A 94,892-nucleotide genomic window follows, 5' to 3' on the forward strand; every position below is an offset into this window, starting at 1 on the left:
AAGCTTCTTGCTTTTCGACGTGTAGCCGGCCGCGACCCCGTTCAGGTATTGGCCCTGGAAGATATAGCCGAAATACGAACCCGTGTTTGCAGGGTTCTTGCCCTCCTGCCAGAGGCCGCCGCAATGGCGGAACTGCACATCCGGGTACTTTGCCGCCATCGCCAGCATATGCGGGTCGAAGTAGCCGAACGAGGTCGGGAAGATCAGCGTCGCGCCATCGAGGTTGATCATCGACTCCATCGTCTTCTGGACATCGACGGTTTCGGGGACATTCTCTTCTTCAACGATCGTGACGCCCGGCAGGGCCTTCAGCGCCGCCGCCCCTTCGGCATGGGCCTGGTTGTAGCCGTAGTCGTCCTTGGGGCCGACATAGATGAAGCCGACGGTGAGTGCGGCCTGGGCGAGAGCGCGGCCCGACAGCAGGCCTGGCGTCAAGGCGAGTGCTCCGGCGGCGGAAACCTGCAGGAAGTGGCGGCGGTTCATGGAAAGGAGTTTGGTCATCGGAATGCTCCTTGCGGCCAGGGCCGGTTCGAAAAAACGTTGCAGAAAAGTGTATGCAATGCCCGTGCCATATTCTAAGTGCTTGAGTTATCGCACCAATATTAGCAGCACTGTTTTGCTTGTCCAAACTGTATGCAGTTTGACCACGAACATGATCAAATTTTAATCTATGATTACTATTCACTCATTCTCTTGTCGTCTGGCCCTTCACGAAAGCTCGCTGGGGCAACGCACTGCCTCTAGAAACCAGAAGATAATTGACTTCTCGGGCAACTGGCCGCATCTGTATGCAGTTGACGCAGCAAGAATCAGGATCGTGACAGAGATCAAGCGCAGGCAGGTAATCAGGGCGGGCACGACCGTCGAGCAGATGGTTCGCGCCATCGCGGATATGATTGTGACCGGCCTTTTCGTCCCCGGCGAGAGGATGGATGAGATCTCGCTGGCCGCCCGCTTCGATGTCTCGCGCACGCCGGTCCGGGAGGCGCTGCGCGAACTTGGCGCCATGGGGCTGGTCGATCGTGAGCCCAATCGCAGTGCCGTCGTCGCGAACGTGACGGAGGCCTATCTGCATTCGATGTTCGAGGCGATGTCGGAATTGGAGGCCATCTGCGCACGGCTTTCGGCCGAACGCATGACGGTCGATGAGCGGCGCTCCCTCGAACTCGAGCATCGGGCCTCGGCAAAGCTGGTGCACGCTGGAGCCGAGGAAGGCTATGCTGCGCACAACACGGAGTTTCACACTCGCCTTTATCGTGGCGCCCATAACGAGCACATCTTCGAATTGGTGACGCAAACCCGCGCAAGACTGGCGCCGTTCCGCCGGGCGCAATTCCGCCTGCCCGGCCGCCTGGCCAAATCCTATGACGAACACGATGCCATCGTGACGGCGATCATGCGCGGAGATGTGGCGGCAGCCGGTCAGGCAGCCTATTCGCACGTTGCTATTGTGAGTGACGCGAGCATAACATTTGCCACTGCGAAGAACGCCTGAGAAGCTGTGGCCGATCCATCTTGCTCAGGCGCGAAATCGGTGAAAGATAAGGCGGTGAACGAATACGGCGACCTCAGAAATGACCAAGGGCAAAGACGCCACAAGACTTAGACAGGGTGGCCTTAAGTGGAGGAAGTGAAAGTGTCTTCCTCGCAAGGCGATCCCGAGATGCCCTGGTCCCAGCCGCTACGCCTGCACCTCAGCATCGTGATCGTACTCCTGCTCGTAACCGTCTGCACGCCGCTGATGTGGCTGACATACCAACATGGGCGGTCATCCGCGATCGATGCGGCGCAGGAGAAGATGCGGCTGTTGAGCTTGCATGCGCTCGATCACTATCGCAGCGTCTTCGACAGTGGCTATTCCGCCATCGAGACAAGCTCCGCCCTGGCACCAATGGTATCGGCGCCTCCGGCGGAGCTCGATGCAAAGCGCGACTTCCTGCTGAAGGCGCTGCAGGGGTCACCGAAACTGGACAGCTTGTATGCCGGCTATCCCGACGGTTCCTTTATTCAGGCAGCCAGTGTCCTCACCAATCCGAAATGGAGCCAAGTCCTTTCAGCACCGTCCGGCACAGCATTTGCGCTGATCACCATTGGGCAATCCGCGGATGGGATGACGTCCGCCTGGCGGTTCCTGGATGTCAACGGCAACCTGCTCGCCGAGCGTGACAGCAAAAACGTGACTTACGATCCTCGGCAACGGCTCTGGTATCGCGCTGCCGTTGCAAAGGATGGGCCTGCCTCGGTTGGCCCATATGTCACCGCCGCGACGCAGTCACTGAGCCTGACGCTCGCCACGCCCATGGAAAAGGACAGGCGCGTCGTGGCGGGCGCAGACGTGCTTCTGGAAACCATCAGCAGCCTGCTGAACGAGGAAGCAATATCGGCACATGCACGTGGCTATGTTTTCGACGATCACCGGCGCCTGATCGTCCACTCTGACCCGTCGATCATGGCTCTAATCCTCGAAACGCTTTCCAATACCTCGCGCGATGAAGTTGCTGCCCCGTATTCAGGGGATCCGGCCTTCGACGCGGTCAGGCAATTGCTGCTGACGGAAGCCGGCACCAGGGGAGGCGTGGCGCATTTTTCGGTTGCGGGGGTGCCATACATGGCCCAGATCTCGCCGGTCGAGTTTTCCGGGCTCCTCAAGGGCAACACGCTCGTCATTGCGGCACCTGTCGACGATTTTGTCGGTCCAAGCAACCGCTTGCTGATCAAGACGCTGATGATTGCCGGTGGTGTTCTTGTTGCGGCTATTGTGGCAGCGCTCGTCGTCGCGCGGCTCATCAGCAATGCGCTTTTTTCTCTGGCTGCCGAAGCCAGGCAAATTGGGGATCTGGATTTCAAGGGACAGGGAGCATACCGCTCCATGATCGCCGAGATCAACATTCTCGCAAACGCACTTGCCGCAGCACGTGACGCAATCCGTAATTTTTCTCTTTATGTGCCGCGGGAACTTGTACGCAAGATCGTGAGCGCCGGGAAAGTCGAAACCGGGGTTGCCTCGCGTCAGGACGTCACCCTGCTTTTTACCGACATCCGGGATTTTACGACAATTTCGGAGCAGTATTCCCCGGAAAGCGTTACTGCGCTGCTCTCGTCCTATTTTCAGTTGATGAACGATATCGTGGAGCAGCACAACGGCGTTATCGTCCAATATCTGGGTGACTCGATTTTCGGCATGTGGAACGCACCGGTGCCGGATCCTCAGCACGTGCAGAACGGCTGTCGTTGCGCCCTGGCGCTAAAGGCGGCGATCGACGAGTTCAATGCGGCCAACCGGGCCTCGGGACGCCCGGAATTCATCACCCGGTTCGGTCTTCATACCGGGCCGGCGGTTGTCGGCAGTGTTGGTGCCCAGACCCGTCGCCAGTACACAGCTATGGGCGACACGGTCAACGTTGCTTCCCGTCTGGAAGGTATGAACAAGGAGTTCGCCACCTCTGTCCTCGCAAGCCGGGCGATCACCGCAAAAGCGGGAGATGCATTCCGTTTTCGGTCTCTTGGACTGGCGCAAGCCAAGGGCCGTTTCGAACAGATCGAGGTGTTCGAGCTTGTTTGCTAGTGAAACCTCTTCGATCCTGCGCAGCAAAGTGCGACGTTACCGGTGGCCGGTGTTCGATCCCGTGTTTGCCGGTATCGCCAGGTCTTATAGGGTTTCGTCTTTCCCGACGGTGGGGCCAGATTTTGGTCAGAGCGAAACGGCCTTGTGTGTGCTCACAGCTATCAGGACCGAAATCAGTTCACGCGGGCGGTCGGCGTTTTGGCGCTTCGCCTCAGCGCGGTCAGGTTCGCTATCAGAAAATCGGCCGTCTCCTTGACCGCCGGTTCCAGCTTCCTTGTGGCCGCGATCAGCGCAAGTTCGGACGCGGGTTCCTGCGCAAAACCGTCAGCACCGTTCAACGGCTGATGCTCGGGCAGTATTGCATCGACTGGAAGCAAGCTGATGCCGAGGCCGGATGCAACCGCCGCCTGAACGCCCATCAGGCCTTGGCTCGAATAGGCGATACGCCAACGTCTTCCGCTTTCCTCAATCGCCCGGATGGCCCTTTCGCGATAGATGCACCCGGGTGGAAACACCGCGAGCGGAATCGGATCGGTCCCGCCGGAAAGGGTCCGGCTACCCACCCAACTTAGCGGTTCCTCCCACTTGGCAATACAGCTGCCATCGCCCGGCTCGCGCTTGATAAGGGCTAGATCGAGCTCTCCCGCTTGCAGAAGCCTTCGCAACTCGAAGCTCCAGCCGCTGATCGTATCGAGCCTCGTATGTGAAGTGGTCCGCGCAAAGCCGGAGAGCAGGTCAATCATCCGCCGCCCGGAAAAGTCTTCCGGAACGCCGAGCCGCACGGTCTTCGGAACCGGCACCGAGCGGCCCAGAGCTTCGTCTGCCTCCGCCAAGATCGACAGTATCCGCCGGGCGTAGCTCATCAGCAGTTCACCCTCCTCCGTCGTTCGCACTCGGCCCGAGGCGCGGTCGCGGATGAGAAGCGTGCGTCCAAGATTGGTCTCGAGATTCTTGACCTGCTGGCTAATCGTTGATTGCGTGAGGTGAACGCGCTCTGCCGCCCGTGTAAACCCGCCTGTCTCGACGACGGCGGCAAAAGTGCGCAGAAGGTCGAGGTCGAAACCGAAGCTCATTTGAGTTTCCAATAATGAATATGGTGACATTTAATTTCCAAATGATCGCGCCCGATGTCAATCCTGTTTGGAAACAATCAGGAGACCGAGATGACACTTTCAGGACCGCACCCGAAATGGCTGACCTTCGATTGCTATGGCACCCTTATCCAGTGGGACGAAGGGTTGCTTGCGGCAATGGACAGGATCCTCGCGGGAAATCAGCAATCGATCGACCGGGATGCCTTCATTGCCGTGTACGACCGGCACGAGCATCGGCTCGAGGCGGAGCGTCCACACCGTTCGTTCCAGGATGTAAGCGCGGCCGCACTTGCGCTGGCGATGAAGGAATTCTCCCTCGAGATATCGCCCGGCGACGCGGATCTTCTCACCTCATCCATCAGCCGCATGCCGCCTTTTCCAGAGGTGGTTGAGACATTGGCCAGACTGAAGGCGGCGGGGTTCAAACTTGCCATTATCTCCAATACGGACGATGCGATCATAGCCGGAAATGTTGCGCAACTCGGCGGTTGGGTCGATCGGGTGATCACGGCGGAGCAGGCCGGAGCCTACAAGCCGACAAAACAGATATTCCAATATGCCTGGCAAGAGCTTGGTGTCGAAAAGCAACAACTGGTTCATGTTTGTGCGAGCCCTCATCTCGATCTCGCTGCGGCGAGGGAGCTTGGCTTCAAAACGGTATGGGTCGACCGCGGAACCGGCCGCAAGCCGCTTGCCGACTACGCGCCAGACGCAATTATTGCCCGACTTGACGAGCTTCCCGACTTGCTTTCCGCCGCAGGCTGGATGGAATAGGGCCAATTGTTTTTAGGGAGATTTTGTCATGGCCCATGAACTCAAGCGCGGACAGTCCGCACCGGCAATACTGCGAAACACCGACCTCGACGCGCAGGAGGTATGGCAGGCGCGTGTGGATTTGGCCGCCTGTCTGAGGGCAGCCGCACGGCATGGCCTCGAAGAGGGGATATGCAATCATTTCTCCGCTCTCGTGCCGGGACATGCCGACCTGTTTCTTGTCAACCGGCTCGGCTGGGCCTTCGAGGAGGCAACCGCCTCCGGTCTCCTGATTTGTGATTTCGACGGCAATGTGCTGTCCGGCGATGGTGAACCGGAGGCGACGGCCTTCTTCATTCATGCCCGCCTGCACAAGATGGCGCCGCGCATTAGCGCGGCATTTCACACCCATATGCCGAATGCGACGGCGCTCAGCATGATCGAAGGGGAACCGCTTGTCTGGGCCGGACAGACCGCGTTGAAGTTCTATGGACGCACCGCGGTTGACACGGACTATCACGGTCTTGCGCTCGATGAGCGGGAAGGCGATCGTCTGGCGACCGTTCTTGGTGACAAGGATATTCTCTTTATGAAGAACCATGGCGTCATGGTCTGCGCGCCTAACATCGCGGAGGCCTGGGACGATCTCTATTATCTGGAACGGGCGGCGGAGGCTCAGGTGAAGGCCATGAGCACAGGACGACCCTTGCTTCCGGTAAAGCCGGAAATTGCCGCTGCCACTGCAAAGCAGATGCGGGAAGGCGACCCAGAAAGCGCCCGCTTGCACCTGGAAAGCGTCAAGCGCAGACTTGATGTGACGGCGCCGGACTATAGGTCGTAGAGAAGGACAGCGATCGCGCCGATGTTCGATAGGCCACCGGCGCGTCCTTCCGACCAGCGAAAAGACGCGGGGTCAAGATCGTCAAGGGCCGATATGCAACAGGCCCACCGTGCGACTTCCTCGAACTGCTGGCCGACCCGCGGGAGCCAATGACCCGGCTACCATTGCGAAACGGACTTCGGACGGAGAGGGAGGATCAACACGTCGCGAGCCGACACCTCGATATTGCCGTCACCATGGATATGGTTGACCGGCCAGACAGGTCCGGCGATGTCGGGCTGGCCCAGACCTTCGGCGAGCTTCACTTTCGTTGACTGAGATGTCCGTGTTGGATTGACCAGCCACAGGAAGCTGCCTTTCTCACCCTTGTGTACTCTGGCAAAAAGATTGCTGTTATCGAGTGTCACGTGCTTCGCGCGGCCGCTCCAGGCCAGCAGGGCGGCGAAGAATGCGCCGTTCTTCTTTCCGTCGGTGCGGTAATAGGCGACCGAGGGATTGGTACCGATCAGAAGCGTACGGCCCTTGCCGTATCTGTTCTCGACGATGGCAAGGCGGCCGTCCGTGAAATGGCCGCGGCCGGTCCCGCCGGCCAGGCGGTAGGATTGCAGAAGGCCGCCGCCGTCAACCGGAAGGCCGTCCATGTCGAAATGGATGCGGTCCCCGATATCGGGCATGAACTCGACTGTTTCCTCATGCGCACCAAAGACCGCGTCGAGGCCAAGGTTCGGTTGCACGGTGCCCACACGACCGCGATCGCCAAAATAACCGGGACACGCCTCGGCGATCAGCGTACCGCCTTTTTCCACCCAGGCTCTCAGTTGCTCCGCCTGCTTCGCGGTGAACATGATGGGGTAGGGGAAATAGAGGAAATCATAGGCGTCGATATCGTCGATGTGCACCCAGTCCGGCTGGAGTCCGCTGTCGAGGAAAGCGCGATAGGCGCCCCACATGGCCTCCGGATAGGGCTTTTCCTTGCGGTCGTAATTCAGCAGATAATCCCATTCCTGGGTCTCGCGCACGACGAGGATGCCGATCTCGCCGCGTATAGGCTTGGCTTCCCAGAGAGCGGCTCGCGCCGGGTCGTTCGCCCATTTTGCCATGGCGCTTTGCATCTCCGACCGGGACGTGCGCGAACCATCCATGCCATAGGCGCCGAAGGCGCCGAAGAGCGGACCGTCGAGCAGTGGGCGCCAACGCAGGTTGAGCACGCCGCGCGCGCCTCCGGCAAGCGAGGTCATGCTCCAGATGCGGATATCCTCGGGCTCGGCAACGCGGCCGTCCTCCTTGTCGCGGCCGATCACCTGGGGCTGCAGCCAGAGCGGCCCGCCCTGACGCTCGGCGTGCCAGAAGGGCTTGCCGCGGGCCGCGGCCCGATTGATGTCAACACCGTACCAGGTCTTCCAGGGCTCAGTACCCTTGCGGGCCTGAATCCAGGTGAAGCCGTAGACCTCGACCTTGGAGGCGGCAAGCCAGTCGTCGCAGCCGTTCGACGCCATGTTGGGGATCGAGCCGGAGATGCCGTGTGCGGCGATGACGTTCTTTTGATCGACGGCGCGGATGGTGTCGATGCGCCACTGCATCTGGTCATAGAAATTGTCGCGCTTGAACTGCAGCCAGTCGATACATTCGGGGTAAGGCGCCATATGAGCCGGCGGCTCGATATCCGCCCAATCGGCATAGCTGTAGCGATTCCACGCCTTCGCCAGCACTTTCAGGCTGCCATATTTCTTCTCCAGCCAGATGCGGAAGGCAGCCTTGGCGTAGGAACTGTAATCGACATCGGCGGAATAGTTGCACTCGTTCCAGACATCGTAGCCGTAGATCGCTGGATGATCCTTGTAGCGGGAGGCAAGCGCCGTCAGGAATTTGCCGGCCGCTTCCTTCACCTCCGGGCAGTTGAGCGTCAAGGCGCCGGCGCCGCCGCCATTGTTGGAAAAGCCGCCGGTGGCCGCCGAGACGCCCATGTAGGATCCGAGTTTCGTGCCGTCGGCATTGACCTGAAGCGCATCGGCATATTTGCGCACCGCCCAGTCGGGCACGGCATGGATCAGTTCGGCAATGACCGTCTTGATGCCGTTCTTTGCGGCAAGGTCCATCTGGCGATCGTATTCCTCCCAGTCGTAGATGCCGGGTGCGGTTTCGATCGCGCTCCACATGAACCAGTGGCGGAAGATATTGAGGCCGTCTTCACGGGCCGTCGTGTAGTCGCGCTCCCAATCTTCGGGGGGCGGGTTGGACTTGCGGAAATAGACGGCGCCATAAGGGAACTGGATATCGTTTCTGAGCATTGTCCTGTCCTTTTCAATCACGTCCAGACATGCCTTCGGCGTCCGGAGACCCGCTCCGGTCAGGGCAAACGACGATGAATGTCCGGGGTTAGTTTTGAGCGGTTCCTTTAGCGCGGACCTCCGGCAAGAAGATCCAGCGTTCGGATGAGGGCGGAATGGTCACGCTCGCCGTCGCCATTGGCAATCGCGGCGTTCATCAGCTGCTGCGTTGCAGCGGTGTTGGGTAGCGAGAGGTCAAGGGCGTGGGCAGCGTCGACGGCCAGTGTCATGTCCTTGCGGTGCAGACGGATGCGGAACCCCGGCTCGAAGGCTTCCGTGACCATGCGTTCGCCATGTACCTCGAGGATACGTGAGGAAGCAAAGCCGCCCATCAGCGCAGAGCGAACCTTGGCCGGATCGGCGCCGGCGGACCGGGCAAAGAGAAGGGCTTCAGCAACCGCCTCGATTGTCAGCCCGACGATGATCTGGTTGGCGACCTTGGCCGTCTGGCCATCGCCGACACCACCGATCAATGTGATATTCTTGCCCATCTTCTCGAACAGCGGTCGAGCGCGCTCGAAGACATGCTGCTTTCCGCCGACCATGATCGTCAGGGAGGCGGCCTTGGCGCCGACTTCGCCGCCGGAAACGGGCGCGTCGAGATAGTCGCAGCCGAGTGCCTCGATGCGACGGGCAAAAGCCTTGGTGGCCACCGGCGAGATCGAGCTCATGTCGATGACGAGTTTGCCCGCGGTCAGGCCGGATGCCACGCCGTCCGGACCGAAAAGCACCGCCTCAACATCGGGCGTATCCGGCAGCATGAGGATGACGATGTCGGAGGCTTCCGCTACCGCCTTTGCGCTGGCTGCGGACTTGCCACCCCTGGCGACGAGCTTTTGGGAGTTTTCCTTCACTCGGCTCAGATGCAGAGTATGGCCGGCATCGATCAGATGCTCCGCCATCGGGCGGCCCATGACACCCAGTCCGATAAATCCGATATTCATATCATCTCCACTTCGGCTGACTCGAGATAGGGTTTCATCCAGCCGAGGCCTTCGCTGGTGCCGGCCTTCGGCTTGTATTCGCAGCCGACCCAGCCGTCGTAGCCAAGGCGGTCGAGTTCAGAGAAGATGAAACGGTAGTTGATCTCCCCGCTGCCCGGTTCATTGCGGCCGGGATTGTCGGCGATCTGGACATGCGCGATCCTGTCGCGCAGCCGCGTGAAGGTCGGGATCAGGTCACCCTGCATGATCTGCATATGGTAGAAATCGTACTGGATGTAGAGATTTCCGGAGCCGACCTTGTCGAGGATCCGTTCGGCATGTTCCGTCGTCGACAGGAAAAAGTCGGGAATGTCGCGCAGGTTGATCGGCTCGATCAGCAGCTTCACGCCGGCATCGGCGGCGCGTGCGGCAGCATATTTCAGATTGTCGACCAGAACCCTCTCCAGCACTTGGGGTTCGGCGCCCTTCGGCACGAGACCGGAGATGACGTTGACCTGCGGGCAGTCGAGGGCCTTGGCATAATCGAGTGCGAGCGTGACGCCGTTGCGGAATTCGTCGATGCGATCAGGCAGGCAGGCAATGCCGCGTTCGCCGCCAGCCCAGTCGCCGGAGGGCACATTGAAGAGCGCCTGCTTCAGGCCGCTTGCCTTCAGGGCGTCTGCGACCTTCTCCTTCGGCTCGGCGTAGGGACCGAGATATTCGAGCGCGCAGAAGCCGTCTTTTTCGGCGGCGGCAAAGCGGTCGAGGAAGGGAAGTTCCTGGTAAAGAAAGGAGAGATTGGCGGAGAATTTCGGCACTGGAAGGTCCTTATGCATTGGCAGGCGCGATGAAACGATGCCGGTGCAACATGCGCTTGTCGCGTGGATCGGGATTGGGAACGGCGGAGATGAGGCTCTTGGTGTAGGCTTCCCGCGGAGCGGTGCAAATCTGCTCGGCTTCGCCGAGTTCGACGATCCTGCCGCGATGCATGACGGCGACGCGGTCGCAGAAGTAGCGAACCACGGAAATGTCGTGCGAGATGAAGATGAAGCTGAGATTCAGGCGCTGGCGGATATCGAGCAGCAGATCGAGGATCTGGCTGCGGATGGAGACATCGAGCGCCGATGTCGCCTCGTCGGCGATGATGATGCGCGGATCGAGCGCCAGTGCGCGGGCAATGCCGATACGCTGCCGCTGACCGCCGGAGAACGCATGCGGATAGCGCTCCATGCCCAACGGATCGAGACCGACGAGCCGCATGAGCTCGGCGACCCGTTGTTCCAGCGCCTTGCCCTTGGCGAGTCCGTTGACGATGAGGGGATCGCCGATCACCTCCTTTACCGTCATGCGCGGGTTGAGCGAGGCGAATGGGTCCTGGAAGACCAGCCGTACCTCGCGATGGAACCCGCGCAGTTCCTTCTTGCCGAGCTTTGTGACGTCGACCTCCTCTCCGCCCTTGCCGTGGTAGATGACGCTGCCCGTGGTCGGTTCGACAGTGCGCAGGATGAGCCGGCCGAGCGTTGTCTTGCCGGAGCCGCTTTCGCCGACAATGCCGAGATTTTCGCCCGGATAGAGATCGAAATTGACGTCGTCGACGGCACGAAGCGTGTTGGCGTTGCCGTGCCAGCCGAAGGTCTTGCCGAGATTGCGCACCGAAAGGACCGGCTTCGGCGCCTCAGCCGACAGCGCGATTGCCGGCGACCTCCTTTCGACGTGATGGGTGAGCTTGACTGTCGAGGCGAGGAGCTGGCGCGTATAGGGATGTTCGGCCGCGTGGTAGATCGGGTCGACCGGGCCGCGCTCCACGATCTTTCCGAAACGCATGACAGCGACCTCGTCCGCGACTTCGGCGACCACGCCCATGTCATGGGTGATAAGCAGCATCGCCATGCCACGCTCCACCTGCAGGCGCTTGATGAGATCGAGGATTTCAGCCTGGGTCGTGACGTCGAGCGCCGTCGTCGGCTCGTCGGCGATCAGGATATCGGGATTGCCGGCAAGTGCCATGGCGATCATGGCGCGCTGGCGCATGCCGCCCGAGAATTCAAACGTATAGCGATCGGCCATCTTTTCGGGATTCGGGATTTCGACCTGGCGCAGCAGTTCGACTGTACGGGCGCGCGCCGCCGCCTTGTCGAGGTTGCTGTGCAGGCGTACGGCTTCGACGATCTGCGAGCCGATGGTGTGGACCGGCGACAGGGAACTCATCGGCTCCTGGAAGATCAGGCCGATGCGTCGGCCGCGAATTGCCCGCATGGCGCTGCTGGCAGGTGAAAGCGTCGCGATATCGGTGATGGCGCTGCCATTGCGAAGCAGGATCCGGCCACCGACGACGCGTCCGGGGCTGTCGACGATCTGCAGCAGCGAGCGGGCGGTGACACTCTTGCCGGAGCCGCTTTCACCAACGAGGCAAAGTGTCTGGCCCCGCTTGAGCTGGAAGCTCACATTCTCGACGGCGTGCAGGATATGGGTGCGCAGCCGAAAATCGATCGAGAGATTTTCGACGGACAGGACAACGTCATCGGGAAGGTCGGTCATAGCTTCCTCCTCAATTGTCATAGGGGTCGGCGGCGTCGCGCAGGCCGTCGCCAAAGAAGTTGAACGAGAGCACCGCGACGACCACTGCCAGCGACGGCCAGATCAACAGCCAGGGTGCGGTGGCGACCGTGCGGATGTTTTGAGCGTCCTGCAGCAGCACGCCCCAGCTAACCACAGGCGGCTTCAGACCGATGCCAAGGAAGGAGAGAGACGTTTCCGCGACGATCATCGTCGGCACGGCGAGCGTCACGACGGCGAGGATATGGCTCGTCAGCGACGGCAGGATATGGCGGAAGATCAGCCGCGCTTCACTTGATCCGTCGAGCCTTGCCGCAGTCACGAAATCCTCGCTGCGCAGGGCCAGGAAACGCCCGCGCACTTCGCGGGCAAGGCTTGTCCAGCCGAGCAGCGAGACGATGATCGTGATGACGAAATAGACACTGACCGGCGACCATGTCAGCGGGATCGCCGCCGCGAGCCCAAGCCAGAGCGGAATGGTCGGCATGGCACTTACCACCTCGATGACACGCTGGATCAGTGTATCGACCCAGCCACCGAAAAAGCCGGAGATCGAGCCAAGTACGACACCCAGGATCAGCGACATGGCAACGCCGACAAGCCCGATGGACATGGAGACGCGGGTGCCGTAGATCAGCCGCGAGAGCACGTCGCGGCCGAGCCGGTCGGCGCCGAGCAGATACATTGGATCGTTCGGGTTGATCGGGCCGATCAAGCGTCTGCTCATCGGGATGAGACCCCAGAGCTTGTAGGCCGGGCCTTTGACGAAGAAGCCGATCGGCACGACCTTGGTATCGTCGACGACGAAGGTGCGCCTGAGCGCCACCTTGTCGATCTCGACCTTGTAGCCCTTCACATGAAAGTTGAACTCGGAGCTGCCGTCGGGCCTGGTCATGAAGAAACTCAAGCCCTGCGGCGGCGCATAGGTAAATTGCGGCCTGGAGGTCGAAGGCAGCCCGGGGGCCAGGAATTCGGCGAAGAGGCCGACGAGATAAAGCAGGAGAATGATAACGCCGGCGACTATCGCCACCTTCTGGCGGATCAGCTTGCCGGCGATCAACCGCCAGGGACCGACTGCGGCGGTCGAGACCGTCTTGCCCTGCTTCAGTGGACTGATCGACGGACCCTCGGCAACGATATGAAGAGGGCCGGTATGGGTTCCGAATGTTTCGTGCGTGCTCATCGGCCTCTCCTCAATCGAACCGGATGCGCGGATCGAGCAGCGCAAGCAGCAGATCCGACAAAAGCATGCCTACGAGGGTCAGCGCGGAGAGCAGCAGAATGAAGCTGCCGGCGAGGTACATGTCCTGTGCGACCAGCGCCCGGAAAAGCAGGGGGCCGGAGGTCGGCAGATTGAGAACGATAGCCGTGATCGTCACGCCCGAGACAAGATGCGGCAGCACCCAACCGATCGCCGACACGAAGGGGTTGAGCGCGATGCGAACGGGATATTTGAGGATGACCTTGTATTCCGGCAGGCCCTTGGCGCGGGCGGTAATGACATAAGGCTTGTGCAGTTCGTCCGTCAGATTGGCGCGCAGGATGCGAATCATCGCCGCCGTTCCGGATGCGCCGATGATGATGATCGGAATCCAGAGATGGGTGAGAAAATCGCCGATCTTGGCGAGGTTCCAGGGTGCTTCTGCATATTCGGGCGAGACCAGCCCGCCAACACTCAGGCCAAGATACTTGTAGGCAATATACATCAGCGTCAGCGCCAGGATGAAGTTTGGCACGGCAAGGCCGATGAAGCCGAAAAAAGTGAAGACGTGATCACCGATGGAATGGCGGCGCACTGCAGAATAGATTCCGATCGGCAGTGATACGATCCAGACGAAGAGGAGGCTCAGCAGCGAGATGACCAGCGTTGAGCCCATACGCGCCCAGATCAGGCCCGAGACGGGCTGGTTCCATTCAAAGGACCAGCCGAAGTCGCCGCGGCTGACAATTCCCCACATCCATTTCAGGTACTGGACGTAGAAGGGGTCGTCGAAGCCGTAGATCTGTTTCAACCGTTCGATTTGCGCCGGATCGACGGCCTGGCCGCTGTCACTCATCGTCGCGATCATCGAGGTGAGATAGTCACCCGGCGGTAGCTGGATGATCAGAAACGAGATCAGCGACATGCCGAACAGGGTCGGTATCATGTAGAGCACGCGCCTGAAGATATAGCCAAGCATCGGAATGTATCTCCTCCCGTTGAGAGCGCCCTTGCGCCTTCGTCGGATATTCATCCGCTCCCGGCCGGCAGCGGCCGAAAGCGCTCCTCTGCGCGCTGCACCTCATTTCCAGGTGAGGTGCAGCACCTCCAGCCGCTCGATCCCCGGCACCTCCACCTGTGCACGGCCATCCTTGACGCTGACGTTTGCGGCACGGTCGGCAACGACAAGCCAGGCGCGCGCCACGGACTTGCCGGCAGGAATTTCCACCGAAACGGTCTGCGCCGCCAGAGGGTAATTTTCGCGGATCGGTCCCTTCATCATCATCGGATTGGTGAGGTTGAAGAGGCTAAGCGCGATGCCGTCGGAATTTTCACGAAGGGCCAGATCAACGACACCAGGACCCATGACAGTGACGCGCGGCGTCTTGCCGAGTGCCCAGTGGACGGCATTGGCGATCAGCCGGGCATGGTCAACCGCAAAGACCTCCCAGAAGATTTCGCCGATGTTCCAGGGAATATAGACAGCGCGGCCACCCATGCCTGTCTCGCGCGCAATGACCGCGGCACCCTCCGGCGCCTTGCGCGGATAGACTTCTTCCATCGGCAGATCCGGGAAGTCGGGCACGTAGAGGAACGGGGTCTTGGAGCCGTTCGTGGCCTCGACGTGGAGAAGCCGTGTACCGCCCATGATGCGTTCGGCGCCTTCGTAGCCTTCGTTGATCGGATGATCACCGGAGAGCGCCACGTAAGTGTTCTTGACGATGCCACGCGGTCCGGAGACGAATTTGGCGCCGAACAACTCGGAGAGACCGAATTCCTGGCGCTGCCTGCCGGTTTCGTCGCGCAGCGAGGTCTCGTAGGAAGCGATCACGCTGCCGCCGCGTTCGGCATAGGCGCGGACCGCAGCGTTCTGCTCGTCCGACAGGCAGGCGGCGTTGGCGAGGATAATGAGCTTGAAGCGGTCGAGATTTTCCTTCGTCAGAACCTGGTCCGAGAGAAGCTCGAAGGGCAGGCGGGCCTCGACCAGGGCGTGGTAGAAGCCGAGATCGTGCTTTTCGGCGTTGGGCCGCTCCTCCGGCGCCCAGTGGCGCAACGTCGTGGAGGGGTCGATGACGGCGATTTCGGCAGCGGGCTTCATGCTTTCGAGCACCGGCTCGACTGCCGCCTGCAGGGCGAAGGCGTCGGCGACAGGCTCGACCCAGCGCTCGTCCGGGACCACCCCGTTGAACTTGGTGAACCAGGCATAGAGGCCATGCGCTGTGCCGTCATTGATCCAGAGCTGCATCTCCTCGCCGGACGTGACCGCATCCTTCCAGCGATATTCCTCCTCCGGACCGATCGAGGTGATGAGGACGACAGGGCGATCCGGAAAGGTGGCGCGGATGCGCTTGCCATTGCGTCCGGCCGACCAGCCGAGCTCCAGGCCCTTGCGGCCCTGGTGGTCAACAACGAGGAAGGGGCAATGGCGGGCAATGACCGACAGGTCGAATTCCATCAGCGAGGCACCGCCCATGTTCGGAATGAAGCTCGCATGCGGGCGGATCGCCTTTACCGCATCGTCCCATTGGGCGATCATGTCGGTGAGGACCCGGCGGCGCCACTGTACCCAGGCCTGCCAAGCCGGATCTTCCGCATCCGGTTTTTTTGGCAGGTCATGGCCGAACATGTCCTTGAAGCGGCGGGCACTGTCTTCGCTATAGTCGACGCCATGCCCCTGCCAGCGATTGGCAAAGACCGCGTCAATATCGTATTTGCGGACGATCTCCTTGACGACCTCGGGCATGAAGACGGTATTGTAGTCGCCATAGGCATTGGTCACCCAGACATCGGGATAGGCCCAATGGCGGCGCGGCGTCCCGTCGGCGTTGATCATCACCCATTCCGGATGGGCCCTGGCGGCATCGTCATGGATTGCGTGTGGGTCGACACGAGCCATGACATGCATGTCGAGCTTGCGGGCCGCATCGACGAGCGCGCCGAAGATATCCTTGTCGCCGAGATATTTGCTGACATAGTGATAGGGCACTTCGCTCGGATAGTAGGCGATGTAGCCGCCGGCGCTAAGGCAGACTGCATTGGATCTCGTGCGCTTGAAGACGTCGACCCAGAAGGCGGGGTCGTACTTCTCCGGGTCGTCCTCGACGAAGGTCAGCTGGGTCCAGCGGGTCGCGTCCTTGAACCAGTCCGGTGTCCGGAGCGTTCCGGTGTTTTGTCTTCTGGCATCGAGCATCGGTTCATCCAATCGTTTGGCAAAAAGGCAACGAGGGATCTGCCGCCGGCCCAGGTCGGCCGGCGTCGGATACATGTCTGATCCTGAAAGACCGTCAGGCCTTGTAGAATTGCTCCGGCATGGTGGGAGCGGGTGTGGGCCAACCGAAGGAATTCGGCATGGTCCGCGTGATATTCTTCATGTTGTTCTTGACGATGCCGTAGCCGTCCGGGGGCTGCGAAACACCGAAGACGTAGAAGTTGTCGGCAGCGCCCTGCAGGATCTTCTTCATGACTTCCTGCTGACCTGCGGGGTCGGCGGTCGCCTTCAGCTTGTCGTAAAGCTCGAGCAGCTTCCTGGTCTCTTCCGGCGGTTCTTCCGCATTTTCATTGTTTCGGTCGAGATACCAGAGCTGCCAGGCCGGGGCATACATCGCGTTTGAATCCGTCGGCACATAGTAGCGCGGGTCGAGCATTGCGGCGACACCGCCATTGGCGCCGAATTGGTGGGCCGTGGCATCGAAATCGCGGCCCTGGCGGACGCGGGTTTCCCAAAGCGAACGGTCCATCGTGCGCATCTGCGCATCAATACCGACTGCCTGGAACATCGGGATGACCAACTGGAAGAGATCGAGGAAGATCGCACGAGCCTGGTCGATCTCGAAGATGATCGTCAGGCGCCGGCCCTGGTCGTCCAACCTGAAGTTCTGGTCATCGCGCTTCGGTATGATCTGGTCGAGCATGGCATTCGCCTTGTCGACATCATACGAGGTGAACTGCGTGGCGAGCTGCTCGTTATAGAGCGGATCTCCCTGCTTGATCGAGGGCTGGGCCGGCGCGCCCTGGCCGACGAGGACGGCATCGATCAGCGTCTGGCGATCAAGCGCCGTCGAAAGAGCCGCGCGGAAATCCTTGTTCCGGAAGAGCTTCCGTTTGGTCGCGTCGTTATGGTTCAGGTTGAAGATGAAGTTCATCACGTTGGCCTCTGTCGAGGTCAGCGTGTAGAAGTCGTAGCCGCCCTGCTCACGGGCATCGTAAAGCACCGATTTATTATTCGGCGTCGCGATATACTGGTCCATCAGGTCAATCTCGCCCTGCATGGCCTTCAGAAGCAATACCTGCGGATCCGCCACCATCTGGTAGACGATCCTGTCCATATAGGGCAGTTGATTGCCCGCGGTATCGACCTTCCAATAGAAGGGGTTGCGTTCGGCAATGACGCGTTCGGTATTTTCGCCGGGCGCGGTTGTGAACATCCAGGCGTTGAGGCAGGGCTTCTTCGAGGAATTGAGGAAGAATGCGTTGTCATCCTGAAACCCGGACGCCGCCTGGAAGGCTGCGATCCAGCTTTCGAAGCCACGTTGCTTGGCCAGTTCGTCGGCCTTCGGATTGTAGTCTATATGGAACTGTTCGAGATAATGTTTCGGACAGCGGGTCGTGTGGTCGTTGTTGGCCCAGGCCACCTGGAGCGGAAACATACCGTTAGGTTTTTCGAAGATCACCTTGAAGGTCTGTTCGTCGACCACTTCAAGCTTGGCCGGCTTGCCGGCTGTCTTCCAGTGGCCCTGGCTGGTAACGGCGACGCGCTTGTCGGTCAGGACCGTATCATACCAGAACTTGACGTCGGCCGTCGTATAGGGCTGGCCATCCGACCACTTCATGCCCTTGCGAAGGCGAATCGTATAGACCTTGGATTCGGCATCGCCATCGAAGGCTTCCGCGACGTTGAGGGCGACGCCTGACCAATCCGGCGTATAACGAAGCAGCGGCTCATAGGCCTGATAGCGGAAGAGCATGGAGAGCGATCCGCCGCCGACCAGTGCCATATTCCAGTCGCCCCCGTATTTTCCGACACTTTCTACCGGTTTGACGACGAGCGGGTTTGCCGGCAGCCGATCCGTGACCGGTGGCAGCGCGCCGCTCGAAACCTTTTCCTTGAGGACGTCCGCTTCCGTGTAGCCGGTCGCAAGAGCCGGCAGTGCAGGCAAAATCAGAACGGCCGAGGTCCCGGCCAGAAACGCACGACGTTTCAGCTTGATCATGGATATCTCCTCCAAAGATCCGCGCCCCTTTATTGTTGTTCTGCTCCCAGGCTTGGATGACGGGAAGATTACACTTGGATACTGTTAGGTAAAGCGTTATGTTTCGTTATCGATGAAGTTTGCTTTTTCAGATGAGGCAGTGTAGGCGAAGCGAAGATGGAACGACAACGCAGAGGTGCGGAGTGGGGAGCAGGGGACGAGTGACGTTGCAGACGATCGCGCGGGAGGTAGGCCTCTCGAAATATGCGGTCTCGCGTTCACTGGCGGGCAAGAGCGGCGTCAGCGAGGAAACGCGCGAGCGCATTCGCGAGATGGCCGTACGTCTTGGCTATGCCAAACCGGCGGCCCAGGCGGGCTCCAACGATATCGCCGTTGTTTTTCACGATCTCGATCCTGTTAACAGCGAGCTCTACATGCAGGTCCAGAATGGAATGCAGGGCGAAGCCCAAAGGCTCGGCATGGGTTTGCGCGTGCACTGGACGCATAGCGCTCGGCAGCTGGAAGATCTGGCCCGTGCCTGCGCCGGGCTGCTTCTCGTCGGCCCCCATGATCGCGAGGCGATTGCGGCTGCGACGGCGACCGGCATTCCGATCGTCCGGTTCGGCTGGATCGACCCGTTGGAGCAGGCCGATCAGATCACTGGCACGGACCATGAGGCAGGCCAGGCGGTCATCCAGTACCTGATCAATCTCGGCCATCGCTCGATTGCCTACGTGTCCGGTGCGCCGGGATACAGGGGACGCCGTGAGCGCTTCTACGGCGCTCGCGAGATCGCCGAAAGTCATCCCGACGTCGCGCTTCATGTGATGCAGTTCGACGAACAGGGAGCCTTCGCCGATGCTTTTGGCGCGCTGAAGGAGAGCGGCGTGCGGCCGACCGCGTTTTTCTGTGCCCATGACGGTCTTGCCCTGACCGTTGTCTCCGAATTGCTCGGTCAGGGTTATCGCATTCCCGACGACGTCTCTGTCGTCGGGTTCGGTGACTTTTCCCCGGCAACACAGATCTCGCCGCCGCTAACCACCGTGCGAATGGAGGGTCAGGAGTGCGGGGCGGTCGGCCTGCGCCTCCTGCTTGAGCGCATCGAGACGCCGCGGCGACCAGGCGACCCCGCTCGCCGCGTCAATATCGCCTCGCGCATTATCGAGCGCCGCTCGGCCGGTCCCTGCAAGGACATGCGCATTTCGGAAGACACAGCGAAATTGTCACGCTAAACGACCGGCTTCCATCATAGCTTTTGCAGCTCAGGTGCAAAAATGGATGCTGGTCCGGATCTGTCCGGGGCAGGGACGCCACCCCCTATACATGGCTGATGGTTCATGGACGAAGCTGCCGAGCACGGAAATAGCCCCGCTCCCTGTTGCCAATAAGCGCGCGCGTCACCGATATTGGCGACGGGATAGAGCAGTTGAAGGCTGTCAATGAAGCGGCGCCGGCCTCGCGGCCGTCCGTCACCGAGAAGCCGCCGAGAGCGCCGCAATGGCCCTGGCGCGGGTACTTCTGCGTCCACTCGCCGCTGGCTGGCTTTTCGGTCCAGAAATATCTGATTGATTTTACGCAGAGAAGTTCTTTTTGAAGGCTGCAATTGCGCCAGCGGCGCTATCGACGAAATATCTTTCCGACCGGTGCCACGGCAGAACGTCGTCATTCAAAAGGCTCCATTGCACGCGGCAAAAATCTCGCATCGACACAGGCAATAGAATACTATTTCTATAGATATTAATTGTTGCTGCTAGCCTATCGTCTCCCTCACCAAGGAGACACACATGAGTGCCGCGCGACCACAGCTCAAACTTGGCGCCTTCCTCTATCCGACGGGCCATCACGTGGCCGCGTGGCGGCACCCGGAAGCGCAGGCGGACGCCGGTTCCAATATTGCTCACTATATCGAGCTTGCGCAGCTGGCTGAAGCGGCGAAGTTCGATCTCATTTTCATGGCTGACGGCGTTGGAACGCGCGGGACGGACATAGAGGCACTGAGCAGGACAGCTGTCCGCTATGTGGCGCAGTTCGAGCCGATTACCTTGCTGTCGGCTCTGGCGGCGGTGACCAAGCACATCGGATTCGTCGCCACAGCTTCCACCTCATACAACGAGCCCTACCATATCGCGCGGAAATTCGCCTCGCTCGATCACATCAGCGGCGGCCGCGCGGGCTGGAACCTGGTCACTTCGTCCAGCGAGCACGAAGCGCATAATTTTGGTCGTGATGAGCATTATGCACATGCGGAGCGATACGAGCGGGCCGAAGAGTTTGCCGAGGTCGTGCGCGGACTGTGGGACACCTGGGAGGAAGACGCATTCCTGCGCGACAAGGAAAGCGGCATCTACTTCGATCCGGACAAGCAGCATATCCTCAATCACAAGGGCAAATTCTTCAAGGTTCGCGGGCCACTGAACGTAGCCCGCGCGCCTCAGGGTCAGCCAGTGCTCGTACAGGCAGGCTCGTCGGAACCGGGCAAGGAGCTTGCCGCGCGTACCGCTGAGGTTGTCTTCACCGCGCATCAGACAATCGAGGATGCTCGCGGCTTCTATAAGGATCTCAAAAGCCGACTTGCCAAGTACGGACGCGGGCCGGAAGAGTTGAAGGTCATGCCGGGGATCTTCCCGGTCGTCGGCCGGACGCAGGCAGAGGCTGAGGCGAAATTCCAGGAAATCCAGGATCTCATACATCCGGTGGTCGGCCTGTCGATGTTGAACGGCATGACCGGTGGCGTTGATCTCTCGAAATATCCTCTGGACGGCCCCATCCCGGACCTCCCGGAAACGAACGCAAGCAAGAGCCGGCAAAAGTTGCTTCTTGATCTTGCCAGGCGCGAAAACCTGACGATCCGCGAGCTCTATCTGAGGATCGCAGGCGCGCGTGGCCATTGGCAGGTCGTCGGCACGCCGGGCCGGATCGCTGATGAGATGGAGCACTGGTTCACGACCGGAGCGGCAGACGGCTTCAATGTTATGCCGCCGCATCTGCCCGTCGGACTAAGGGACTTCGTGGAGCTCGTGTTGCCGGAACTACGGCGCCGTGGACTGTTCCGCACCGAATATCAGGGCAGGACGTTGCGCGAAAATCTTGGCCTTAGCATACCCCGTCACCCGGCGCGCGTTCAGGCCGCGGCAGAGTAGGGGTGATCGACATGAACCGACCCCATCTCACAGCCGAGCACATAACCCGGCAGTTCCAGATCGACGGGGAGCCGCTGATCGCGCTCGACGACATCAATCTGGATATTGCCCAGGGCGAGTTTGTCACTGTTGTCGGTGCCAGCGGCTGCGGAAAGTCGACGCTGTTGCGTCTCTTCGCGGGCCTGGATCTCGCGACATCCGGCACCATCCGCCATGCGGACGAGCTAGTCGTCGAACCCAGCCTTCATCGGGGCATCGTCTTCCAGGAACCGCGCCTCTTCCCCTGGTTGACGGTCGAGAAAAACGTCTCTCTTGGCCTGCTGAACAGCAAGCTGACCAAGGCGCGAAAGGCAGAGCTTGTGCGCGAACATCTGGAGCTTGTCGGGCTTTCCCGTTTTGCCAATGTCTACCCGCATCAATTGTCCGGGGGAATGGCGCAGCGTGCCGGCATTGCCCGTGGCCTCGTCAGCCGGCCGAACGTCCTCCTGCTCGACGAGCCTTTCGGGGCACTCGACGCCATCACCAAGGCACGCCTGCAGGACGAGCTGCAGGAGATCTGGGCGAAGGAAAACATCACGATGGTTTTGGTGACGCATGACGTGGAAGAGGCGGTCTATCTCGGGGATCGCGTCGTCGTCATGTCGCCGCGTCCGGGCCGCATCCGCGAAGTGGTACCGGCCAAGCTGGCTCGCCCACGCCGGCGTACATCCAGCGATATTGCCAACGTGCGCGACCGCGTCCTGAAGAGCCTTCATGCGACCGGCGAAAACACGCGACCCAAGGGGTTGAAATCAGCCGATGACGGCAGCCACGTCGAACGTGCAGTCGCACTCGCCAGATAAGTTTCAAAAAAACGGAGAGAAACTATGAAACACGCATTGCTGTCACGCGTGATCGCCGGCCTCGCACTGATGCTCGCGACCGCCCCGGCCACGGTCCGCGCCGAGGAACCGCTGGTCATTCATGTCGGCTATGCCGCGATTGGCGTCGACAATCGTCCTTACGCGGAAGGCACATCTGCCGCGACCGCCCGGGCGGGCGAATTTCTGGAGAAGGAATTTGCCAAGGATCCGGACATCAAGATTGAATGGACCTTCTTCAAGGGCGCAGGCCCTGCCGTCAACGAAGGCTTTGCGAATGATCAGCTCGACTTCGCCTACCAGGGTGATCTTCCCTCGTTGATCGGCCGTGCCAACGGGCTGAAGACCAAGTATCTCCTGGCAAGCGGAGCGAGAAAGCCGCTCTATCTCGCCGTCGCCAAAGATAGCGGCATTAAATCTATCGCGGATCTGAAGGGCCGCAAGATAGCCCTCCAGCGCGGCACGAACGGTCATCTGGCTGCCATCAAGGTGCTGGAGGCCAATGGTTTGACGGAGCGCGACGTTCAGGTCGTCAATCTCGACAGCGCAGGCACGGTTGCCGCGTTGACCAGCAAGGACATCGACGCCGCATTCGGCGATACGCAGCTGATCAATCTCGCCACCAAGGGTGCAGCCGATATCATCTACACCACCAAGGGGGACGATCCGCGCTTCGGCCGCAATGCCGGCGTCATCGGCCGCCAGGCGTTCATCGATACCCATCCTGACATAACCCAGCGGGTCGTCGATGCTTTCGTCAAGGCGGCGCAATGGTCGTCGGACGAGCCGAACCGCACCGCACTTCTCGAGCTGTGGCACAAGTCGGGAACGCCAGTTCCAATTCTGGAGGAATACTTCAAGGGTGACACGCTCGCCTACCGCAACTCGCCGCTGATCGATGACCTGCTTGTGTCGCAATACAAGGAGCAGGCGGCGAAGAGCAAGGAATTCGGTCTCATCCGCCGTGATGTCGATCTTGAGGGCTGGTTCGAGCCTCGCTACCTCAAAAGCGCCATTGAACGGTTCAACCTGCAGCACTTCTGGCAAGCCTATGGCGCTGACGGCAAGCCGCTCGCCTCGTAAGCAGAGCATTGGAGCAGCAGGCTGATGGCAATCCCTCTTGAAATCGCCGGTGATGACGGCATCCCGAACGCGCGCAGGTTTTTCAAGGGACGGTTCTCTTCGCTCTCGGCCTTGCTTCTTCCCGTGTTGCTGATTGCCCTCTGGTGGCTCGCCTCCGCGAGAGGCTGGCTGCCAGTGCAGATCCTTCCGGCGCCGTCCTATGTACTGCAAACCGCCGGTGACATGATCATGAGCGGGGAGCTGCTTTACCATGCCGCAGTCAGCTTGCGCCGCGTTGTCTTCGGCTTCACCATCGGCGCGGGGTTGGGATTGGGTCTCGGCATCGCCATGGGCCTGTCTCAGCGCCTGGAAGACTATATTAAGCCGACGTTCCTAGCCTTCGCACAGATCCCGACGCTTGGATGGATCCCGCTTCTGATGCTGCTGGTCGGCATCGAGGAGACACTGAAGATCATCATCATCGCCAAGGGCGCTCTTGTACCGATCACGCTCAATACCTTCTCCGGCATCCGCAGTGTTCCCGGCAAATACGTGGAAGTCGGCAAGGCACTGCGTTTCAGCCGGTGGCAAACGCTCCGCCTGATCGTCCTGCCGGGCGCTATTCCTTCCATTTTCACCGGTATCCGCTATGGCCTTACGCACGCATGGACTTCGCTTGTCGGGGTCGAACTCCTGGCGTCGTCCGAAGGGCTCGGCTACCTGCTCGTGTGGGGAAGACAGATGTTCTGGCTTGATACCGTGATCATCGCGATGATCGTGATCGGCCTCATAGGCGTTACCATGGACAAGGGCCTGAATGGCGTCGAGGTCTTCATCCAGCGCTGGAAGAAAGAAGGACTTTAACGATGGCCGAAGCGTCAACGAGGCTTGTCCGTATAAGACGTGGCCTCACCCTTCCTCTTCTTCTCCTCGCCGTGTGGGAGGCCTCCAGCCGCCTCGGGCTCGTTGATCCCCGCTTTCTGCCGGGGATCGAAGATGTCGTCCTGACCGCCAAGCGCGAGATCATCGACAATGGTCTGACGGGCCAGCTCGCAGCCAGTCTGTTGCGCAATATCGCAGGTTTTCTGATTGGCTGCATCCTCGGCGTCAGTTTCGGCACGCTCGTTGCCGTGACGAGGATCGGAGACAGGTTGGTCATGCCGACCTTCAACGGCCTGAAGCAAATTTCCCTGCTTGCATGGATACCGCTCATTTCGGTGTGGTTCGGTTTCGGCGAGCAGGCGAAGGTGGTCTTTGTCGCTCTTGCAGCTTTCATTCCCATCGCCCTCAACACCTATGACGGTATCAAGGACGCGCCTTCAGAGCTGGTGGAGGTCGGTCGGGCGCTGCGGTTTCGACCCTGGCAGCGCGTTGCCAGGATTTACCTGCCGTCAGCTCTCCCGGCGATCGCCACCGGCATCCATCTCGGCCTCATCTATTCGTGGCTGGCGACCGTCGGCGCGGAGTATTTTCTTGCGGTCGGCCCCGGCATCGGCGGTCTGGTCATTGCTGGACGCGAGCGCTTCGACATGGCACTGGTCATGGTCGGCGTCATCATTCTCGGCCTTGTCGGGTTTTCACTTAACAGGCTCGCCGGTGCGGCAGAAGCCAGGCTGTTGCGCTGGCGGGCCTGAGCCGGAAACCTGACGATGTTGGTGTGCGGCTTAAGTGGTGGTGTCGGCGACGAGATTGGGAGCCTGTTTCAACCGGTCGAGATCGGCAACGGCGAAGCGGGATCCGGACCGGGACCGGCAGACAGTCCATAACCGGACAGGAACTTGCCCCTACCGGCAAAGCGCCTGTCGAGCTCGTCGCGAAGATGGATGGCATCCTCATCGCCCGCCACTTTCCAGGGTTGGTCAAACCGGGGGATTGCGCGGCTGTCGTCTCGCAATAACCGCCTCGATGAGGAGCCTATGTGAGTGGGTGAACGTAGCTGATCACATTCGCTAAGATTGCACCGCCGACTGCTCTATTGCGCATTTTGCTCGCTGTGGTGGATTTTTGGCCTTTTGACCGGAGGTCCCGCGACAGAGTGACGTTTGACGAGAGAGCATTCGAGCTTCGTAATCGGATACCGCTTCTTGCCAGGAAGGCTTTCCGGATTGAGATGTTCGATCGACCATTGGCCCATGGCGAGATGGGGAAGGACAGACGTCGTCAGCGGGGGAACGAGATGTCGCGATATGTCTTCGTCGTCGTAACCCACAACCGACATGTCCTGGGGAATGCGAAGACCCGCATCCTTGAGGGCTTCGTAGCACCCGATCGCAGTTCTGTCATTCTGGCAGAAGATCGCTGTTGGTGGCTCCTTCAAAGCCAGCAGCTTCATTGTTGCAGCATAGCCGGCGCTGGCCGACCAGTCGCCTTCGATGACCAGCTCGGGATCGAAGGGAATATCGGCTGTCGCAAGCGCGCGGCGATATCCGGTAAGACGATCCTGCGCAGCCTGCATCCAGATTTCGCCGGTGATCGTGGCAATGCGATGGTGTCCATGCGCGATCAGATGCCGGGTGGAACTCTGTCCTCCCGCAATCTCGCTCGGCACAACACAGGGAAAGGCGTAATCCGCCGTATAACAGTTGAGCAGCACCGTCGGGATGTTGAGCTTGTAAAAATAGGCGGGAAGCTCAACCTCGCGCGTATAGATCGTCATGTAGATGAGCGCCGATATGCCGCCGCTCGTCAACGCGTTTATTGCCTTCGGCTCCATGACGGGATCGCTGAGCGTTTGCGTCACCAACAGGACATTGCCGGCGTTCCATGAGGCTTGCCGCGCGCCTTCAATCGCAACGATCGCTTCCGGGCTGGTCGCGAGCTGGTCGACGGCAAACCCGATCACATTGTCCAGGCCCGAGTAAGAGGTCGGCGTTGCATATGTCGCTCCCATATAGCCAAGTGCCCGCGCTGCCTCAAACACGCGCTCGCGGGTCAACTGCGAGATGCGGGTGCCGGGCGTGTTGTTGAGCACGAAGGAAACGGCCGCCTGCGAGCAACCGGCCGCCTTGGCAATATCCATCATTGTCACGCGCTCGGGGCGAGAAGCCTTTCGGTTGCGTGCAGGCTTCATTGCCGCGGGCTCGTGCTCGTCCAAGATCTTGGTTTTTCGCATCCGTGGAGGTCCGTTACCCATATTGGTCAAGGTGTATGTTTGCGCAGCATTGGTAATTAATATTACCACTGATCAGTTCGCGTTAGCAATCGCATGAAGTGACATACTTGCACGCCGCTGATGGCCATATCCGAACGCAAAAATGCATTTCCCGCTGCCATTCTATGAAATGTTTTGATCTGCATTGATAATACTATTTACTAATTAAAATTCTTGTATACCGTCATGGAGCGATCGGAACCCTATGCCATTCGTCGCTTCGCGACCGCCCTAGGAGGGGGCGCGCATCCGGCCGGCCGCAAGTTGCAATCGGGCCCTTGCTACTGCGGCCCTTCGGGAGGTGTATTATGAATCAGCTGAAACGCAATGCTGCCTTGTTTTTCGCCGGATTGATGCTGAGTGCCGCGCCTGTGGCGGTGTCCCATGCTGCCGACAAGCCGACCTTGGCCTTCGTGGTCAACGTTGCTTCGGATTTCTGGAAGGCCGCTGAAGCCGGCGTAAAGAAGGCGCAGGGCGAAATGCCGGACTACAACATGGAGCTGAAATACCCCGAACAGGGATCGGTGGCCATTCAGCAGCGTCTCATGGAAGATCTCGTCAGCGCCGGCGTCAAGGGGATCATGGTCTCTGCCGTCGACCCCAAGACCCAGACGGATGGCCTCAACAAGATCGGCTCGCAGACGGCTCTCTTCACCACAGACAGCGACGCGCCGAAGACCAACCGCATAGCCTATATCGGATCTTCCAACGTCGATGCTGGCAAGCAGGCCGCCGAAATCGCCAAGAAGGCGATGCCTGATGGCGGCAAGTGCCTCGGTTTCGTCGGCCTGCTCGGCGCCGACAATGCCAGAGAGCGCATCGAAGGCATGAAGGACGGGCTGAAGGGGACCAAGATCGAGCTGATCGACGTTCGCGGCGACGACGGCGACCAGACGCGCGCCAAGAAGAACGTCGAGGATGCGTTGGTGGCCAGCCCCGACGTGAACTGCATGGTCGGCTTCTATTCCTACAACACGCCGCGCATCTATGAGGCGCTCCGCGAGGCGGGCAAGCTCGGCCAGATCACCGTCGTCGGCTTTGATGACGATCCGATCACGCTCGGCGGCGTCAAGGAAGGCACGATCGCCGCGACTGTCGTGCAGCAGCCGTTCGAATGGGCCTATCAGGGCATGAAGCTGATGGCGGCCTATCTCAAGGGCGACAAGTCTGGCGTTCCAGCCAACGGTCTGATCATCATCCCGACGGTCATCATCGGCAAGGATGATGTCGACAAGTATGCCGCCAACCTGAAGGCCATGGCCGGCAAGTAATCCTTCCTTGCGGCGGTGGCGCCAGTCGCCGCCGCGAGTGACGTTTCATGCCGACAGCATTAGCAGCCATGGACAGGCGATGAACCACAGTTCCGATATCCCGTCACCGGACTCGCCCGCGACACCGTTCCTTTCGCTTTCCGGCGTTGGCAAGACTTATCCGGGAGTCGTCGCACTTGATGGCCTGTCAATGGACATCATGCCGGGCGAGGTGATCGGCCTCGTCGGCGAGAACGGGGCGGGAAAATCGACGCTGATGAAGATCCTCGGAGGCGTGATCGCGCCCGACCGGGGTGCGATTCTGCTCGATGGGGCAGAGCTTCATTCTCTTACCGTGGGATCAAGCATCTCGTCCGGCATCGCCTTCGTCCACCAGGAACTCAATCTCTTCGAAAACCTCGACGTCGCCGCCAATATCTTCCTGGGCCGCGAACCGCTGAAGGCCGGGCCTCTCAAGCTCGTCGATCGCGATCGACTGCGGGAGATGGTAAGGCCGCTTTTGAAGCGCGTGGGGGCGCATTTTTCCGCCGACACGCCGGTCGCGTCGCTTTCGCTTGCCGAGCAGCAGATGGTGGAAATCGCCAAGGCATTGTCGATCAACGCGAGGCTCGTCATCTTCGATGAGCCCACATCCAGCCTTCCTTTGGCCGAAACCGAGCGACTCTTGAGCATCATCAAGTCGCTGAAAGCAGATGGCATCAGCGTCATTTTCATCTCGCATCGCCTCCACGAGGTCGAGCGCGTCGCCGACCGCGTGGTCGTGCTACGCGATGGCACGCTCGTCGGTACGCTTGCAAAGGCCGAGATCGGCCACGACCAGATGGTCAAGCTGATGATTGGCCGGGTGCTTGCGGCGCGCACCGCCAAACCGCAACGCGCGCCCGGCTCGGTTGCGCTGACGGCAAGCGGCGTGCGCACCGAGGCCTATCCATCCCGCCCTGTCGATCTGGACATCAGGTATGGAGAAATCCTCGGACTTGCCGGGCTTGTCGGCTCGGGGCGCACCGAGCTTGCAAGGGTGCTTTTCGGCATTGACCGGAGTTACGGCGGAGCCATTCTGCAGGACGGACAGCAAATCGCGGTCGGCTCCGCGCGTGATGCCGTGGCTCGCGGGATTTTCCTGGTGCCGGAGGATCGCAAGCGCAACGGCATTCTCCTTGATTTCCCGATTACCCAGAACATTACCCTTGCCGACCTTCCAAATCTTGCCAACCGCCACATGCTGTCTGCCGACCGGGAAACGGCGGCGGCCGAAAAGCAGCGCGTTCGCCTCGGCATCAAGGCGCCCTCGGTTTCGACCCGGACAGGCACTCTGTCGGGCGGCAATCAGCAGAAGGTGGTGCTTGCCAAATGGCTATCGATGAACCCGAAGGTGATGATCTTCGACGAGCCAACGCGCGGCATCGATATCGGGGCGAAGAATGAAATTTACGGGCTGATGCGGGCCCTTGCCGATGCTGGCGTCGCCATCCTGATGATCTCAAGCGACATGGAAGAGGTGATCGGCGTATCTGACCGCATCGCCGTCATGCATGAGGGCCAGATCGCCGGGATTTTGGAAGAGGATGACTTCAGCCAGGAAAGCGTCCTTTTGCTTGCCGTCGGCAAGAGAGTAAAATAGCGGCTGCGGCCATCATAGGTATCGGGGAACGGATCTCGAATGATCAAGAAAGACCTTGGACTGCTGCTTTTGATTGTCGTCGTCGGCATCGTCGTCGCCATCATCAATCCGCGCTTCCTGCTGCCGATCAATCTGGCGAACACCGCCAACCTGATCGGACTGTTTGGCATCCTTTCGATCGGCCAGGCCTTTGTCATCATTACCGGCGGCATCGAGCTTTCCGTGGGTTCGCTCGTCGCGCTTCTTGGCGTCCTTTTCATCGATTTCATTGCTGTCCAGGACATGTCCTGGATGTTGGCGCTGCCGCTCATCCTCGTGCTTGGCGCGGTCATCGGTGCTATTCATGGCTGGCTGATTACCAGGCTCAATCTGCAACCCTTTGTCGTAACCTTGTGCGGCTTGCTGATCTATCGTGGTGCCGCGCGCTTCTATACTGCCGACGGGACGGCGGGATTTGCCTTCGGCCAGAATTTCCCCGACCTCGAATTCCTGACCGCGGGCCGCTTCTATGGTGTTCCCAACACCTTCATTGCGCTCGTCATCATCACGGTGGTCATGTGGGTGGTGTTGCACCGCTCCGTCTTCGGGCGCTATCTTTACGCAATCGGCAAGAACGAGGAAGCGGCCCGTTATTCAGGCATCCGCACCGGCCGAATGATCATGTCGGCCTATGTCATCTGCGGATTGCTCACGGCGCTCTCGGCGATCTATTTTGCCATGTATACACGCTCGATCTCACCGGCGAGCCATGGACAGTTTTACGAGCTCTATGCGATCGCCGCTGCCGTGCTTGGCGGGTTTTCGCTGCGCGGCGGCGAGGGATCGATCGTCGGTGTCGTGCTTGGTACAGTCTTGCTTCAGGAATTGCAGAACCTCGTGAACTTGCTCGGCATCCCGTCGTCGTTGAACTTTGCCGTGATGGGTGGCGTGATCCTCATCGGCGTCCTTATCGACCAGCAATGGCATGCGATCCGGGCACAGCGCCGCCTCGTGGCAGCAGCTCGACAGACTGAAGGCCGCCTGCACGACGAGGGCTCGCTGCCGGTGGTTGCACGTCAGGACTAGACCAGCGGGGCCATTCCATGCTGCACCATACGACCTAAACGAATGCGTCCGGGTCATTGAAGACCGGAAGTGGATGAAAAGGCCGACCGTGATGTCTGGTCGGGGAGAAATGATGCTGTCTAACTTTATCGTGCCTGATTCCAGTGATCCGCGGCTGGGATCCAGATATCGATACCGCATGCTCGTTGATGGCAAGTCTGTTGATGCTGCCACGGGCAAGACCATCGATCGGGTGAGCCCCGGCCATGCCGGTATCGTGGTCGCAACGTGGCCGGATGCGTCGGCGGACGACGTTCGCTTGGCAATCGCAGCAGCTCGGCGGGCGTTTGACACCGGTCCTTGGCCGCGCATGTCGGGCGCCGAGCGGTCGCGACTGATGTTCAAGGTGGCGGATCTCATTCTTGCCCACCAGGAAGAACTTGCGCTGATCGAGAGCCTCGAGGTCGGCAAGCCAATCGCCCAGGCTCGGGGCGAGATCGGATTTTGCGCGGATCTGTGGTCCTATGCAGCCGGCCAGGCCCGGGCGCTTGAGGGACAGTCGCACAACAATATTGGCGACGACCGGCTTGGCCTCGTCTTGCGCGAACCGGCAGGCGTCGTCGGCATCATCACGCCATGGAACTTCCCCTTCATCATTGCCTCGGAGCGCGTGCCATGGGCGATCGGCGCTGGGTGCACGGTCGTCCTGAAACCCTCTGAATTCACCTCCGGCACGTCGGTCCGCATGGCGGAACTTGCGCGCGAAGCTGGCATTCCGGACGGGGTCTTCAATGTTGTCACAGGCTTTGGCGATCCGGCTGGCCAGGTGCTCGCGGAGGATTCAGGCATCGACGTGGTGGCGTTCACTGGTTCCGTGCGCGTTGGCACGAAGCTCGGCGAAATCGCCGCGCGTAGCGTCAAGCGGGTGGGGCTGGAGCTTGGGGGCAAGGGGCCGCAGATTGTCTTTGCCGATGCGGATCTCGATGCGGCGGCCGACGGGATCGCTTACGGCGTCTATCACAATGCCGGCCAATGCTGCATTTCCGGGAGCCGGCTGCTGGTTCAGGAGGATATCCGGGATGCCTTGATGGATCGGTTGCTCGGCATTTCACGGAAGGTCACGTTCGGGGATCCGTTGAACGAGCGCACCAAGATCGGCGCGATGATTTCGGAGGCGCATGCACAAAAGGTGCATGCTTACGTCGAGGCAGGGATTGCCTCCGGCGCGGAACTTCTTCTTGGCGGCGAAAGGGTAGGCAAGGGGACTGGACTGTATTACCCGCCGACGGTCTTTGCAGGCGTCAAACCGGACATGTCGATCGCTCGTGAGGAGATTTTTGGGCCCGTGCTTTCCACACTGACCTTCAAGACAGCCGAAGAGGCGATCGTACTTGCCAACAGTACCGAATTCGGCCTGTCAGCGAGCGTCTGGTCAACCAACCTCGAAAACGCGCTGCAAAGTATCCGCCGCATTCGCGCTGGTCGCTGCTGGATCAACAGCGTTATCGACGGAACACCCGAGCTGCCGATCGGGGGCTATAAGAAGAGCGGACTGGGACGCGAGCTTGGCCGCTATGGCTTCGACGAATATTCGCAGTTCAAGGGAGTTCACGTAACCTTGGGGCGGCCCACACCCTGGCTTGCATGAGCCGCTCAAGGACTTTGGACGCGCATCTATGAAGGTTGGCCGTGCGATTGCGAGATTTCATCTGGCTCTGCCTCGGCCAACATGCCCCTGTATATTCCAGGGACGGATCCTTCGATCGGAACGGCGCCAACGCTTCTGCCGTAGAAGTCCATGGGTCCTGCGCCACCGATGACGCCGTAGGCATACCCTTGTGCATACATATCGAGTAACGTCGTCAAAAGCAGCGCATGGCCAACCCCCTGGCCACGGACTGCACTATCGACGCCAGTCGGGCCGAAGAAGCCCTTTGCCGTGGCGTCGTGGCAGGCAAAGCCGATCAGTGTTCCGTTCTGGATTGCGATGAAGCACGTCGGCGGCTGCCGCATTGCGGCCGTGGTCGCTTCGCAAGACCACCCGGCTCCAAAACGGGGCGTAATCCAATCGGTCAAAGCCTTCAGTTCAGGCGGCAAGACGCGACGGATCGTGACACCTAGCCGTTCCATTTTCGCATCGAGGGAGGTGTCCGGTTTGAGATCGTATAGCTTGACAAGCATATCCATGTGATTGGTCCCTTTATCGTCATCCCTTCAGGGCACCGGCCGTCAGCCCCGCAACGATGCGCCGCTGGAAGATGAGCACGACCGCGATCAGCGGCAACGTGACAGTCACCGAGGCAGCCATGATCTGTCCGAAGGGATATTCGTAACGGTTGGTGCCGGCGATCAATCCGATCGCGACCGGCACGGTGCGATTTTCGTCCGTCAGCGTGAAAGTCAAGGCAAAGAGGAATTCGTTCCATGCAAGAATGAAGGCGAGGATGCCGGTGCTTGCAAGTGACGGTCCCATCAGCGGCAGCAGTATCTTCAAGAGGATACGAAGGTGCGAACAACCATCAACGATCGCGGCCTCCTCCAACTCGCGCGGGAACTCGCGAATGAAGGTTGTGAGAATCCACGTCGTAAACGGCACCGTTGACAGAAGGTATGTCAGAATGAGCGCGCTTGGACGGTTGAAGAGCCCGAGCCAGTTGATGAGCTCAAACATGCCCGAAAGCACGACCACCTGCGGAAAGATCGAGATCATCAGGATAATCATCAAAACGGCCCGACGCTGCGGAAAGTCGATGCGTCCGAGCGCATAGGCCGCACTGATACCGATCACAAGGGACAGGCAGGTCGTCGCCACGGCGACATAGGCGGAGTTCAGGAGTGATCCGATGAACACCGGGTTGTTGATCAACTCCCGGTAATAGGTAAAGTCGAGCGCTGGCAGCAGGACCGAACGGTAGAGTGCTGCGCCCTGTTTCGTCGACGAAACAAAGGCCCAGTAATAGGGAAACAGCGTGTAGATCAGCACCAGCGATAGGGCAAGGATTTGCAGCACCCGCAACACCTGGCGCCGGCCCCTGTAATAGGCGCTCGACTTTCGGGCCGGGCGTACAAGAGAAAGGTCAGTCATGATCAATGCCCCGCTGCCCTGTCGAGGCGCAAGGCACCGATGATGATGATCGCGACGAGCGCAACCAGCAGGAAAACCCAGGTCGAAGCCGCGGAGCCGACACCGAGTTCCTGGAAGCTGATCAGACGGTCGCGTGCGTAGATCGACACTGTCATCACCTTTTCATTGCTGGCCGCCAGAACGTAGGAAAGGTCGAACATGCGCAGGGCATCGAGCGTGCGAAACAACACGGCAACTCCGATCGCGGGTCGCAGCATCGGGAGGGTGATCGACCAGAAGCGTTTCCAGGCCGGAATGCCGTCCACTTCGGCGGCTTCGAAGATTTCCTGGGAGATCATCTGCAGGCCCGCGAGAATGAGCAAAACCATGAAAGGGGTCGTCATCCATACGTCAATGAAAATGACCACCCCCATGATCAGCGAACCACTCGCAGTCCATGCCACACCGTGGTCGATGAACCCAAGGGCTTCCAGTAGCTTGTTGATGACACCGAACTGGTCGTTCAACATCCATTCCCAGATCTTGGTGGACACCACGACCGGAATGGCCCACGGGACAAGGATCGCAGCGCGCGCAAGACCCCGGCCTGGTATGGCCTCGTTGATAAGAAGAGCGATTGCCAATCCCAGCGCAGTTTCAATTGCCACCGAGATGACCGTGAAGGTCAGTGTGTTCCTGACGGCAAGCCACCAGCTGTGGTCATTGAAAACCTCGATGAGGTTGTCGATGCCGACCATGGAGTAGACGCTGGGATCGTCGAGAAAGGCGTCCGTAAAGGCGAAGAAGAATGTCCGTCCTAACGGCCATACGGCGACAAGCAGCATTGAGGCAATGACCGGCACGAGGAAGAGCCAGGCAGCAAGGTGATCGCGGCGGGCAAGGCGTGCACTCATGATAGAGCGCTCCTGACGCCGAATGGTTCGGCCGACGGCAAAAGTCGTGTGCCGTCGGCGGCGAAGAAAAACAGCGAATGATCGTCGAAAGTCAGTGCAGCCGGCTTGCCGATCGCGTCGGGGTTTGGTGCCGCGGGCAGGCGAACAACCCAGAGTGTGCCGCTCCCCACCCGGCAATAGGCGAAGTGTTCGTGTCCGAGGTCTTCGACCCGCTCGAGCATACAATCGAGACGCCCGGTTCCCGTTGGTACCAGGCGCAAAGCCTCCGGCCGAATGCCTATCTCGGCAACCGGAATTGCATCGCTTGGCGATTGCCCAATTGCCAGGCCGCCCGGGCCGACGATGTGCTCATCGTCATGCGCTGCCCGTGTCTCGACGGCAAGGAAGTTCATGCGCGGACTGCCGATAAAACCCGCAACAAACCGATTGCCAGGCTGACGATACAGCTCCGAAGGTGTGCCGATCTGTTCTATTCTGCCGTGATTGAGGACAACAATCCGGTCTGCCAGCGTCATGGCTTCTGATTGATCGTGCGTGACGTAGATCATCGTCGTCTTGAGATCATCATGAAGCTTGGCGATCTCCATGCGCATTTCCATTCTCAGGTCCGCATCCAGATTGGAAAGCGGCTCGTCGAACAGGAAAATCTCGGGTTGCCGCACCAATGCCCGTCCAATCGCCACGCGCTGGCGCTGACCTCCGGACAGCTCTCTCGGTCTCCGGCTCAAGAGATGGTCAACCTTGAGCATACGCGCGACCTGTTGCACCTTTTGAGCAATCGCATCGCGTCGGATCCCCATCGTCTCGAGTGCGAAACCAATGTTGCGCGCCACCGTCATATGTGGGTAGAGCGCATAGGATTGAAAAACAAAGGCAACACCGCGCTTCGAAGCGGGGACATCAGTGACATCGTCGCCACCAATCTTGACCGTTCCAGACGAGGCTGAGATCAGGCCCGCCACGATGCGCAGCAGCGTGGATTTTCCGCATCCGGAGGGGCCGACAAAGACAACGAATTCACCATCGTCGATCTTCAAGTCTACATCATGAATGACACTGTGTGTTCCGAAACTCTTCGAAACGGACTCCATCGAAACCGATGCCATCTTTCACCTTGGCTTGCGCATGGGGGCTCGACCGGCACAGAGCGCCGGCTGCAAAGGTTGCGGGAGCTGAGGCTCCCGCAACTTTCCTTCCATCAGCGGCTCTCTTTGAGCTTTTCCAGGCGCTTGGCCAGCGATGCATAGCTGTCCTTGGCATCGCCACTGCCCGACAGCACGTCATGGGTGGCGCGATAGAAGGCCTGAGAGACACGGTTGTAGCTGGTGCCGGTGTAGCCGGACGGACGGACCGCACTATCGGCGAAGGCTTGCTGGTTGTCTTTCAGGAATGGAATTTTTTCCAGCACCTCCGGATCGCTATAAAGCGACTGGATCGAAGGGTTGAGGGTCGCCTCCACGGCACGCATCTTCTGCATCTCCGGACCGGTGATGAAGTTCACAAAGTCGGCTGCGACCTCAGGTTTGGCGCTGTATTTCGAGACGCCATAATACATGGGACCCAGGCAGCCGCTGGACTTCTGGCCTTCCTTGCCAACCGGAAGCGGCATGACGCCAACCTTGTCGATGATCGAGCTGCCTTCCTTGTGCGATGTACCCCAGACATAGGGCCAATTGCGATGGAATACCGCGTCGCCGGATTCAAAAACTGCCCGTGACGCTTCTTCATCGTAGTTCAGAACGCCTTCCGGGCTGATCGAACCGATCCAGCCTCTGGCCTTCTCGATCGCTTCGGCGGCTTGCGGCGTGTTGATCGTAACCTTGCCGTCGTCGGATATGATCGTGCCGCCGCCATTTGATGCAATGAGTTCGATCGCATCGCAGGTCAGGCCCTCATAACTCTTTGCCTGCCAGGCGTAGCCCCACATCTTGGCATTGCCGGCGGCGCGCTCCTTGTCCTGGATTTCCTTTGCGGTCGCAGCAAGCTCATCCCAGGTCTTTGGAGGCTGCTTGCCATACTTTTCCAAGAGATCCTTGCGGTAGAACATCAGGCCGACGTCCATGTAGGCAGGCATCGCGACCAGGTTGCCGTCCAGCTTGGCAGCGTTGAGCGTAGAAGTGAAATGCTTGTCCTGATCGGCCGCAGGAATCATGGTTTTCAAATCAAGCAGGTTGGCCTTGAACATCCCGAGCCAGATGACGTCGAGAAACAAGACGTCGATATCCTTGGATTTTGCCGCCAGCAATTGCTGATAGAGCGGGATCGCGTCGTCGAGGAGAGCCGGCATCTTGTTAATTTTTGCTTCGTTGCCTGTCTTTGTCTTCCAGGCGTCGGCAACCTTGGTGCAAAGTTCGAATTCGGTTGGTGCGCAGAATACGGAGATGCTTTCCGCATGCGCGGCACTGGCCCATAGGCCGGCATAGACTGCAACTGCAGTAAGGCATTTCTTCAACATGAGCTGTTCCTGTCTTTATCACACTTGAGCGGTGCGGAACTCTCTGGTTCCTGAGCCTAGTAGGACTGGTTATGACCAGTCATGTCAACTGGACTCTTGTGTCCCTTGTGGGCAAAGATGCAAAAGCAAATACCAGCACCGACTAAGAGAGCGAACGCAACGTGAAAACCCGTGAACCGGTGGCAGCGACAAAGAGGCATGCGGCAATCGATCGGGCCGACCCTCGTCCGCTTCATCAGCAGGTCTACGAAGACTTGCTGGCTACGATCCGGGAAGGGAAGGTGCCATTGCGCGGCAAGCTTCCCTCCGAACGTGAACTCGTTTCACTTTACGATGTTAGTCGCATCACGGTGCGCCATGCGGTGCGAGAACTGATCCGCCAGGGCGTTGTTCAAAGTCAGCCGGGCAAGGGCTTGTATGTTGCGGAAAATGGAGGAGGATTTGAACTCGAGGTCCTCAGGAGCTTTACGAGCACCGCCCTGGCAAGTGGTCGCGTGCCCGGACATCGCCTTCTTGCGATGGAGGTCGTAAAGGCGTCTCTTGACATCACCCGGCCGCTGCTCTTGCCTCCCGGATCGGATGTGATCGTGCTGGCGCGCCTGCGGCTACTTGACGGCGTGCCGGTCGTCCTCCAGACCGACTGGATAGCGGCCTCCCGCGCGCCGGGATTGACCGGCATGGACTGGACGGTCGCAAATCGCTCGCTCTATGCCGAGCTGCGCGAAGTCTACGGCATCCAGCCACGGCGGGGGCAAACGACACTCAGTGCGCGACTTGCGGATCCAGCCGAAGCTGCGATGCTCGAACTCCCGTCACCTTCGGCCGTGCTCACTGTCGATCAAATCGCCTTTGACGAGCGGGACCGGCCAATCAACATGACGGCGCTTGTCCATCACCCCGGCCGATATCCGCTCACACTGCTACAGTCAGCCACGGGTGACTTTCGTCAATACTGGTAGATGCGTCTGCATTTTAGCTCAGCACAAGTTGCCGGCGATCCGCAAGACTGCGGGAGCCTTCGGGAGCTCAATCCGCGTCGCGCCCTCAGGAAGCACGGCCGCTCCGACAATATTGCCACCGCACTTGGACGCACGTACGTCATTTTCTGCTTCGCAGTTGCGGCAATTGTCATATAATTCAACCCGCTAAAAATTACACTATTTCAGTTGCTTATCTGACTTTTCTCGAATAGGTTTTGTCCTGGGAGAGGTGCCCAATATCAAAATTTGGTACTTGCACTCAGTGTTGGTTGACGACGCTTGAGGAGGATAAGACATTGCGTCCGAGCGTTTCTTTATTCGCAATTGTGCAGCGGGTGCGCCATCGCGTTACAACCCGATATCGAGCCGCACCATCGGTCTGACCCGTCGTAAATCCATCACCGAAAATTGCTTATGGTCCGCACGATGGTGTGTGCCTCGGGGTTTGTCATGCAGAAACAGGCTGTCGTTTTCAATGGTCAGGAAGTCGGGATCGCTGTTCCAGTAGAAACTCGTCTGAAGTTCATCGCTGTCCGGTTCAGCGTCATTGATCTGGACAACATGATCTTCGATACAATTAGCGAAATCCGGCGCGCGATTGTTGCGCATCTTGCGAACGACGGACGACAGACCATCACGTCGCAATGATGCGCCCCGGCGCGCCTTGGCGGTCGTCACTCGAACTGGCCGGAGCCTGGAGATGCTCGCACAGGTTCTGGCCGAGCAGCTCGTGTAATTCTGAGGGGAGGTAAGGAATGCTAGTCTCGAGTATCCTCGAAGCCGATTTGGCCGTGCTCTCACTGTCCGTTCAATCCTGGTACCGACATTACAGGGCCAAACCAGATGACAGAACGTCGGAAGTAATCTGCAGCGCGGCAGTCGACCTCTTCAATCGCGGTCATCGCACTCAGGAGGAACTGACCCGGATATTGATTGCTCGGTTTCCCGGAGCGCCTGTCACATATGTCAATGCGCCCACGGCTGGTGCTCTTCATTAACTCAAGGTTGAGCATCGCCTCGCTCTTCCTGCGTGGCGATGTCCCCTCACACCTGGGGAGCTCGACGTTATAGTCCCAGCCAACCTTATAACGATCCGACTTTATAACGGGCTGGCATATTGCGATGTAGAGCGCCTCGGTCAGATGCCGCTCGTTCTTCGCGTCGGCACATCTTTCAGGCCAATTCCTCAATATTTGCCCCGTGCCTCAATGGATGATCTTGTCAGCAGGGTTTCGACCACATCGGGGCTAAGAGCCTTTTCGAGGGCTTTCACCCCATTCTTAGGCAGTCTTGATAGACCGTTGATGATGCCCTCTTTCCAAGCATCTCCTCGCTCCCAAGCCTCCCCCCAAGCATCGGCCAACTCGTCGCCATGTCGCGTTTCCACAAGGGCTTCAAACAGCAAGGCGGCCTGCGACAGGTCCTTGTCCGCTTTCACGCGTCCTAGCGTGTCCGTGAGCCTTCGAGAGGATACGATCAGTTTGTGGACGGCATATCGCTCGGGAGCCGGGACGAGCACGTTCACACCTTCGCGGTAGAGGAGTACTGTGCGGACAGGTTCGTAGATCAGGTAGTCAAGGAACCGCAGACTTTCCGCCGACGCACCGCCAAGGGCGGGCATTGGCGAGGGTTTGCCCGTGTATTCGTCTGATCCCCGATTTCCGGTGAGGAACTCCACCCGGTAGCCCTTACCGTTCACGAAGGCGACAACCTTGGCTGTGTCAGCCTGGTGCGGCACCGGTCGGAATTCGGGATCGACCAACTGGAGGATATCGAGGATCGGCGGCAGGCTGTCCTGGACCTCTGCCGAGATCGCGAAGTCCTGGGCGAAATCCGCGTCGCCTGTTTGCATGGACGCAGCGGGCAGCCGAACGCCCAGCATCCCTGCGTAGGTACCGAATGCTACCGATCCGACCAGGACGGCCCGCAGCCGGAACAATCCGGCGTCGGCCAGGGCCTTCGTGACGTCGCCCGCAAATGGGTCTGGACCGGGGAGACCAGCACGTCGCAGCGTGCTGACCATTCGCCTCCGCTCCCGAATATTGTCCTTGATCTCCTTGTGGGCTCGCACACGCCCGGTGATCGCTTCGTCGCTTGCGGGGCCGACGTAGCTTCGCTTGTCTTTGCCCTCATGCGTGGGGAGATCGAAATACCAGTAGTCACGGTTCTTTACGGTTACAGTTACAAACCATCCCTCCAATGGGAAATCCGCCGCAAATTGCGCGTCGAGCGTTCGCTGAATAAGCTCAGCGAACATGGTTCGATAGCTGATGTCGATCTCTTTCATCGTTGACGTTCCGTATCCCGTGCCGCGGCCTCTCGTTGGCAAGTCCGCTTGGATTGCCGTTATACGTTTCTGCCAAAACCTTATAGTTCCATGAGCTGCTGTCAATGTTATAAGTTTCTGCCAAAACCTTATAACGGGCTGACTGCTGCAAAACCGGAGACGGTGTTAAAGATGTTGTATCGACTCATTCGTCGGGCTGCTCGCCCTCGTTTGTCGGCCTGATCGCGCCGGCACTCGAATTGCTCGTCCGGTTCGCGAAGACAAGTTCGCTAGAAGTGCTTTCGCGCACGACAAGCGCGAATCCCATGTCGATTTGTTCGGGTCCGGATTTTGTTGCTGCATCGAGCGCCAGGAGAACCTTCTCGGCAGCAAGCCTGCCGGTTTCGTAACGGCGGGTGGCGATCGAGGAAAGGGACGGTGCCGCGCAGGCTGAGAATTCGAGGTCGTGAAAACCGATAATCGAAATATCATCCGGCACGCGGATGCGTCGCTTCCTGCACTCCTGCATTGCACCAAGAGCCAGGTTGTCGTCCGTACAAAATATCGCCTCGGGCAGATCGCCGCGGTCATCCATCTCGCCAAAGAGCTCGGATCCGAGCGCCACCGAACTGTGGCGCGGTCTATGAGCAATCATTTCCAGACTTTTCAGGCCTACTTCCCGCATCGCATTGTGATACCCGTCAAAGCGTGACTGGGCGCGATGGTCGAGATTGCCTGTCAGGAACGCAATCCGTCGGAAGCCGCGATCAATGAGATGGCGGGTCGCAATGTGGCCCGCATCCTCCTGTGACATGCCGATGTTGAGATCTATTGGATCGTCGGACAATTCGAAAGTTTGCACAACCGGAAGTCGCGCCTGAACCAAAAGCTGGCGCGACAGTGCGGTATGGTGAATACCTGCAATGATAATCGCTTCCGCCCGCTGACCAAGGAGCGCCTTGATCGCATTCTCTTCCTCCACTTCCGAGTATCTGCTGTTGACCACGACGACCTGGAAACCTGCAGCGACTAAAACTTCGTGCAGCGCAAACAGGTATTCCGCAAAGATGACATTATAGAGCGTCGGCACGATCACGCCGATCGTGTGGGTGCGCGACGAGGCAAGTCTGCTTGCCGCCACATTCGGCACATAGCCCAACTTTTCGACGGCCTCGATAACGCGCAGCCGCAAGGTTTCCGAGACCGTGGCCGGCTTCCGGAGCACGCGCGAAACCGTGATCGGGCTGACACCCGCCAGGCTCGCAACATCGTCGAGAGTTATTCGGCGCATTAAAGCATTGTCCAAATACAAAACGTCAGAGAGCAGCGAGAAATAAGCAGAACAAAGTGATACTCCACAAATGACAGCGCTATCAAATAGAATTTGACAGCGCTGTCACGTATGTTAACGTTTCGATCGTTCCGCAAAGGGCAGGGTGGAGCCGTTTCGGACCTAGCGTACCAATGACAATACTGGAGGTTGAGAATATTGGAGGGCGGCTGCGTCCGCCTCTGGAGGAGGACATCCATGCTTAAAAACGTGAAAGCGAATTCTGCGCGCGTTGCGGCGGTTTCCGCACCGATCCTTGCGCTGTTGTGCGGCGCTGCATATGCAGAACCGAAAGTTGTGAATGGACCAGCAGCCGATCCAGGCTGCATGACGCCCTGGGCTTCCGATACTCAGTTTCTGCAGTATCCGAAAAAGGAAGGTCCTTACCGCATCGCGCTCGCCAACGGCTACATTGCCAACACATGGCGCATCCAGATGGTCCAGACCGCAAAGGCCTATGCGGCGCAACCTGACGTCAAGGCGAAGTTGAAGGAGTTCAAGGTTGTCTCAACCGGAGAGGACGTGCCGGCACAGATTTCGGCGATCAACAACTTCATCGACGCCGGCTATGATGCGATCGTCGTCAATGCTCAAAACCCGACAGCCTTTGGCCCCGTGATCAAGAGAGCCAAGGAAGCTGGCGTCGTGCTCGTCGCATTCGACAACACACTGGACACGAAAGACGCGATCAACGTCAACGTCGATCAGAAGGGCCTTGGTGTCACCTGGGCCGAGTGGCTTGTCAAACACCTGCCGAACGGTGGCAAGATTTTGGAAGTCAGGGGTGTCGCTGGCACGTCCGTTGATACCGACCGCCATAACGGCATCAAGGAAACACTGGCAGCCTCCGGCAAGAAGTTCGACGTGACCGAAGTCGTCGGCAAATGGGATGACGGCGTTGCACAGAAGGCGACAGCAGATGCTATAGCGACGAATGGACCGTTTGACGGGATTACCGCCCAGGGTGGCGACACCGGTGTCGTTCAGGCCATGATCGACGCGAAGCACCCCTTCGTTCCGTTCGGCGGCGAGACCGAAAATGGCTTCCGAAAACTTTGCGCCGCACATGCGGGCGAGGGGCTAGTTTGCTCGTCAGCCGGGACAGGGCCAGCTCAGGTGGCTGTCGCCATAAAGACTGCCATCGCAGCTCTTGAGGGCCAGGTCGTCCCGCAAGCCGTCAAGTTGCCGACGGCACTCGTGTCGCATCCCGACTTGAAGAAGGATCAGGACTATTACCCTGACCAGTCCGACAACTTTTTCGTCGGCAACTCCTTCCCGACTTGCGGCATCAATTTCACGGCGCAAGAAATCATGGGGCAGACCAAGGAAAACCAATAGCAGCAAGTGCTCATGGGATCGACTGCGGGCATGCGTGCTCGCAGTCACAGGCGAAATGCACCCGATGGGAGGGTGATCTTGTCAGAACCACTGTTGCGCATGGAAGGCATTTCGAAACGCTACGGCGGCGTCATAGCCCTCAACGAAGCCGATATTGCAATTCGACCCGGCGCGATCCATGCAGTCCTCGGCGAGAACGGTGCAGGAAAATCGACGCTGATCAAAATCATGGCCGGGGTGACGGCACCCGACGACGGCCGGATGCTGCTGGATGGCAAGGCGGTATCTTTCTCGTCGCCTGCGATGGCGAATGCGGCCGGGATCGTTTCGGTCTTTCAAGAGCTGTCGCTCATTCCCGACCTTTCGGTCGCCGACAACATCGTCATCAGCAATCCGCCCAGGCGTTTCGGGATGATCGACCGCGGCGCCCAGCGACGGATCGCCGAGGAGGCGCTTTCGCGCGCCGGCGCCTTCGACATCCATCCGTCATCGCTGGTCAAGGACCTTCCGCTTTCCCGTCGGCAAATGGTCGAGATTGCCAAGGCTCTCGCGCGCAGCCCTCGCCTGATGATCCTGGATGAGGCGACCTCTGCCTTGAGCAAGTCAGATGTCGACAAGGTCTTCAGTGTCCTGAAGCGACTGCGATCGGAGGGATTGGCGCTCGTCTATATTTCGCATCGCATGCATGAAATTGCAGAACTCGCCGACGACTGCACCGTGTTCCGGAACGGGCGTAGCATCGAATCCTACAAAGCCGGGACAAAGACCGATCAGCAGGTTGTTGAGCTGATGATCGGTCGGGAATACAAAAGTGTGTTTCCAGCCAAGCCGGGCGTCAAGATTTCGAGGCCGCCCGTCCTTTCCTGCTCTGGCTTGTGTTGGGGGGATCGTCTGACTGACATTACATTCGATGCGCGCCCGGGTGAAATTGTGGGCGTGGGCGGCCTGGACGGGCAGGGTCAACGCGAGCTCCTGCTGGCGCTTTTCGGCGTGCTTCGCGACGTCAGGGGCGATGTGCGGATCGATGGTCGCAGTGTGCGATTGACCAGTCCCAAGGAGGCGAAGTCGCAGGCAACCTCCATTGCTCTCATCCCGGAAGATCGAAAGACCGAGGGGTTGATGCTGCCCATGACGGTGCGGGAGAATCTTTCGATCGCGGCCCTTGGCAGCGTTTCGCGCAAAGGTGTCATCGATCGCGGCGCGGAGGCCGCTTGCGTTGGCGAACTCTTGAAGCTCCTTGCCATCAAAGCGGCGAACATCGACATGCCGGTCAGCAATCTGTCCGGTGGAAACCAGCAGAAGGTTGTCATTGCCAAATGGCTGATGAACCGGCCCCGGATCATACTGTTGAACGATCCCACACGCGGCATCGACGTCGGGACCAAACAGGAGATTTACCAGCTGCTGCGAAAGCTTGCGGACGGTGGCGCGGCAATTATCTTCTATTCCACCGACTACGACGAACTGATTGGTTGCTGTGATCGAGTCCTTGTGATGTACGACGGCACGATCGCCAGCATGCTTGAAGGTGACAATATCAACGAACGCGCGTTGATTGGCAGTGCGTTGAACATCGCTGCCAAACAGGTGGAGCGGGGGCAAACACTGTGAACACGGGAAAGGTCGGTGAATGGCGATTCCGGTACGAGCTTCATAAAGGAACGCTTCTTGCCGCGGCCCTCTTTGTGGTGATGTTCGTCATCTATGTTTCCAACCATCCAGCGGGCTTCACACCAAACGTTGTGCAGACAGCGTCCAACAAGGCAACGCTCCTCGCCTTCGTCGCGATGGCGCAATGTCTCGTGGTGATCACGGCGGGCATAGACCTTTCGGCCGGGATGGTTCTGGTTCTGTGCAACTGTCTCGCATCCTGGCTTGTCGTCGGCACACCGCTGCAGACGGGCTTCGGCATCGTCGCCGTGCTGGCGGCGGGTCTGGCCTGCGGCACCTTGAACGGTCTGATCATCATCTTCGGCAGACTGCAGCCGATCGTCACGACCATCGCCACCAGTGCTATCTTTTTCGGGCTTGCGCTACTTTTGCGCCCGACGCCGGGCGGCTCTGTTAACGAGACACTTGCTGACGTCTTTACCTCCAAGATGTTCGGGGTGTTGCCCACTAGCCTGATCGTTCTCGCTGCCACGATACTGTTGGTCTGGGTCCCGTTCAGCAGGTCGGTTTATGGGCGCGCAGCCTACGCCGCCGGGTCTTCGGAGTATGCTGCCTATATGTCCGGCATGCCGCTCAAGCGGGCCAAGCTTCTGGCCTATGCCCTTGCGGGGCTCTTGTCGGCCATGGGCGGACTATATCTCACCTTCTTTTCCTATACAGGAGAGGCGGCCTTTGCGAGCGGCAATGCTTACACGCTCTACTCGATTGCTGCAGTTGTCCTTGGAGGCGTGTCTCTGGCGGGGGGCAAGGGCAGCGCCGTCGGCGCCGTGTTCGGGGCGCTTGCCTTCCGCACGATCGGCGATCTTCTTTTCGTTTTTGATCTCGACCCACTCTGGCAGCCTCTGTTCCAGGGCATCGTGTTGATGCTGGCGATCGGCATTGGCTCGATCGGGCTGGCCCGTGTACGCAATCGACTGGAATGGTTCCAATGAGCGAAGATGCTTTCGGCACGCGGCATTCAATCGTTCCTCGTCGGCTGCGGGGAAGAGATCCCGCGGTGGCAATCGCCTTCGGTTGCATCCTGCTCCTGCTGCTTGGCGGATCGATCTATTCTTCGAATTTTCTCTCGCCCGATTATCTCCTGCAACAGCTGAAGGTGGCCTCCTTCCTCGGCGTGATCGCGACGGGGATGATGATGGTAATCCTGCTTGGGCAGATTGATCTGTCCGTTCCGTGGACAGTGACCGCTGGCGCGATGATGGCCTGTGCCGCGACGGCTTATGGCGCAGGCGGATCACTCCTGGCAATTCCATTCGGAATTGCATGCGGGGCAGCGATTGGTCTGGTCAACGGACTTGCCGTCGCCTACCTGCGCATTCCCTCTATGATCATCACGCTTGCGACCAACGCCGTCGTACAGGGACTGATGGTCGTCTACACGGGCGGGTTCTCGCCGCAGGATTCGGCCTCTCGGGCGATGCGATTTCTCGCGACCGGATACACCATCCCCTCTGTCCCCAACGGCGTTCTTGTCTGGCTTGCCGTTGGCATACTGGCGGTTTTCCTGTTGACCAGAACGACCTTCGGTCGATCGCTCTATGCAATCGGAAACCGCGAACGGGCGGCCTATATGTCGGGCATCGACACCCGGCGTATTACCATGATCGCCTTTGTCATCTCGGGTTCGCTCAGCGCACTTGGTGGAGTCTTGCTGGCCGGTTATGCGTCAAAAGCCTCACAATCGATGGGCGACGCCTATCTTCTGCCGTCAATTGCGGCCGTGGTCCTTGGTGGAACCCATGTACTTGGTGGAAAAGGGACCTACCTTGGTACGGTGGCAGGCGTGATCCTTATTACCCTACTGCAGTCGATCCTTTCGGTAATGCAAATTGAAGAGGCGGGGCGCCAGCTGATCTACGGCGTAGTGATCGTGAGCATGCTTTTGCTCTATGGCCGGCAGAAGACCTGAAGCCGGTTGGCGGCGGATCCGCTATTGAGCCCGATCGAACGTTGCGACGTTCAAGTCATACACCAATGCGATTGCGATCAGCTTGCCCTAGCTAAGGCGACAGACGATGTTCGTCGTCGATGAGCGTCACCCGACTGGGTAACGCGGCGCTCCATCGCCAGAGGACAAGATTGAGATCATTGTCAGATGCCCCCTGCGCAAAACTCCTTACCAGCAATCCTTGATAACCCGCCTGGCCGAGTGCGCAGGCGAACGCCTGCGTCAATGCCTCCCCGTGCTTCCTCATTTGATCGCGCCATGCCGGATCAGCAAGCCTGCTGGCGTCCATGCCTTCGCTTCGCAGAGCAACCTCGTCCCGGCAGTCGAAAACACGCTCAATGTCGGCGTCGTAAGATACCAGCGTGGTCGGCTGCAAGCTGCCGACCTGATTGGCCTCGCGTAGCGCGGCAATTACCGAAAGTGACGTATAGAGCGCCGGGGTGCCCTTTCGGTTGAACCGTCCGCCATAGAGTTCCGCTCCACGCCCGGACAAAGCGTCTTGCGCGTAGATCGGGTTCAGCGCGCGATAAAGGGTGCCCTTAAAGTGCATCGGCAAGTCAGGCGTGAACGCCCGCATCGACTGCATCGATGTAGTCAAGGACGTCGTTCGCGCGTCCATCACGCACCAGTTGCATTGCCGTCAAACCGGAAAATCCCGATAAAGGCTCCGAGCGATACCAGGCATAAGCCATCAGAGCCGAACCGAACCGGGGCTCGACCTTGTTGATGATTTCTGTGACCTCGCGTAGTCGCCGCTGCGTCTTGTCGGAACGAATGCGATCCTTACGCTGGATGGCATCCTTGCCAAGTCCAGCGGTCAGCGCGATTTCCTCGCTGGTCGTGCGCAATGCTTGCGCGATCTTGCGGGGCGAGAACAGGCCGCCGTCTGCATACCGAGCAAGACCCATGATATCCAAAACTCCCATACATGCCATTGATACTGACGTTATATAGCGTCAATTCCACTGTGATTCAATGGCTGGCACATTGGCGCCGGAACGGCGTCCCCTTGAACCCTCCCTCTGATTTGTTTGCAGGCCAGCAGGCTCAGAGCCACACAGGCACAAGACGGTTACACGGTCGGCATTGGTACCGCGTTCACACAAGTGAACGTCTGCGGATCCGAGCTCGACCATTGTTGAAACTCATGTGGCCATTCTTCCAGCCGGCGAGGACACGGCCGACCTCGCGCACGGCCGCCATCGGGCCGACCGCATCGACAAGCACGATGGTCGCGTCACCGCCGACCCAAAGGCCGTGCGGAACGCCGAGCTGCCTCGCTGCCGATTGTCCTACCATCTCAAAAACCGAGTGCACGTCGTCATCCCGCGAAAGCTGTGCGATATTGGCATAGAGATTTGCCATCCGGATCAGCGAGGCGTCGCCATAGGGAGTGAAGGGATTCATGACGTTGTTGGTGGCGATTGAGGTGACGACGCCGCGTCGCGCGATGACATGCGCCGGTGCGACGCCCCGCGGCACCAGTCGGTCGTGCCCGCGGCCAGTGAGGAAGAGATCTGTCGCCGGAAGAACGGTGAGCGCGATGCCCGCTGCAGCAAGTTTGTCGGCGATATGAATGACATCGGCCAGCGGCATGGCCGAAAGATTGGTGACGTGGCCGATTGCGACCCGTTCTTGCCAGCCATGGCGCTCTGTGGCCGCGATAACCGCCGGCAAATCGCTCTGGCCGGGATCCAGATGGAAATCGAGATGAAAATCCACTGCGACGCCGTGCCTGACAGCGAGGGAGAAGATCAGATCCACATGCCTGACTGGATCGGGATCAGTGTAGGGGCAGCCACCGAGGAGATTAGCCCCTTCTGAGAGCGCCCGGTCGAGCATGTCCAGCATCTGAGGCTCGTTCGTGAGACCGTCCTGCGCGAACGCGCAGATTTCAATATCAATCGCAAAAGCGTATTCCGCCTTGACGCGCTTGATTGCCTCGAAGGAGCGAAAGCCTGCGCGCGGATCGATCTCGACGAAGGTTCGCATCCGCACAGTGCCGTGCGAGATCGCCTTTTCGACGACCTGGGCGGCGCGATCATAGACGTCCGCCTCGGTGAAGTCTGCCTTGGCGCTGGAGGTCTGTCGCACGGCTTCAGCAAGTGTCCCCTCGCAGATCGAGCAACGATCGAGGATGCAGGCCTTGTCCAGATGGACATGCGTGTCGACGAAACCACCAAACGCAAAAGCGCCATCGCCATCGAAGTCCTCGACGGCCTCGCAACGAAACCCGGGCTCGATCGCCACGATCCGGTTGCCACGGCAGCGATATCGACGAGTCCACCATGCTCCTTCACCCGGACATTGCGGATAAGCAGGTCGAGCGGAATGTCGCTTGCAGTGCTCATAGGCCGATTGCCCCGCCGTCACTGCGAGGGTCGTGAGCTGCTTCCAACATGCCGTCACCACTGATGCGGATGATACCTGCCTGACCGCCGAGCGGACTGAGCGGAGCGATGGTCGTGACCTCATGGCCCATCAAGGCAAGCGCCGCGATCACGTCACTGCCAATATTCTCCTCGATCCTCAGGTTGTCGCGGCTATCGGAAAAGGTACGGCCGAGCAGGAAGCGTGGCCTGGAAAGGGCCGCCAGGGGATCGAGGCCATGGTCGATGAGGAGGCTCAACAGCAGTGCCAGCGTCTGCGGCTGACCGTCGGCACCTTGCGTGCCATAGACCAGATGCGGGCGACCACCCTTCAGTGCCAGGCCGGGATTGAGGGTGTAGAATGGACGCTTTCCAGGCCCGTAGCGGTTCGGGCTTGTGGGATCAATGCTGAAGGCGGCGCCGCGGTTCTGCCAGAGAATGCCTGTATCGCCGGCAAGGACGCCGCTGCCCCAATCGAAATAGATACTTTGAAGCATGGAGGCTGCCCGCCCGCTGGAATCGACTGCGGCCAGGAAGGACGTGTCGCCCTGCCGATAGGGACGCGCCCAGGCGGCAGCACGGGTGGGGTCAATTGCGGCGGCCTTGCCGGCAAGTCGATCGGGATTAAGGAGTGCCCCGGAGACATCATCAACGAATGCCGGATCGGCAATCAGATGCCGGTCGAGAAATGCCTGTTTCACCGCCTCTACCAGCAGGTGATAATAGGATGCACTGTCAACCGCCTTGTCTGCCGGTAACAGATGAGCGAGCACGCCCATGATAGCGAGTGTGGTCACGCCCTGGGTCGGGGGTGGCGGCGCCAAAAGCACTGTCTCACCATAAGGTAGTCGCACGGGCTCAACGACCTGGGTGTTTGTCGCTGCAAGATCGGCAGCAGTAAGTGGCGAGCCGGCCGCGGCAAGACCGCGTGCGATGCGGCCGGCCAGCGCCCCCTCATAGAATTCGCGGGCGCCGTTGCTGGCGATCGCTTCGAGGCTCCTCGCCAGGGCCGGCTGGCACTGGATGCCGTCCCGCCTGAAAAGGTTGCGAAAGCCCGGCCACGCGTCGGATTCGGCGGCGCGAAAATCGAACCAGAATGCCTGCGACGCGCTCACGGCATAACCGTTTCCGGCCAGGGCGATCGCATCGTCCAGCAATCCCGACAGGCTCTCGCTGCCACCCCAAGCGGTTGCGGAATAGCTGAGCACCTTGTCCCAGCTGTCGACCAGGCCGGCGGTGGTCAAGGTCGAGGCAGCGCCGCGCAATGGGATCGTGTTGCGGGGGACGGCAACATCTGCCGCCTGGCCTATACCGAGGAACGTCCGTGCATCGCCAGCCTCGTCGGAGACCATCCAGACGGCGTCTCCGCCGAGACCACAGAAATGCGGGTAGACGACCGAAAGTGCTGCTCCAGCCGCGACCAGCGCCTCGATCGCATTCCCGCCGCGCGAAAGCACCCGGACACCGGCTTCGCTCGCCAGCCAATGCGGTGTTGTAACCATGCCATCACGCGATCGCGCGCCGCCCGTTTTGGTCTGCCTGCTTGAAAATCGCATCAGCGGACCACTGCGCCGTTATCGGCCACCAACCGACCCTGCTTGAAGACGCGTCGCGGCTTGGGGACGGCGACGACTGCCTCCGGAATGTGGTCGGCGGCGAGTGTCACGAAATCAGCCTTGGCGCCGACGGCGATGCCATAGCCTTCAAGATTGAGCGCCTTGGCGCCTCCTGTCGTAACCACATCGAAAGCGGCGGAGAGCTCGGTATCGGAATAGAAGCCGGAGCGATAGGCGATGATCTCTGCCCGACGGAGCATGTCGCCATCGCCGAAGGGCCACCACGAATCGCGGATATTGTCATTGCCTGAAAAAACATTGACGCCGGCGGCCCGCAGCAATGCGACCGGCGGGAAATTGTGATTTCCTGGAGCGTTGGTCATGATCGAGACGCCGCTTTCTGCAATGACGGCGGCGATCTTCTTTGCGGCATCCGGGGCGAGGTCCCCAAGCCCGTAGGCGTGGCTGACGGCGACACGCCCCTGCATGCCGAGTGCTGCGGTCCGCGCGCAGATCTCCTCGATCGTCATGGCGCCCATCGTGCCGGCATCGTGGAGATGTATGTCGACATCGACACCACGTTTTTCGGCAATTCCAAAGACCACGTCGAGATGCCCCTTGATATCACGATCGAAGGACAGCGGATCGAGCCCGCCGACCAGATCGGCGCCCATGCCAATCGCCTCGTCCATCAGGTCGCGCGTGCCGGGGCTCTTCAGGATACCGCTCTGCGGGAAGGCCACGAGCTGAATGTCGATGATGTCCTTGTATTCTTCGCGGACGGCCAGGATGGTTTCGAGCGATTTCAGCCCGACCGAGCCATCGACCATGACATGGCTGCGCATCTGCAGCGCGCCGTTCGAAATGCAGAGATCGAGCTGGCTGCGGGCACGTTCGTCCATCGGTGCGGCGGCTGCCAGGTTCTCGGCCTGGAAGGCGACGCGCTCATGCACGTCAAACCCGTTGGTGCAAGGTTTATGCGGGATCCACTTGTCGCCGTAGAAGCTCGTGTCCAGATGGATGTGGCCCTCAACGAAGCCCGGGACGAGAAGCGCACCGGCAATATCGAGCGTGCGCGCAGTGCCGGAACTCGACCCAGCAGCAGCGATGGTAGAGATGCGGCCGTTGGAGACCAGAATGTCGTTGAGCGTGCCGTCCGCGAGCTTGGCGTTTGTAAAAAGTGTTTCGGTCACCGGGATCTACCTTGATTTCTTTGTTGTATCATCAATACGCCTCGCCGACGGGATCGGGGAGGCGCCCTGCACGCCTTCGATCAGACCAGGTCATGCCCCTGATATCGGCATCCGCCAGTTCCTGGCCCTTGGTCACCTTTACCCGTGCCTTTCTGGTCCCTGGTCTCGCCGGCAACGGCTTCAGTTTGCCGCTGGTGATCGCAGCTTCTGCGGCCTTCATTTCGGCGGCGACCGGCTCCGGCAGGTCCGGAATGCTCGTCATTTTGACATATCCACCCGGTTCTTGGCTACATGATATCTGTAATCATGTATGCAATAATGATGCCAGATTGTATCCGAGCTGAATTCCGGATTGCGCGGGGTGGCTAGATATTTGGACTCATTCGATGAAAGCCGCTGACACCATCCCGTACAAGTGGAAGTCGCCGGTTTCGAACGTCTGCAGAAAATGCATAATCATGTATACATGATTGAAAAAGCGGCAGCCTAGCCGCTGCCACGGGCGGAAAAGCGTGACAGGATCGAGCCTAGATCCAGTTCCGCCGCGGTATCGTCCTCGAGCAGGGCCCTGCTTTCAACCGATGACAGGTGGTCGTCCATCAGATGCTCTGCCGCAGCGATATCCCCCTTCTTGAGCGCGCCGATCAGTCCGGAATGTTCGCTGATGGCGCACTCGCTTGAGTGCGGCCGGCTGTACATGGCCAGGATCAGCGAACAGCGGGATACGAGTTCGGAGAGATATCGTTCGAGCAGCGCATTGCCCGAGAGTTCCGCAAGCTTGAGGTGGAATTCGCCGGCTAGCCGGGTCGAGAGGCGCACATCTCCCTTGGCATGGGCGGCCTCTTCTTCCTGCACGTGATCGGAGAGGATCTTCTCGACTACCGGACTCCAACGCGCGATCACCGCCTTCATCACCTCCCGTTCAAGCGCGCGCCGAACAGCAAAAGCATTGCGCGCCTCGTCGAGGCTCGGCTGGGCAACCGTGGCAGTTCGCTTGTGATAGGTGTCGACGAGCCCCTGGGCCTGCAGTTTCGCCAGCACGGCGCGAACCAGGGTTCTGCTCATTGCAAAGTGCCTGCCAATCTCGTCTTCTGGCAGCCTGGTTCCGGCTTTCAGCGCCTGTTCTATTATGGCCTGTCGGAGAGTGCGATGGGCAACGTCTACCCGGTCGGAATTCGATGACATTGGACTTCAGGAATGTTTTTGGTGAAGTATACGTTATCTCGTCATCACGCATGCATCAAGGACTTGCCCTATCTTGCCGAAGGCACCTCGCGTCATGAGCGATAGCCATGGTCTGCCGCAAGGCGAACGGTCGGCGGGTGGACAAGTCAGCATCCCGATCGCAATTACCGCGAGGGCCATTTCCTCTCATCGAAAGGCGCAGCAACCATGACGGCCCCGGCCCGGCGCGATTTCGCGAGCTTCGGCTAAATCACGACCGCTGCTTGTTAAGCCGCATGCGCTCGATGATGTGCCGTCCTGATCCACCAACATGTTTGGCAATAGCGTTCGCCGCCCCGTCCGCATCCTGCTCCTTGATGCATCCGATGAGCTCGCGATGCTCCTCAAGAACGTTCGACTGGCGGCTTAGGGAGGTGGGAAAGCCGCGGCTTATCGCCCATAAAATCTGACGATGGCGAATCCAGAGATCCACAGCGTGCCTGTTGTAGTGCCGGTCGTACATCAGCCGATGAAACTGCATGTCCAGATTTGAGTGTTTCAGCTCATCCGAAAAATTCAGGGCTTCGATCTCGGCCTGAATGCGCTCCAGTTCATCGACATCTGCTCGTGTTGCAACCCCGACAAACCAGCGCGTCAGCGCCGGCTCGATCAAGACCTCTATTTCGCAGATATCTCTGACGAACTCCTCGTCAATCGGCCGCACTCGGGCGCCGCGATTGGGCATCATGACCACGAAACCCTCGCCGCGCAGCTGCTGCAATGCCTCTCGCACCGGATTGGTGGAGGTGCCCATACGCGCGGCAAGCTCGGCGACCTTCAGGCGCTCGTTAGCCTTGACGCGGCCATGGATGATGTCATCGCGCAGGCGCTCGTAGATGGACGCGCCATTTTCCTCGGTCAACTCGTCACCGTCAGGCATTGTCTGGGGCATTCGCGTTATCGTGGTCATAAGACTGCTTTTAATACACTTTCCCCCGGTTTGCCAATACCTCTTCAAATTGTTTGTACATTCCAATTGACATATAATGTACGATCTGAAAGTTTTCGCTCCACGCGATTGCCGACCTGGCTTTCGTTATCAGTCGGCGGAGAGGGCCGGTTAATCAGGAGGAAAAGAATGGGTTACCAGCAACAGCTGCGTGGCCTCGTCCTATCGACGGGGTTGTTGGGTGCGGCGCTCTTGGGAGCGATTGCTCCTGTCTTTGCGGCGGATTTCAAACAGGCGCCAATGCTCGACGAGCAAGTGAAGGCCGGCAAGCTGCAAGCCGTTGCCGATCGCCTTCCTGAGCATCCCTTCGTCGAAGCGATGGTTGATGGAATTGGCAAATACGGCGGCACGCTGCGCACCACCATTCTCGCCAATGGCGACCAGTACAATCTGACCCGTACCATCGCCAATGAACTGCTCGTTCGTTGGGATCCGGCCTGGCAGAAGGTGATACCTTCGCTGGCGGAGGAATTCACCGCATCGGATGATGCCACCACCTACACCTTCAAGCTCCGCAAGGGGCTGAAGTGGAGCGATGGCCAGCCTTTCACGGCCGATGACATCATGTTCTGGTACGAAGACGTGTTCATGAACGACGCGCTTTCGCCGGCCAAGAACCCGACCTTTACGGTCGCGGGCAAACCGGTAAAAGTGCGCAAGATCGACGATCTGACAGTCGAATTCAAATTCGACAGCCCCTATGGCCTGTTCCTGCAGCAGCTCGCCTACGGCCAGGGTCATCTGCCGGTTATCTACCCCAAGCACTACCTCAGCCAGTTCCACGAGAATTATAACAAGGACGGCATCCCCGCTCTGCTGAAAGCCAATCCGGCTGCAGGCGATTGGGTGGCGCTGTTCAACTCGAAGGTCTCTCTGACCTTCCAGCCGCCGTACTGGCAAAACCTCCAGCTGCCAACGATGAACCCGTGGATCCTGACGGTACCCTATGCCGACAGCGAACGCGTCGTCGCGACCCGCAATCCCTACTATTGGAAGGTGGATCCTGAGGGCAACCAGCTGCCTTATATTGACGGCGTCACCTGGGCAAAGCTCGACGACCCACAGCTGATGGCGCTGAAGATGACATCGGGCGAGTTCGATTTCGCGTTCCGCCACATCAATAATTCGACCTTCAAGTCGGTGCTCTTCGACGGCCAGGAAAGCGGCAATTATCGCTTTGTCGACGTCAAGGACCTGCCGGCGAATGATGCCGTCATCCTGCTCAATCTCAACTCGACCGACGACACCAAGCGCAAGCTTTTCCAGAACAAGGATTTCCGCATCGCGCTCAGCCACGCGATCAACCGGCAGGAGATCATCGATCTCGTCTATGTCGGGCAGGGCGCCCCGGCGCAGGTGGCGACGCAGCCCGAGCACGAGCTTTTCAACGAGCGTGAAGCCAAGCAATACACGGAATTTGATCCGAAGCTTGCCAACGACATGCTCGACAAGATCATGCCGAAGAAAGACGCGGAAGGTTTCCGTCTCGACGACAGCGGCAAGCGCTTCACCATCAACTTCATGGTGGCGGACGTTTTCGGGCTCTCCTATCCCGACGTGATGCAGATGGTGCAGAAATACGCCAAGGACGTCGGGATCGACATCCAGCTGCGGACCACGGATCGCGCTCGCTTGAACACCATGTGGGCAGCAAACGAGCAGGACGCCTATATCTGGAACTGCGTTGGCGGCCTGTCTGAAGTCTACACCGACCCGCGCTGTTACATGCCGTTCCAGAAGGCAGACATCTTCTTCGCGATGAAGTGGAGCGAATGGTATTCGAACCACGCCACGGGCGAGGAACCCCCAGCCGAGATCAAGGCTCTCATGGCAGCCTACGACAAGGTCAACGCTGCCGTAGGAGACAACGATCGCCGCGAGAAGATGAAGGAATTCCTCAATCTTTCCGCTGACAACTTCCTCAACATCGGCATTTCGCGCCCCATGCCGAAATACATGATGGTGTCGAAGAACCTGAAGAATGTCGTCAACGGCATTCCGATCACCGGCAATCTCTGGCATCCGGCCCCGACGCTGACCCAGTGGTACTTCGACAAGCCGGCTAACTAAACTCCTCCGGACCGGCGGGAAACTTCCCCCCGGTCCGCCCCTTCGATCCCATCGAGCGGTCAGAAATCATGCTCCGTTATATCGCCAAACGGCTGGTGTTCGCGATACCGACACTCCTTGCCGTTTCCATCATCGCCTTCATCATCATCCAACTCCCGCCCGGTGATTATCTCACGACGCTTATGGCCGACTGGGCAAGCCAGGGTGGGGCGGTCGAAGAGGGCACGGTTGCCGCCATGCGCGAGCGCTACGGTCTCGATCAACCGATGTATTTCCAATATTACAAATGGATGGCCGGGATCCTCATGCATGGCGATTTCGGGATTTCATTCGAGCTCGGCAAGCCGGTGACCGAATTGATCTGGGGCCGCCTTGGCTTCTCGCTCCTCCTGTCCTTCCTGACGCTCTGCTTCGTATGGGCGATCGCCATTCCGATCGGCATCCTGTCGGCCGTTCGCCAGTATTCGATCTCCGACTATTCAGCGACCTTCCTTGCCTTCTTCTTTCTCGCCGTGCCTGACTTCCTGATGGCGCTTTCGGCGATGTATGTCATGTCGGCCTATTTCGGCCAAAGTGTCGGCGGCCTGTTTTCGCCCGCTTTCGTCGACGCGGCCTGGAGTTTTGCCAAGCTTGGCGATTTTGCCAAACACGTCTGGCTGCCCGTGCTCGTCATTGGCCTCGGCTCGCTTGCAGCACTCGTTCGCATCATGCGCGCCAACCTGCTCGACGAATTGTCCAAGCCCTATGTGACGACGGCCCGCGCCAAGGGCATGTCCGAATTCGAGCTTCTCATTCGCTACCCGGTGCGGCTTGCACTCAATCCGCTGATCTCGACGCTCGGCTGGATCCTGCCCGCCGTTATTTCGGGTGAGATCATTGTCTCGGTTGTCATGAGCTTGCCGACGACGGGACCGCTGCTGCTGCGCGCCTTGCTTGCACAAGACATGTATCTCGCTGGCTCGCTCATCCTGTTGATTTCGGTGCTTACCATTATCGGCACGCTGATTTCCGACATCCTGCTCGCTATCACTGACCCGCGGATCCGGTTCCAATGACAGACATCACCCACCTCCCGCCGGAGACCGGCACATCGATCGACCTTCACCGCAGTGATATTGCCGTTGCCGGCCAATGGCGGCTCTTCTGGCTGAAATTCAAGAAGCACAAGATCGCGCTGGCAAGCCTTGTCGTCATCGTGTTCATGTATCTCGTCGCTGCCTTCGCGGATTTCATCGCACCGTTCGATCCCAACGCGACCAATGCGCGTTTCACCTACGCCCCTCCACAGGGCATATCGCTTCTGCTGAACGGCTCCTTGCGCCCACACGTCAATCAGCTGAAGATGACGCTGAACACAGAATCCATGCGGCGTGAGTTCGCCCCGGATCCTGCCAAGCCGATCCCGGTCGGCTTTTTCGTACCTGCGGCGGAACCATACACTCTTCTCGGCTTCATCCCTATGAGGACCAAGCTCTTTGGCCTCACCAACCCGATGCCGGGAGACAGCATGTACATCTTTGGTGCAGATCGCCTCGGACGAGACATCTTCTCGCGCGTGGTCCATGGTGCCAAAATCTCCCTCTCGATCGGGCTTGTCGGGGTCTTCATGAGCCTCATCCTTGGCGTCACGATCGGCGGCATATCCGGATTTTTCGGGGGCTGGGCCGATATCGCCATCCAGCGCTTCATCGAGCTGTTGCGCTCGATCCCGACGATCCCGCTATGGATGGGGCTGGCGGCAGCAATCCCCGTTGGCTGGCCACCGCTCAGGACGTATTTCGTCATCACCCTGATCGTTTCGCTGATTGGCTGGACGAGCCTGGCGCGGGAGGTGCGTGGCAAGTTTCTCTCTCTGCGCAATGAGGACTTCGTGATTGCCGCACGTCTCGACGGCATGAGCGAGCTCGGCATCATCTTCCACCATCTGGTGCCGTCCTTCATGAGCCACATCATCGCCACGCTGACGCTGGCGATCCCCTCGATGATCCTGGCTGAAACCGCACTCTCGTTCCTCGGCGTCGGTCTACAGCCGCCGATCATTTCCTGGGGCGTGCTCCTTCAGGAGGCGCAGAACATCCGCGCGGTCGCTCAAGCGCCCTGGCTCCTGTTCACGCCGGCTGCCGCAATTGTCATCTCGGTGCTTTCCCTCAACTTCCTCGGCGACGGCCTCCGCGATGCCGCAGATCCCTACGAGTCGGTGTCATGACCATGAACAACGATACACTCCTCAAGGTCGACAACCTGAAAACCTACTTCCCGACGCGCACGGGTCTGTTCAAGGCTGTCGACGACGTGTCCTTCGAGCTGAAGCGCGGAAAGACACTCTGTGTTGTCGGCGAATCCGGATCCGGGAAGTCGGTTACGGCGCGCTCCATCCTGCAGATCGTCGATAGACCCGGTCGTATTGAGGATGGTTCGATCGTATTGACGCGGGGAGACGGCTCATCGGTCGACCTCGCCAAGCTCGACCCGCGCGGCAAGGAAATTCGCGGCGTTCGCGGCAAGGAGATCGCCATGATTTTCCAGGAGCCGATGAGTTCACTGTCGCCCGTCCATCGTATCGGCGCGCAGATCGGCGAAGCGCTGCGCATTCATTTCGGCATTCGCGGCAAGGCGCAGCGCGACCGCGTTCTCGAGCTGCTGCGCCAGGTCGAAATACCGCGTCCTGAAACCGCAATCGACCGCTACACTTTCGAATTCTCCGGAGGCATGCGCCAGCGGGTCATGATCGCCATGGCGCTCGCCTGCAATCCCCAGGTTCTGATCGCCGATGAGCCGACGACAGCACTGGACGTCACGACCCAGGCCGAAATTCTCGATCTGATCAAACGACTGCAGCACAGCCACGGCATGGCCGTGCTTTTTATAACCCACGACATGGGTGTCGTTGCCGAAATCGCCGACGAGGTCTTGGTAATGTATCGGGGCAAGGTGATGGAGCGTGGCTCCGTGGAGCAGATTTTCCACGCACCAAAGGACGACTATACGCGCCGCCTGATCGGTTCCGTCGTCAAGTTGGAGAAGAAGGCGGAAGTTCGGCTGACACGATCCCAAATCCCCGTTGGCGCGCCACCGCTACTCGCGGTCAAGAACCTCTCGCTGACTTTCCCATCCGGCCTGAAGGCAGTGGACGACGTGTCGCTGATCGTTCGTGCCGGTGAAACCCTCGGCATCGTCGGTGAATCCGGCTCGGGCAAGACGACAATGGGACGTTGCTTGCTGCGCATTTACGATCCGCAAGCCGGCGCTATGAATTACCGCCGCGCTGACGGCAGCACGGTCGATCTTTGCTCGGCCGACAAAACGACATTGAAGGATGTTCGCCACGGTATCCGGATGATCTTCCAGGATCCGGTCGGTTCGCTAAGCCCACGCAAGACGGTCGGCCAGATCATTGCCGAGCCGTTGAAGCTCGCTGGCGTGAAGGGCAGATCCCTCGACGATCGGGTCTCGGAACTTATGCAGCAGGTCGGCCTCGAACCGGCCTGGCGTGAACGCTACCCGCATGCTTTTTCCGGCGGTCAGCGACAGCGTATCGGGATTGCGCGGGCGATTGCGCTCAAGCCGCGGCTGATCGTTGCCGATGAAGCAACCTCGGCACTCGATGTCTCGTTGCGCTCGCAGATGCTTGACCTCATGATGAAGTTGCAGGACGAGCTTGGTCTCTCCTACGTCTTCATCTCGCACGATATGTCGGTTATCCGCTACATGTGCGACCGCGTTGCTGTGATGTATCGCGGCAAGATCGTCGAGGCGGGCGAGACCGATCAGGTCGTCAACAATCCGGCGCATGACTATACCCGCGCGCTGCTCTCCGCCATTCCTCATCCCGACCCGCGCAACCGGCGCATTCACAACCGGTTCCGCTACGACCCCGCACGTACAGTTTCAGCCAACGGATAAGTCATGAAAATTACCGACGTCAAAATCATTGTCTGCTCGCCTGGACGCAATTTCGTCACCGTCAAGATATTCACCGACGAGGGGCTGACAGGGGTCGGCGACGCCACCCTGAACGGTCGTGAAAAGGCCGTCGTAGCCTATCTTCAGGATCATCTTGCACCATTGCTCATCGGCCGCGATCCAAGCCGCATCGAGGATATCTGGCAATATTTCTACAAGGGAGCCTATTGGCGCCGCGGTCCTGTGACGATGGCGGCGATCGCCGGTATCGATACCGCACTTTGGGACATCAAGGCGAAAGCCGCCAACATGCCGCTTTACCAGCTGCTGGGTGGCGCCAGCCGCGAGAAGGTGCTGTGCTACACACACGCGCAGGGCACTGATATTGCCGAAGCGGTCGAAGCGGTCGGCAAGCGAATTAAGCAGGGCTACAAGGCGATCCGTGTTCAGGTCGGCATTCCCGGTCTACCTGACGTCTATGGCACCGGCAAGAAGTCGGTCACCAACAACGCTGCAGACGATGCCATTCCTCACGAGGAAACATGGTCGACGTCGAAATATCTGCGCTATGTTCCCGAACTCTTCAAGGCGGTCCGCGAGGCACATGGCTGGGATATTGAGCTCCTGCATGACAGCCACCACCGCCTCACGCCGATCGAAGCGGCGCGGTTGGGTAAAGACCTCGAATTTGCACGGCTCTTCTGGTTGGAAGACACGGTGGCGGCCGAGTATCAGGAGGGCTTCCGTCTGATCCGCCAACACACCACGACACCGCTTGCCGTGGGCGAAGTCTTCAACACCATCTGGGACGCGCGGCTGTTGATGGAAGAACAGCTGATAGACTACATTAGGACGACCACGGTACATGCCGGCGGCGTGACCGCCCAAAGGCGCATCATGGATTTCGCCAGCGTCTACAATGTCCGCACTGCCTGCCACGGGGCAATGGACATGTCGCCGATCTGCCTCGGCGCCAACCTGCATCTCGACCTCTGGGTGCCGAATTTCGGGATCCAGGAATATTCGGGCTACCTGCCGGAAATCCTTGAGGTGTTCCCGAGCGCCTGGAGCCTGGATGACGGTTATCTCCATCCGGGCGATGCGATCGGCCATGGTGTCGACATCGACGAAAAGCTTGCCGAGAAATATCCATATCAGCGCGCCTATCTGCCTGTGAACCGTCTCGAAGACGGCACGCTGTGGCACTGGTAACCGGAGAACGGACATGAAGATCACAGCAATCAAGAGCTACGCCGTCAAGGTTGGCATTCGCAACCAGCTTCTGGTGAAGGTCGAGACCGACGACGGGATTTTCGGTTGGGGCGAAAGTGGACTCTCGGGCCGCGAGAAGGCGGTCGTCGGTGCGCTGGAACATTATGCGGAATTCTTGCGTGGCCGCGACCCGTTCAAGATCGGAGCGCTCTGGCAGGAGATGTATCGCAGCCAGTATTTCGAGGGCGGTCGCGTATTGCAGGCCGCGATCTCGGCGATCGACATCGCGCTCCATGACATCAAGGGCAAAGCGCTTGGCGTGCCTGTCTACGAGTTGCTCGGCGGCAAGCAGCGCGACCGGATACCGACCTTTGCGACGACCTTCGCGGAGCCTGGGCCAGCGATGATCGAGCAGGCACAGATGCTGGTCGAGCATGGATGGAGGGCCATGCGGCTTTCACCCTCGGGTCACGAGCACAAGGAGATTTACGAGCCCCGCGAACATATCGCGATGACAGCGAAATGGTGCGTCAAGGCTCGGGAAACACTGGGCGAGGAAATCGTGCTGGGCATCGACTATCACCATCGCCTGACGGTTGCTGAAGCTGCAAGCTTCTGCCAGAAGATGCCGAAGGGCACACTCGACTTCCTCGAGGAGCCGATCCGCGACGAAACACCGGGCGCCTACGAGGCGCTGCGTCGAATGACCGATGTTCCGTTTGCGATCGGCGAGGAGTTCTCGTCGAAGTGGCAGTTCCTGCCCTTCATCGAGCGCGACATTCACCAGTTCAATCGCGTAGATGTCTGTAACGTCGGCGGTCTGACTGAATCGATGAAGGTCGCCGGCTGGAGCGAGGCTCACTATGTCGACATGATGCCGCACAATCCACTCGGCCCGGTATGCACGGCTGCAACGATCCACTTCTGCGCCGCCGTTGCGAATTTTGCCTGGTTGGAAACGCGGGCGAGCCCCGCGGAGACGCATCTGGGTTTTGACAATTCTGACTTCTTTCCTGTCCAGCCACGGCTTGAGGCTGCCTGCTATCCAGTTTCCGATGCGCCCGGCCTGGGGGTCGAAGTGAACGAGGAGTTGATTGCCAGGCAGAGTTTTGAATTCTGGGAGGCGCCTCATCTGAAACGCCGGGATGGCTCGGTGACGAATTGGTGAGAAAGGGAAGCGAGCCGACTTGAACGGGCGGGAAATTGCGCGCCGGGTTCATCGTTCCTCGCACATGGCGCAAAGCGCACTTTTCACCGATCCTTTCTCGGTCCAGGCAGAGAACGACCGCAGGGCATTTGGCTCGATTTTTGGGATTGAGGTCGCCCGCGTTGGGCTCGGAAAGACCGGCGGACCAACGTCACTTCGTCGCACGTTGCCATCATCGTCTTGCGTGGCAAGGCGCTAGACCCTGGATGGCGAAAATTTGCCTGCAATTGCCGTCGCGTTGGTCAATTTGCCAGGCGTCGACGCGCTATTGCTGCATGAAATCGCATGCCATGGATAAGGCCGTTGTCATTGAAGTCATAATTCGGATTGTGGAGCGGAGCCGATGTCTCGCCATTGCCGAGGAAGACGAAGCACCCAGGAACCCGGCTGAGGAACTGCGCGAAATCTTCTGATCCCGTCATCGGTTTTGATGCGACCCTTGCGTTCGACGCGCCATATAATTCCACCGCCACGGCCATGGCTTCGTCAGCCAAGGCGGTGTCGTTCATGAGTGGAACGAATTCACGCGTGTAACGGACATCGGCCTCGACATTATAGGCAAGCGCAGTGCCTTGCGCGATTATCCGCATCTGCTGCTCGATGCGCTCGCTGATCTCCCTGCGGAAGCTGCGTGCATCACCGAGAATGCGTGCCATGCCGGGCAGGGCATTCCTGGTACCGTCGGTGATAAGCTCAGTGACGGATACGACGCCGATGTCGGCCGGGTCGATGCGCCGCGCGACGATCGTCTGCAGATTGGTGACAATGGCGCAGGCGGCGACCAGGACTTCGCTGCCCCAGTGCGGTCGGGCGGCGTGTCCCCCCACGCCCTTGAGCGTGATCTCGAAATTGTCCTCCGCCGACATGAATTCTTCAGGTTTTGTCTCGAAATAACCAACAGGAAGACCCGGCATATTGTGGATGCCATAGATTTCATCAAACGGATATTTCTCGAAAAGACCATCGGACATCATCGCCAGTGCGCCTTTGCCCCATTCCTCGGCCGGCTGGAAAATGAAGCGGACCGTCCCGTCGAAACCGCCTTCTGCGGCAAGCAACTTCGCGGCTCCGAGGAGCATGGCGGTGTGACCGTCGTGACCACAGGCGTGCATGAGCCCGCAGTTGCGGGATTTATGTTGCATGTCGCCCTGCTCGGTGATGCGCAGGGCGTCCATGTCGGCTCGCAAGGCGATGGCGCGGTTGCCGGTCCCTCGCTTGAGGGTTCCGACAACCCCGGTACCACCGACGCCTTCGGCGACCTCATCGAGGCCAAATGTTCTAAGTTTGTCGGCGACAAACGCAGCCGTGGCTTGCTCCGCAAAACCGAATTCTGGATTGGCATGGAGGTGTCGCCGCCACTCACTCATTTCGGCATGGAGCGTCTCAATGTCGATCATCAGATCAGTTCTCCGGTGCGGTGAGATTGCGGACCACGTCAAGCAACACATTGGCTCCTGCGACCAGATCGGTGTTGGGCGTGAATTCCTTGGGGTTATGGCTGATGCCGCCGATACTGGGTACGAAAATCATCCCCGAGGGTGCGATCCTGGCGATCATCTGAGCATCGTGCCCTGCACCGGAAGTCATCCTTTTCGATTTCAATCCACGGGCCGTCGCAGCCTCCACGACCGCCGCCACAATGCCGCTGTCGAATGTCACCGGCTGAAATCTTGCCAGACGTTTCGTGGTGATTGTGACCTGCTCATCGTCTGCAATCGTATCGAGGTATGTTGCCAAGGCAGCTTCTTCCGCCAACAGTTTTTCCTCATCGGGATCGCGCAAGTCAACCGTGAATGTCGCTTTTGAGGGGATCACGTTGATTGCGTTTGGCTCGAACTCCATGCACCCGACTGTGGCAACCGTAGGGGTGTTCGAGGCCGTCGCCCGGTCGCGCACAAAGGTGATGACGCGCGCTGCTGCCAAGCCGGCATCGCGGCGCAGGGAAATGGGTGTCGTGCCTGCATGGTTGGCATCTCCTTCGATGGTTACTCGCTGCCAGGAAATGCCCTGCAGATTCTCGACGGCCCCAACCGGCGTCTCCTCGCGCTCGAGGATCGGCCCTTGTTCAATGTGGAGTTCGATATAGGCGTGCGGTTGCAGGAAACCGGGCTCTTGGGGTCCGGCATAGCCAATTCGGGCAAGCTCCTCACCAAGGACAGATCCATCGGTGCCTACGGTGGCAAGCGCTTCATCGACATCAAGTCCGCCGACATGGACCAGCGACCCCATCATGTCAGGCGCATAGCGCACGCCTTCTTCGTTGGTAAATGCAGCAATCGCGATAGGTCGGTTTGGATTGAAGCCCTCCGATTTCAGGGTTTCTACGACTTCCAGTCCCGAGAGGACACCGTAACAGCCGTCAAACACCCCTGCATTGATCACAGTATCGATATGAGACCCCAGCATCAGCGGTTTTGCTGTATCGTCGGCCTGTATCGGCGCCCAGATGCCGAAGATGTTGCCGATCCGATCGACTGCGACATCGAGCCCGGCTTCCTGCATCCAGGCGATCAAGCGATCCCGGCCGTGCTTGTCCGCGTCGGACGCCGCAAGCCTGACAAGGCGGCCATCCTTGTCTCTGCCGATGGAGCCGAGTTCACGGAGACGTCCGAGCAAGCGTTCCTCATTGACCGATGATCCAGTCATGCCGGCGTCCCTGCGTTTCTCGACAAAATCGATCCGGCTGCTTCCCCGACGATCGCCTCATACTTGAGCGGATCGGTCGCTCCTTCGGTGTTGATCACAAGGACCCGCGATTGATCTCCAAGCCGCAAATGGGCCTTGATCTGCCGATCACCGATGGCCCTGATCAATCCCGCCAGGCCAACGCCACCGCTTTCGCCCGCCACGACGGCGGGGTCTCCCACGACCGGATAGGCCAGCCTCTTCATGACGGTGACTGCGTCGTGTTCGTCTACGGTCATGAACGCGTCTGCCACACGCGAGAGGATGCGCCAGGCTACCAGGGACGGCTGGTAGCACTCGAGCATGGCCATGATTGTCGGCTCACCGTGGTCGACCGTCACCGGATGCCCGGCCCTGGCGCTCTCGACGATGCATGCTGCACGTTCGGGGTCAACAACTGTGAAGATCGGGCGTGTGTCCCCCATGACAAGCGCGAGATAGCCGGCTGCCGCAGCAGCGATGCCGCCAACCCCTGACTGAACGAAAACATGGGTCGGCGGGTCCTGCAACTCCCTGAGTGCCTCGCGGAATATCGCGGTGTAGCCCTGCATTACAAGGCTTGGAATGCGCTCATAGCCAGGCCAGGACGTATCCGACACGATTGTCCAGCAACGCTCGATCGCAACCCTGGACGCTTCCCTGACAGAGTCGTCGTAGGTTCCCTCGACGCGACACACGTCGGCGCCAAATCCTGCGATGGCCGCCACCCGTTGGTCGCTGACGCCCGAGTGAACGAAAATCACGGCACGTGCGCCAACGGTCTGCGCCCCCTGGGCCACGGAACGTCCGTGGTTGCCGTCGGTGGCACATGCAACCGTCATGGTTTTTGCCACGGCCAGGACCTCCGGTGAACCAAGTTCAGTTACATCGACTTGTCTGGAAAGGCATTTGCTTGCCTCCTCGAGCACAAGACGCATCACCGCGTAGGCACCGCCAAGCGCCTTGAAGCTGCCAAGGCCGAGCCGGGAGCCTTCGTCCTTCATATGGATGCTCGACACCCCGAGTTTGCGGGCAAGGCCGCCGAGGGACACCAAGGGCGTCTTCGCGTTGTTTTGGCGGTGCGACAGGAATCTCTCGACCTCCGCGGCAGCCACCGGGCCAAGAGCTTCCGCGTCCCGTGGGTCCAGCTGAGACTTGTAGGCGCTATTCGAATTTATGAGAAACATGGGGGCCTCGCTCGGGTTCGAGGGGAAAATATATTGCATTGCCTCCGCATCGTGCGCTGAATATTCGGGTCTGATTTGCAAGTTTGTTTCGTCAAGGGAGCGAAAAAGTATGGGTGCGCTGGCGCAGAAGATCATTTTGGATGACTTCGACCGCAAAATCCTCGCCCTCCTCCAGAGGGACAACCTCACGCCGCAGAGAATGATCGGCGAAGCGGTCAATCTGTCGGCTCCAGCCGTTCAGCGCCGGATCAAGAAGATGACGGAAACCGGTGTGATCAAGGCAAATGTCGCGATCGTCGATCCCGCTGCACTGGGGCATCCGATCACAATCTTCGTTGAAGTGGAGGTGATCAGCGAGACCGCGGAGCAAATAGAAAGCGCCAAGCGGGAATTCGCGGCGACCCCCGAAATCCAGCAGTGTTACTATGTGACCGGCGAAGCAGATTTTGTCCTCCTCGTCGTCGTACCATCCATGAAGGAATATGAATCCCTGACCCGGCGGCTCTTTTTCGGAAACAACAACGTCAAACGTTTCCGGACGTTTGTCGCGATGGACCGCATCAAGGCTGGACTGGAAGTCCCGGTTCCGTGAATTCGGCGAAAATCGTGCAGCGGGGATCAGGACAACGAGGCAGTCGGAGGTCGTCTCACTCTTGGCTGTGCGCGGTCAACGGCGACCGCACCGTCTTGGAGGTGGTCGCCCCTTGCGGCGAAAACCTTGCCACCAGGGCGGACGGTGCAACACCAGCCTCCTGAAGGCTAATACATCGCTTCAGTTGCAAAAGCTTGCCATCAAGTATTAAATTATTTTAATACATTACTTATTGGCAATGAAACTGTAATATACTTTTAATTTGCAAACATAATTGGCTGTCTTCATATCCTTGCCAAGCGTTGAGCTTCGCTGAGAGGCTTTACGCGGTGAAGCAATTTAATAGGACCGAAATCGTGACAAGCATTGTCAATCGCCGCAGATCTGCGGCTCTTCTGGGCGCGGCCATTATGATCGGCGCGGCCTCCCTTTCCCTCGAAACATCATCTGCATTTGCCGCATCCGCCATTCCGGCCGATCAGGCAAAGGTTGTTGTCGCCAATTCTCAGAACGCCGACGTCGATCACGGCTACCTCGGTGTCCAGATCCAGCCGGTGACGCAGGAAGTTGCGGACGCGATCGATCTGGCAAATCCGGCTGGCGCGCTTGTTGCAAACGTCTCGAAAGACTCGCCCGCCGCTCGCGCCGGTATCAAGCAGGGCGATGCCATTACGTCGGTCGGCGAAAAGCCGGTGTCGACACCGAAGGATCTGTCGCGGCTCGTGGCGGATCTTACCCCTGGTGACAAGAAAACCGTTACGGTTTGGCGTTTTGGCAAGAGCGTCGACCTTACGGTCGAGATCGGCAGCAGCGACGACGGAATGGCTAAGCTTGCTGCTTCCAAAGGCTCCGAACAGGCAATCCCAGCCGGTCCGCGGATTGGTGTCGCACTTGTCGACCTGACGCCGGAAGTTCGTGAGCGGCTGGACCTCTCCCAGGACGTCCAAGGTGCCGTCGTTGCCAATGTATCGCCTGACAAACCGGCAGCCGCGGCAGGGCTGAAAGCCGGTGACGTCATTCTGTCGGTCAACGACAAGACAATCCAGAATGCCAGTGGAGCCAAGAACGCAGTTGCGGATGTTGCGAAGGCCAAGAAGAAGTCAGTGCTGCTGCTGATACAGCGCGGCAATAACACGACCTTCGTAGCCGTGCCGTTCACGACGGCTTAACCGGCAGACTGGGGCCGACGCGACAGACGCGTCGGCCTTTTTGCTTTGGCCGACCGCGCAGCCATTCGCAAACCGCGCGACCCGCCAATCAATCTCGCGAAGAGACACGCATCCCTATGAGGCGGCAGCAATAGGCGAGGAAACCTGGTTCTGGCCTTCCACGACTGTAACCAAGGCCCGCAAGCGCTGAGAACTTTCGAAGGGTAGCTTCGACGACCGCCCGCCTCGTCGGAAGCCTTATTTTTTTCTTTTGGATTTCGTTTGCCTTCTCGACCGGGCATCCAGTGCCAGCCTATGGTGGATGCGCGATGATGGAGGATTTTTCGTGCAGGGTTTGCAGGAACTGATCGACTGGATCATCGGGGAGGGCCTATCCAGCCGGAGCGTCGAGCAGATCATGGAGGGACTTGGGCCAAGATTGGTCGCTTTAGGTTATCGGATTGTCCGCGCCTCGATTGCAATGCCGTCCATCGACCCGATGCAGAAGGGATTTTCGGTCGCGTGGTCGCCACACTCGGTCATGTCCGTTGACATCCAAGGGCATGATGACGCGGGACAGGAGATGTTCGAGCGCTCACCGATCTTCCATCTGCTGTCGAATAACCTTCTCTACGGCCGGTGGAGCCTGCCGGCGAACGAAACCAATAGCTTTCCGTTGTTCGACGAATTGGCACAGCTCGGCGCGACTGAGTACTTGATCAAGCTTGCGGAGTTTCCTGGAGAGACTGCCCTTGGTGGCGTGGGCTTCTCGATAGCAGTCGATGGACCCGGCGGATTTTCAGAACGGCAAATTGCAGACGTCGAACGCTTGATGCCCGCGTTGGCACTGACTTGCTGCCGCGTTGCGACCACCCGCGTTGCGACCGACATGCGAGCCGTCTACACCGGGACGCGAACCAGTGGTCGCATTCTCAGCGGACAGACCCGTCGGGGAGATGGCGCCTCGATATACGCAGCAATTCTGCTTGCCGATCTAAAGGACTTCACGTCCTTGAACGAGCGATGGCCACCGGAGAGGATTGTCGGCTGGCTGAACGAACACTTTGAGGCGATTGCCGGGCCGGTTGAGGAGAATGGTGGCGAGATCCTCAAATTTATGGGTGATAGCCTGCTGGCGATTTTCCCTGCTGACATCGACGATCCCTCCGAGGCTTGTGGCCGTGCGTTGTCGTCGGCTCGGATGGCCGTGAAAGCCAATCAATTGCTGAATGCAAGGCGCAACGATGAAGAGGAGCCGCAGCTGTTGGTCGATATCGCTCTGCACGTTGGCGAGGTTTTCTACGGCAACATAGGTGCCTCCCGCCGCCTCGATTTCACGGCGATCGGCCGCGCAGTCAACGAAGCGGCCCGGATCGAGAAAGTTGCAGATACGGTCGGCCACAACCTTCTGGCATCAAGGCCATTCGCAGCACAGGTACCGAAAGGGTTTAGGAATGTTGGTTCATTCGTGCTTAAGGGTGTAGCAGAGCCAGCGGACGTATACGCCTGGACGGGCTGATAGGGCTGACAGTTTATCGCCCATCTTCCGGGGTATGGCGATTGGCTTCCAAGTGAGAGCCACCCTAGATTGGCGGATGGATGACGTTCACACCAGGCCTGCCTTTGGGCCCGCTCAGTAGGCTGTCTGCTGTGGGTCGCCCTCCATTGGTCTGCTGAAGCACGAGTATCGCCTCACCGAAAACCTCCCGGCGCCGGAGTGTTCGAGCGTTTGTCGCGCGTGTCCTTTCCACCTCTGACATTTTGGTTGCGTCGGCTAGCGAAGCCTCGTTTTCCACCATGTCGATCAGCAGGTTGCGCATCACTCCGTTCTCTTCCCGCAGGCGGTGCAACTCGGCGCTTATTGGGGATGTCGACAGCTTACGCTCAATCGTTTCCTCAATTGCCTTTTCGACCAACCGGGTCTTTGCGGCGTAGAAACGTCCGACGAAGTATGTGCTGGTTAAAACGCAAAAGGCGAGGACGAGAGTTAGGTATAGCATCGTCAGGCTCCAATCATCACTTTGAGATTGTGATTTTGAACGCCGTTTTCAATAAGGCGTGGCAATCGCTGGGAGGCAATCGGTGCTCTGACCTGCTGTGACCGGGTGGTCGCCGTCATCACAAAACTTGCCCCGGAAACGACCATGTCTCACACGCTTCTTGAGGCTTTGGTCAACAGGCAAGCGGGTCCATCATGTCATGGCTATCGATGGTCCTTCGATCAAGTTGTGGTTAAACAATCCAGCCCCATCGGAAAAAGCCGCCATCGCGCCCTCTCGGGGCGTCAACCAGGGACAATAAAATCAAGGCTGGAAATTCAACACTTGAAGGACCTCGCTGTGCATAGCGTCGACCGCCGCAGAGCGCTTAGAGCCTTTGCTGCGAACCAAGGCTACCTCCATTTTAGGCAGCTCCGGCAGACCATGGCGAGTATCCAGTAACTTCAAATGACTGGGAACGCTGGATCGTGCGAGCGCGGCAACGGCCAAACCTGCCTCTACTACCGCCAACTGCCCCGTTAGGTTATGTGAACTATAGACGACACGGTAGTCACGCCCAAGCGCCGCGATGCCTGCCAAAACTTCGCCACGGAAGCGGTTTCCCAATTCGTGCAAAGCCAAGGGCAGCGGGTTTTTCCGCCACGCCTCATGCTGGTCTGACGCAACCCACACCAAGGGTTCGTAGAAAAGGAATATGCCGCGATTTGGCTCCCCTCGGGTTGCCATATCGCGTGTCACGAGTGCCAAATCCAAATCACCACGGTCGATCCTTGGCAACAGCGAACTCGACGGTTCGCAAACGACTGATATTTCAACCTCAGCGAAACGGTTGGCGAAGGTCCGCAAAATTGGCGCGAAGTAACTCGCGACGTAGTCGTCAGGGACACCGACGGCGACCTTCCCAGAAACCGTTGATCCGCGCATCGCGATCTGGGCGCGGCCGTGCAATTCGATCAGTTGTCGGGCGTAAGCGAGTAAATCGAAGCCGGGAGGCGTCAGAGACAGGTGGCGTGGCCCCCGGTTTAGCAAGGAACTCCCTACGCATTCCTCAAGCTTCTTGAGTTGCATACTGACTGCCGACTGGGAACGGGAAACCTGACGGGATGCTGCCGTGATGGAGCCCGTGTCGACAACTGCCACGAAGGTTCTAAGCCAATCAATCTGCAGATCGTTCATCTCATCGGCAATTCGATTATCGAATGATACGTGTAACAGATATTCGCTTTTCTGGATATCGATCCAGCGCCATTATTTTCCAATGAACACACGGGGTCTCACATCACTTGCAACATCTGCCGGTTTGACCGTCCCGGGTGACGCGCGGGAACGCCAGGGCACGATCCTTTTGGTACTCGGCGGGCTGATCCTTGGGACGGTCGGCATCTTCGTGCTCCAGGCAAACCAAGACCCGCTCACTACGGTAGCATTTCGATGCTTTTTTGGGTTTCTTGCTCTGCTTTCCTGGGGCGTGTTGAGTAGGCGGTTGGCTGAAATCAGGCTGCAGGCACGGGACCTACTCGGCGCTGTCGCGACGGGCGTACTGATGATTATTAGCTGGGCGCTCCATTTCGCAGCGATTCCACGTACGTCAATCGGCGTTTCCACTGTCGTATTCCACATCCAGCCATTCTGGACGATGGCGCTCGGTGCGTGGCTTCTTCGGGAAAAGGTGTCCCGAAAGCAGGTGGGCGCGGCGCTCTTGGCATTCGCGGGATTGGTGCTGACGACCGACGTGATGGGTACGGGTGCGCGGCATCAAGAGTATTTCTATGGATTGCTGATGAGCCTGTCGGGCTCGTTGGTCTACGCCTGGGTTCCATTACTGACGAAAGTGATGAGATCCGTAAGCTCGTTCGCCCTCGCTTGGTGGCAGTGTCTAGTTGGCGCTGTCCTTACATTTTGGTGGCCAGTTCTACACGGGTGGCCCAGCCATTGGGACACAATAGCCTGGCTAGCAGGGCTGGGTGCGATCCATACGGGTCTTGCCTATGTCGTAATGTTTGCCGGGTTTGCTCGCCTAAGCACCGGTCGAACTGCCGCACTGCAGTTTGTATATCCCATGACGGCTTTTGTGATCGATTGGAAGATTTACGGCCATTCGCTTTCACTCGTTCAAATGTCCGGACTTGCTTTGATGGGTATTGCAATCTGGTCTGTCAAAAGCAGCCGCTAGGTCGAGAGCTCGGTTAGAGCTTTCATCGTTTCGACATCGGATTGCGGTGATGCGGTGGATCACGGCCCACAGCAGGCAGGAGAGGGCAGTCGCGATCACACGTAGCGAATGCTCCTCTCGCCTCATAGAGCCTGCGTTCGGAATCGCCCCACTCGGACCGGAACTCATGCTGGAATACCCGCCGCTACCGCGAACGAGCAGATGCTGCCGGAAGCGCTTTCTCTGCTCGTCGACAGCTTAGAGGGTGGCGAAAACCTCGGGGTGGAACAAGCTTTTACCGCCCGGCTGGTCCAACCGGATCCCGAAGCTCTTTCACACAGGGTACGGGAATTGTTCGTTCTCCATCTTGGGCGTAAAATGCGATGTTCTGAACGATCGGGGGAAGGGTCAGATGACCGCGTCGTCGTTCACAATGATAGCTGCAACCATCCTCATCGGTGCAACGTCGAGTATTTCTTCCGACGCGCACGACGCCGAATCCGGCTGGACCTACCCTCCAGCTTGCTGCAGGGGGCGTGGCCAGGGTGGCGACTGCGATGCTATTCCGCGCGAAAGCGTTCGAAAGATGCGCGGTGGCTTCTCAATTATCCTGCATCCGGGCGACCACTTCCTCGCCAAACGACCACACACGTTTTTCGTGCCCTACGGCGACGAGTTGCCTTCGGGAGACGGGGAGTTTCATGTCTGTCTCCACCCTAACGAAGATTACCTCAACTGCTTCTTCGCACCACCCCAGAGCATCTAGCAAAGCGCACCTCTGCTTGCTGAGGGAGGGCACCCGAGCCTCATGGTGGTCGGGTGCCTTCATCCTTCGACACCTCGAAGAACAAATCCTTCAAGAGCCCTCTGGATGGCTTCTTTGGCCTTCCCTGAACTTGCGATAGGTGGATCCATAGTGGCGGCCCAGTTACGCGGGATCTTGCACATGTCTCGATGAGGGCGTGAGGCGAGGTCAACGATCAACGCTCGCTCGAACGGAAAGTGTTTCGAGTTGCTGAACGGCAAGCAAACTGGCGCAAGCCGACTAGGCGCGTTGACATGCGCAATAATTGCCCAACCGTACCAAAACGACATACTCTGGCCTGTTAACGACGCCTCCAATCCGATAGCACCCCCTTAATTAGCTGGTTGGAAGTTATTTTCTTGAGTCTCTGACGCGAGCCTCCAATTTCCGACGGCTGCTTTAGAGTGCCTGACAGCCGACAGCGGACGGAGCGGAAAAGACCGATAGCGAAGGGGCAAAATGCGAAAATTGGTGGCCGGGAAGCTCCATGGGATCCATGTGACTGAGGCAAATCTCAATTACCACGGATCGATCACACTCGACCCCGCTCACTGCGAAGAGGCCGGGATCCTTCCGATGGAGTTTTTGAAATCTGGAACAAGAACTCCGGCGCCCGCATCTCCACATACGTCATTTTAGGTGCGCGTGGATCCAGATGCTGTGTCCTAAACGGTGCCGCCGCCCGCACATGCCAGCCTGGGGACCAGATTATCATCTGCAATTCGATCTATCTCGCCGAGCACAAGATCACGGAACTCAAGCCCAAGGTTCTCACCTTTGACGCCCAAAACAACGTCGTCGACAGACTGACCTACTCGGTATCGTGCGACGAAGACAATCATTACCGGTTCGAAATTCTTGACGACGACGCGAAGCCCCTCTCCGTGCCACTGCTCGTGTCCGGCGCCTCATAAAGATGTTCACAAGCGCATTTTTGCCTCGCAGCTGACAGCTCGTGATGAGGCTTCGTAACGAATGAAGGGACAGTTCAATGAGTATGCGGAAGCGTGTCGGACTTAAATTCAGGGATGAAATTGCTTTCCTAAAGGGTTGGAAACGTGATCGAACTGCTGTCGGTGCAATTGCGCCGACCTCCGCCGTGACAGCTCGAAAGATGGCTAGCGTTGTGCATCCCGGTTCTGGGCTACCCGTACTTGAACTCGGTCCAGGCACAGGCGTGATTACCAAAGCAATTCTGGCACGCGGTATCGCACCACAAAACCTTACCTCCATCGAGTACTCGCCAGACTTCTGTCAGCATCTGCGAAGTCTTTTCCCACAGGTCGATATTCGATGCGGCGACGCTTTTGCACTCGACCTAACGCTGGGTGGGAAACGAGCCGCCAAGTTTGATTGCGTCATCTCCGCCATCCCGCTTTTGCACCTGCCTGTGGATCGGAGGCTAGCACTCGTCCTCGATCTGTTGGAACGCGTCCCCGTCGGGAGACCGGTTGTTCAAATAACCTACGGCCTATTGTCCCCGGTCGTGGCACTTCCCGCCGGCTATGAGGTGCGCCATTTGGCGTTCATGGTACGAAATATTCCTCCGGCCCAGCTTTGGATTTACCGGAAGATTCCGTAGGCTTATGGCGTTGTCCGGCGGTTTATGACCTGCAGCGGTAGCGTGCACAGAGCAACGGAGTGTACCGTCGGGGCTAGCCCGATCTTGGTCAGACTTATGCGGAATGAACCCCTTTCACTAACGAAGCGCCTCCTTCCACAATTGAAGACTGCTCGTCGCAGATTGGTGGCACGACGGCGATGACCGGAATATTTGCTTCTGCGGCAGCACGAATCAACGCGATCCGCGCCTCGTTCACCGAGCAGGTCCCAAGGTGCGCATCCAGGCAAATCTTCGCAGCCGTCAGGTATTCCTCGCCGTCAAAGGAGGGCCAGGCGGCAATAAGAACTTCAGCCATTTGCCGAAGCGAACGGATCTGCCTGTATTTTTGTTGACCATGGAACACGAGGAACAGTGGAGCGAAATTATCGGATTTGTGCCAGTTCATTACACCCAGCCTCCCAACCGCAACTTACATTAGAGACCATGCAATTTCTGTTCCGGGAGGCCCGGGGAGCGGCATATAAGATCCGAGAGGAGCAAAGATCGACGTCACCATGGAACTCGGCTTTTGCGGTATGCGCGGCTCGACGCTAGTCTAGTCATCTACTGTCCTCCTTAAGAGATCGGAAGGTCCCAAAGCGCTTCCACACCGTTGCATCGAAATGGATAGTCGAGGCGGCACCAGCAAGATGGCTGGCGGCTAGAAGCAAATCTCTGGCAGCAAGAAGCAAAAGTTGAAGACGCGCCAATCCAGCTCTTGGTTCCGTCCTCTGGCGCTTTGCTCAGAGCTGCAAATTCGCGCTCCAGACCGCGATTGGCAAGGAGGGCCAGCATATGGTTGTGAGCCAACTCGATGAAAGCGGCGGTCACCTCTTCAACATTCCATCCTTGCCAGGATCGCGGCGTCGGACAGGGCCGAAAACGCAGCTTCCATGTGCTCCTGACAATGCCGGAAACGGTCTGGATTGCCTTCGGAAGATCGGGGCACCTCTCTTCGCGAAGAGAATGGAGTCGGTCAGCGCGTCGTCAAGGTTACCGTGGCGGGTTGGTCTCTCCAATGGAGACACTAACGGCATCGGACAGCAGCCTCTTCCTTGGCGGGCGTAGAGAAAGGCTGGTATTATCTGACCTTGTCGTTGCGGGGTCGGGAGGACGGTGCGTTGAAAGATCCGAAATCGAAGGACCTTGGCGAACCGGGCGACGATCCTGCCTATCGCCCGATCGGATTTAGGGCGATTGCCGCCGCGTTCAGCGTTCGCCGACCATCCGCTTCGTCTCGGCAGGATATCGAAGTCCCCCCGGTTGGGTCCTTCCTGCCATCTGGATTTCATTCGCCACCAGACGACTGATCCTGCGTGTGGATTTCATCACGAACTCGGTGACGTGGAACTCGTCATCCCACCGCCACCAATTCACACCAAAGCAAAAACAGGGCACAGTAGCTTTGCGCGATGGAGCGCGGCCCCTGATCCGGCCGCCGTCGTCGTCGCAGGGAGGATGCCATGCCGACGATTATTGGCTATCACAACATCACTAAGGGCGCGAAACACTGGCTCACCTCACCAAAGCGGGAGGAGTTTTTTGGTCCGCTCGGGGTTACCAACATCCGAACGTTTGTTGATCCTCAGGATCCCACTCGCGTGGCGTTGATGATGGACGTTGCGGATATGGATGGCTTGCAGGCGGCGATGCAGAGCAAGGCCGCCGCCGATGCGATGGCCTTCGACGGGGTGGTGCCGGAGTCTCTGGTGATCCTCGTCGAATCGAAGGGGTAATCGCTTTCCCGGAACAGGCTCTCCTTGCGTGCCTGTTCAACTTCGCTCACCGCCGGACGTCCAACCGACGGCTGGCGGACGCCGCCCTTCTGGCAACGCCTTGTATCTCCCCGCGGCGGGCGAGACAGCCCAGGGTGTGCGACTGAGTTTGGCGAGACCCGGGACGGACCCGGCGAGGAGTTGAGCGGCACCCTCCTGCCGCTTTCTGCAAGGCGGTCGGTGTCGAAGGAGAAGCAGGTTGAGCCCGTGTCGCTGCCTTGCACCCCCCAAAATGGAATTCCCTTGCGGTCGAAAATGTTGATCGTTTTCTTCGTCCACGGGGATGTTTGCGGTGAGAAAGCAACACCGGCGGATGGATTCAGACCGTTGCTGAGGCACTAGAGGCGGTCACGCGTCGGGGTAGCTTTCGGCGGGGTGGATCCCGGGGCCCTGGAGGTCAGTTTTCTCAACTCGACCGGCCGATTGTTGATGATCGCTTCCATGGAAAAGAAGCCTGTCACCGTTGCAAGGTCGAAGTTCGTGATCAGTTTCTGATAAAATGCGTCGTAGCCGGACATGCCTTTGGTGATGACCTTGATCAGATAGTCCCAATCCCCGCCGATCCGATAAAAGTCGATCACCTCCGGCAGGCCCTCGACATGCGCGCGGAATCCTTCGCTCCATTCCTTCGAATGGTGACGCGTCCGGATCATCACGAAAACAGTCAGGTCTAACCCCAGCGCCTGGAGATCGATATCGCAGTGTGCGCCTTTGATCAGGCCGATGGAATGAAGGCGTTGCAGTCGCCGCCAGCATGCATTTTGAGACAAGCCGATCTTTTCCGCGAGATCTCGCTGCGAGAGATTGGCATCGTGCTGCATCGCACTCAGTATCTTCATATCAAAATCGTCAATTTTTGTAGATTCTTCGTTCATTCGATATGTCTTTTGCAGAACTTAGCGAAAATTAGGTGACTTTTTTGAGCCTGAAGGAGGATACGATCGGTGTCAACGCCCCGAGGCGAAGGAGAACGATCGTGGACTTTGCACAACCTGCGGCGCGACAGACCGAATCCCCAATTTCCAGATTTCGCCGAAGTTTGAAACGCAATCGCCTCGTGGACAACCTCCGGGAAGGACTGGTCGGATCGCATGCGACGATCGACGGGCCGTACGGGGCGAAGGAGCTGGTCTACGCAGACTACGTTGCATCCGGTCGCGCGCTCCACCAAATCGAGCGTTTCATCCTCGATGACATCCTTCCCTACTATGCCAACAGTCACACGGAGGCTTCCTACTGCGGAGGATTCATGACCCGTATGCGCCGGGAAGCACGCGCGATGATCGGGGAATTCTGCGGGGCGAGTGAACAACATGCGGTAATTTTCACGGGCTCAGGCGCGACGTCTGGCATCAATCGCCTCGTCAAGCTCTATGGCATTGCCGAGGCGGTCTCGGCTGGTAAGCACGTTCGCATTGTTGTCGGCCCTTACGAGCATCACTCCAACATCCTGCCCTGGCGGGAAAGTGGTGCGGAGGTTGTCGAGATCGCCGAGGGTCCATCGGGCGGACCTGACCTGTCGCTGCTGACAGATGCGCTCGAGCACGGTAACGCCGATTTGGTTGTGTGCACGCTGTCTGCTGCATCAAACATCACCGGCATCACCAGCAACGTCGCGGCGATTACTGCGATGGTCAAGGCTGCTGGCGCAAAGATGATTTGGGACTATGCGGGGGCCGGTCCCTATGTGCCGATTTCCATGTCCCCTGCCGCCGATGCGGAAATCGACGCGATCGTTGTTTCGCCGCACAAGTTCATCGGTGGCCCAGGTGCCTCCGGAATCATGATCCTTCGGCGCGACGGGCTTTCGACGAAGAAACCGACCTGGCCGGGTGGTGGCACGGTGAGGTTCGTCTCGCCGCAGACGCATGATTATAGCGACAGTCTCGAATCGCGCGAAGAAGCCGGTACACCGAATGTGGTCGGTGATATCCGTGCGGCCCTCGCATTCATCGTCAAGGATGCGATCGGGGCTGATGCGATGACGATGCGCAATCGCGAGCTAGCACGACGTGCACTCCACGCCTGGAAGGACGTCCCGCAACTGGAGTTGCTCGGTCTGTCCAATGCCGACCGGCTGCCGATCTTTTCCTTCAGAGTGAGGAACGGGAAGGGCGGCTACGTCCACCAGCAACTGGTGACGCGAATGCTCAGTGACCGCTTCGGAATCCAGGCGCGCGGTGGCTGCGCTTGTGCCGGGCCTTATGTCCACCGACTGCTGTCGATCGATGAACAGCAGAGCGAGGAGATCAGACAGGCCATTCTCTCGGGAGATGAACTAAAGAAGCCCGGCTTTGTCCGGCTGAACTTTAGTGTGCTGCTACCAGACGAGAAGGTGCAGTTCATTCTCGATTCAGTGGCGACAATCGCAACTGACGCGACGACCTTCGAAAAGGATTACGACGTCGAGCCGAGCCGAGCGATCTTCTTTGCGCGTTGAGCAGCACCAGAGGGCAGCCCCCATGCAAAAACCTGAGGTCGCCGGATTTTACGACCCGCGCACTGGCAGTATCCAGTATGTCGTCTCGTGCCCCAAAACGCGAAACTGCGCCATCATCGACCCGGTGCTGGATTTCGATGAGAAGTCCGGCACGACCGCTTCGATCAATGCGACCATCATCCTCGATTACATCGCGGGCAACGACCTGAAGCTCGAGTGGATCTTGGACACGCATCCTCATGCGGACCACTTTTCGGCAGCCAGTTATCTCAAGGCAAAAACCGGAGCGCCGACGGCGATCGGTGAGCATGTGACGGCAGTGCAGCAGATCTGGAAAGATATCTACAACTGGCATGATTTCGCATGCGACGGTTCGCAATGGGATCGGCTCTTTCGTGATGGTGACACATTCAACATCGGCGAGCTCGAGGTCCGCGTCATGCATTCGCCCGGCCATACCCTGGCGTCGATTACCTACGTCGTGGGCGACGCAGCCTTCATCCATGATACACTGTTCATGCCCGAGAGCGGCTCCGCCCGCGCTGATTTTCCGGGCGGCAGCGCAGCCAGCCTGTGGCAGTCAATCCAGGACATCCTGAGCCTGCCGGAGGAGACGCGCCTGTTCACCGGCCATGACTACATGCCGCAAGGACGTCAGGCACTTTGGGAAAGCTCGGTTGCAGATCAGCGTAGGAAGAACCCGCATGTCGCCGGCCAATCGCGAAGTGACTTCATCGCCTTGCGGGAAGCCCGCGACAGGATCCTGCCCATGCCAAAGCTTATCTTGCACGCGCTGCAGGTGAATATACGGGGAGGGGAACTGCCTCCGATCGAGGAGAACGGCCGTCGTTATTTAAAAATTCCCCTCGATGCATTTTCCGGATCGGCGTGGGGCGCGTAACAACGTGGATGGCAGTCTCCCGCAACTTATGCTTGCTCTCAGCTCAGGATCATTGATCGGCTGTATTCTCGGTTTGATTGGGGGAGGCGGATCAATCCTCGCCACGCCGCTGCTGGTGTATGTTGTCGGAATGCGCGATGTACACACCGCGATTGGCACAGGGGCTCTCGCTGTTTCGGCCAATGCGTATCTCAACCTGGCCGGCCATGCGGTGAAGGGTCATGTCTGGTGGCGATGCGCCTTGATCTTTGCGATCGCCGGATGTCTCGGTGCCTACCTGGGTTCCAGTCTGGGGAAGCTCATCGACGGCCAAAACCTGCTCTTCATGTTTGGCCTCCTGATGATGCTCGTCAGCTTCATGATGCGAGGGACGAGGAGCCGAGCGGATGTTACCGAGCAGTCGCTGACGATACGGACACACGGGAAGACAAGCCTGATTGCGCTTTTTGCCGGCGGATGTTCCGGCCTTTTCGGAATAGGGGGCGGTTTCCTTATTGTGCCCGGTCTCCTCGTCGCAACCGGCATGCCTCTCATAAACGCGATTGGAACCTCGCTGCTCGCGGTCGGCACCTTCGGATTGGCGACGGCCGTGAACTATGCCGCGTCGGGTTTTGTCGATTGGCTTACTGCGGGCTATTTCATTCTAGGTGGCATCGGTGGCGGTATCATCGGCACGATTGCCGCCACGCGACTGGCGAACTACAGGAACATCCTCGCGCAGGTCTTCAGGTGGGTGATATTTTGCGTCAGTCTGTATGTTCTCTGTCGAAGCTACGCGGCATTCTAGCAACGAACAACCAAGACATGACGACAGTTGAATGCAAAGGCGGCAACGCCGGATGACTGCTCACGGGCCAGAAGCTCACTCTGGACGGGCCCGAGAACTTGCTAACTGACACGCGCCAAGGCGTCCCTCCCGCAGCGCCATTCCGACAACCGACGCGTGGGCAGTTTCCGGTGGCAGCAGACGATCCACCGCCTATCAACAGGATAAACACAGCCTAACCAATTCAACAGGCAGGAGACTCTCTGCTTTTGCACCACTGCTACCTGGACCACGTAGGGAGAAGACCGGGAACAGGTTAGTATCTGCTGATCATTGGATGGGGCTGGGTAGCACACGAGGCGTGGGCGGTCGGCGACACTTCTCGTCGGCTGTCCGCGCCCTCGCGGCAGCATCTCGTGACCGCTCTAGGGGTCACGGAACTCTTCCACGAATTGCACGTTTGCCCGTCGCCAGAGCCAGTAGGGAGATCGTCATGTCAATCGTCAAGTGGGAGAAGCCCGTTCAAATCTCGGTGGGCTCGCGAGGTAGCGAATTCGTATCGAGCGCCTTCGATGCCGTCCTGTTTCTGAAAGATAGCTGGGAGGACTGTGAAACGCTGTCCTTCCTGCAGGCGCGAAATGCCTGCCGAGGTGCCCTTGCCGGTCGCGTCGACGCCGAAGTCGCGCGTGCAAAGTTTCTGGAAGCAGTAACCGCGGCCAAGATGCGCGTGCACTAGCCAAGGATTGACGTTAGGGAATCTCCCGTCAAACGGGCCCTCCATGGCTGATTTCCTTCCGGGCCCATTGTGGTCATTGTCTCCGGGCAAGGCTTGTAGCAGCCTCAGTCAATGGTGACCTAGGGACTGATAGGCCAAACGCTCAGCGGTCGAGCCATGCTGCCAGGCCATCCAGGGTTTGCAGTCCGTATTCGACTGCGCCAAACCCGATAACAATCCGACGCCGTACGGGGCTGGGGTGGAGCTGGCGCAAGGTCAGCACGGTTTTGCCGTCGGCCTGCTCATCGAAAGTCACCGTGACGCGGAAGCGGTCGGGGTCGTCCGGGTCGGGTGTGCCATAGTCCATCACGATCCGCTCGTTCGGCACGATCTCCAGAAAGCGCATCAGATTCGGGAAGCGCTGCTCCTGGCCCTCGAACACGCCCACCATGTCGAACCGCCAGAGCCCACCCTCACGGATATCGGCCTCATGGCTCTCGATCCTAAGGCCGGCCGGACCGTACCATTCGGCAAGCGCCGTGGGGTCCATCCAGGCGGCAAAGACCTTGTCACGCGAGTGATTGAGCAGCTTCACCAGCACAATTTCTCGATCAAGCGACCAGGTGTCAAACAGGGTTGCCATGGTCTTCATCAATCAACCTCTCCCGCTTTGTCCAGGTAGACCTCCAGACGATCCAACCGCTCGGTCCAGCGCCTGCGCTCCGCTATCATCCAGTCCGCCGCCTCGTCGAAGCGCGCCTGTACCAACCGGCACCAGCGGCTGCGCCCGCGCTTCTCGCTGGCGATCAGTCCGCAATCTTCCAGTACCTTGAGATGCTGGGCGAAGGAGGGCAGCGCCATGTCGAACGGCTCGGCCAGAACGCTGACCGGCACCTCGCCGTCAGCCAGCCGTGATACGACCGCGCGACGCGTCGGATCGCTGAGAGCGTGAAAGGCAAGGTCGAGTGGGGTCGAATGATAGGGCATGCGAATTGTTAAGACGCATTGGAATGGCGGTCAAGGACAATAAGGCACTTGCCTTAGTGTAACGATCAATTATAAAGGCATCTGCCTTAGTATCGATGCCCTGGCTTGGGGCGGGCTAGGGTGCAATCATTCGCAAGGAGAACTCACATGGCAGTTCGTGTCGATCTCATGATCTCGCTCGATGGTTTTGCGACCACGACGGATCAAACGCCCGAAGTCCCGTTCGGGGAGGACTGGCCGCGCCTGGTCGGCGCATATGTGGCAACGCGAACTTTCCGTGAGCGCGTGCTCAAGGATACCAGCGGAGCCGGGACCATCGGCGTCGATGACGACCACGCGAAGGAATATTTCGCCAATGTGGGCGCCGAGATCATGGGCGCCGGCATGTTCGGGCTCCACAACTTCCCCGACGATCCGAACTGGTGTGGTTGGTGGGGCGAGGAGCCGCCCTTCCGAGTTCCGGTCTTCGTTCTCACACACAAGCCTCGCCCCTCCATAGAAATGGCTGGCGGTACCACTTTCCATTTCCTCAATACCACTCCGGTTGATGCGCTCCAGCAGGCTGTTGCGGCGGCGCGCGGCAAGGATGTGCGGATCGGCGGTGGGCCGACTGTTGTTCGTGACTTTCTGAGAGCAGGTTTTGTCGATCGCCTTCACGTTGCAATTGCGCCGATCCTGCTCGGTCGCGGGGTACGCTTATGGGACGATCTGCGCGGTCTGGAGACTGGCTACGAAGTCAAAGCTGAAACGGCGCCAAGCGGAACCATCCATCTTACCTTCCAACGCTGACCGCTAGCCTGTAACTTGGGAGATCGCGGCCTCACGCATTCTTCCCAAGCAAGGAGTGTTGTCTCGCTGGCAAACCTGCGTCACCGCGACGTGAAGCTATTCCTCCTTTCGAGGTTTCGGCAGCTTCCAGGCGCGATCGAAACAATGGCACGTCTCTCGCTTATTGCGGATCCGCCGGCGGTGGCGAAGGTACGCCGACGCGTATCGACTTTGAGAAGTGCGGCGACAATGCGTCGACCCGCGCCCGCTGGTCAATATGAGCGGCGGTTCTTAGGTCAGCGAGCGACGCTGACATATCCAACGCCCCATGATCGTAGGCGTAGTCCGGGAGATAGCCATTGACGATGAGACGCCAGTCGAAGGGGACGGTGCCTCCGACCACGCGCATCATCTTGACGACAGTCGTCGTGCAATTGCTCGTAAGCGAGTTGTAGAAAGCCGGCGTCGCGGCAAGGGCATTGGCGTCGGCAACATACTCGCGCAGGAGCGCACGTGCCTGTTCGGGGGATGCTTTCAGGCGGTAGATTTGCACATCTTCGCGCCGGACGTTCGAACGGACGCCCACGACATCCCGTTCGTCTGCTGCGATGATCACCAAAGGATTGCTTTTGAACAAATCGGCGACGGGCGAGAATGCACCTCCAACCCGGCGACGGACTTCGATCGACCACGCAAGCTGCTCGCCACCTTCAAAACCAAAGCTGAAAATCACGTGGGCAATCTCTGGCCCGGCCCAATAGGACATGAACAGGTCGATCGTCCGAAGCTTACTCATGTCGTAGGTGCGCGTCGTCCATCGCTCGAGGAAGTCAGTGCTGCCATGCCACTCGAAATCCCGCACATTTGTCAGTGTCAGCAGGTCGCCGTTGAATTCGCCTGTGACCTGTCGAGCGACATCGGGTGCCCAGGATGCATTCTTGAGGGGCTTGATCGTATGCCACCAAACCAGGACAAGTGCAAACGTCGCTGCGAATATGACGACGGCTTTGAAACGCCACGGGCCAAACAATCTCGTGATTGTGAACAACCCAAAAAGAGCGAATAGCCCGGCTGCAAAGCCTCTGGCCAACTCCGAAACGGGAAGGCGATACCACAATGCAAGTGATGCCCATGTAACGGCTATCGCTATGAGGATTGCGAGTAGAACAGCGAGAATCGCCCACCCTGAACGACGCAATTTACTCTCCTCCCGTTTCAATTGGTGCAGAAAATCTCGGTGCAGCACACTAGCCGGCGAGATCAACAAGACGCCACAAAGAGCTTATTGCGACCGCAATTCGTACCGGTCTTACCACATGCTAGGGTATCCGTTTGTTCAAATGCTTTCTGTTATGGGCACCGTGCGAGACGTTGCATCGCCTGGTAGCGAGGTCGTTCATCTCAGTGCATTAGCCCCCATGGCGGCAATTGTCGCAAGCCAGCCAGGCCCATGTCTGCTTTCCTCGAACGGCGGCTTCGCACCAAACGTGGCCTTTGAAGGCGGCACCCGTCCGCAAAGCGTGGCGAATTCTCACCTCCTACGGATCGAGACGTTTCACCACGTCATCGACGCGCGAGGTCATGTACCGCAATCGGATCCTTCAAAGCGTCGAGCGGCCCTTCCAACGCAGTTCGCGGCGGAACCAACTGTGGCTCGATCATCACGAGCTGTGGGTTCGTGTCCTGCTCTTCTAAAAGCTCGAAGCCTCTTTCGAGCATATCAGCTGTGTTCGGCCTGATCATATAGACCGGAAACGGCAAAAATGAACCAAACGGATCATAGTCGAAACATCCGACCACGATATCTTCGAATGCTACCCCGTCGTGGCGGCTCATGAAGCGCAGCAACCCCTCGAAATTTATGGACGAGTTAATGAAGAAGCAGCGCGGCAGCCTGCCATGGCGTTCGAAGAACCGCTCGAAGGCAAGCTGTGTCATGCCCGGCGAGTATCCCGTGGTCTCGATATCGCCCTCGGTATCCACTCCAAAAATAGATCGCTTCACCGCATGAAAGCCCAGGATGCGATCGCGGCTGGCATGGTCGTCGCGGCCGCCAAACATGAATACGTCCTCAGCGCCGAGTGGCCCCATTCCTTCAGCGTGGCGGATAATTGCCGAGGTCAGCGCTTCTGCACCTCGTCGGTTGTCCGAGATCACCGACGATGCGTACTTGCCGGGAAGGTCGATATTCACGTGCGGCAATCCCGCACGGGCGCACACCTGATGGACGCCGTCCGGATCAGTGGCGCCTGCGATAAACAGCGAATCAATCGAATACGCGATCAACGACTCTACGGTGCGCCGTTCTTCCTCAGGATCGCGCCGGCCGGAGACGACCACCGGCAGTAGTCCGCGCTTGCGTGCCTGTGCCTCGAAGGTCTGAGCCATCGAGGAAAAGAAGCGGGTGTCGTAAACAGGCAAGAGCAGTCCGGCCAGTCCCGAGCGGGAACTTCTCAACGCCCGAGCCTGGCGATTGGCTGTGTAGCGATGCGCTTTTGCGAGCGACAGGATCTTTTCGGCTGTTTCTTCCGATATCCGTCGCTTCCGCCACGTGCCATTGAGGACGGAGGCTACAGTCGAGGCGGTTACGCCCGAGATCACCGAAAGATCGTAAATTGTTGCTTTCTTTTGCTCTTTTTCCGTCATTCGCAGACTCCTCCACCGCTCCGTTTCTCTAGATCAATGGTCCTCTTGACGAAAGTCCGTTCCGTGTTAATGTTATTGCACCATCGATGGTGCTCAATTGCAAGAGCGATTGTGCGCGATGGCAAGTCACTTAGAGGAGGTGACAGGGAGGAGGTTCCGATGGTCGGAGCCGAAACGTTCAACGCCGGAACGCTACCGTTCCTGTGAACGGATCTTGCTTGTCAGCACTATTGGAGGAGGAAAGATCCAATGAGAAAACTGCTCGCCGCAACGCTTGGTCTGTCGCTTGTACTTCTGGCATCCACCGCCTTCGCTGGTCCGAAGATCGGCGTCGTCGTTAAAATCGGCGGCATCCCGTGGTTCAATGCCATGGAAGCTGGGATCAAGGAACAAAGTGCCAAGCTCGGCGTCGAAGGCTTTATGGTTGGGCCGACCAGTGCAGACCCGGCACTCCAGGTCCGCGCCATCGAAGATCTGATCGCGCAGAAGGTTGATTATATCGGCGTGGTGCCGAATGACGCGAAGGTACTGGAGCCGGTTCTGAAGAAGGCGCAGGAGGCCGGCATCAAGGTCATCACGCATGAATCGCCCAAGCAGGTCGGTGCCGACTGGGATTTTGAACTCGCTTCGGCCAAGGGCTTCGGCGAAGCACATGGCAAGCTCCTCGCCGAGAAGATGGGCGGCAAGGGCTCCTATGCGGTGTTCGTCGGATCCTTGACCGTTCCGCTGCACAACGCTTGGGCCGACGCGGCGATCGCCTATATCAAGGCCAACTATCCCGACATGAAGCTGGTGGGCGACCGCTATGGTGTTGCCGAAGACGTCGACAAGAGTCGCTCGACTGCTCTCGACCTTATGGCGGCCAATGCCGATCTCACGGGCTTCCTGGCATTCGGTTCGCAGGGTCCGATTGGCGCAGGTCGCGCAGTGGAAGAGCGCCGTAAGGACGGAAAGGTATTCGTCATCGGCCCGTTCTCTCCAGGGCAGGGAGCAAAGCTCATCAAATCAGGTGCTTTGACGGGCGGCTTCATGTGGAACCCGAAGCAGGCTGGCGAGGTCTTCGTGACGCTTGCCGACCGAATTTCCAAGGGCGAGACGCCGAAGGCTGGCGACGACATTGAGGGCCTTGGAAAGATCAATCCCGAGGGCAACACCATCATCGTCGACCAACTGCTGGCCATCAACAAGGACAGCATCGACAAGCTCGTTGGCATGGGCCTTTAATCCTCCCGGGACCCACGCCCTGGGGTCGCGGGGACATATTCCCCGCGACCCCCTTACGGACAATGCAAAACCTGGGGCCGACCGCTGAAGCAGCGGTTGAACAGGAGGATATGCCATGAGCGTCGAACCGCTGCTTTCACTCAAGAACATCAAGGTCACCTTTGGCGGCGTACGCGCGCTGAAGGGTGTGTCCTTCGAGGTAAACCCCGGAGAAGTCCACTGTCTCGCTGGCGAGAACGGATGCGGCAAGAGCACGCTCATCAAGGTGATTACCGGCGTCTACAAGCCACAGGACGGTGCTGAATTTTATTTCGACGGCAACCCGATCTCTGCCATGACACCCACTCTGGCGCAATCGCTCGGGATCCAGGTGATCTGGCAAGACTTGGCGCTGTTCGGCGAAATGAGCGTCGCCGAAAACATAGGCTTCCAGTATGCAGTCAACGGCAAATATGGGCTTGTCGACAAGCGTGCCATCGAGGACGCGGCTGAAAAGGCACTCGCTCGCCTTGGGGTGAGCATCGACATTCATCTCCCACTCAAGGAGTTGCCGATCGCGCAGCGCCAGATCGTTGCGATAGCGCGCGCCCTTGTGGGCGAAGCCCGGCTCGTCTTCATGGATGAGCCGACGGCGTCGCTGACCCAATCGGAAACCGACTATCTCATTGACATCGTCCGCAACCTTTCCGCTTCAGGAGTGGCGGTGGTCTTCGTGTCGCACCGTCTTGCGGAAGTTCTTGAAATATCCGACCGAATGACCGTGCTCCGCGACGGGGCGCTTGTTGGTGTCTTCCCGGTCGAGGGGATGACGCAGTCACGAGTAACCGAACTGATGACCGGCAGGAACTTCGACAGTTCCGTTGTCGCCACCGATCACGACAACGAGGCGGTCGTGCTCTCCGTGCGCGGACTGACGCGAGCCGGCGAGTTCGAGGATATTTCGTTCGATCTTCGCCGAGGAGAGACGCTCGGGATCACCGGTCTTCTCGGAGCAGGGCGCACCGAGCTAGCTCTTACGCTCTTCGGGATGCACCGCCCACAGGCGGGCGAGGTCACCATCGAAGGTGAGCGGGTCAGGTTCGGTTCCAATCGAGACGCCATTCGTGCTGGTGTTGCCTACCTTTCGGAAGACCGCTTGTCGCTTGGCCTCAATCAGCCACAGTCGATCGCCGACAACCTTGTTATGGCATCGCTTGATAAGCTGCTGTCCGGCGGGATGATCTCGCCGGCCAAGAAGGCGAGTGTTGTCAGCCATTGGATCTCGGCGCTCGGCGTCAAGATTGGAACGCCAGACGACCCGATCCGGACTTTGTCAGGCGGCAACCAACAACGCGTGGCGATCGCCAAGTGGCTCGCGATCGGCCCGAAGATTCTCATCCTGGACGCCCCAACCGTAGGCGTCGACGTCGGCGCGCGAGCGGGCATCTTCGACATTGTTCGCAAGCTTGCGGCTCAGGGGCTGGCGATCATTCTGATCTCCGACGAGCCGCCCGAGGTCTACTTCAATGCGGACCGCATCATTCACATGGTCGAGGGCAAGATCCACGCGACCTATGATCCGCGACAGTTGTCGCTCAGCGAACTGGAGTCTGCCGTCTATGCGTAGGCTGATCCTTGGACACACAACCGAATTCACACTTCTGGCGGTCATGGTCGTGCTTTGCATCGGGCTGTCTTTTGGCACCGACCGTTTTCTTACGATCTCGAACGCTTTTGATGTGCTGAACGTCTCGGCCGTCAACATCATCTTTGCCGTCGGACTTCTAGTCGTCTTGATTTCTGGCGGGATCGACATCTCCTTCGCCGTTGCCGCATCGGTGGTCCAATACGTCACGGCGCTTGCGCTTGGCGCACTGGGTGGCGGCAACTGGGCGGAAGGCTTCATCATCGCGGGGGCGGTTGGGATTGGCCTCGGGCTGATCAATGCCGCATTGGTCTACCGGCTTCACATCATCTCGATCGTAGCGACGATCTCGACCTTCAACATCTTCTTCGGACTGCTGATGTTCTTCACCAAGGGCGTGTCGATCTACGATCTGCCGGAATGGCTGACGACGCACGTCGTGTTCTTTGAACACGAGATGGCCGATGGATCGTGGGTCGAACTCACACTTCCGGTGGTGGTGATGATCCTCTGCTGCTTTGCGACCTGGTTTATGATCTCGAGGACGACGATTGGCCGCCAGCTTTACGCTTTCGGCGACAATCCTGAAGGAGCTCGTCGCTTCGGGATCAACATCGGCGCCATGCACTACATCTCCTTTGGATGGCTTGGCCTGATGGCTGGCATCGCCGGCCTGATGCAGGCTCACTACGCCGAGGAAGTTGTTCCGAATGCGCTTTACGGTCGCGAACTCGACGTCCTCGCCGCCACGGTTCTCGGTGGTGCGCGGCTGGGTGGCGGTAAGGGATCCGTTATTGGCTGCGTCCTCGGCGTCCTGATGGTTTCGATCACGCAAAACGGTCTCAACCTGATGGGCGTGTCGCCCTTCGCGTTCAAGATGATCGTCGGCGCAATCATCCTCATCGCCATCACGCTCTCTTCCGCGCGCATCGACAAGCTTCTGCCATTCCTCGCGAAAAGCAACGCCAAAAGGGGGAGCTCGCACTCATGAAAGCCATCGCTCAAAAGTTCAACGCCACCTTCGGCGCGGATATGACCGGCCCGGCGATCGCATTCTTAGCAGTGATGGTGATCTTCGGACTGGCCGCCAATAACTTCATTTCGTCGGCAACCTTCGGATCGGTGGCATTCCAGCTTCCCGAACTCGGGCTTCTGACGCTCGCGATGCTGCTGCCACTTTTGACCGGCGGGATCAACCTCTCGGTGACGTTCACCGCAAACCTATCTGGACTGGCCGCCGCCTGGGTCATGCAATCGTACGGCGGCGTAGATGCCTCGCCGAGTGCATTCCTGCTGGGCGTCCTTGCCGCGCTGGCGACGGGCGGCGCCGCAGGCCTCATGACCGGCGCTGCCATTGCCTACACGCGGGCCCACCCGATCCTTGTCACGCTGTCGATGATGATCTTCTTGCGCGGGCTTGGCGAGTTCCTCACCCGAGGCGGCGACGTGTCCGGGTTTCCGAGCTTCATCGCTCCTATCGGACACGGGTCGATCTTCGGATTTCCTATTCCGCTCTTGATTTTCATAGCCTGCGTCGGGATTTGGCAGCTTCTGCTGACGCGCTTCAAGCTCGGCTTCGGCCTGCTGATGATCGGCTCAAATATCGAGGCGGCTCGATACTCCGGCCTGAATACGCGTCGCATACTGATGCTGGTCTACACGCTGTCGGGTCTGATGTGCGCCGTCGCAGGTGTGATAATGCTCGCCCGCTTCAATTCGGTCCGCGTCGGCCACGGCGAGTCCTATCTGCTGATCACCGTGCTTGCCGCGTTTCTCGGCGGCATCGATCCGTTCGGCGGTTTCGGTCGCGTATTGCCGGTCTTTGTCGCTCTCATCGTGCTCCAGCTCCTTTCGTCGGGTTTGAACCTGATGGGTGCAAACCAGCATCTGGCAACGGCGCTCTGGGGCGTGCTGATGATCGTCGTCATGGCGGCAAGAACTATCGTTTCAACGTACATCGCATCACGCAGAAAGAAGGGATGACCGTGCAAGGTTTTGGAATTCACGCGAGCATGTGGACTATGAACTGGGACCGCGCAGGCGCGGAGCGGGCCATTGCCGGTGCTAAAAAGTACAAGATGGAATTTATCGAAATTCCACTTGCTGACGCGCCGTCGGTCGATGCCAAGCACACTCGCGATCTTTTGGAAAAACATGGCCTGCGTGCAGCATGCTCGCTCGTACTGCCGGAAGCGGCATGGGCCTCGGTAAGGCCGGACGCCGCCATCCGTCACCTGAAGGTGGCGATAGACAAGGCGGCCAAGATGGGCGCCGAGGCACTTACGGGCGTCACCTACGGCGGTACCAACGAACGCACTGGAGCTCCTCCGACACAGGCAGAGTACGACAACGTCACGCGTGCGCTCGAGGCGGCCGCGAAGCATGCCAAATCCCAGGGCATCCAGTTCGGCGTTGAGGCCGTGAACAGGTACGAAAACCATCTGGTCAACTCGGCCGAACAAGCCGTGGCTTTGGTCGAACGCATCGGTGTGGACAACGTGTTCGTCCATCTCGACACGTTCCACATGAACATCGAGGAGAAGGGGGCCGCAAACGGCATCCTGGCCGCGCGCGATCACCTCAAATACATGCATCTTTCGGAAAGCGATCGCGGGACCCCCGGTGCAGGCAACGTGCCTTGGGATCCGATCTTCGCCGCTTTGTCGGCGATCGGCTTCAAGGGCGCGCTTACCCTGGAGAGTTTCGTCAGCATGCCGCCGGAGATGGCCGGCGACATATCGACCTGGCGGCCGGTTGCGCGTGACGAGGAGGAAGTCATGGGCAATGGCCTCTCTTTCGTGCGCAACAAAGCCGCACAATACCAACTGGCATGACTTCGCAATGGTCAGCGCCCTCAACGGCGTTGGTAGCGGAAAAGTGCGAAGTGGAAATGGGAGGAAATCCTTGAGCAAGATTGAAGGAAACGCGCGGAAGATCGCGAAGATCGCGGCGCAACGCTTCAACGAAAGCAACGGTCGGAGAGTTCTGATAGCCGTAGCGGGCGCACCCGGTTCAGGTAAATCCACGCTCGCGGAGCGCGCCGTGGAGATTATCAACAAGGATCATCACCTCAACGCAGCCCTGTTTCCGATGGACGGATACCACTATGACGATGTCGTCCTGGAGCAGATGGGGCGCCGGCCTTACAAGGGGGCAATCGACACCTTCGATGCTCATGGTCTGCGTCACATGCTCAAGCGCTTGAAGGCCAACGAGGACGACGTCGTTGCCGTTCCGGTATTCGACCGCTCTATCGAGATCGCGCGGGCTGGCGGCAATCTAATTCCCCGGTCGACGAACATCATTGTCTGCGAAGGCAACTACCTGCTGGCGCGCCAGTCGCCCTGGGACAAGTTGAAGGAGATTTTCGACTTCACCGTATTCGTCGACGTGGACGAAGATCACCTGCGGCAGAGACTTCAGAACCGCTGGCGGAGCTACGGCCTCGATCCGACGGAGATCAATCGGAAGGTCGAAGAGAACGATCTGCCGAACGGACTTGCGATCGTAGCGGGAAGCGCCGAGCCGGACCTCCGCATCGAGAACAACTGATCCGCGAAGGCCGACCGGAGGTAGCTGCGGTCCGCCACTGCCAACCCCGCCAGGGACATTCGGCGGGATCTTCTACATTGGAGACTCCTATGAAACACGGAATTTACTACTCTTACTGGGAACACGAGTGGAGCGCAAAATTCGGCCCCTACGTCGAGAAGGTAGCCAAACTCGGCTTCGACGTCATCGAGGTAGCTGCACACCATATCAATGAATACAGCGACACCGAACTGGCAGAAATCAGACAGACCGCCACGGACAATAACATCGTCCTCACGGCCGGGATCGGTCCTTCGAAATCCAAGAATCTTTCATCACCGGACATTGCAGTGCGTCAGGCGGGAAAAGCATTCTTCGAGCAAACGCTTACAAACGTCGCAAAGCTTGACATCAAGACGATCGGCGGCGCGCTGCATTCCTATTGGCCGGTGGACTACTCGAAGCCAGTCGACAAGGAGGGCGACCGGGCTCGCGGAGTCGAGGGTATTCACGGCATTGCGGATTTCGCCGCCAACTTGGGAATTAACCTCTGCATCGAAGTCCTGAACCGCTTCGAGAACCACGTTCTCAACACCGCCGCAGAGGGTGTCGCATTCGTGAAGGATGTCGGGAAGCAGAATGTTAAAGTGATGCTTGATACCTTCCACATGAACATCGAGGAGGACAGCTTCGGCGAGGCGATCCGCACCGCCGGCCCGCTACTCGGACATTTCCATACGGGTGAAAGCAACCGTCGAGTGCCCGGTAAAGGAAGAATTCCTTGGCACGAGGTCGGTCTGGCACTTCGCGAGATCAACTATACCGGCGCTGTGGTCATGGAGCCGTTCGTAAAGACTGGTGGAACGATCGGATCTGATATCAGGGTCTGGCGCGACCTCACCGACGGCGCAGACGAAACGAAAATGGACGAGGATGCTCGAAACTCTCTGGCATTTTCTCGATTTGTACTCGGCGGCTGATCTTGGCGGTGGGTTCAGCCCCTTGCATCACTGCCATAGATGCAAGAGGGATCCGAATTGGAGACCTCAGAAGATTGGCGAAACTCGGGCCACAAGGGCCGCCGTGTGGCGTCATCGCCACTTGAAAGGAGCACAAACCAATACCCCTGCGCGCGAGCGCAGGGCAGCTTCGAGCATGTTATATGGCTATACCGCTCCCGGTTTCCACCACACGGGACCGGCAAGCCTCGCTCCGTTTCGTGTGGATCGAGACCAAACAACTCGGCGAGGGCACCGTCCACGTGCACGAGATCGGCCCTTATATCCCACGCGAACAAGCCAGGTTAGGCATTCGTTCACCCGATACATCTGTGACGAACTGCGTCCGGCACAAATGGTCCTCTAAGCGAACATCGCCGTCAGGCCCTGTGAGGAGAGCCAAAGGCGAAGCGAACCGCGATACGATTGTCGGTAGACGCCAAGGCTCCTTGATCAGCCTGTATTCGAGCTCGCGTTGCCATTTCCGGGTTAGAAAGCCAACGATCGCTTCGCGGCCGGTTACAAATTCCGAGCGGTTGCGCCACTGGCTGTCCTTGCTATAGGCCAGCGCTACCTTTTCGGGGTTCAGACTATTCCAGCCATCCTCGGCAAATCGAGGCAAAGGTGGTCTTGTGGCGTCCATTATTTTACTCCCAAGGCGGCGGCGAGCCGGGCACGCAGCTGTGCATTTTCCGATTCCAGTTCAGCCAGTCGCTCGCGCAACGGGGTCACCGCTTTCTCCACCTCGCCTTCGGTGTAGCGGGGAGTGATGTGCTGAGGGCAATTCCAGTCGAAGGCCTCCAGGCGTAGCCGTAATATCCGCTCGGTCTTCGCCCGGTAGCCGCATCGAAAACAAGGTCGGTCAGTGCCGGGTCAGCATCGAGTGCCAGCGTCTCGACATGCATATAGATCTTGAGACGGGCGCGTCGCGGATAATCGACTAAAAACATACAGGCCCGGTCGTTTGCGGCAAAGTTGCCGGTGCTGATATATTGGCGGTTACCCCGGTAGTCGGCGAAAGCCAGCGTCTTGTTGTCGACGGCTTTGAGAAAGCCCTGCGGCCCACCGCGATGCTGGACATAGGGCCAGTCGGTTTCCGACACAGAGGCGATATAGAAGCTGTCTCGTGCCGCGATGAAGGCAAGTTCACTCTCGGTGAAACTATCAGACGCGCAATGGTGCTCGCCTAACCATATCTGATCAGCACCCATTTCAGCTTGAGCCTGTCGCACATTCGGAGTGATTGCAACTTCCAAAAAATGGTAAGGCATGGGGTGAGCTCCCAAGTTCGAAATATAGTATCCGCTATTCAGCGGTGCGACCTCGATTTGGCGGAGCTTCGGTCACACCGCCGGCGACCATGGCTAGTCACTTCTTGGCGACGTTGCGATCCAGGAAGTCGTTGATAAGGGGAGCAGCGACATCCAGCTTTTCTTCGAGCAAAAAATGACCTGAGTTCAGGATATGGATTTCTGCATCCGGTAGATCCTTGAGGTAAGGATGAGCGCCTGCCTCGGGAAAGATAAAATCGTTCTTGCCCCAGACGATGAGCGTGGGTGGCTTGCGCTCACGAAAGAAACGTTGGAAGTCAGGATATAGCGGCACGTTGGTTCGGTAATCGTACAGCATATCGAGCTGGATGTCCTTGTTCCCAGGGCGATCCAGAAGGGCTTGGTCGTGAACCCAGTTGTCCGGGCTAATGCGCGACACGTCTTCCATGCCGTCGGTGTACTGGAACTTGGTGGTTTCGAGCGTGAGCAAGCCGGAGAGCGCTTCGCGGCTCTTTGCTGATCCATCGGACCAGTAGGTCTTGATGGGATCCCAGAATTCCTTCAGTCCTTCATCATAGGCATTGCCGTTCTGGATGATCAGGCCGCTGACCCGTTCCGGATGCTTCAGCGCCAGGCGATAGCCGACCGGCGCGCCATAATCCATGACGTACATCGCGTAGCTCTTGGCTTCCAGACGAACCATCAGCTTGTCGACGATGTCGACGGTCGCGGCAAACGTATAGGCATACGTACTGCGATCGGGAGTGGCGCTTTGCCCGTAGCCCGGATAATCCGGCGCGACGACATGGTACCGGTCTGCAAGAAGCGGAATCAGATTCCGGAACATA

At 58.9% G+C, this 94,892-nt stretch carries 81 protein-coding genes and 5 pseudogenes (1 of these 86 cut by a window edge); 47 read left to right on the plus strand and 39 right to left on the minus strand.

Features of this window, described 5'->3' with window-relative positions; genetic code table 11:
* A protein-coding gene (locus tag C934_RS0105085; protein WP_018855624.1) for a BMP family ABC transporter substrate-binding protein crosses the window boundary here: on the minus strand, positions 1–501 show its 5' portion. The gene continues 624 nt to the left of window position 1, outside the view; the window shows 501 of its 1,125 coding nt (coding positions 1–501); the start codon lies at positions 499–501; its stop codon lies beyond the left edge, outside the window.
* Positions 502–817: 316 nt separating this feature from the next.
* On the opposite strand from C934_RS0105085, the gene C934_RS0105090 reads away from it, so the two are divergent.
* Positions 818–1,495 (plus strand): GntR family transcriptional regulator, encoded by a 678-nt coding sequence (locus C934_RS0105090; RefSeq protein ID WP_018855625.1) that lies wholly within the window; start codon positions 818–820, stop codon positions 1,493–1,495.
* Between the two features lie 141 nt (positions 1,496–1,636).
* Positions 1,637–3,565 carry an adenylate/guanylate cyclase domain-containing protein gene (locus tag C934_RS0105095; protein ID WP_018855626.1) on the plus strand — a complete coding sequence of 643 codons (1,929 nt, stop codon included), beginning with the start codon at positions 1,637–1,639 and terminating at the stop codon, positions 3,563–3,565.
* Positions 3,566–3,738: 173 nt separating this feature from the next.
* Here C934_RS0105095 and C934_RS0105100 read toward each other — a convergent pair whose 3' ends face one another.
* The gene (locus C934_RS0105100) at positions 3,739–4,638 is read right to left on the minus strand and encodes a LysR family transcriptional regulator (protein ID WP_018855627.1); all 900 of its coding nucleotides are present in this window, start codon (positions 4,636–4,638) and stop codon (positions 3,739–3,741) included.
* Between the two features lie 90 nt (positions 4,639–4,728).
* On the opposite strand from C934_RS0105100, the gene C934_RS0105105 reads away from it, so the two are divergent.
* Both C934_RS0105105 and C934_RS0105110 read left to right on the plus strand, forming a co-directional pair.
* The gene (locus C934_RS0105105) at positions 4,729–5,433 is read left to right on the plus strand and encodes a haloacid dehalogenase type II (RefSeq protein WP_026371565.1); all 705 of its coding nucleotides are present in this window, start codon (positions 4,729–4,731) and stop codon (positions 5,431–5,433) included.
* 28 nt (positions 5,434–5,461) lie between these two features.
* Positions 5,462–6,253, plus strand: a complete 792-nt coding sequence (locus tag C934_RS0105110; RefSeq protein WP_018855629.1) for an aldolase — start codon at positions 5,462–5,464, stop codon at positions 6,251–6,253.
* Between the two features lie 158 nt (positions 6,254–6,411).
* On the opposite strand, the gene C934_RS0105115 is transcribed toward C934_RS0105110, so the two are convergent.
* The 8 genes from C934_RS0105115 to C934_RS0105150 form a co-directional block, all read right to left on the minus strand.
* Positions 6,412–8,541 carry a beta-galactosidase gene (locus tag C934_RS0105115; protein ID WP_018855630.1) on the minus strand — a complete coding sequence of 710 codons (2,130 nt, stop codon included), beginning with the start codon at positions 8,539–8,541 and terminating at the stop codon, positions 6,412–6,414.
* Positions 8,542–8,648: 107 nt separating this feature from the next.
* Positions 8,649–9,524: a 2-hydroxy-3-oxopropionate reductase gene (locus C934_RS0105120; protein ID WP_018855631.1), complete on the minus strand. Its 876-nt coding sequence runs from the start codon at positions 9,522–9,524 to the stop codon at positions 8,649–8,651.
* Complete coding sequence (otnI, locus tag C934_RS0105125) at positions 9,521–10,321, minus strand: 2-oxo-tetronate isomerase (RefSeq protein ID WP_026371566.1); 801 nt, start codon at positions 10,319–10,321, stop codon at positions 9,521–9,523. Before otnI ends, C934_RS0105120 begins: the two co-directional genes overlap by 4 nt.
* Before the next feature lie 10 nt (positions 10,322–10,331).
* The gene (locus C934_RS0105130; RefSeq protein WP_018855633.1) at positions 10,332–12,041 is read right to left on the minus strand and encodes an ABC transporter ATP-binding protein; all 1,710 of its coding nucleotides are present in this window, start codon (positions 12,039–12,041) and stop codon (positions 10,332–10,334) included.
* A gap of 10 nt (positions 12,042–12,051) precedes the next feature.
* The gene (locus C934_RS0105135) at positions 12,052–13,242 is read right to left on the minus strand and encodes an ABC transporter permease (RefSeq protein ID WP_018855634.1); all 1,191 of its coding nucleotides are present in this window, start codon (positions 13,240–13,242) and stop codon (positions 12,052–12,054) included.
* Between the two features lie 10 nt (positions 13,243–13,252).
* Positions 13,253–14,239 carry an ABC transporter permease gene (locus C934_RS0105140; protein ID WP_018855635.1) on the minus strand — a complete coding sequence of 329 codons (987 nt, stop codon included), beginning with the start codon at positions 14,237–14,239 and terminating at the stop codon, positions 13,253–13,255.
* A gap of 102 nt (positions 14,240–14,341) precedes the next feature.
* Positions 14,342–16,450, minus strand: a complete 2,109-nt coding sequence (locus C934_RS0105145; protein WP_026371567.1) for a family 10 glycosylhydrolase — start codon at positions 16,448–16,450, stop codon at positions 14,342–14,344.
* 94 nt (positions 16,451–16,544) lie between these two features.
* A complete protein-coding gene (locus tag C934_RS0105150) occupies positions 16,545–18,470 on the minus strand; it encodes an ABC transporter substrate-binding protein (RefSeq protein WP_018855637.1) in 1,926 nt (641 codons plus the stop codon).
* Between the two features lie 182 nt (positions 18,471–18,652).
* On the opposite strand from C934_RS0105150, the gene C934_RS0105155 reads away from it, so the two are divergent.
* From C934_RS0105155 to C934_RS35520, 7 genes and pseudogenes are all read left to right on the plus strand, one after another.
* The gene (locus C934_RS0105155; protein WP_026371568.1) at positions 18,653–19,681 is read left to right on the plus strand and encodes a LacI family DNA-binding transcriptional regulator; all 1,029 of its coding nucleotides are present in this window, start codon (positions 18,653–18,655) and stop codon (positions 19,679–19,681) included.
* A 552-nt stretch (positions 19,682–20,233) separates the two neighbouring features.
* On the plus strand, positions 20,234–21,589 hold the full coding sequence (locus C934_RS0105165; RefSeq protein ID WP_018855639.1) for an LLM class flavin-dependent oxidoreductase: 1,356 nt from the start codon (positions 20,234–20,236) through the stop codon (positions 21,587–21,589).
* Positions 21,590–21,600: 11 nt separating this feature from the next.
* The gene (locus C934_RS0105170; protein WP_026371570.1) at positions 21,601–22,431 is read left to right on the plus strand and encodes an ABC transporter ATP-binding protein; all 831 of its coding nucleotides are present in this window, start codon (positions 21,601–21,603) and stop codon (positions 22,429–22,431) included.
* A gap of 24 nt (positions 22,432–22,455) precedes the next feature.
* On the plus strand, positions 22,456–23,532 hold the full coding sequence (locus tag C934_RS0105175) for an ABC transporter substrate-binding protein (RefSeq protein ID WP_018855641.1): 1,077 nt from the start codon (positions 22,456–22,458) through the stop codon (positions 23,530–23,532).
* 24 nt (positions 23,533–23,556) lie between these two features.
* Positions 23,557–24,375 carry an ABC transporter permease gene (locus C934_RS0105180; protein ID WP_018855642.1) on the plus strand — a complete coding sequence of 273 codons (819 nt, stop codon included), beginning with the start codon at positions 23,557–23,559 and terminating at the stop codon, positions 24,373–24,375.
* A gap of 2 nt (positions 24,376–24,377) precedes the next feature.
* Positions 24,378–25,145, plus strand: coding sequence for an ABC transporter permease (locus C934_RS0105185; RefSeq protein WP_018855643.1), 768 nt, complete (start codon positions 24,378–24,380; stop codon positions 25,143–25,145).
* A 152-nt stretch (positions 25,146–25,297) separates the two neighbouring features.
* Positions 25,298–25,408: pseudogene (locus C934_RS35520) on the plus strand (N-alpha-acetyl diaminobutyric acid deacetylase DoeB); the annotation flags it as partial.
* Between the two features lie 75 nt (positions 25,409–25,483).
* Here C934_RS35520 and C934_RS0105195 read toward each other — a convergent pair.
* A complete protein-coding gene (locus C934_RS0105195; protein WP_026371571.1) occupies positions 25,484–26,581 on the minus strand; it encodes a LacI family DNA-binding transcriptional regulator in 1,098 nt (365 codons plus the stop codon).
* Between the two features lie 389 nt (positions 26,582–26,970).
* On the opposite strand from C934_RS0105195, the gene C934_RS0105200 reads away from it, so the two are divergent.
* From C934_RS0105200 to C934_RS0105215, 4 genes are all read left to right on the plus strand, one after another.
* Entirely contained in the window at positions 26,971–27,933 is a 963-nt protein-coding gene (locus tag C934_RS0105200; RefSeq protein ID WP_018855646.1) for a sugar-binding protein, read from the plus strand.
* 79 nt (positions 27,934–28,012) lie between these two features.
* Positions 28,013–29,554 carry a sugar ABC transporter ATP-binding protein gene (locus tag C934_RS0105205; protein ID WP_018855647.1) on the plus strand — a complete coding sequence of 514 codons (1,542 nt, stop codon included), beginning with the start codon at positions 28,013–28,015 and terminating at the stop codon, positions 29,552–29,554.
* Between the two features lie 39 nt (positions 29,555–29,593).
* A complete protein-coding gene (locus C934_RS0105210; protein ID WP_018855648.1) occupies positions 29,594–30,619 on the plus strand; it encodes an ABC transporter permease in 1,026 nt (341 codons plus the stop codon).
* 112 nt (positions 30,620–30,731) lie between these two features.
* The gene (locus tag C934_RS0105215) at positions 30,732–32,246 is read left to right on the plus strand and encodes an aldehyde dehydrogenase family protein (RefSeq protein ID WP_026371572.1); all 1,515 of its coding nucleotides are present in this window, start codon (positions 30,732–30,734) and stop codon (positions 32,244–32,246) included.
* Between the two features lie 26 nt (positions 32,247–32,272).
* Here C934_RS0105215 and C934_RS0105220 read toward each other — a convergent pair whose 3' ends face one another.
* The 5 genes from C934_RS0105220 to C934_RS0105240 form a co-directional block, all read right to left on the minus strand.
* Positions 32,273–32,785, minus strand: a complete 513-nt coding sequence (locus C934_RS0105220; protein WP_018855650.1) for a GNAT family N-acetyltransferase — start codon at positions 32,783–32,785, stop codon at positions 32,273–32,275.
* A 19-nt stretch (positions 32,786–32,804) separates the two neighbouring features.
* On the minus strand, positions 32,805–33,683 hold the full coding sequence (locus C934_RS0105225) for a carbohydrate ABC transporter permease (RefSeq protein ID WP_026371573.1): 879 nt from the start codon (positions 33,681–33,683) through the stop codon (positions 32,805–32,807).
* A gap of 2 nt (positions 33,684–33,685) precedes the next feature.
* Complete coding sequence (locus C934_RS0105230; RefSeq protein ID WP_018855652.1) at positions 33,686–34,576, minus strand: carbohydrate ABC transporter permease; 891 nt, start codon at positions 34,574–34,576, stop codon at positions 33,686–33,688.
* A complete protein-coding gene (locus C934_RS0105235; protein ID WP_018855653.1) occupies positions 34,573–35,682 on the minus strand; it encodes an ABC transporter ATP-binding protein in 1,110 nt (369 codons plus the stop codon). The genes C934_RS0105230 and C934_RS0105235 overlap by 4 nt, the downstream gene beginning before the upstream one ends.
* Positions 35,683–35,774: 92 nt before the next feature.
* Complete coding sequence (locus C934_RS0105240; protein WP_018855654.1) at positions 35,775–37,031, minus strand: ABC transporter substrate-binding protein; 1,257 nt, start codon at positions 37,029–37,031, stop codon at positions 35,775–35,777.
* A 179-nt stretch (positions 37,032–37,210) separates the two neighbouring features.
* On the opposite strand from C934_RS0105240, the gene C934_RS0105245 reads away from it, so the two are divergent.
* Positions 37,211–37,990 carry a UTRA domain-containing protein gene (locus tag C934_RS0105245; protein WP_018855655.1) on the plus strand — a complete coding sequence of 260 codons (780 nt, stop codon included), beginning with the start codon at positions 37,211–37,213 and terminating at the stop codon, positions 37,988–37,990.
* 471 nt (positions 37,991–38,461) lie between these two features.
* Positions 38,462–38,659 (plus strand): hypothetical protein, encoded by a 198-nt coding sequence (locus C934_RS35525; protein WP_026371574.1) that lies wholly within the window; start codon positions 38,462–38,464, stop codon positions 38,657–38,659.
* A 538-nt stretch (positions 38,660–39,197) separates the two neighbouring features.
* Here the strand turns inward: C934_RS35525 and C934_RS0105260 are convergent.
* Both C934_RS0105260 and C934_RS0105265 read right to left on the minus strand, forming a co-directional pair.
* Positions 39,198–40,298 carry a nucleotidyltransferase family protein gene (locus C934_RS0105260; RefSeq protein ID WP_018855658.1) on the minus strand — a complete coding sequence of 367 codons (1,101 nt, stop codon included), beginning with the start codon at positions 40,296–40,298 and terminating at the stop codon, positions 39,198–39,200.
* Positions 40,299–40,482: 184 nt separating this feature from the next.
* On the minus strand, positions 40,483–41,568 hold the full coding sequence (locus tag C934_RS0105265; protein WP_018855659.1) for a LacI family DNA-binding transcriptional regulator: 1,086 nt from the start codon (positions 41,566–41,568) through the stop codon (positions 40,483–40,485).
* A 237-nt stretch (positions 41,569–41,805) separates the two neighbouring features.
* Here C934_RS0105265 and C934_RS0105270 point away from each other — a divergent pair, with 237 nt between their 5' ends.
* The 4 genes from C934_RS0105270 to C934_RS0105285 all read left to right on the plus strand — a co-directional run bounded on the left by C934_RS0105270 (position 41,806) and on the right by C934_RS0105285 (position 46,525).
* Positions 41,806–42,945, plus strand: coding sequence for a sugar ABC transporter substrate-binding protein (locus C934_RS0105270; RefSeq protein ID WP_018855660.1), 1,140 nt, complete (start codon positions 41,806–41,808; stop codon positions 42,943–42,945).
* Between the two features lie 72 nt (positions 42,946–43,017).
* Positions 43,018–44,556, plus strand: coding sequence for a sugar ABC transporter ATP-binding protein (locus C934_RS0105275; RefSeq protein WP_026371575.1), 1,539 nt, complete (start codon positions 43,018–43,020; stop codon positions 44,554–44,556).
* On the plus strand, positions 44,553–45,548 hold the full coding sequence (locus C934_RS0105280) for an ABC transporter permease (protein ID WP_018855662.1): 996 nt from the start codon (positions 44,553–44,555) through the stop codon (positions 45,546–45,548). Before C934_RS0105275 ends, C934_RS0105280 begins: the two co-directional genes overlap by 4 nt.
* On the plus strand, positions 45,545–46,525 hold the full coding sequence (locus tag C934_RS0105285) for an ABC transporter permease (RefSeq protein WP_018855663.1): 981 nt from the start codon (positions 45,545–45,547) through the stop codon (positions 46,523–46,525). Before C934_RS0105280 ends, C934_RS0105285 begins: the two co-directional genes overlap by 4 nt.
* 91 nt (positions 46,526–46,616) lie before the next feature.
* On the opposite strand, the gene C934_RS0105290 is transcribed toward C934_RS0105285, so the two are convergent.
* The 8 genes and pseudogenes from C934_RS0105290 to C934_RS0105330 all read right to left on the minus strand — a co-directional run bounded on the left by C934_RS0105290 (position 46,617) and on the right by C934_RS0105330 (position 53,798).
* The gene (locus C934_RS0105290; RefSeq protein ID WP_026371576.1) at positions 46,617–47,114 is read right to left on the minus strand and encodes an RES family NAD+ phosphorylase; all 498 of its coding nucleotides are present in this window, start codon (positions 47,112–47,114) and stop codon (positions 46,617–46,619) included.
* Between the two features lie 7 nt (positions 47,115–47,121).
* The gene (locus tag C934_RS0105295) at positions 47,122–47,472 is read right to left on the minus strand and encodes an antitoxin Xre/MbcA/ParS toxin-binding domain-containing protein (RefSeq protein ID WP_026371577.1); all 351 of its coding nucleotides are present in this window, start codon (positions 47,470–47,472) and stop codon (positions 47,122–47,124) included.
* Between the two features lie 190 nt (positions 47,473–47,662).
* Positions 47,663–48,915 (minus strand): annotated as a pseudogene (locus C934_RS31615) (amidohydrolase family protein).
* Entirely contained in the window at positions 48,912–50,435 is a 1,524-nt protein-coding gene (locus C934_RS0105305) for a gamma-glutamyltransferase family protein (RefSeq protein ID WP_018855667.1), read from the minus strand. Before C934_RS0105305 ends, C934_RS31615 begins: the two are co-directional and overlap by 4 nt.
* Before the next feature lie 53 nt (positions 50,436–50,488).
* A complete protein-coding gene (locus C934_RS0105310) occupies positions 50,489–51,682 on the minus strand; it encodes an amidohydrolase family protein (RefSeq protein ID WP_018855668.1) in 1,194 nt (397 codons plus the stop codon).
* A gap of 31 nt (positions 51,683–51,713) precedes the next feature.
* Positions 51,714–51,944 (minus strand): hypothetical protein, encoded by a 231-nt coding sequence (locus C934_RS0105315; RefSeq protein WP_018855669.1) that lies wholly within the window; start codon positions 51,942–51,944, stop codon positions 51,714–51,716.
* A 224-nt stretch (positions 51,945–52,168) separates the two neighbouring features.
* Entirely contained in the window at positions 52,169–52,867 is a 699-nt protein-coding gene (locus C934_RS0105325) for a GntR family transcriptional regulator (RefSeq protein WP_025658553.1), read from the minus strand.
* Positions 52,868–53,117: 250 nt separating this feature from the next.
* Positions 53,118–53,798, minus strand: coding sequence for a GntR family transcriptional regulator (locus C934_RS0105330; protein WP_245267907.1), 681 nt, complete (start codon positions 53,796–53,798; stop codon positions 53,118–53,120).
* A 186-nt stretch (positions 53,799–53,984) separates the two neighbouring features.
* On the opposite strand from C934_RS0105330, the gene C934_RS0105335 reads away from it, so the two are divergent.
* The 6 genes from C934_RS0105335 to C934_RS0105360 all read left to right on the plus strand — a co-directional run bounded on the left by C934_RS0105335 (position 53,985) and on the right by C934_RS0105360 (position 62,208).
* A complete protein-coding gene (locus C934_RS0105335) occupies positions 53,985–55,925 on the plus strand; it encodes an ABC transporter substrate-binding protein (RefSeq protein WP_018855672.1) in 1,941 nt (646 codons plus the stop codon).
* Between the two features lie 68 nt (positions 55,926–55,993).
* Entirely contained in the window at positions 55,994–56,980 is a 987-nt protein-coding gene (locus tag C934_RS0105340) for an ABC transporter permease (protein WP_018855673.1), read from the plus strand.
* Positions 56,977–58,131, plus strand: coding sequence for an ABC transporter permease (locus tag C934_RS0105345; RefSeq protein ID WP_018855674.1), 1,155 nt, complete (start codon positions 56,977–56,979; stop codon positions 58,129–58,131). The genes C934_RS0105340 and C934_RS0105345 overlap by 4 nt, the downstream gene beginning before the upstream one ends.
* A complete protein-coding gene (locus C934_RS0105350; RefSeq protein WP_018855675.1) occupies positions 58,128–59,828 on the plus strand; it encodes an ABC transporter ATP-binding protein in 1,701 nt (566 codons plus the stop codon). The genes C934_RS0105345 and C934_RS0105350 overlap by 4 nt, the downstream gene beginning before the upstream one ends.
* Positions 59,829–59,831: 3 nt before the next feature.
* The gene (manD, locus tag C934_RS0105355; protein ID WP_018855676.1) at positions 59,832–61,040 is read left to right on the plus strand and encodes a D-mannonate dehydratase ManD; all 1,209 of its coding nucleotides are present in this window, start codon (positions 59,832–59,834) and stop codon (positions 61,038–61,040) included.
* A gap of 13 nt (positions 61,041–61,053) precedes the next feature.
* Positions 61,054–62,208, plus strand: a complete 1,155-nt coding sequence (locus C934_RS0105360) for a mandelate racemase/muconate lactonizing enzyme family protein (protein WP_018855677.1) — start codon at positions 61,054–61,056, stop codon at positions 62,206–62,208.
* Between the two features lie 281 nt (positions 62,209–62,489).
* Here the strand turns inward: C934_RS0105360 and C934_RS0105365 are convergent, their stop codons facing one another.
* From C934_RS0105365 to C934_RS0105375, 3 genes are read right to left on the minus strand one after another with little or no spacing between them, the layout of a single operon-like run.
* Positions 62,490–63,644: an amidohydrolase gene (locus C934_RS0105365; protein ID WP_018855678.1), complete on the minus strand. Its 1,155-nt coding sequence runs from the start codon at positions 63,642–63,644 to the stop codon at positions 62,490–62,492.
* Between the two features lie 4 nt (positions 63,645–63,648).
* Entirely contained in the window at positions 63,649–64,893 is a 1,245-nt protein-coding gene (locus C934_RS0105370; RefSeq protein WP_018855679.1) for a Zn-dependent hydrolase, read from the minus strand.
* A complete protein-coding gene (locus C934_RS0105375) occupies positions 64,890–66,098 on the minus strand; it encodes a diaminopropionate ammonia-lyase (protein ID WP_026371580.1) in 1,209 nt (402 codons plus the stop codon). The genes C934_RS0105370 and C934_RS0105375 overlap by 4 nt, the downstream gene beginning before the upstream one ends.
* 109 nt (positions 66,099–66,207) lie before the next feature.
* On the opposite strand from C934_RS0105375, the gene C934_RS0105380 reads away from it, so the two are divergent.
* The 3 genes from C934_RS0105380 (at position 66,208) to C934_RS0105390 (ending at position 69,357) form a co-directional block, all read left to right on the plus strand.
* Positions 66,208–66,690 carry an Lrp/AsnC family transcriptional regulator gene (locus C934_RS0105380; RefSeq protein ID WP_018855681.1) on the plus strand — a complete coding sequence of 161 codons (483 nt, stop codon included), beginning with the start codon at positions 66,208–66,210 and terminating at the stop codon, positions 66,688–66,690.
* 356 nt (positions 66,691–67,046) lie between these two features.
* A complete protein-coding gene (locus C934_RS31620) occupies positions 67,047–67,859 on the plus strand; it encodes a PDZ domain-containing protein (RefSeq protein WP_245267908.1) in 813 nt (270 codons plus the stop codon).
* 325 nt (positions 67,860–68,184) lie between these two features.
* Complete coding sequence (locus C934_RS0105390) at positions 68,185–69,357, plus strand: adenylate/guanylate cyclase domain-containing protein (protein WP_018855683.1); 1,173 nt, start codon at positions 68,185–68,187, stop codon at positions 69,355–69,357.
* A 784-nt stretch (positions 69,358–70,141) separates the two neighbouring features.
* On the opposite strand, the gene C934_RS0105400 is transcribed toward C934_RS0105390, so the two are convergent.
* Positions 70,142–71,014, minus strand: a complete 873-nt coding sequence (locus C934_RS0105400) for a LysR family transcriptional regulator (RefSeq protein WP_018855685.1) — start codon at positions 71,012–71,014, stop codon at positions 70,142–70,144.
* An 82-nt stretch (positions 71,015–71,096) separates the two neighbouring features.
* On the opposite strand from C934_RS0105400, the gene C934_RS0105405 reads away from it, so the two are divergent.
* From C934_RS0105405 to pmtA, 4 genes and pseudogenes are all read left to right on the plus strand, one after another.
* Complete coding sequence (locus tag C934_RS0105405) at positions 71,097–72,011, plus strand: DMT family transporter (protein ID WP_018855686.1); 915 nt, start codon at positions 71,097–71,099, stop codon at positions 72,009–72,011.
* A 391-nt stretch (positions 72,012–72,402) separates the two neighbouring features.
* On the plus strand, positions 72,403–72,756 hold the full coding sequence (locus C934_RS33500; protein WP_083929822.1) for a hypothetical protein: 354 nt from the start codon (positions 72,403–72,405) through the stop codon (positions 72,754–72,756).
* A gap of 498 nt (positions 72,757–73,254) precedes the next feature.
* A pseudogene (gene panD / locus C934_RS33505) lies at positions 73,255–73,709 on the plus strand (aspartate 1-decarboxylase).
* A 77-nt stretch (positions 73,710–73,786) separates the two neighbouring features.
* Complete coding sequence (gene pmtA, locus C934_RS0105420) at positions 73,787–74,377, plus strand: phospholipid N-methyltransferase PmtA (protein ID WP_018855689.1); 591 nt, start codon at positions 73,787–73,789, stop codon at positions 74,375–74,377.
* A gap of 94 nt (positions 74,378–74,471) precedes the next feature.
* Here the strand turns inward: pmtA and C934_RS31630 are convergent, their stop codons facing one another.
* Positions 74,472–74,804 carry a DUF982 domain-containing protein gene (locus C934_RS31630; RefSeq protein ID WP_018855690.1) on the minus strand — a complete coding sequence of 111 codons (333 nt, stop codon included), beginning with the start codon at positions 74,802–74,804 and terminating at the stop codon, positions 74,472–74,474.
* 1,057 nt (positions 74,805–75,861) lie between these two features.
* Between C934_RS31630 and C934_RS0105430 the strand changes: the two genes are divergently transcribed.
* Complete coding sequence (locus C934_RS0105430; protein ID WP_018855691.1) at positions 75,862–76,134, plus strand: hypothetical protein; 273 nt, start codon at positions 75,862–75,864, stop codon at positions 76,132–76,134.
* Positions 76,135–76,511: 377 nt separating this feature from the next.
* Here the strand turns inward: C934_RS0105430 and C934_RS0105435 are convergent, their stop codons facing one another.
* Complete coding sequence (locus C934_RS0105435; RefSeq protein WP_018855692.1) at positions 76,512–77,048, minus strand: Lrp/AsnC family transcriptional regulator; 537 nt, start codon at positions 77,046–77,048, stop codon at positions 76,512–76,514.
* A gap of 101 nt (positions 77,049–77,149) precedes the next feature.
* On the opposite strand from C934_RS0105435, the gene C934_RS0105440 reads away from it, so the two are divergent.
* The 4 genes from C934_RS0105440 (at position 77,150) to C934_RS35035 (ending at position 81,016) form a co-directional block, all read left to right on the plus strand.
* Positions 77,150–78,613: an aminotransferase class V-fold PLP-dependent enzyme gene (locus tag C934_RS0105440; RefSeq protein WP_018855693.1), complete on the plus strand. Its 1,464-nt coding sequence runs from the start codon at positions 77,150–77,152 to the stop codon at positions 78,611–78,613.
* A 22-nt stretch (positions 78,614–78,635) separates the two neighbouring features.
* Positions 78,636–79,514, plus strand: coding sequence for an MBL fold metallo-hydrolase (locus tag C934_RS0105445; protein ID WP_018855694.1), 879 nt, complete (start codon positions 78,636–78,638; stop codon positions 79,512–79,514).
* Entirely contained in the window at positions 79,483–80,301 is an 819-nt protein-coding gene (locus C934_RS0105450) for a TSUP family transporter (protein ID WP_018855695.1), read from the plus strand. Before C934_RS0105445 ends, C934_RS0105450 begins: the two co-directional genes overlap by 32 nt.
* A 472-nt stretch (positions 80,302–80,773) precedes the next feature.
* Positions 80,774–81,016, plus strand: a complete 243-nt coding sequence (locus C934_RS35035; RefSeq protein WP_018855696.1) for a DUF982 domain-containing protein — start codon at positions 80,774–80,776, stop codon at positions 81,014–81,016.
* A gap of 142 nt (positions 81,017–81,158) precedes the next feature.
* Here the strand turns inward: C934_RS35035 and C934_RS0105460 are convergent, their stop codons facing one another.
* The gene (locus tag C934_RS0105460; protein ID WP_018855697.1) at positions 81,159–81,647 is read right to left on the minus strand and encodes an SRPBCC family protein; all 489 of its coding nucleotides are present in this window, start codon (positions 81,645–81,647) and stop codon (positions 81,159–81,161) included.
* Positions 81,647–81,982, minus strand: coding sequence for an ArsR/SmtB family transcription factor (locus tag C934_RS0105465; protein WP_018855698.1), 336 nt, complete (start codon positions 81,980–81,982; stop codon positions 81,647–81,649). Before C934_RS0105465 ends, C934_RS0105460 begins: the two co-directional genes overlap by 1 nt.
* 147 nt (positions 81,983–82,129) lie before the next feature.
* Here C934_RS0105465 and C934_RS0105470 point away from each other — a divergent pair, with 147 nt between their 5' ends.
* Positions 82,130–82,771: a dihydrofolate reductase family protein gene (locus tag C934_RS0105470; RefSeq protein ID WP_018855699.1), complete on the plus strand. Its 642-nt coding sequence runs from the start codon at positions 82,130–82,132 to the stop codon at positions 82,769–82,771.
* A 160-nt stretch (positions 82,772–82,931) separates the two neighbouring features.
* On the opposite strand, the gene C934_RS0105475 is transcribed toward C934_RS0105470, so the two are convergent.
* Together C934_RS0105475 and C934_RS0105480 are read right to left on the minus strand one after the other, a co-directional pair.
* Entirely contained in the window at positions 82,932–83,948 is a 1,017-nt protein-coding gene (locus C934_RS0105475) for an Lnb N-terminal periplasmic domain-containing protein (protein WP_026371582.1), read from the minus strand.
* Positions 83,949–84,313: 365 nt separating this feature from the next.
* Positions 84,314–85,396, minus strand: coding sequence for a LacI family DNA-binding transcriptional regulator (locus tag C934_RS0105480; RefSeq protein WP_018855701.1), 1,083 nt, complete (start codon positions 85,394–85,396; stop codon positions 84,314–84,316).
* Between the two features lie 249 nt (positions 85,397–85,645).
* Here C934_RS0105480 and C934_RS0105485 point away from each other — a divergent pair, with 249 nt between their 5' ends.
* From C934_RS0105485 to C934_RS0105515, 7 genes are all read left to right on the plus strand, one after another.
* The gene (locus C934_RS0105485) at positions 85,646–86,620 is read left to right on the plus strand and encodes an autoinducer 2 ABC transporter substrate-binding protein (RefSeq protein WP_018855702.1); all 975 of its coding nucleotides are present in this window, start codon (positions 85,646–85,648) and stop codon (positions 86,618–86,620) included.
* Positions 86,621–86,735: 115 nt separating this feature from the next.
* Positions 86,736–88,226 carry a sugar ABC transporter ATP-binding protein gene (locus tag C934_RS0105490; protein WP_018855703.1) on the plus strand — a complete coding sequence of 497 codons (1,491 nt, stop codon included), beginning with the start codon at positions 86,736–86,738 and terminating at the stop codon, positions 88,224–88,226.
* Positions 88,219–89,235 carry an ABC transporter permease gene (locus C934_RS0105495; RefSeq protein WP_018855704.1) on the plus strand — a complete coding sequence of 339 codons (1,017 nt, stop codon included), beginning with the start codon at positions 88,219–88,221 and terminating at the stop codon, positions 89,233–89,235. The genes C934_RS0105490 and C934_RS0105495 overlap by 8 nt, the downstream gene beginning before the upstream one ends.
* Positions 89,232–90,227: an ABC transporter permease gene (locus C934_RS0105500; protein ID WP_018855705.1), complete on the plus strand. Its 996-nt coding sequence runs from the start codon at positions 89,232–89,234 to the stop codon at positions 90,225–90,227. The genes C934_RS0105495 and C934_RS0105500 overlap by 4 nt, the downstream gene beginning before the upstream one ends.
* Entirely contained in the window at positions 90,224–91,078 is an 855-nt protein-coding gene (locus C934_RS0105505) for a sugar phosphate isomerase/epimerase family protein (RefSeq protein WP_442965917.1), read from the plus strand. Before C934_RS0105500 ends, C934_RS0105505 begins: the two co-directional genes overlap by 4 nt.
* A 70-nt stretch (positions 91,079–91,148) precedes the next feature.
* Positions 91,149–91,796, plus strand: coding sequence for a nucleoside triphosphate hydrolase (locus C934_RS0105510; protein ID WP_018855707.1), 648 nt, complete (start codon positions 91,149–91,151; stop codon positions 91,794–91,796).
* A gap of 89 nt (positions 91,797–91,885) precedes the next feature.
* A complete protein-coding gene (locus C934_RS0105515; protein ID WP_018855708.1) occupies positions 91,886–92,755 on the plus strand; it encodes a D-psicose 3-epimerase in 870 nt (289 codons plus the stop codon).
* A 419-nt stretch (positions 92,756–93,174) separates the two neighbouring features.
* Here C934_RS0105515 and C934_RS31635 read toward each other — a convergent pair.
* From C934_RS31635 to C934_RS0105530, 3 genes and pseudogenes are all read right to left on the minus strand, one after another.
* Positions 93,175–93,416 (minus strand): annotated as a pseudogene (locus C934_RS31635) (DUF1348 family protein); the annotation flags it as partial.
* Positions 93,416–94,044: pseudogene (locus C934_RS31640) on the minus strand (pyridoxamine 5'-phosphate oxidase family protein). The pseudogenes C934_RS31635 and C934_RS31640, both read right to left, overlap by 1 nt.
* A gap of 97 nt (positions 94,045–94,141) precedes the next feature.
* Positions 94,142–94,892, minus strand: a 751-nt coding sequence (locus tag C934_RS0105530; protein WP_018855709.1) for an alpha/beta fold hydrolase, incomplete at its 5' end; no start/stop codon positions are given.

It is taken from the genome of Rhizobium sp. 42MFCr.1 (assembly GCF_000377185.1).
GTDB classification, from domain to species: Bacteria; Pseudomonadota; Alphaproteobacteria; order Rhizobiales; family Rhizobiaceae; genus Rhizobium; species Rhizobium altiplani.

What these genes read in the sequence shown, in the direction of transcription:
- manD (WP_018855676.1), top strand. Translation starts at nt 59,832, where the DNA reads ATGAAAATTACCGACGTCAAAATCATTGTCTGCTCGCCTGGACGCAAT.
- C934_RS0105450 (WP_018855695.1), top strand. Translation starts at nt 79,483, where the DNA reads ATGCATTTTCCGGATCGGCGTGGGGCGCGTAACAACGTGGATGGCAGT.
- C934_RS0105215 (WP_026371572.1), top strand. Translation starts at nt 30,732, where the DNA reads ATGCTGTCTAACTTTATCGTGCCTGATTCCAGTGATCCGCGGCTGGGA.
- C934_RS0105100 (WP_018855627.1), bottom strand. Translation starts at nt 4,638, where the DNA reads ATGAGCTTCGGTTTCGACCTCGACCTTCTGCGCACTTTTGCCGCCGTC.
- C934_RS0105180 (WP_018855642.1), top strand. Translation starts at nt 23,557, where the DNA reads ATGGCAATCCCTCTTGAAATCGCCGGTGATGACGGCATCCCGAACGCG.
- C934_RS0105370 (WP_018855679.1), bottom strand. Translation starts at nt 64,893, where the DNA reads ATGACTGGATCATCGGTCAATGAGGAACGCTTGCTCGGACGTCTCCGT.
- C934_RS0105120 (WP_018855631.1), bottom strand. Translation starts at nt 9,524, where the DNA reads ATGAATATCGGATTTATCGGACTGGGTGTCATGGGCCGCCCGATGGCG.
- C934_RS0105230 (WP_018855652.1), bottom strand. Translation starts at nt 34,576, where the DNA reads ATGAGTGCACGCCTTGCCCGCCGCGATCACCTTGCTGCCTGGCTCTTC.
- C934_RS0105405 (WP_018855686.1), top strand. Translation starts at nt 71,097, where the DNA reads ATGAACACACGGGGTCTCACATCACTTGCAACATCTGCCGGTTTGACC.
- C934_RS0105235 (WP_018855653.1), bottom strand. Translation starts at nt 35,682, where the DNA reads ATGGCATCGGTTTCGATGGAGTCCGTTTCGAAGAGTTTCGGAACACAC.
- C934_RS35525 (WP_026371574.1), top strand. Translation starts at nt 38,462, where the DNA reads ATGCAGAAACAGGCTGTCGTTTTCAATGGTCAGGAAGTCGGGATCGCT.
- C934_RS0105110 (WP_018855629.1), top strand. Translation starts at nt 5,462, where the DNA reads ATGGCCCATGAACTCAAGCGCGGACAGTCCGCACCGGCAATACTGCGA.
- C934_RS0105205 (WP_018855647.1), top strand. Translation starts at nt 28,013, where the DNA reads ATGAACCACAGTTCCGATATCCCGTCACCGGACTCGCCCGCGACACCG.
- C934_RS0105380 (WP_018855681.1), top strand. Translation starts at nt 66,208, where the DNA reads ATGGGTGCGCTGGCGCAGAAGATCATTTTGGATGACTTCGACCGCAAA.
- C934_RS0105465 (WP_018855698.1), bottom strand. Translation starts at nt 81,982, where the DNA reads ATGCCCTATCATTCGACCCCACTCGACCTTGCCTTTCACGCTCTCAGC.
- C934_RS0105260 (WP_018855658.1), bottom strand. Translation starts at nt 40,298, where the DNA reads ATGAAAGAGATCGACATCAGCTATCGAACCATGTTCGCTGAGCTTATT.
- C934_RS0105145 (WP_026371567.1), bottom strand. Translation starts at nt 16,450, where the DNA reads ATGCTCGATGCCAGAAGACAAAACACCGGAACGCTCCGGACACCGGAC.
- C934_RS33500 (WP_083929822.1), top strand. Translation starts at nt 72,403, where the DNA reads ATGACCGCGTCGTCGTTCACAATGATAGCTGCAACCATCCTCATCGGT.
- C934_RS0105325 (WP_025658553.1), bottom strand. Translation starts at nt 52,867, where the DNA reads ATGTCATCGAATTCCGACCGGGTAGACGTTGCCCATCGCACTCTCCGA.
- C934_RS0105305 (WP_018855667.1), bottom strand. Translation starts at nt 50,435, where the DNA reads ATGGTTACAACACCGCATTGGCTGGCGAGCGAAGCCGGTGTCCGGGTG.
- C934_RS0105200 (WP_018855646.1), top strand. Translation starts at nt 26,971, where the DNA reads ATGAATCAGCTGAAACGCAATGCTGCCTTGTTTTTCGCCGGATTGATG.
- C934_RS0105175 (WP_018855641.1), top strand. Translation starts at nt 22,456, where the DNA reads ATGAAACACGCATTGCTGTCACGCGTGATCGCCGGCCTCGCACTGATG.
- C934_RS0105130 (WP_018855633.1), bottom strand. Translation starts at nt 12,041, where the DNA reads ATGACCGACCTTCCCGATGACGTTGTCCTGTCCGTCGAAAATCTCTCG.
- C934_RS0105335 (WP_018855672.1), top strand. Translation starts at nt 53,985, where the DNA reads ATGGGTTACCAGCAACAGCTGCGTGGCCTCGTCCTATCGACGGGGTTG.
- C934_RS0105220 (WP_018855650.1), bottom strand. Translation starts at nt 32,785, where the DNA reads ATGGATATGCTTGTCAAGCTATACGATCTCAAACCGGACACCTCCCTC.
- pmtA (WP_018855689.1), top strand. Translation starts at nt 73,787, where the DNA reads ATGAGTATGCGGAAGCGTGTCGGACTTAAATTCAGGGATGAAATTGCT.
- C934_RS0105165 (WP_018855639.1), top strand. Translation starts at nt 20,234, where the DNA reads ATGAGTGCCGCGCGACCACAGCTCAAACTTGGCGCCTTCCTCTATCCG.
- C934_RS0105150 (WP_018855637.1), bottom strand. Translation starts at nt 18,470, where the DNA reads ATGATCAAGCTGAAACGTCGTGCGTTTCTGGCCGGGACCTCGGCCGTT.
- C934_RS0105445 (WP_018855694.1), top strand. Translation starts at nt 78,636, where the DNA reads ATGCAAAAACCTGAGGTCGCCGGATTTTACGACCCGCGCACTGGCAGT.
- C934_RS0105225 (WP_026371573.1), bottom strand. Translation starts at nt 33,683, where the DNA reads ATGACTGACCTTTCTCTTGTACGCCCGGCCCGAAAGTCGAGCGCCTAT.
- C934_RS0105240 (WP_018855654.1), bottom strand. Translation starts at nt 37,031, where the DNA reads ATGTTGAAGAAATGCCTTACTGCAGTTGCAGTCTATGCCGGCCTATGG.
- C934_RS0105345 (WP_018855674.1), top strand. Translation starts at nt 56,977, where the DNA reads ATGACAGACATCACCCACCTCCCGCCGGAGACCGGCACATCGATCGAC.
- C934_RS0105495 (WP_018855704.1), top strand. Translation starts at nt 88,219, where the DNA reads ATGCGTAGGCTGATCCTTGGACACACAACCGAATTCACACTTCTGGCG.
- C934_RS0105265 (WP_018855659.1), bottom strand. Translation starts at nt 41,568, where the DNA reads ATGCGCCGAATAACTCTCGACGATGTTGCGAGCCTGGCGGGTGTCAGC.
- C934_RS0105460 (WP_018855697.1), bottom strand. Translation starts at nt 81,647, where the DNA reads ATGAAGACCATGGCAACCCTGTTTGACACCTGGTCGCTTGATCGAGAA.
- C934_RS0105140 (WP_018855635.1), bottom strand. Translation starts at nt 14,239, where the DNA reads ATGCTTGGCTATATCTTCAGGCGCGTGCTCTACATGATACCGACCCTG.
- C934_RS0105500 (WP_018855705.1), top strand. Translation starts at nt 89,232, where the DNA reads ATGAAAGCCATCGCTCAAAAGTTCAACGCCACCTTCGGCGCGGATATG.
- C934_RS0105135 (WP_018855634.1), bottom strand. Translation starts at nt 13,242, where the DNA reads ATGAGCACGCACGAAACATTCGGAACCCATACCGGCCCTCTTCATATC.
- C934_RS0105340 (WP_018855673.1), top strand. Translation starts at nt 55,994, where the DNA reads ATGCTCCGTTATATCGCCAAACGGCTGGTGTTCGCGATACCGACACTC.
- C934_RS0105105 (WP_026371565.1), top strand. Translation starts at nt 4,729, where the DNA reads ATGACACTTTCAGGACCGCACCCGAAATGGCTGACCTTCGATTGCTAT.
- C934_RS0105485 (WP_018855702.1), top strand. Translation starts at nt 85,646, where the DNA reads ATGAGAAAACTGCTCGCCGCAACGCTTGGTCTGTCGCTTGTACTTCTG.
- C934_RS0105170 (WP_026371570.1), top strand. Translation starts at nt 21,601, where the DNA reads ATGAACCGACCCCATCTCACAGCCGAGCACATAACCCGGCAGTTCCAG.
- C934_RS0105360 (WP_018855677.1), top strand. Translation starts at nt 61,054, where the DNA reads ATGAAGATCACAGCAATCAAGAGCTACGCCGTCAAGGTTGGCATTCGC.
- C934_RS0105285 (WP_018855663.1), top strand. Translation starts at nt 45,545, where the DNA reads ATGAGCGAAGATGCTTTCGGCACGCGGCATTCAATCGTTCCTCGTCGG.
- C934_RS0105365 (WP_018855678.1), bottom strand. Translation starts at nt 63,644, where the DNA reads ATGATCGACATTGAGACGCTCCATGCCGAAATGAGTGAGTGGCGGCGA.
- C934_RS31630 (WP_018855690.1), bottom strand. Translation starts at nt 74,804, where the DNA reads ATGAACTGGCACAAATCCGATAATTTCGCTCCACTGTTCCTCGTGTTC.
- C934_RS0105490 (WP_018855703.1), top strand. Translation starts at nt 86,736, where the DNA reads ATGAGCGTCGAACCGCTGCTTTCACTCAAGAACATCAAGGTCACCTTT.
- C934_RS0105350 (WP_018855675.1), top strand. Translation starts at nt 58,128, where the DNA reads ATGACCATGAACAACGATACACTCCTCAAGGTCGACAACCTGAAAACC.
- C934_RS35035 (WP_018855696.1), top strand. Translation starts at nt 80,774, where the DNA reads ATGTCAATCGTCAAGTGGGAGAAGCCCGTTCAAATCTCGGTGGGCTCG.
- C934_RS0105290 (WP_026371576.1), bottom strand. Translation starts at nt 47,114, where the DNA reads ATGCACTTTAAGGGCACCCTTTATCGCGCGCTGAACCCGATCTACGCG.
- C934_RS0105315 (WP_018855669.1), bottom strand. Translation starts at nt 51,944, where the DNA reads ATGACGAGCATTCCGGACCTGCCGGAGCCGGTCGCCGCCGAAATGAAG.
- C934_RS0105435 (WP_018855692.1), bottom strand. Translation starts at nt 77,048, where the DNA reads ATGAACGAAGAATCTACAAAAATTGACGATTTTGATATGAAGATACTG.
- C934_RS0105330 (WP_245267907.1), bottom strand. Translation starts at nt 53,798, where the DNA reads ATGCCCCAGACAATGCCTGACGGTGACGAGTTGACCGAGGAAAATGGC.
- C934_RS0105430 (WP_018855691.1), top strand. Translation starts at nt 75,862, where the DNA reads ATGCCGACGATTATTGGCTATCACAACATCACTAAGGGCGCGAAACAC.
- C934_RS0105270 (WP_018855660.1), top strand. Translation starts at nt 41,806, where the DNA reads ATGCTTAAAAACGTGAAAGCGAATTCTGCGCGCGTTGCGGCGGTTTCC.
- C934_RS0105185 (WP_018855643.1), top strand. Translation starts at nt 24,378, where the DNA reads ATGGCCGAAGCGTCAACGAGGCTTGTCCGTATAAGACGTGGCCTCACC.
- C934_RS0105210 (WP_018855648.1), top strand. Translation starts at nt 29,594, where the DNA reads ATGATCAAGAAAGACCTTGGACTGCTGCTTTTGATTGTCGTCGTCGGC.
- C934_RS0105115 (WP_018855630.1), bottom strand. Translation starts at nt 8,541, where the DNA reads ATGCTCAGAAACGATATCCAGTTCCCTTATGGCGCCGTCTATTTCCGC.
- C934_RS0105400 (WP_018855685.1), bottom strand. Translation starts at nt 71,014, where the DNA reads ATGAACGATCTGCAGATTGATTGGCTTAGAACCTTCGTGGCAGTTGTC.
- C934_RS0105480 (WP_018855701.1), bottom strand. Translation starts at nt 85,396, where the DNA reads ATGACGGAAAAAGAGCAAAAGAAAGCAACAATTTACGATCTTTCGGTG.
- C934_RS0105295 (WP_026371577.1), bottom strand. Translation starts at nt 47,472, where the DNA reads ATGGGTCTTGCTCGGTATGCAGACGGCGGCCTGTTCTCGCCCCGCAAG.
- C934_RS0105195 (WP_026371571.1), bottom strand. Translation starts at nt 26,581, where the DNA reads ATGAAGCCTGCACGCAACCGAAAGGCTTCTCGCCCCGAGCGCGTGACA.
- C934_RS0105505 (WP_442965917.1), top strand. Translation starts at nt 90,224, where the DNA reads ATGACCGTGCAAGGTTTTGGAATTCACGCGAGCATGTGGACTATGAAC.
- C934_RS0105515 (WP_018855708.1), top strand. Translation starts at nt 91,886, where the DNA reads ATGAAACACGGAATTTACTACTCTTACTGGGAACACGAGTGGAGCGCA.
- C934_RS0105470 (WP_018855699.1), top strand. Translation starts at nt 82,130, where the DNA reads ATGGCAGTTCGTGTCGATCTCATGATCTCGCTCGATGGTTTTGCGACC.
- C934_RS0105375 (WP_026371580.1), bottom strand. Translation starts at nt 66,098, where the DNA reads ATGTTTCTCATAAATTCGAATAGCGCCTACAAGTCTCAGCTGGACCCA.